The sequence below is a fragment of the Saccharothrix isguenensis genome, assembly GCF_052936305.1.
On record NZ_CP193626.1, the window covers coordinates 7149203 to 7261440 of the forward strand.

At 71.8% G+C, this 112238-nt stretch carries 113 protein-coding genes (1 of these 113 cut by a window edge); 57 read left to right on the forward strand and 56 right to left on the reverse strand.

The window, feature by feature from the left end; genetic code table 11:
- Positions 1-138 precede the first annotated feature (138 nt).
- Positions 139-393: a WhiB family transcriptional regulator gene (locus ACRAKI_RS32045; RefSeq protein ID WP_077009825.1), complete on the forward strand. Its 255-nt coding sequence runs from the start codon at positions 139-141 to the stop codon at positions 391-393.
- A gap of 131 nt (positions 394-524) precedes the next feature.
- Here the strand turns inward: ACRAKI_RS32045 and ACRAKI_RS32050 are convergent, their stop codons facing one another.
- On the reverse strand, positions 525-2003 hold the full coding sequence (locus ACRAKI_RS32050) for a histidine kinase N-terminal domain-containing protein (protein WP_447008572.1): 1479 nt from the start codon (positions 2001-2003) through the stop codon (positions 525-527).
- The gene (locus tag ACRAKI_RS32055) at positions 2004-2219 is read right to left on the reverse strand and encodes a biotin/lipoyl-binding carrier protein (protein WP_184924721.1); all 216 of its coding nucleotides are present in this window, start codon (positions 2217-2219) and stop codon (positions 2004-2006) included. It abuts the gene before it with no gap.
- Positions 2220-2327: 108 nt separating this feature from the next.
- On the opposite strand from ACRAKI_RS32055, the gene ACRAKI_RS32060 reads away from it, so the two are divergent.
- Complete coding sequence (locus ACRAKI_RS32060) at positions 2328-2402, forward strand: 50S ribosomal protein bL37 (protein ID WP_096498094.1); 75 nt, start codon at positions 2328-2330, stop codon at positions 2400-2402.
- Positions 2403-2508: 106 nt separating this feature from the next.
- Here ACRAKI_RS32060 and rsrA read toward each other — a convergent pair whose 3' ends face one another.
- Positions 2509-2835 (reverse strand): mycothiol system anti-sigma-R factor, encoded by a 327-nt coding sequence (rsrA, locus tag ACRAKI_RS32065; RefSeq protein ID WP_447004227.1) that lies wholly within the window; start codon positions 2833-2835, stop codon positions 2509-2511.
- Complete coding sequence (locus ACRAKI_RS32070) at positions 2835-3458, reverse strand: sigma-70 family RNA polymerase sigma factor (RefSeq protein ID WP_447004228.1); 624 nt, start codon at positions 3456-3458, stop codon at positions 2835-2837. The genes rsrA and ACRAKI_RS32070 overlap by 1 nt, the downstream gene beginning before the upstream one ends.
- A 227-nt stretch (positions 3459-3685) precedes the next feature.
- On the opposite strand from ACRAKI_RS32070, the gene ybaK reads away from it, so the two are divergent.
- Entirely contained in the window at positions 3686-4162 is a 477-nt protein-coding gene (ybaK, locus tag ACRAKI_RS32075; protein WP_447004229.1) for a Cys-tRNA(Pro) deacylase, read from the forward strand.
- Positions 4163-4171: 9 nt separating this feature from the next.
- On the opposite strand, the gene ACRAKI_RS32080 is transcribed toward ybaK, so the two are convergent.
- Positions 4172-4786, reverse strand: a complete 615-nt coding sequence (locus tag ACRAKI_RS32080) for an alpha/beta hydrolase family protein (protein ID WP_447004230.1) — start codon at positions 4784-4786, stop codon at positions 4172-4174.
- Positions 4783-5544, reverse strand: a complete 762-nt coding sequence (locus tag ACRAKI_RS32085) for an SOS response-associated peptidase (protein ID WP_447004231.1) — start codon at positions 5542-5544, stop codon at positions 4783-4785. The genes ACRAKI_RS32080 and ACRAKI_RS32085 overlap by 4 nt, the downstream gene beginning before the upstream one ends.
- Positions 5545-5642: 98 nt before the next feature.
- Here ACRAKI_RS32085 and aroA point away from each other — a divergent pair, with 98 nt between their 5' ends.
- From aroA to ACRAKI_RS32100, 3 genes are all read left to right on the forward strand, one after another.
- Positions 5643-6938, forward strand: a complete 1296-nt coding sequence (gene aroA / locus ACRAKI_RS32090) for a 3-phosphoshikimate 1-carboxyvinyltransferase (protein WP_447004232.1) — start codon at positions 5643-5645, stop codon at positions 6936-6938.
- A 1-nt stretch (position 6939) separates the two neighbouring features.
- Positions 6940-7950 (forward strand): ribosome small subunit-dependent GTPase A, encoded by a 1011-nt coding sequence (gene rsgA / locus ACRAKI_RS32095; protein ID WP_447004233.1) that lies wholly within the window; start codon positions 6940-6942, stop codon positions 7948-7950.
- 272 nt (positions 7951-8222) lie between these two features.
- Positions 8223-8591, forward strand: a complete 369-nt coding sequence (locus ACRAKI_RS32100) for a VOC family protein (protein ID WP_447004234.1) — start codon at positions 8223-8225, stop codon at positions 8589-8591.
- A gap of 41 nt (positions 8592-8632) precedes the next feature.
- Here ACRAKI_RS32100 and ACRAKI_RS32105 read toward each other — a convergent pair whose 3' ends face one another.
- The 3 genes from ACRAKI_RS32105 to ACRAKI_RS32115 are packed head-to-tail and all read right to left on the reverse strand — an operon-like array spanning position 8633 to position 11191.
- On the reverse strand, positions 8633-9124 hold the full coding sequence (locus ACRAKI_RS32105) for a DUF6912 family protein (protein WP_447004235.1): 492 nt from the start codon (positions 9122-9124) through the stop codon (positions 8633-8635).
- The gene (locus ACRAKI_RS32110; protein WP_447004236.1) at positions 9121-10497 is read right to left on the reverse strand and encodes a WS/DGAT/MGAT family O-acyltransferase; all 1377 of its coding nucleotides are present in this window, start codon (positions 10495-10497) and stop codon (positions 9121-9123) included. The genes ACRAKI_RS32105 and ACRAKI_RS32110 overlap by 4 nt, the downstream gene beginning before the upstream one ends.
- A 10-nt stretch (positions 10498-10507) precedes the next feature.
- Positions 10508-11191 carry a phosphotransferase gene (locus ACRAKI_RS32115; RefSeq protein WP_447004237.1) on the reverse strand — a complete coding sequence of 228 codons (684 nt, stop codon included), beginning with the start codon at positions 11189-11191 and terminating at the stop codon, positions 10508-10510.
- Positions 11192-11255: 64 nt separating this feature from the next.
- Here ACRAKI_RS32115 and ACRAKI_RS32120 point away from each other — a divergent pair, with 64 nt between their 5' ends.
- The gene (locus ACRAKI_RS32120; protein WP_447004238.1) at positions 11256-12005 is read left to right on the forward strand and encodes a TrmH family RNA methyltransferase; all 750 of its coding nucleotides are present in this window, start codon (positions 11256-11258) and stop codon (positions 12003-12005) included.
- A 311-nt stretch (positions 12006-12316) separates the two neighbouring features.
- On the opposite strand, the gene ACRAKI_RS32125 is transcribed toward ACRAKI_RS32120, so the two are convergent.
- Complete coding sequence (locus ACRAKI_RS32125; RefSeq protein ID WP_447004239.1) at positions 12317-12730, reverse strand: HAD-IA family hydrolase; 414 nt, start codon at positions 12728-12730, stop codon at positions 12317-12319.
- 54 nt (positions 12731-12784) lie between these two features.
- Between ACRAKI_RS32125 and ACRAKI_RS32130 the strand changes: the two genes are divergently transcribed.
- A complete protein-coding gene (locus tag ACRAKI_RS32130) occupies positions 12785-13177 on the forward strand; it encodes an Rv3235 family protein (protein WP_447004240.1) in 393 nt (130 codons plus the stop codon).
- A gap of 78 nt (positions 13178-13255) precedes the next feature.
- Here the strand turns inward: ACRAKI_RS32130 and secA are convergent, their stop codons facing one another.
- The 7 genes from secA to ACRAKI_RS32165 all read right to left on the reverse strand — a co-directional run bounded on the left by secA (position 13256) and on the right by ACRAKI_RS32165 (position 23852).
- Positions 13256-16123, reverse strand: a complete 2868-nt coding sequence (secA, locus tag ACRAKI_RS32135) for a preprotein translocase subunit SecA (protein ID WP_447008573.1) — start codon at positions 16121-16123, stop codon at positions 13256-13258.
- 715 nt (positions 16124-16838) lie between these two features.
- Positions 16839-17528: a ribosome hibernation-promoting factor, HPF/YfiA family gene (hpf, locus tag ACRAKI_RS32140; protein WP_447004241.1), complete on the reverse strand. Its 690-nt coding sequence runs from the start codon at positions 17526-17528 to the stop codon at positions 16839-16841.
- A 431-nt stretch (positions 17529-17959) separates the two neighbouring features.
- On the reverse strand, positions 17960-18580 hold the full coding sequence (locus tag ACRAKI_RS32145; protein ID WP_447004242.1) for a ComF family protein: 621 nt from the start codon (positions 18578-18580) through the stop codon (positions 17960-17962).
- Between the two features lie 104 nt (positions 18581-18684).
- Entirely contained in the window at positions 18685-20418 is a 1734-nt protein-coding gene (locus tag ACRAKI_RS32150) for an LpqB family beta-propeller domain-containing protein (RefSeq protein ID WP_447004243.1), read from the reverse strand.
- Entirely contained in the window at positions 20415-22154 is a 1740-nt protein-coding gene (gene mtrB / locus ACRAKI_RS32155; RefSeq protein WP_447004244.1) for an MtrAB system histidine kinase MtrB, read from the reverse strand. Before mtrB ends, ACRAKI_RS32150 begins: the two co-directional genes overlap by 4 nt.
- Positions 22155-22347: 193 nt before the next feature.
- Entirely contained in the window at positions 22348-23025 is a 678-nt protein-coding gene (gene mtrA / locus ACRAKI_RS32160; protein ID WP_015104936.1) for an MtrAB system response regulator MtrA, read from the reverse strand.
- Positions 23026-23210: 185 nt separating this feature from the next.
- The gene (locus ACRAKI_RS32165) at positions 23211-23852 is read right to left on the reverse strand and encodes a dTMP kinase (RefSeq protein WP_447004245.1); all 642 of its coding nucleotides are present in this window, start codon (positions 23850-23852) and stop codon (positions 23211-23213) included.
- A 140-nt stretch (positions 23853-23992) separates the two neighbouring features.
- On the opposite strand from ACRAKI_RS32165, the gene ACRAKI_RS32170 reads away from it, so the two are divergent.
- Complete coding sequence (locus ACRAKI_RS32170) at positions 23993-24952, forward strand: hypothetical protein (RefSeq protein ID WP_447004246.1); 960 nt, start codon at positions 23993-23995, stop codon at positions 24950-24952.
- A 36-nt stretch (positions 24953-24988) separates the two neighbouring features.
- Here the strand turns inward: ACRAKI_RS32170 and ahcY are convergent, their stop codons facing one another.
- Positions 24989-26452 (reverse strand): adenosylhomocysteinase, encoded by a 1464-nt coding sequence (gene ahcY, locus ACRAKI_RS32175; RefSeq protein ID WP_447004247.1) that lies wholly within the window; start codon positions 26450-26452, stop codon positions 24989-24991.
- A 140-nt stretch (positions 26453-26592) separates the two neighbouring features.
- On the opposite strand from ahcY, the gene ACRAKI_RS32180 reads away from it, so the two are divergent.
- Positions 26593-28971 carry a hypothetical protein gene (locus ACRAKI_RS32180; protein WP_447004248.1) on the forward strand — a complete coding sequence of 793 codons (2379 nt, stop codon included), beginning with the start codon at positions 26593-26595 and terminating at the stop codon, positions 28969-28971.
- Here the strand turns inward: ACRAKI_RS32180 and ACRAKI_RS32185 are convergent.
- A complete protein-coding gene (locus ACRAKI_RS32185; protein WP_447004249.1) occupies positions 28928-30217 on the reverse strand; it encodes a glutamate mutase L in 1290 nt (429 codons plus the stop codon). The genes ACRAKI_RS32180 and ACRAKI_RS32185 overlap by 44 nt on opposite strands.
- Positions 30218-30326: 109 nt before the next feature.
- Between ACRAKI_RS32185 and ACRAKI_RS32190 the strand changes: the two genes are divergently transcribed.
- Positions 30327-31847: an amino acid permease gene (locus ACRAKI_RS32190; protein WP_447004250.1), complete on the forward strand. Its 1521-nt coding sequence runs from the start codon at positions 30327-30329 to the stop codon at positions 31845-31847.
- Between the two features lie 95 nt (positions 31848-31942).
- Here the strand turns inward: ACRAKI_RS32190 and ACRAKI_RS32195 are convergent, their stop codons facing one another.
- The 6 genes from ACRAKI_RS32195 to ACRAKI_RS32220 form a co-directional block, all read right to left on the reverse strand.
- A complete protein-coding gene (locus ACRAKI_RS32195; RefSeq protein WP_447004251.1) occupies positions 31943-32863 on the reverse strand; it encodes a cation diffusion facilitator family transporter in 921 nt (306 codons plus the stop codon).
- Positions 32864-32905: 42 nt separating this feature from the next.
- Positions 32906-34120, reverse strand: coding sequence for a mannose-6-phosphate isomerase, class I (manA, locus tag ACRAKI_RS32200; RefSeq protein ID WP_447004252.1), 1215 nt, complete (start codon positions 34118-34120; stop codon positions 32906-32908).
- Positions 34121-34124: 4 nt separating this feature from the next.
- Positions 34125-35204 (reverse strand): SIS domain-containing protein, encoded by a 1080-nt coding sequence (locus tag ACRAKI_RS32205; protein ID WP_447004253.1) that lies wholly within the window; start codon positions 35202-35204, stop codon positions 34125-34127.
- 6 nt (positions 35205-35210) lie between these two features.
- A complete protein-coding gene (locus ACRAKI_RS32210) occupies positions 35211-35408 on the reverse strand; it encodes a Trm112 family protein (RefSeq protein WP_447008574.1) in 198 nt (65 codons plus the stop codon).
- A 5-nt stretch (positions 35409-35413) separates the two neighbouring features.
- Complete coding sequence (locus ACRAKI_RS32215; RefSeq protein ID WP_447004254.1) at positions 35414-36766, reverse strand: phosphomannomutase/phosphoglucomutase; 1353 nt, start codon at positions 36764-36766, stop codon at positions 35414-35416.
- Positions 36767-36843: 77 nt separating this feature from the next.
- Entirely contained in the window at positions 36844-37203 is a 360-nt protein-coding gene (locus tag ACRAKI_RS32220; RefSeq protein ID WP_184924791.1) for a DUF3499 domain-containing protein, read from the reverse strand.
- 160 nt (positions 37204-37363) lie between these two features.
- Here ACRAKI_RS32220 and ACRAKI_RS32225 point away from each other — a divergent pair, with 160 nt between their 5' ends.
- Complete coding sequence (locus ACRAKI_RS32225) at positions 37364-37807, forward strand: metallopeptidase family protein (RefSeq protein WP_447008575.1); 444 nt, start codon at positions 37364-37366, stop codon at positions 37805-37807.
- A gap of 97 nt (positions 37808-37904) precedes the next feature.
- Here ACRAKI_RS32225 and ACRAKI_RS32230 read toward each other — a convergent pair whose 3' ends face one another.
- Positions 37905-41201, reverse strand: a complete 3297-nt coding sequence (locus ACRAKI_RS32230; protein ID WP_447004255.1) for a glycosyltransferase — start codon at positions 41199-41201, stop codon at positions 37905-37907.
- Positions 41202-41270: 69 nt separating this feature from the next.
- A complete protein-coding gene (locus ACRAKI_RS32235) occupies positions 41271-41576 on the reverse strand; it encodes a WhiB family transcriptional regulator (RefSeq protein ID WP_447004256.1) in 306 nt (101 codons plus the stop codon).
- A 268-nt stretch (positions 41577-41844) separates the two neighbouring features.
- Here ACRAKI_RS32235 and ACRAKI_RS32240 point away from each other — a divergent pair, with 268 nt between their 5' ends.
- The 4 genes from ACRAKI_RS32240 to ACRAKI_RS32255 are packed head-to-tail and all read left to right on the forward strand — an operon-like array spanning position 41845 to position 45453.
- Positions 41845-42594: a site-2 protease family protein gene (locus ACRAKI_RS32240; protein WP_447004257.1), complete on the forward strand. Its 750-nt coding sequence runs from the start codon at positions 41845-41847 to the stop codon at positions 42592-42594.
- 24 nt (positions 42595-42618) lie between these two features.
- Positions 42619-43584: a 2-phospho-L-lactate transferase gene (gene cofD / locus ACRAKI_RS32245; protein WP_447004258.1), complete on the forward strand. Its 966-nt coding sequence runs from the start codon at positions 42619-42621 to the stop codon at positions 43582-43584.
- Positions 43577-44911 (forward strand): coenzyme F420-0:L-glutamate ligase, encoded by a 1335-nt coding sequence (locus ACRAKI_RS32250; protein WP_447004259.1) that lies wholly within the window; start codon positions 43577-43579, stop codon positions 44909-44911. Before cofD ends, ACRAKI_RS32250 begins: the two co-directional genes overlap by 8 nt.
- Positions 44908-45453: an NUDIX hydrolase gene (locus ACRAKI_RS32255; RefSeq protein WP_447004260.1), complete on the forward strand. Its 546-nt coding sequence runs from the start codon at positions 44908-44910 to the stop codon at positions 45451-45453. Before ACRAKI_RS32250 ends, ACRAKI_RS32255 begins: the two co-directional genes overlap by 4 nt.
- Before the next feature lie 163 nt (positions 45454-45616).
- Here ACRAKI_RS32255 and ACRAKI_RS32260 read toward each other — a convergent pair whose 3' ends face one another.
- Entirely contained in the window at positions 45617-46006 is a 390-nt protein-coding gene (locus tag ACRAKI_RS32260) for a hypothetical protein (protein ID WP_447004261.1), read from the reverse strand.
- Between the two features lie 158 nt (positions 46007-46164).
- On the opposite strand from ACRAKI_RS32260, the gene ACRAKI_RS32265 reads away from it, so the two are divergent.
- Complete coding sequence (locus ACRAKI_RS32265) at positions 46165-47241, forward strand: sugar phosphate nucleotidyltransferase (protein WP_447004262.1); 1077 nt, start codon at positions 46165-46167, stop codon at positions 47239-47241.
- A gap of 12 nt (positions 47242-47253) precedes the next feature.
- Entirely contained in the window at positions 47254-48141 is an 888-nt protein-coding gene (locus ACRAKI_RS32270; protein ID WP_447004263.1) for a DNA-3-methyladenine glycosylase family protein, read from the forward strand.
- A 66-nt stretch (positions 48142-48207) separates the two neighbouring features.
- On the opposite strand, the gene ACRAKI_RS32275 is transcribed toward ACRAKI_RS32270, so the two are convergent.
- From ACRAKI_RS32275 to ACRAKI_RS32290, 4 genes are all read right to left on the reverse strand, one after another.
- Positions 48208-49059: a glycosyltransferase family 2 protein gene (locus ACRAKI_RS32275; protein ID WP_447004264.1), complete on the reverse strand. Its 852-nt coding sequence runs from the start codon at positions 49057-49059 to the stop codon at positions 48208-48210.
- Between the two features lie 10 nt (positions 49060-49069).
- Positions 49070-49513, reverse strand: coding sequence for a DUF4396 domain-containing protein (locus ACRAKI_RS32280; RefSeq protein WP_447004265.1), 444 nt, complete (start codon positions 49511-49513; stop codon positions 49070-49072).
- A 126-nt stretch (positions 49514-49639) separates the two neighbouring features.
- On the reverse strand, positions 49640-50764 hold the full coding sequence (locus tag ACRAKI_RS32285) for a glycosyltransferase family 4 protein (RefSeq protein ID WP_447008576.1): 1125 nt from the start codon (positions 50762-50764) through the stop codon (positions 49640-49642).
- 79 nt (positions 50765-50843) lie between these two features.
- Positions 50844-51878, reverse strand: coding sequence for a glycosyltransferase family 4 protein (locus ACRAKI_RS32290; protein ID WP_447004266.1), 1035 nt, complete (start codon positions 51876-51878; stop codon positions 50844-50846).
- 26 nt (positions 51879-51904) lie between these two features.
- Here ACRAKI_RS32290 and ACRAKI_RS32295 point away from each other — a divergent pair, with 26 nt between their 5' ends.
- From ACRAKI_RS32295 to ACRAKI_RS32315, 5 genes are read left to right on the forward strand one after another with little or no spacing between them, the layout of a single operon-like run.
- Positions 51905-52819, forward strand: a complete 915-nt coding sequence (locus ACRAKI_RS32295) for a glycosyltransferase family 2 protein (protein WP_447008577.1) — start codon at positions 51905-51907, stop codon at positions 52817-52819.
- Between the two features lie 12 nt (positions 52820-52831).
- Complete coding sequence (locus tag ACRAKI_RS32300; protein ID WP_447004267.1) at positions 52832-56704, forward strand: nSTAND1 domain-containing NTPase; 3873 nt, start codon at positions 52832-52834, stop codon at positions 56702-56704.
- 37 nt (positions 56705-56741) lie between these two features.
- Positions 56742-57140, forward strand: coding sequence for a CU044_2847 family protein (locus ACRAKI_RS32305; protein ID WP_447004268.1), 399 nt, complete (start codon positions 56742-56744; stop codon positions 57138-57140).
- 47 nt (positions 57141-57187) lie between these two features.
- Complete coding sequence (locus tag ACRAKI_RS32310; protein WP_447004269.1) at positions 57188-59680, forward strand: glycosyltransferase; 2493 nt, start codon at positions 57188-57190, stop codon at positions 59678-59680.
- A complete protein-coding gene (locus ACRAKI_RS32315; protein WP_447004270.1) occupies positions 59673-60758 on the forward strand; it encodes a glycosyltransferase family 4 protein in 1086 nt (361 codons plus the stop codon). The genes ACRAKI_RS32310 and ACRAKI_RS32315 overlap by 8 nt, the downstream gene beginning before the upstream one ends.
- Here the strand turns inward: ACRAKI_RS32315 and ACRAKI_RS32320 are convergent.
- On the reverse strand, positions 60734-60964 hold the full coding sequence (locus ACRAKI_RS32320; RefSeq protein ID WP_447004271.1) for a hypothetical protein: 231 nt from the start codon (positions 60962-60964) through the stop codon (positions 60734-60736). The genes ACRAKI_RS32315 and ACRAKI_RS32320 overlap by 25 nt on opposite strands.
- Before the next feature lie 126 nt (positions 60965-61090).
- Here ACRAKI_RS32320 and ACRAKI_RS32325 point away from each other — a divergent pair, with 126 nt between their 5' ends.
- The 6 genes from ACRAKI_RS32325 (at position 61091) to ACRAKI_RS32350 (ending at position 64348) form a co-directional block, all read left to right on the forward strand.
- On the forward strand, positions 61091-61942 hold the full coding sequence (locus ACRAKI_RS32325) for a DUF5753 domain-containing protein (RefSeq protein WP_447004272.1): 852 nt from the start codon (positions 61091-61093) through the stop codon (positions 61940-61942).
- Positions 61924-62109: a DUF397 domain-containing protein gene (locus ACRAKI_RS32330; RefSeq protein ID WP_447004273.1), complete on the forward strand. Its 186-nt coding sequence runs from the start codon at positions 61924-61926 to the stop codon at positions 62107-62109. The genes ACRAKI_RS32325 and ACRAKI_RS32330 overlap by 19 nt, the downstream gene beginning before the upstream one ends.
- A 375-nt stretch (positions 62110-62484) precedes the next feature.
- Positions 62485-62766, forward strand: coding sequence for a DddA-like double-stranded DNA deaminase toxin (locus ACRAKI_RS32335; RefSeq protein WP_447004274.1), 282 nt, complete (start codon positions 62485-62487; stop codon positions 62764-62766).
- Positions 62763-63188, forward strand: a complete 426-nt coding sequence (locus ACRAKI_RS32340; RefSeq protein WP_447004275.1) for an Imm1 family immunity protein — start codon at positions 62763-62765, stop codon at positions 63186-63188. Before ACRAKI_RS32335 ends, ACRAKI_RS32340 begins: the two co-directional genes overlap by 4 nt.
- A 51-nt stretch (positions 63189-63239) precedes the next feature.
- On the forward strand, positions 63240-63587 hold the full coding sequence (locus ACRAKI_RS32345; RefSeq protein WP_447004276.1) for an SdpI family protein: 348 nt from the start codon (positions 63240-63242) through the stop codon (positions 63585-63587).
- Between the two features lie 320 nt (positions 63588-63907).
- Positions 63908-64348, forward strand: coding sequence for an Imm1 family immunity protein (locus ACRAKI_RS32350; protein ID WP_447004277.1), 441 nt, complete (start codon positions 63908-63910; stop codon positions 64346-64348).
- Between the two features lie 12 nt (positions 64349-64360).
- Here the strand turns inward: ACRAKI_RS32350 and rfbD are convergent, their stop codons facing one another.
- Positions 64361-65272, reverse strand: coding sequence for a dTDP-4-dehydrorhamnose reductase (rfbD, locus tag ACRAKI_RS32355; protein ID WP_447004278.1), 912 nt, complete (start codon positions 65270-65272; stop codon positions 64361-64363).
- Positions 65272-66261 (reverse strand): dTDP-glucose 4,6-dehydratase, encoded by a 990-nt coding sequence (gene rfbB, locus ACRAKI_RS32360; RefSeq protein WP_447004279.1) that lies wholly within the window; start codon positions 66259-66261, stop codon positions 65272-65274. The genes rfbD and rfbB overlap by 1 nt, the downstream gene beginning before the upstream one ends.
- Positions 66262-66470: 209 nt before the next feature.
- Between rfbB and ACRAKI_RS32365 the strand changes: the two genes are divergently transcribed.
- The 6 genes from ACRAKI_RS32365 to ACRAKI_RS32390 all read left to right on the forward strand — a co-directional run bounded on the left by ACRAKI_RS32365 (position 66471) and on the right by ACRAKI_RS32390 (position 72101).
- Complete coding sequence (locus tag ACRAKI_RS32365; protein ID WP_447004280.1) at positions 66471-67928, forward strand: LCP family protein; 1458 nt, start codon at positions 66471-66473, stop codon at positions 67926-67928.
- An 80-nt stretch (positions 67929-68008) separates the two neighbouring features.
- Positions 68009-69181 (forward strand): LCP family protein, encoded by a 1173-nt coding sequence (locus ACRAKI_RS32370; protein ID WP_447004281.1) that lies wholly within the window; start codon positions 68009-68011, stop codon positions 69179-69181.
- Positions 69182-69331: 150 nt separating this feature from the next.
- Positions 69332-70027, forward strand: coding sequence for a TIGR03089 family protein (locus ACRAKI_RS32375; protein ID WP_447004282.1), 696 nt, complete (start codon positions 69332-69334; stop codon positions 70025-70027).
- Between the two features lie 85 nt (positions 70028-70112).
- On the forward strand, positions 70113-70451 hold the full coding sequence (locus ACRAKI_RS32380; RefSeq protein WP_447004283.1) for an ArsR/SmtB family transcription factor: 339 nt from the start codon (positions 70113-70115) through the stop codon (positions 70449-70451).
- On the forward strand, positions 70441-70917 hold the full coding sequence (locus ACRAKI_RS32385) for an SRPBCC family protein (RefSeq protein ID WP_447004284.1): 477 nt from the start codon (positions 70441-70443) through the stop codon (positions 70915-70917). Before ACRAKI_RS32380 ends, ACRAKI_RS32385 begins: the two co-directional genes overlap by 11 nt.
- Before the next feature lie 107 nt (positions 70918-71024).
- Positions 71025-72101 carry a VanZ family protein gene (locus ACRAKI_RS32390; RefSeq protein WP_447008578.1) on the forward strand — a complete coding sequence of 359 codons (1077 nt, stop codon included), beginning with the start codon at positions 71025-71027 and terminating at the stop codon, positions 72099-72101.
- A gap of 91 nt (positions 72102-72192) precedes the next feature.
- On the opposite strand, the gene ACRAKI_RS32395 is transcribed toward ACRAKI_RS32390, so the two are convergent.
- The 7 genes from ACRAKI_RS32395 to ACRAKI_RS32425 form a co-directional block, all read right to left on the reverse strand.
- Positions 72193-73356: an acyl-CoA dehydrogenase gene (locus ACRAKI_RS32395; protein WP_447004285.1), complete on the reverse strand. Its 1164-nt coding sequence runs from the start codon at positions 73354-73356 to the stop codon at positions 72193-72195.
- A 52-nt stretch (positions 73357-73408) separates the two neighbouring features.
- On the reverse strand, positions 73409-73927 hold the full coding sequence (purE, locus tag ACRAKI_RS32400) for a 5-(carboxyamino)imidazole ribonucleotide mutase (protein ID WP_447004286.1): 519 nt from the start codon (positions 73925-73927) through the stop codon (positions 73409-73411).
- Entirely contained in the window at positions 73924-75111 is a 1188-nt protein-coding gene (locus tag ACRAKI_RS32405) for a 5-(carboxyamino)imidazole ribonucleotide synthase (protein WP_447004287.1), read from the reverse strand. Before ACRAKI_RS32405 ends, purE begins: the two co-directional genes overlap by 4 nt.
- A 191-nt stretch (positions 75112-75302) precedes the next feature.
- On the reverse strand, positions 75303-76295 hold the full coding sequence (locus ACRAKI_RS32410; RefSeq protein ID WP_447004288.1) for an ABC transporter permease: 993 nt from the start codon (positions 76293-76295) through the stop codon (positions 75303-75305).
- On the reverse strand, positions 76292-77164 hold the full coding sequence (locus ACRAKI_RS32415) for an ATP-binding cassette domain-containing protein (RefSeq protein ID WP_447004289.1): 873 nt from the start codon (positions 77162-77164) through the stop codon (positions 76292-76294). Before ACRAKI_RS32415 ends, ACRAKI_RS32410 begins: the two co-directional genes overlap by 4 nt.
- Positions 77161-77550 carry a GntR family transcriptional regulator gene (locus ACRAKI_RS32420; protein WP_447004290.1) on the reverse strand — a complete coding sequence of 130 codons (390 nt, stop codon included), beginning with the start codon at positions 77548-77550 and terminating at the stop codon, positions 77161-77163. Before ACRAKI_RS32420 ends, ACRAKI_RS32415 begins: the two co-directional genes overlap by 4 nt.
- 184 nt (positions 77551-77734) lie before the next feature.
- Positions 77735-78541: a GGDEF domain-containing protein gene (locus ACRAKI_RS32425; RefSeq protein WP_447004291.1), complete on the reverse strand. Its 807-nt coding sequence runs from the start codon at positions 78539-78541 to the stop codon at positions 77735-77737.
- 150 nt (positions 78542-78691) lie between these two features.
- On the opposite strand from ACRAKI_RS32425, the gene ACRAKI_RS32430 reads away from it, so the two are divergent.
- The 3 genes from ACRAKI_RS32430 to ACRAKI_RS32440 are packed head-to-tail and all read left to right on the forward strand — an operon-like array spanning position 78692 to position 82158.
- On the forward strand, positions 78692-81019 hold the full coding sequence (locus ACRAKI_RS32430; protein WP_447004292.1) for a sigma-70 family RNA polymerase sigma factor: 2328 nt from the start codon (positions 78692-78694) through the stop codon (positions 81017-81019).
- A gap of 36 nt (positions 81020-81055) precedes the next feature.
- A complete protein-coding gene (locus tag ACRAKI_RS32435) occupies positions 81056-81571 on the forward strand; it encodes a GtrA family protein (protein WP_447008579.1) in 516 nt (171 codons plus the stop codon).
- 35 nt (positions 81572-81606) lie between these two features.
- Complete coding sequence (locus tag ACRAKI_RS32440) at positions 81607-82158, forward strand: GtrA family protein (protein WP_447004293.1); 552 nt, start codon at positions 81607-81609, stop codon at positions 82156-82158.
- Between the two features lie 26 nt (positions 82159-82184).
- Here the strand turns inward: ACRAKI_RS32440 and hisN are convergent, their stop codons facing one another.
- Positions 82185-82973, reverse strand: a complete 789-nt coding sequence (gene hisN / locus ACRAKI_RS32445) for a histidinol-phosphatase (RefSeq protein WP_447004294.1) — start codon at positions 82971-82973, stop codon at positions 82185-82187.
- Between the two features lie 39 nt (positions 82974-83012).
- On the opposite strand from hisN, the gene ACRAKI_RS32450 reads away from it, so the two are divergent.
- The gene (locus ACRAKI_RS32450; RefSeq protein ID WP_447008580.1) at positions 83013-83678 is read left to right on the forward strand and encodes a response regulator transcription factor; all 666 of its coding nucleotides are present in this window, start codon (positions 83013-83015) and stop codon (positions 83676-83678) included.
- Entirely contained in the window at positions 83678-84952 is a 1275-nt protein-coding gene (locus ACRAKI_RS32455) for an ATP-binding protein (RefSeq protein ID WP_447004295.1), read from the forward strand. The genes ACRAKI_RS32450 and ACRAKI_RS32455 overlap by 1 nt, the downstream gene beginning before the upstream one ends.
- Here the strand turns inward: ACRAKI_RS32455 and ACRAKI_RS32460 are convergent.
- From ACRAKI_RS32460 to ACRAKI_RS32490, 7 genes are all read right to left on the reverse strand, one after another.
- Positions 84939-85232 (reverse strand): hypothetical protein, encoded by a 294-nt coding sequence (locus ACRAKI_RS32460; RefSeq protein ID WP_447004296.1) that lies wholly within the window; start codon positions 85230-85232, stop codon positions 84939-84941. The two genes, ACRAKI_RS32455 and ACRAKI_RS32460, sit on opposite strands and share 14 nt — an antisense overlap.
- Positions 85229-87913: a TNT domain-containing protein gene (locus tag ACRAKI_RS32465; RefSeq protein ID WP_447004297.1), complete on the reverse strand. Its 2685-nt coding sequence runs from the start codon at positions 87911-87913 to the stop codon at positions 85229-85231. Before ACRAKI_RS32465 ends, ACRAKI_RS32460 begins: the two co-directional genes overlap by 4 nt.
- Positions 87914-87927: 14 nt before the next feature.
- On the reverse strand, positions 87928-88236 hold the full coding sequence (locus ACRAKI_RS32470) for a WXG100 family type VII secretion target (RefSeq protein WP_447004298.1): 309 nt from the start codon (positions 88234-88236) through the stop codon (positions 87928-87930).
- Positions 88233-88724 (reverse strand): YbaB/EbfC family nucleoid-associated protein, encoded by a 492-nt coding sequence (locus ACRAKI_RS32475; RefSeq protein ID WP_447004299.1) that lies wholly within the window; start codon positions 88722-88724, stop codon positions 88233-88235. Before ACRAKI_RS32475 ends, ACRAKI_RS32470 begins: the two co-directional genes overlap by 4 nt.
- A gap of 135 nt (positions 88725-88859) precedes the next feature.
- The gene (locus tag ACRAKI_RS32480) at positions 88860-89789 is read right to left on the reverse strand and encodes a hydroxymethylglutaryl-CoA lyase (RefSeq protein ID WP_447004300.1); all 930 of its coding nucleotides are present in this window, start codon (positions 89787-89789) and stop codon (positions 88860-88862) included.
- On the reverse strand, positions 89776-90306 hold the full coding sequence (locus tag ACRAKI_RS32485) for a PH domain-containing protein (protein ID WP_447004301.1): 531 nt from the start codon (positions 90304-90306) through the stop codon (positions 89776-89778). The genes ACRAKI_RS32480 and ACRAKI_RS32485 overlap by 14 nt, the downstream gene beginning before the upstream one ends.
- 62 nt (positions 90307-90368) lie before the next feature.
- Positions 90369-91193 (reverse strand): biotin--[acetyl-CoA-carboxylase] ligase, encoded by an 825-nt coding sequence (locus tag ACRAKI_RS32490; protein ID WP_447004302.1) that lies wholly within the window; start codon positions 91191-91193, stop codon positions 90369-90371.
- Between the two features lie 176 nt (positions 91194-91369).
- Here ACRAKI_RS32490 and ACRAKI_RS32495 point away from each other — a divergent pair, with 176 nt between their 5' ends.
- Complete coding sequence (locus ACRAKI_RS32495; protein ID WP_447004303.1) at positions 91370-93001, forward strand: acyl-CoA carboxylase subunit beta; 1632 nt, start codon at positions 91370-91372, stop codon at positions 92999-93001.
- On the forward strand, positions 92998-93210 hold the full coding sequence (locus tag ACRAKI_RS32500; protein ID WP_447004304.1) for an acyl-CoA carboxylase subunit epsilon: 213 nt from the start codon (positions 92998-93000) through the stop codon (positions 93208-93210). The genes ACRAKI_RS32495 and ACRAKI_RS32500 overlap by 4 nt, the downstream gene beginning before the upstream one ends.
- Positions 93211-93301: 91 nt before the next feature.
- Here the strand turns inward: ACRAKI_RS32500 and ACRAKI_RS32505 are convergent, their stop codons facing one another.
- The gene (locus ACRAKI_RS32505) at positions 93302-93706 is read right to left on the reverse strand and encodes a hypothetical protein (protein ID WP_447004305.1); all 405 of its coding nucleotides are present in this window, start codon (positions 93704-93706) and stop codon (positions 93302-93304) included.
- 152 nt (positions 93707-93858) lie between these two features.
- On the opposite strand from ACRAKI_RS32505, the gene ACRAKI_RS32510 reads away from it, so the two are divergent.
- On the forward strand, positions 93859-94491 hold the full coding sequence (locus ACRAKI_RS32510) for a Maf family protein (RefSeq protein ID WP_447004306.1): 633 nt from the start codon (positions 93859-93861) through the stop codon (positions 94489-94491).
- Positions 94492-94666: 175 nt separating this feature from the next.
- Positions 94667-95986: a dicarboxylate/amino acid:cation symporter gene (locus ACRAKI_RS32515; RefSeq protein WP_447004307.1), complete on the forward strand. Its 1320-nt coding sequence runs from the start codon at positions 94667-94669 to the stop codon at positions 95984-95986.
- A 73-nt stretch (positions 95987-96059) separates the two neighbouring features.
- On the opposite strand, the gene ACRAKI_RS32520 is transcribed toward ACRAKI_RS32515, so the two are convergent.
- On the reverse strand, positions 96060-96731 hold the full coding sequence (locus ACRAKI_RS32520) for a hypothetical protein (RefSeq protein ID WP_447004308.1): 672 nt from the start codon (positions 96729-96731) through the stop codon (positions 96060-96062).
- A 118-nt stretch (positions 96732-96849) separates the two neighbouring features.
- Here ACRAKI_RS32520 and ACRAKI_RS32525 point away from each other — a divergent pair, with 118 nt between their 5' ends.
- The 9 genes from ACRAKI_RS32525 (at position 96850) to ACRAKI_RS32565 (ending at position 103902) form a co-directional block, all read left to right on the forward strand.
- Positions 96850-98613: an acetyl/propionyl/methylcrotonyl-CoA carboxylase subunit alpha gene (locus ACRAKI_RS32525; protein ID WP_447004309.1), complete on the forward strand. Its 1764-nt coding sequence runs from the start codon at positions 96850-96852 to the stop codon at positions 98611-98613.
- A 10-nt stretch (positions 98614-98623) separates the two neighbouring features.
- On the forward strand, positions 98624-98998 hold the full coding sequence (locus ACRAKI_RS32530; protein ID WP_447004310.1) for a DUF1707 SHOCT-like domain-containing protein: 375 nt from the start codon (positions 98624-98626) through the stop codon (positions 98996-98998).
- Entirely contained in the window at positions 98995-99240 is a 246-nt protein-coding gene (locus tag ACRAKI_RS32535) for a hypothetical protein (protein ID WP_447004311.1), read from the forward strand. The genes ACRAKI_RS32530 and ACRAKI_RS32535 overlap by 4 nt, the downstream gene beginning before the upstream one ends.
- 11 nt (positions 99241-99251) lie before the next feature.
- Positions 99252-99692, forward strand: coding sequence for a GNAT family N-acetyltransferase (locus ACRAKI_RS32540; RefSeq protein ID WP_447004312.1), 441 nt, complete (start codon positions 99252-99254; stop codon positions 99690-99692).
- Between the two features lie 6 nt (positions 99693-99698).
- Positions 99699-100286, forward strand: a complete 588-nt coding sequence (locus tag ACRAKI_RS32545) for a DUF3558 domain-containing protein (protein ID WP_447004313.1) — start codon at positions 99699-99701, stop codon at positions 100284-100286.
- A 149-nt stretch (positions 100287-100435) separates the two neighbouring features.
- Positions 100436-100762 carry a transcriptional regulator gene (locus ACRAKI_RS32550; protein ID WP_447004314.1) on the forward strand — a complete coding sequence of 109 codons (327 nt, stop codon included), beginning with the start codon at positions 100436-100438 and terminating at the stop codon, positions 100760-100762.
- A 28-nt stretch (positions 100763-100790) separates the two neighbouring features.
- On the forward strand, positions 100791-102107 hold the full coding sequence (locus ACRAKI_RS32555) for a PPE domain-containing protein (RefSeq protein ID WP_447004315.1): 1317 nt from the start codon (positions 100791-100793) through the stop codon (positions 102105-102107).
- Entirely contained in the window at positions 102107-102907 is an 801-nt protein-coding gene (locus ACRAKI_RS32560) for an ESX secretion-associated protein EspG (protein ID WP_447004316.1), read from the forward strand. The genes ACRAKI_RS32555 and ACRAKI_RS32560 overlap by 1 nt, the downstream gene beginning before the upstream one ends.
- A gap of 86 nt (positions 102908-102993) precedes the next feature.
- Positions 102994-103902 (forward strand): DUF559 domain-containing protein, encoded by a 909-nt coding sequence (locus ACRAKI_RS32565; protein ID WP_447004317.1) that lies wholly within the window; start codon positions 102994-102996, stop codon positions 103900-103902.
- Between the two features lie 18 nt (positions 103903-103920).
- Here ACRAKI_RS32565 and ACRAKI_RS32570 read toward each other — a convergent pair whose 3' ends face one another.
- Complete coding sequence (locus tag ACRAKI_RS32570) at positions 103921-104370, reverse strand: gamma-glutamylcyclotransferase family protein (RefSeq protein ID WP_123745455.1); 450 nt, start codon at positions 104368-104370, stop codon at positions 103921-103923.
- 146 nt (positions 104371-104516) lie between these two features.
- On the opposite strand from ACRAKI_RS32570, the gene ACRAKI_RS32575 reads away from it, so the two are divergent.
- Positions 104517-105920 carry an NAD(P)H-quinone dehydrogenase gene (locus ACRAKI_RS32575; RefSeq protein WP_447004318.1) on the forward strand — a complete coding sequence of 468 codons (1404 nt, stop codon included), beginning with the start codon at positions 104517-104519 and terminating at the stop codon, positions 105918-105920.
- A gap of 77 nt (positions 105921-105997) precedes the next feature.
- Positions 105998-106609 carry a sortase domain-containing protein gene (locus tag ACRAKI_RS32580; RefSeq protein WP_447004319.1) on the forward strand — a complete coding sequence of 204 codons (612 nt, stop codon included), beginning with the start codon at positions 105998-106000 and terminating at the stop codon, positions 106607-106609.
- Here the strand turns inward: ACRAKI_RS32580 and glpK are convergent.
- Both glpK and ACRAKI_RS32590 read right to left on the reverse strand, forming a co-directional pair.
- Positions 106558-108063 (reverse strand): glycerol kinase GlpK, encoded by a 1506-nt coding sequence (glpK, locus tag ACRAKI_RS32585; protein ID WP_447004320.1) that lies wholly within the window; start codon positions 108061-108063, stop codon positions 106558-106560. The two genes, ACRAKI_RS32580 and glpK, sit on opposite strands and share 52 nt — an antisense overlap.
- Before the next feature lie 14 nt (positions 108064-108077).
- On the reverse strand, positions 108078-108818 hold the full coding sequence (locus ACRAKI_RS32590) for an MIP/aquaporin family protein (protein ID WP_447004321.1): 741 nt from the start codon (positions 108816-108818) through the stop codon (positions 108078-108080).
- Positions 108819-109001: 183 nt separating this feature from the next.
- On the opposite strand from ACRAKI_RS32590, the gene ACRAKI_RS32595 reads away from it, so the two are divergent.
- The gene (locus ACRAKI_RS32595; protein WP_447004322.1) at positions 109002-110729 is read left to right on the forward strand and encodes a glycerol-3-phosphate dehydrogenase/oxidase; all 1728 of its coding nucleotides are present in this window, start codon (positions 109002-109004) and stop codon (positions 110727-110729) included.
- Positions 110730-110881: 152 nt separating this feature from the next.
- A complete protein-coding gene (locus ACRAKI_RS32600; RefSeq protein WP_447004323.1) occupies positions 110882-111187 on the forward strand; it encodes a hypothetical protein in 306 nt (101 codons plus the stop codon).
- 47 nt (positions 111188-111234) lie between these two features.
- Here ACRAKI_RS32600 and ACRAKI_RS32605 read toward each other — a convergent pair whose 3' ends face one another.
- Positions 111235-112238, reverse strand: the 3' portion of a protein-coding gene (locus tag ACRAKI_RS32605) for an amidohydrolase (protein ID WP_447004324.1). 259 nt of this gene lie beyond the right edge of the window; 1004 of the gene's 1263 nt are visible here — the last part of the coding sequence; the start codon falls outside the window, past its right edge; its stop codon occupies positions 111235-111237.

The following is a 112238-nucleotide window of genomic DNA, read 5'->3' on the forward strand; positions in this document are numbered from 1 at the left end:
TTTCGGGTGAGTTCACTCACCGGGTTGGTGCTAAACCCTTGACATCCCGGCCGTTCGTGAAAGCATTCACAAGCACCCCAAAACCGACCGCTGACGAGTGGCGCGCTTTCGCGCGCGCCTAGCTGAGGAGTAGTTCCAATGGACTGGCGCCACCGCGCGATCTGCCGCGACGAGGACCCCGAGCTGTTCTTCCCCGTGGGGAACAGTGGTCCTGCGCTCCTTCAGATCGCCGAGGCGAAGACCGTCTGCCGCCGCTGCCCCGTCGTCTCCGACTGCCTCGCGTGGGCGCTCGAGAGCGGCCAGGACGCCGGCGTGTGGGGCGGGATGAGCGAAGACGAGCGTCGCGCTCTCAAGCGCCGCAACGCCCGCACCCGGGCTCGCACCAACGCCTGAGTGCCACACAGAGCACACACGAAAGGCCCGACACCGTGCCAGGTGTCGGGCCTTTCGCTTTGTTGCACACCCTCCCGCATGACGCACGTGACACCGCTGAGGCGGGTCGTCACGTGTGCACGGGAAGCAGTCTAACGCCGCGCTCGGAGGGGTACGCGCAGGACCGCCTCTGTACCGCCCTTGGGCCTGCGCCGCAAGCTCAAAGAGCCCCTGAGTTCGGACTCCACCAGCGTGCGGACGATCTGCAGGCCGAGCCGGTCGGTGCGCTCCAGCGAGAAGCCCTGCGGCAGTCCGCGCCCGTCGTCCGAGATCACGACGTCCAGCCACTTCGCCGAGCGCTCGGCGTGCACCACGACCTCACCGCGCTGACCCGCCGCGTACGCGTGCTCGAAGGCGTTCTGCACGAGTTCGGTCAGCACCATCACCAACGGGGTCGCGAGCTCGGCCGGCACGATGCCGAACTTCCCCTCGCGGCGCACGACGACCTGCGACTCGGTGGCGGCGACGTCGGACATCATCGGGATGACCTTGTCCACGACGTCGTCCAGGTCCACCCGCTCGTCCACCGACATGGACAGCGTCTCGTGCACCAGCGCGATCGACGTGACCCGGCGCACCGATTCGGCCAGCGCCTCGCGCGCCTCCTCGCTGCTGGTCCGCCGGCTCTGGAGGCGGAGCAGCGCGGCCACGGTCTGGAGGTTGTTCTTCACCCGGTGGTGGATCTCGCGGATCGTCGCGTCCTTGGACATCAAGGCCCGGTCCCGTCGGCGGACCTCGGTGACGTCCCGGCACAGCACCAGGGCGCCGGCCGCACTGCCGCGCGGGCGCAGCGGGAGGGCACGGAACAGCACCGCCGCGCCTCGGCGCGACTCGGCCTCGATGCGCATGCTCGGCTGGCCGTCCAGGGCCGACCGGATGCGCTGGGCGACCTCGGTGGCGTCGAACGGGTCGCCGATCAGGGATCTGGTCAACGGCGCCAGGTGCACGCCCACCAGGTCGGACGCGTGGCCCATGCGGTGGTAGGCGCTCAGCGCGTTGGGGCTGGCGAACACCACCGCGCCGGACGCGTCCAGCCGGATCAGGCCGTCGCCGACGCGCGGGCTGGTGTGCACGTCCGGGGACGGCTCGGTGGTCGGGAACGTGCCGTCGGCGATCATCTGGCACAGGTCGGCGGCGCTGCCGAGGTACGAGATCTCCAACGGGCTGGGCACCCGCGGCACGGCCAGGTTCGTGTTGCGGCTGAGGACCGCGATGACCTCGTCGTTCCGCTTGACCGGGATCGCCTCACGGCGGACCGGCACGCCCAGGTGCCAGCGCGGGTCCTCCTCGCGGCAGATCCGCGACTCGGCGCACGCCCGCCGCAGCTGGGGGTGCTCCTCGACGTCGACCATGCTGCCGACGACGTCCTCGGGGTGCGCGGTCGGCGCGGTCGTGGGCCTGGCCTGGGCGACGCACAGGAACGTGGCGTCGTCCAGCGGCACCCACATCAGGAAGTCGGCGAAGCTGAGGTCCGACAGCAGTTGCCACTCCGCGACCACCAGTTGCAGGTGGTCGACGGCGGCGCCGGAGAGCTTGGTGTGCTCGGCCAGCAGGTCGGTGAGGGTGGACAGCTACTCCACCACCGCGATGAGGTCGCCCTCCTGCACCACGTCACCCGTGGAGACGGCGATGTGGGTGATCCGACCGGAGCCCTCGGGGAGGACCGGGATCTCCATCTTCATGCTCTCCAACAACACGAGGGTGGTCTCGTGCGTGACCTCGTCGCCCTCTTTGACGGCGATCTGGGCCACGTTCGCGACGATCTCGGCACGGATTTCCTCGGCCATGGTCCTCCTTCGTTCGGGGCTCATCCAACCACGATTCAGACCCCGTGCCGTGCCCAGGTGACCGCGTGACACACTGTCGGAAGGTAGTTCGAGCACGAGGAGAACCCCATGTCGAAGCGTGCCCGCAAGCGCCGCGACCGCAAGAAGGGTGGCGCCAACCACGGGAAGCGCCCCAACGCCTGATCAACTTCACGGCGTGCGAAGGCCCCGGAGCACCTGCTCCGGGGCCTTCGACCTTCCCGGGTCTTTCTGGGGTCCGCATTAGGGGTACCCCGCACTTCGAGCTCCGTCAGCCGCCGCTCGACGGCTCGGACGCGGTGGTGGTGGTCGTGGTGACCTCCACCTCGACCTCGACCGTCGTCTGCTCCGCGGTCTGGTAGAGCCGGGCCCGCAGCCGGCGCTTCAGCTCCTCGGGCGCGTGCTCGCCGCCGCACTTGCGGGCCAGCAGCGCCTTCAGGTGCTCCTCGATGCCGTACTGCTCGAGGCAGGGGTGGCACTCCTCCAGGTGGTGCTGGAGGAGCGACTTCCGCCGCTCGTCGCACTCGTGGTCGAGGAACAGGTACACCTCGGCCAGCACCTCGGAGCAGTCCGTTTCGTGTGGTTTGCCGCAGCTCATCAGCCCGCCACCTCCTGCCGGCCGTTGCGGAGGAAGCCACGTTCGCGCGCGGTGTCCGCCAGCTGGTCGCGGAGCTGCCTTCGGCCCCGGTGCAACCGGGACATCACGGTGCCGATCGGGGTGCCCATGATGTCTGCGATCTCCTTGTAGGCGAAGCCCTCCACGTCCGCGAGGTAGACCGCGATCCGGAACTCCTCGGGCAGTCGCTGCAAGGCTTCCTTGATGTCCGAGTCCGGCAGCAGGTCCATCGCCTCGACCTCGGCCGACCGCAGCCCGGTCGACGTGTGGCTCTCCGCCTGCGCCAGCTGCCAGTCGGTGATCTCGTCCGTCGGCTGCTGGATCGGCTGGCGCTGCTTCTTGCGGTAGCCGTTGATGTAGGTGTTGGTGAGGATGCGGTACAGCCAGGCCTTCAGGTTCGTGCCGGCCGAGAACGACGCGAAAGCCGCGTACGCCTTCAAGTAGGTCTCCTGGACCAGGTCCTCCGCGTCGGCCGGGTTGCGGGTCATCCGCAGGGCGGCCGAGTAGAGCTGGTCGAGCATCGGCATCGCGTCGCGCTCGAACCTCGCGGCGCGCTCGGCCGTCGTCTCGTCCGTCGGCGTGGCCTGCGTTCGCGTGGCTGGCACCGCGCTCCCTTCCCACCCGCTGGTCAGCGCGGTGGACTGGACTGGATGGGACGCAGTCGAGGATACGCGGCGGTCGCCCGGCCGGCAGTGAGCCGAGCCACGCGGCGGACGTGCCTTGACCGGCCTGCCGACCTGCTGATCCATCACCTCGGTAGCCACGTTCGGCACCAACGCGACAGCCGCGCCGGTCATTCCCGGCCCCGTGTCCTGCACTATCGTGCGCGATCATGGCCGGACGTGGGACGCCCGCCACCGCGTTGCTGGAGAAGCAGAAGGTGGCGCACACGCTGCACGCGTACGAGCACGACCCCCGCCACGAGTCGTACGGGCTGGAGGCCGCGGAAGCGCTCGGGGTCGCACCCGAACGGGTGTTCAAGACGCTCGTCGCGGAGGTGGACGGCAAGCTCGCGGTCGGCGTGGTCCCGGTCACGGGTCAGCTGGACCTGAAGGCGCTGGCCGCGGCCCTGGGCGGGAAGAAGGCGAAGATGGCCGACGTCGCGGCGGCCGAGCGGGCCACCGGGTACGTCGCGGGCGGGATCTCGCCGTTGGGGCAGAAGAAGCGGCTGCCGTTGGTGCTCGACTCGTCGGCGGAGGGTTTCGACACCGTCCACTGCTCGGCCGGACGGCGCGGGCTGGAGGTCGAGATCGCGCCGGAAGACCTGGTCAGGCTCACGCAGGCGGTGGTGGCGCCGATCTCGTCCTGAGTTCTCCGGTCAGACTTCCAGCGGTCGCAGCACGCGGTCCAGCCACTCGCCGACCGCGCGGCCCACCCCGTCCAGGTCGGCCTTCAGGTTGTGGTCGCCGTCCAGCAGCACGACCTCGCGGTGGTGCGCCGGGCCGGGACGCCCGAACGGGTCGTTCTCGCCCTGCACGACCAGCGCCGGCACCTCCAGGCCGTCCAGCTCGGCCATCCGGGACTTCTCCGGCTTGCCCGGCGGGTGCACCGGGAACGCCAGGCACAGCACCGCCACCGCCTGCCCCTCGGCCGCCGTCCGGCACGCCACCCTGGCGCCGGACGACCGGCCGCCGAACACCGTCGGCAGGTCGTCGAACCAGCGGGAACCCAGGTCGTCCGCGACCGCGAGCCACGCCGTGTCGAGCTGGTTGGCGGGCGCGGGCGCACGGCGGCCGGCCACCCGGTACGGCTGCTCCACCAGCGCCACGTGCACGCCGGCGGTCACCGCCGCCCTGGTCGCCGCCACGAGGTCCGGTGCGGCGATCCCGCCGCCCGCGCCGTGCCCGAGCAGCAACGCGGCCCGGCCCTCGGCGGCGCAGTGCAACTCGGCCCGCGCGGGGCCGTGCGGGGTGTCGACCACCCGCTTCGTCATGACAGCTCGAACAAGGTGGGCTCCGGTTTCTCCGACTCCCCCAGGCGGACCGGCTCCAGCAGCGACGGGCCGTTGTTCCTGATGCTGTTGACCTGCATCGACACGGGACGCAGCTCCAGCGCGTCGACCAGGTCCAGGTCGGGCGCGAGCAGGTCCTTCGGGTCCGCGTTGTCCGGGTCGAGCCAGGCCGCCCAGCGGTCCTTCGGCAGCACCAGCGGCATCCGGTGGTGCACGGACGTCATCTCGCCGATCGCGTCGGTGGTGAGCACGGCGCAGGTGATGATCGGCGTGCGCTCGTCGCCCTCCTGCTGCCACCACACCGACCAGATGCCCGCCATGGCGATGCTGGAGTCGTCACCGGGGTTGATGAAGTACGGCTGCTTGCGGCCCTCGCCGGGCTGCCACTCGTACCAGCCGGCGGCCGGGACGATGCACCGGCGCTTGGCCGCCGAGTCGCGGTACGCGGGCTTGTCCAGCACGCTCTCGGCCCGCGCGTTGATCATCTTGGCGGCGCCGGAGAGGTCCTTGGCCCAGTGCGGGACCAAGCCCCAGCGCATCATCCGGATGCTGCGCTCCGTGGTGTCCGGGTCGGGGTTGCCCTCGTCGTCACGCGGGTGGCGTTCGACGACGGCCGGCACCAGCTTGGTCGGCGCCACGTTGAAGTCCGGGCCGGGCGCGACGCCCTCGGTGGCGTCCACCGCGTCGAACTCCGCCGCGAGCAGCGCCGGATTCTTGGTGGAGGCGTACCTGCCGCACAAAACCTGATCACCTCTGACGATCTAGTCCGGACCGCCATCGTCGCACGTCGGAAGGCCCGGTGCGACCTGTCGACCACCCGATGCGGAATCATCGAGCCATGACTCAGCAGTGGTCCGCTCCCACCGCCCACGGCCCTGTCCACGCGACGGTACCCGTGCCCGGTTCAAAGTCGATCACCAACCGGGCGCTCGTGCTGGCCGCGCTGGCCGACCGCGCGTCCACCGTGCACACCCCGTTGCGCAGCCGCGACACCAAGCTGATGGCCGCCGGGCTCCGATCCCTCGGCGTCGGGATCGCCGACGGCCCGGACGGGTCGTGGCTGGTCACGCCGGGTGCGATGCGAGGGCCTGCGCAGGTCGACTGCGGGCTGGCCGGCACCGTCATGCGCTTCCTGCCGCCCGCCGCGGCGCTGGCGGTCGGCGACGTCACGTTCGACGGCGACCCGCACGCGCGGACCCGTCCGATGACCACGATCCTGGACGCGCTGCGGGCGTTGGGCGCCGACGTGGAGGGCGGCGCGCTGCCGTTCACGCTGCACGGCAAGGGCGGGTTGCCCGGCGGCGAGGTCACCATCGACGCGTCGGCGTCGTCCCAGTTCGTGTCCGGGCTGCTGCTGTCCGCCGCGCGTTACGAGAGCGGCGTGACCGTCCGGCACAGCAACGACATCTCCGGGGGGAAGCCGGTGCCGTCGCTGCCCCACATCGAGATGACCGTGACGATGCTGCGCGAGGCGGGGGTCGTCGTGGACGACTCGACGCCGAACGTGTGGCGGGTCGAGCCGGGCGTCATCGCGGGCCGGGACTGGCACGTGGAGCCGGACCTGTCCAACGCCACCCCGTTCCTCGCGGCGGCGGCCGTGACGGGCGGCGAGGTGACCATCCCCGGCTGGCCCGAGCGGACCACCCAGCCCGGCGGCGCCGCGCGCGAGCTGTTCGAGCGCATGGGGTGCGCTGTCGCGCTCACGGACGCCGGGCTGACGTTGGCCGGTCCCGAGAAGCTGGTCGGCGTCGACGTGGACCTGCGGGACGAGAGCGAGCTGACGCCGACCGTGGCGGCCCTCGCGACGCTCGCCACCGGCCAGACCCGGATCCGCGGCGTCGCGCACATCCGCGGCCACGAGACGGACCGGATCGCCGCCCTCGTCACCGAGATCAACCGGTTGGGCGGCGAGGCGGAGGAGACCGAGGACGGACTGGTCATCACGCCGAGGCCGTTGCGCGGTGACGTGTGGCGGGCCTACGCCGACCACCGCATGGCGACGGCGGGCGCGGTCATCGGGCTGGCGGTGGAGGGCGTGTCCGTGGACGACATCGGGTCGACGACCAAGACGATCCCGGACTTCCCCGGGATGTGGGCGACGATGCTGGGGACGTCGCTGCACGGGACGCGCTGACGTGGCACGCGGCGACTGGCGGCGGTTGGACGAGTCCGACGTGCGGGTTCGGCCGGGCAGAGGTACCCGGCCGCGCAGCAAGCGCCGGCCGGAGCACGCGGACGCGGTGCCCGCCATGGTCGTCGGGGTGGACCGGGGCCGGTGGACGTGCGCGATGGACGGCGACCCGACCCGGCTGGTGATCGCCATGCGGGCGCGGGAACTGGGCCGCACGCCGGTCGTCGTGGGCGACGACGTCGGCCTGGTCGGCGACACGTCCGGTCAGCCGGACACGTTGGCCCGGATCGTGCGGGTGGACGAGCGCCGGAGCGTGCTGCGGCGGACGGCGGACGACAACGACCCGTTCGAGCGGGTGGTGGTGGCGAACGCGGAGCAGCTGGTGATCGTGTCGGCGCTGGCGGACCCGCAGCCGCGCCGCGGTTTCATCGACCGCTGCCTGGTCGCCGCGTACGCGGGTGGGCTGGAACCGCTGCTGTGCCTGACGAAGTCGGACCTGGCCCCGCCGGACGACCTGATCGCCGCGTACGCCGAGCTGTCGCTGCCGGTCGTGGTGACGCGGTCCGACGAGTACCCCGAGGCGCTGCGGGTCCGGCTGGTGAACCGGGTGTCCGCGTTGATCGGGCACTCGGGGGTGGGCAAGTCGACCTTGGTGAACAAGCTGGTGCCGGACGCCCACCGGGCCGTGGGCGTGGTCAGCGGTGTGGGCAAGGGCCGGCACACGTCCACCCAGACCGTGGCTCTCCCCCTGCCGGAGGGCGGCTGGGCCGTGGACACCCCCGGCATCCGCTCGTTCGGGCTCGCGCACATCACGCCGGACGACATCGTCGGCTCGTTCCCGGACATGAAGGCGATGGCCGAGGAGTGCCCGCCCGGCTGCAACCACCAGGGCCCGCCCGACGACCCGGACTGCATGCTCGACGAACTCGTCCACACCGGCCAAGCCTCCCCCGGCCGCCTGGAGTCCCTGCGCCGCCTCCTGGAGTCCCGCGCCAAACTGGAGGAGTACGACTAACCCCCACCCCCACCCTCCGCGAGTCCTCCACCCAGACACCGCGAACCCTCCGTCCAGAACCCCGTGAGTCCTAGGTCCGGAACGCGCGAGTCCTACGTTCCGAAGACCCGAGTCCACCGCTCAGAACGCGCGGGCGTCACCGGAAGGCCGGCGGAGAGTCACGGAGGTGCTCCCCAGGTGGGTACGGTCGCGCCGTTTCGTTGACCGGATCGGGTGGCGCCGCGACCTCATCCATGGGCTCGCGGCAGCACCCGGTAGTACGGTGCGCAGCCGTGGCGAAGGTGACAGGTATCGGCGGTGTCTTCCTCCGCGCGCGCAACCCCGTGCGCATGGCCGAGTGGTACCGCCGGCACCTCGGCGTGCCGATGAACGAGAGCGGCGCGATCACGTTCCACCTCGTCGAGGCGGAGACGACGACCCTCGCGTTGTTCGCCGACGACACCGGCTACTTCGGCGAGCCGGGCCAACGCGCGATGGTCAACCTGCGGGTGGACGACCTGCCCGTGCTGTTGGAGCAGCTGCGCGGGCACGGCATCGAGGTGCTGCCGCAGACGGAGGACTCGGAGTTCGGCCGGTTCGGGTGGTGCGTCGACCCCGAGGGCAACCGCATCGAGCTGTGGCAGCCGGCGCCCGGCATGTGACGCCGGACGCCGGGCTCCCCTGGGGGTCGACCGACGAACGCCTACATCAGCTCCAGCAGGAACGGCAGCTCCTGCGCCGCGTACCAAGCCAGCTCGTGGTCCTCCGCCCCGCCCAGCGCGAACTCCGCGTCCGGATCGCCCAGGTCCGCCGCGTCGATCACGTCCGCAGCCGCGCGCACGTCCTCCTCGGCCTCCAGCGTGTCCAGGTGGATCGCGGCCACCAGCTTCATCGGCACCGGCCCCGACAGCTTCACCACCGAGAAGTCCAGGTCCGGCCGCAGCTTCACGTCCGGCACGTCCACCGAGACCACCGCGCGCCGGGGCACCGCCTTCTCGTCCCCCGCGATCAGCCGCAACGACCCGCGCGCGGCGTCGAGCATCGCGGAGTACTCCAGCTCCTCCGTGTCCCCTGTCGCGTAGGACTCGCGCAACGCGGGCGTCAGGGCGAACCCCGTCCCGCCGACCGGCACGAACTCGCCCGTGTCCACCAAGTCGCGCAACATCGCGACGGTCGCCGGGAGGTACACCCTCATGTGGACACCGTTCCCATCAGTTCCTCCACCGACTCCTCGACCATCGCGGCCAGGACGTCCACATCGGACATCGCGTCGCGGTCCGCGTTCAAGCCGAAGTACACGCCACCGTCATAAGACGTCACGCCGATCGACAACGCCTGGTTCTTCGCCAGCGGCACGACCGGGAACATCTCGATCATCTTCGCCCCCGCCGCGTACAGCGGCACCTGCGGCCCCGGCACGTTCGTCACCACGACGTTGAACAACCGCCGTGAGAACGACGACGCCGCCCGCGCGCCCAACGCGTGCAGGGTCGGCGGCGCGAAGCCCGAGAACCGCACCAGCGTCTGGGCCGCCACCGACTGCCCCGACTCCTGGTGCGCCCGCGTCGCGTGCGACACGTGGTGCAGCCGCACGACCGGGTTCGGCTCCCCCACCGGCAGGTCCACCAGGTACGCCGACACCTGCGTCTCGTCGTCGCGCACCGACATCGGCGCCATCGCCCGGATCGTGGTCCCCGCCGTCACGACCTCGCCGCGCGACAGCAGCCAGTTCCGCATCGCCCCGGACAACGCCGCCAGCACGCCGTCGTTCACCGTGCCGCCGTGCGCCCGCCGGATGACCCGGAAGTCGTCCAACTGGGTGCGCGCCACCGCGAACCGGCGCTGCGGCGAGATCCGGACGTTCAAGGGGCTGCCCGGCGCGGGCGTGACGGCGGTGCGCACCGCGGACGCCAACCCGCCGAACACCCCGGCGACCTTCCGCACCGTCTCCACCGTGTCCAACGCCGCCGACCGGACGTTCTCGACCATCTCACCCGGCCGCTGCACGGCCTCGGCCACCGCGTCCACCACCAGCTGCAGCCCGCTCGGCTCCGGCGACGGCATCCACAGCGCCTCCACCGGTGGTCGCGGCGTGGCGGACACGTCCAGGATCACCTGCCCGATCTCCGGCGCCCCGATCCCGGACACCATCGCCTGGTGCGTCTTGGTGATCACCGCGGTCCGGTTCCGGGCCAGGCCCTCGACCAGGTAGATCTCCCACAACGGCCGGGTGTGGTCGAGCGGCCGGGACATCAGCCGCGCCACGAGGTCGTGCAACTGCTGGTCGCTGCCCGGTTTCGGCAGCGCCGACCGCCGCACGTGGTACGTCACGTCGAAGTCCGGGTCGTCCACCCACACCGGCCGGGCCAGCCGTCCGGGCACGTGCACGACCTTCTGCCGGTACCGGGGTACCAGCGACAGCCGCTGCTCGATCAGGTCGACCAACCGGTCGTAGTCGAACCCGGTGCGCGGTCGGCGGAACACCGCCACCCCACCGACGTGCATCGGCGTCGTGGAGTCCTCCAGGTACAGGAACGAGGCGTCGAGCGCGGACAGGCGGTCGGGCATGCGGACCAGGCTAGTCGGTGCAGGCGCGCACGAGTCTGCGCACGGCGCTGACCTCGGCTTCGTCCCGGTGGTGCCGGGCCAGCCTGATCGCCGCCGCCGCCGGCATGGCCCGACGGGCCTCGACCCGCACCGAGACGTCCACGCCCGACAGGAAACCGCGCACCAGCCGTGACCGGGCGAGCCGCTTGACCGGCCGCAACGGCGCCACCGCGATCGCCAGCCAGCTCATCGCCACGTCGACCTTCCGGTCGCCCTTGCGCGCGCTGGCCCAGTCGACCACCACCGCGCCCTCCGGGCCCATCACCACGTTGCCGGGGTGCAGGTCGAGGTGCAGCAGGCCGCCGTCGCCGTGCGGGCCCTGCCCGTCCAGGAAGGTCGGCGGGGGCACGGCGTCCAGTTTGCGGTGGAGTTCGGCCAGCTCACGACCCAGCGCGCCCGCGCGCCACGGCTTGGCGTCCAGCTCCTGCGACATGCGCGGGCCGGGGACGTACTCCATCACCAGGTCCGTCTCCGAGGCGTCCGCCACCCTCGGCACCGGTATGCCGTGCCGGCGCAGGTACCGCATCAGCTCGGCTTCGGGCCCGAGGTCGCGGCCCGCGCGGCTGCGCTTGACCAGCAGACCGTCGGGACGCAGGTAGACGTCCGCCTCCCGGCCGCTGGCCAGCAGACGATGCGCCTCGTCGCGCGTTGTCATGTGACGATCATCATGATTGACAGCGCAAAAACAAGCCCCAATCGGGTAGTGGACACTTGCCGACGTGGATGTGTCACCCAAGGACAGGTTCGTCACCGTGTACGGCCGCAAGCCCGTGCTGGAAGCGCTCGACGACCCGCGGCTCGAAGTCGACAAGGTCGTGCTCGCCGACACGGCGCGCGGTCCGGCCGCCCGGGAGATCCTGGACGCGGCCAACCGGCGGGGCGTTCAGGTGCAGCGCGCGACGGCGCAGCGGGTCAAGGTGCTGGCCGGGAACGGGAAGCAGGACCAGGGCGTGCTGGCCGACGTGGTCGCGCCCCGGATGCGACCGCTTGAGCTGGGGCTGCGCGAGAACCCCCGGAACGTGCTGGTGCTCGACGGCATCACCACTCCGGCGAACGTCGGCATGATCCTGCGGACCGCGACGGCCGCCGGGATGGACGGCATCGTGGTGCCGCGCCGGGGGGTCGCGTCGATCGACCCGATGGTGGTGAAGGCATCGGCCGGGGTGGCGTTCCGGGCTCCGGTCCTGCGGTGTGCGACAGCGGCCGAGGCCGCCGCCTCGCTGCGGGGCGCCGGTTACCCGATCTACGCGCTCGACGCGAACGCCCGGGAGTCGGTGTACTCGGCGGACCTGCCGGCGCGGGCGGCGTTCGTGCTGGGCAGTGAGTCGGCGGGCATCTCGGACGACGTGCGGCCGCACGTGACGGGGTGGCTGTCCATCCCGATGGCGGCGGGGGTCGAGTCGCTGAACGTGGCCAGCGCGGCGGCCGTGCTGTGCTTCGAGGTCGTGCGGCGGCGCACCGCCCGCTGACTCCGGTGCTTCGGCCCGGCCGCGCTTGGTCGGCGCAGCGCGGGCACCGGAGGGCCGCTCCGACACCCGCGCTGCCTAACCGGCTGACCAGTGGCTCACCACAGCCACCCGAACGCGGTACCCGTGCGACACGGGCCCGTCCCCGGTCAACCCTCGATGCCCACACCCACGCCGCTCGTGACGCGTCGGATGCGGAACCGCGGCTTGTGCCTTTTGTGGTGGACGTCGGTAAACGCTTAGAACGTACGGGGGAATCGGGGCGAGCGGCAATTCATCGCCCGGGTGGATCTTCGGTGGCGTTTCGTGACCGATTAACCCCGCAGAGGGATCTGCAGCAGGGTTTCGAGTTCCTCGAGAGTGGATCGCACGGACTGGTGGTGCACACCGACCATTCCGGCTGCCGCCGCGCCCCGGACGTTGACCGCGAGGTCGTCCACGAACACGCATGCGTGCGCCGGCAGGTCGAGGCGTGCGGCGGCGAGGAGGTAGATGCGCCGGTCGGGTTTGGCCATGCCCGCGTCGCCGGAGGTGATCACGGCGTCGAACAGCTCGGCCCACCCGGTCGGGGGACGCCACAGGCCGTCGGCGTTGGACAGCACGGCGGTGCGGATGCCGTGGTCGCGGACCTGGCGGGTGGCCGTGAGCAGGGGCGGTTCGCCGGCGGTGTGGTCGTCGCCGAGGTCGGTCAGCACGCCGCCGAAGTCCAGCACCAGTCCCCGCACCATGCCTCCATCAGGTGATCTTGGTACGCAACTCCGGCTGTTCGCTCTCGGTTCAGCATGCCACCTCAACTGCGCACGCTGTCGTCGGCCGGGCCCACGACCTCCCAGCACCTCGCCACCGAGCCCTCAGCGCCCTTCAGCGGCCCTACGACCGCCGGGGCGGCACTCGACCCCCGCCGCTTCCTGTTCCCGCTGATAGAGGCGCTGAACGGGCGGCGGCCACCACGCCAGCTGTCGGCGACCTTCGCACCGGATGCCCTGACCACCCTCACCGGAGCCACGACTCGAACCCACGCCCGCTTGGGCCGCTACCGGCTGTGCCACGTGTCGGAGGATGCGGCGGAACTGGCGGGAACGCTCCACATGCCGACAAAAGTCCGAGCCTTCGCCGCTCGGGTGGAACGCCGGAACTCCCGCTGGCACTGCACCGAATTCCACCTGCTCCCCTGACGGCACCCGACGCTTGTGGTGAAAGCGGAGCGGGGTGCCGGCTTCAGCCGACACCCCGCTTCACGTGTGTTCCCGGTGCTACTGGCGCGGACCCTTGCGCTGGCCCTTGGCCTGGGCGCGGGCGGCGGCTCGGCGCTCCTTGCGGGTTCCGCCCTGGCCTCCACCGGGCTGCGCGTCGTTGCCACTGGTCTCGGCGTCACCGGACTCCGACGGGCCGGAGTAGGTCAGGCCCTGCTGACCCCGGCCGTCCAAGCCCTTGCCGCGCAGCGCGGGCGGGATGGCGTTGCCGCTCTGGAGTTGCGCCAGGGCCGGGCCGGCGGGGGCCTGGGGCGCGGCTGCCGGCTGCTGGGAGGCAGCGGCGGCTGCTGCGCGGGCCCGGGCACGGCTGCCGGCCAGCGGGCCGCCGTTGGCGATCGACACCTGGACCGGCGGCTCGGCGGCGGGCTGCGGTTCGGCGGCTTCGACCTGGAGGTTGAACAGGAAACCGACGGTCTCCTCCTTCAAGGCCTCCAGCATGGCCTTGAACATGTCGAAGCCTTCCCGCTGGTACTCGATCAGCGGGTCGCGCTGGGCCATCGCCCGCAGGCCGATGCCCTCCTTCAGGTAGTCCATCTCGTACAGGTGCTCACGCCACTTGCGGTCCAGCACGGACAGCAGGACGCGGCGCTCCAGCTCACGCATGGCACCCGGCCCGACGCGGCCGTCGATGTCGGCCTCGCGCGCCTCGTACGCGGCCAGGGCGTCGGCTTCGAGCTTCGCCCGCAGCGACTCGCGGCTGACGTCGTCTTCCTCTTCGAGCAGCTTCTTCGGGTCGAGCGTGATCGGGTACAGCGTCTTGAGCGCCGTCCACAGCTGGTCGAGGTCCCAGTCCTCGGCGTAGCCGTCGGACGTCGCGCCGTCGACGTAGGCGCCGACCACGCTGGTGATCATGTGCTCGACCTGGTCACGCAGGTCCTCGCCGTCGAGCACGCGGTGGCGCTCGGCGTAGATCACCTTGCGCTGCTCGTTCATCACCTCGTCGTACTTGAGGACGTTCTTGCGGATCTCGAAGTTCTGCTGCTCGACCTGCGTCTGCGCGCTGCGGATGGCCCGGGTGACCATCTTGTGCTCGATCGGCACGTCGTCCGGCACCTTCAGCCGGGTCATCACCGTCTCGACCATCGCCGCGTTGAAGCGGCGCATCAGCTCGTCCTTCAGCGACAGGTAGAACCGCGACTCGCCCGGGTCACCCTGCCGGCCGGAACGACCGCGCAGCTGGTTGTCGATCCGCCGCGACTCGTGCCGCTCGGTGCCCAGCACGTACAGGCCACCGGCCGCGCGGACCTCCTCCGCCTCGGACTTGACCTCGGCGGTGATCTCCTCGATCAGCTTCGCCCAGGCGGCCTCGTACTCCTCCGGGTTCTCCACCGGGTCCAGGCCGCGTTCGCGCAGCTCGTGGTCGGCGAGGATGTCCGGGTTACCGCCCAGCACGATGTCCGTACCGCGACCGGCCATGTTCGTGGCCACCGTGACGGCGCCCTTGCGGCCGGCCTTCGCGATGATCAGCGCCTCGCGGTCGTGGTGCTTCGCGTTCAGCACCTCGTGCGGGATGCCCCTCTTGACCAGCAGCTTCGACAGGTACTCCGAGCGCTCGACGCTCGTCGTGCCGACCAGCACCGGCTGGCCCTTCTCGTGCCGCTCGGCGATGTCGTCGGCGACCGCGTCGAACTTGGCCTCCTCGGTCTTGTAGACCAGGTCGGCCTCGTCCTTGCGCTGCATCGGCCGGTTCGTCGGGATCGGCACCACACCGAGCTTGTAGGTCTGCTGGAACTCCGCCGCCTCGGTCTCGGCGGTACCGGTCATGCCGCCGAGCTTCTGGTACAGCCGGAAGTAGTTCTGCAGGGTGATCGTGGCGAGGGTCTGGTTCTCCGCCTTGATCTCGACGCCTTCCTTGGCCTCGATCGCCTGGTGCATGCCCTCGTTGTAGCGACGTCCCGCCAGCACGCGGCCGGTGAACTCGTCGACGATCATGACGTCACCGCTGCGGACGATGTAGTCCTTGTCCTTGGTGAACAGTTCCTTCGCCTTGATCGCGTTCTGGAAGTAGCCGACCAGCGGCGTGTTGGTCGAGTCGTACAGGTTGTCGATGCCGAGCTGGTCCTCGACGAACTGCACGCCCGCCTCGGTGACGCCGATCGTGCGCTTGCGCTCGTCCACCTCGTAGTGGGTGTCCCTGCGCATCCGCGTGGCCAGCCGGGCGAACTCGACGTACCAGCGCGACGACTGGTCGGCCGGGCCGGAGATGATCAGCGGCGTGCGGGCCTCGTCGATCAGGATCGAGTCGACCTCGTCGACCAGCGCGAAGAAGTGGCCCCGCTGGACCATCTCGTCACGGCTCCAGGCCATGTTGTCGCGCAGGTAGTCGAAGCCGAACTCGTTGTTCGTGCCGTACGTGATGTCCGCGTTGTAGGCGGTCCGGCGCTGTTCGGGCGTCATCTCCGACAGGATCGCGCCGACGGTGAGGCCGAGGAACCGGTGGATGCGGCCCATCCAGTCGGCGTCACGTTTCGCCAGGTAGTCGTTGGTCGTGACGACGTGCACGCCCTCGCCCGCGATCGCGTTCAGGTAGGCGGGCAGCACGGAGGTCAACGTCTTGCCCTCACCGGTGCGCATCTCGGCGATCTGACCGAGGTGCAGCGCGGCGCCGCCCATCAGCTGGACGTCGAACGGCCGCTGGCCGAGGGTGCGCTTGGCGCCCTCCCGGACGACCGCGAAGGCCTCCGGCAGCAGGTCGTCGAGGGTCCAGCCGTCGGCGTAGCGCTGACGGAACTCCTCCGTCTTCGCGCGCAACTCCGCATCGGAGAGGTCGACGACGTCGTCTTCGAGGTTGTTGATGTGCGCTGCGATGTTGCGCAGGCGCTTGAGCATCTTGCCCTCGCCAGCGCGGAGCAGTCGGGACAGCACCATCCGGGTCGACCTCATTACCTCATCGCGACGCGCCCGGGGGACGGGCGCCTTCCACAGGGCTCGCCACGGCCATGGCGAGCCTTCACCACCGACCATCGTAGGCAAGTCGTGAAGGTGTGTGCACAGACACAGGTAGGAAGGGGTGCGGAACCCCCTGTGACGGACCCCCGCCCCCACCGGCGGCACGCCACACCAAGATCACGCCCGTAGCCGGTCAAGCCCACCGGGACCGGTCCCGCAGCCACCAACCAACCACACCCGGCGGCACCCGCCAGAACCCGCAGATTCACCCGATGTAGAGCCCGATCGCACCCCGCTGGCACGCAGCCCAGCACACGACCACCGACACGCACCCCCGGCACGCACCCCCTACCTCCGCCGACACGCCCCCCGGCACACACCTGACCGCCCCCCAGACACACCCCGGCACGCACCCGGCGCACGTCCCCCGGCACACCCCCGGCACGCACCCGGCACGCACCCGGCACGTCCACCGCCCCGAAACCAGCCACCACGCGAGGTCGCGTCGATCGTTCGCGCCCCATTTTCCGGCGATCACGCCCTTCGATCGCCGGAAAATGGGGCGCGAACGGTCGACTTCCAGGCGACCGAGCCGCCGTCTGCGGAGCAGCGGCAATCCAACACAGCGGCAATCGAATACAGCCCCCGGCGTCTTGGACGCCGGGGGCTGCGAGGTCAGGTGAGGGGACCGTGGTCAGACGAGCCTGATCACGCCGTAGTCGAATCCCTTTCGGCGGTAGACGACGCTCGGACGTCCGCTGTCGGCGTCGGAGAACAGGTAGAAGTCGTGGCCGACCAGTTCCATCTCGTAGAGGGCCTGGTCGACGCTCATCGGCTTGGCCGTGTGCTCTTTCTCGCGCACGATCTGGCCGGGCAGGCTGTCCTCGACGCCGTCTTCCCAGCGCTGCGCGGGCACTTCCGCCATGCCCTCGTCGGCGGGGTCCGACTCGTCCGCTTCCAGCACGGCAGTCCGGCCGAACCACTCGCCCTGCGTCTGGGCGTCGTGGTCGGAACCGAGGGGCAGAGTGTCGGCGAGCCCGCTGGTCGCCTCGGCGACCGACGTGGGGCCGCGGCGCCCGTGGTGCACACGCCTGCGGTCATGCGAGCGCCGCAACCGGTTCTCGAGCTTCGTCACCGCGGAGTCCAGGGCGGCGTAGAAGTCGCCCGCACACGCTTCGGCACGAATCACCGGGCCGCGTCCCTTGCCGGTGATTTCCACACGCTGGCAGTTCTTGGACTGCCGGCGGTTCGGCTCGTGGAAGAGTTCCACGTCAAAGCGGATGACCTTGCGGTCGTAACGCTCAAGCCGCGTCAGCTTGTCGCTGACGTGAACCCGATAGTGATCGGGCACCTCGACATTGCGGCCCTTAACGACGATGTCCATACACGACCTCCCTCGCTTTGCTGCGAGCAATGGCTTTGGATCGCTTGGGCGCCGGATTCGCGATCACGTCGCGGGCGTTGTCGCTGAGGGTGGTCCCTCAGCGCCCCACCGGCGCCAGGGTCATGGGCTGTTCGCCTCCTCCCCGCGTGCCGGGAACGCTGATAGCGGTGCACGTTAGCCCGGTATTCGCCGTCGCGACACCCCCCGGGGCGGGGGAACTCGAAGAATTTCCGGCCGTGACACACAGCGACGAGAAACCGGTACCAGCTCGGCGCGACAAGCGCACGCTGAGACGCCACGCTGACGGCCGCTCACCCGAACGGCCCAGTTTGGCGCGGTCACCTGTCGCCAGAGTGGCTAGGGCGAACGGCCTCGACGGGGGCGTCATATCCGGCCAACGGGCGAACGTGCCGAGAGGTTCCCGGCAAGTTTCACCCTTGTGGGTGGGCAGGGCGGGCAGTCGTCAGCGTGAGCACGGCGGATACCCGGTACCCGCCGGCTTGTAACACCGAAACACAGGCGGATGCCGTCGATCCCGTGGTCACCACGTCGTCCAGCAGGACAATCCCGCTTCCGGGCGGTGGCAGACCGCCCTGAACCAGCCGCACGCGCCCGGCCAGATTCGCCCGCCGGGACGCCGCGTCCAGGTTCACCGAATCACGAACACCTTTCGTGAATGCGAGCGCGGGTGCGACGGACAAGCCGGAGGAACGCGCCATTCTCAGCACGTGGGACCCACCGCGAGCACGCGCGGCGGACGCGCGAGAGGGCGCGGGAACCAACCACGGATCGGCACCCACACCGGGCAATCGCGGAAGCGCGGCGGCTATCAGCGCGCCGAACACGGCCGCGAGTTCACGACGCCCGCGCTCCTTGAACGCGAGCACCAACTCACGGGCGGCACCCGTGTACACGGCCAATGCGAATGTCGGCGGACCCGCGCCGGGCACGCGTATCGGAGACCCGAAGAGTGCCAGGCAACGAGCGCACAGGCGCACGCCCCAGGTGCCGCAGCCGGGACAGCGCGGGGGGAACAGCAGGTTGATCAGCATGGTTCGACCATGCCGGCGACCCCCGACAATCCAGGGCCTCCGGGAGACCCGCGCGGAGTTCTCCATCGGGTGAATCTCCGGCGGCGGTCCGCTCCGCGAACACCTCAGCCCGGGTAGAACGCCTTGGTGCCCGGCTGCACCTTGGTCGCCGACGCGCGCCACACGTCGCCCACGTCGCTGGCGCTCCACAGGCCGCTCTGGTCCACCGCCAGCACGTTCCGGCCGGGCGCGGCGGTCACCGAGTTCACCGGCACGGTCAGGTTCGACGCGCTGTACCGCTCGATCCGCACCCCGTCGATGTTGACCTTGGCGATCGGCCACGCGGGCAGCGACGTGCTCACCACGACGACGTCCTGCGCGAGCCAGTCCAGCGACAACGCGCCGGCGCCCAGCTCGGCCGACCGGAGGTTGCGCGGCGACCGCAACGACACCGCCGCGTCCTGACCCCGCACCACGGCCGCCGCCACGAGCTTCCCGCCCACGACGGCCGCCACCCGCGTGCCGTCCCGGGACAGCCGCAGCTCGGTGATGCCACCACCGAGCACGGTCAGCTCGGACGCGTTCACCGCGTTCGCCGTCCACCCGCCCTCGGTCTTGATCACCCGCACCACGTTGACGCCGTCCACCACGGTCCACACCTCGGTGCTCGGCTCGCCCTGCCGCCCGCTGAGCAGCCACGTCGGCCTGGTCATCGTGGCCGCGGGCAGTTCCACCACGCCCAGCGGCCCGGACAGCGCGCCTACCCTCAGCCGCACGGAGCCCTCCGCGACCCGGCTCACCACGGCCAGCTCGCTGCCGTCCATCGACTGCGCCGCGCTGACCACCTGGTACTCGCCCGCCCCGGCCGGCCCCGGCAGCGGGTCGCCGTTCATCTGCAGGACCCGCCCGTTGCTCACGAGGAGCCCGTTCAGGTCGGCCTTGGGCGTGGCCAGCGCCTCGCCGGTCTGCACGTCCGCGGTGCGCCACTCGGGCTGGTCGGGACTGATCGGCTGGCCCTCCACCAGCACCCGGACCCGGCTGCTGGTGACCCCCGCCAGGGACTTCACGAACTGCGCCACGATCTGCTTGCCGGTCTGCGGCGTGATGTCGCCGACCTTCGTCAGGTCCACCTCGAGCGCGCCGTCGTCCGCTTCGGACGTCTTCCGCCGCTGCCCGGCGCCGTTCGGGATGGCCGTCGTCAACGCACCCCGCATGCCCACCGCGGGCCCCTTGAGCAGGAGGTCCGTCACCCGGGTCGGGATCTCGGTCGACGGCGCGGCGACCACCCACCGCGGGTCGGGCACGAGCACGCTGAAGTCCGGGTTGTGGAAGAACAACGTCACCCGGCGGTAGTTCTGCTCGAACCCGCCCAACGGCACGTAGATGCCGTCCGGAGGCTTCGAGATCCGCCACTGGTTCTCGCTGTTGCGCTCGATCCCGATCGGCGTGTCCAGGGTCCCGACGAGCTGGATGAACGAATTGTCCTCCGACTGGAGGCGGCCGACGTTGCGGCCCTGGAGCAGCACCATGCGCTGCTTGTCGTCCGCCGTCACGCTCGGCGTCGGCACGGTGTTGAACGTCGTCTCGATGATCGTCGGCATGGCCTTGGTGTTCCAGGCCTTCTTCGCGTCCTCCGTCAGGTACGCCTTGGCCGCCTCGTAGTCGTCCTCGGGGTTGGCCGAGGCGTTGACGAACTCGCGGACCAGCGTCAACGGCTCGATGTCGTCGACCGGCTTGGGCGCGGCGGCGTCGCTGGCGTTGCCCGGCGACGGGTTGACCGGGATCGGCGACGTCTCGGTCGGGATGGCCGCGCAGCCCGCGACGAAGAACACGGCCAGGAGCAGCGCGAAGAGCCTCACCGGACCTCCTCGCGTTCGCCGGTGACCGGTTGCGCGGGCTGCCACGTGAACTCCTCCTCGGTCAGCTCGACGACCTCGTCCTCCCGGTCCGAGCCCCCCTCCGACTCGACCACGGGCGGCAGGTCGGGCGGCACCAGCGGGAGCGGGCTGGACTTCAGCTCGTGGCCGTGGCGGCACGGCAGGGTCAGCCGGAAGACGGCGCCGTGGCCGCGTTCGCCCCACGCCTCCAGCCAGCCGCCGTGCAGCCGTGCGTCCTCCAGGCTGATCGACAGGCCGAGGCCGGTGCCGCCGGTGCGGCGGTTGCGGGACGGGTCGGCGCGCCAGAACCGGTTGAACACCAGCTCCGCCTCACCGGCGCGCAGGCCGACGCCGCGGTCCCGGACGGTCACCGCGATCGCCTCACCGTCACCGCGGAGCGTCAGCTCGACCGGCAGGCCCTCGCCGTGGTCGATGGCGTTGGCCAGCAGGTTCCGCAGGATCCGCTCGACCCGGCGGGCGTCCAGTTCGGCGGTGACCTCCTCGTCGGGCAGGTCCAGCACGATCGTCGTGCCGCTGCTGTTGGCGATCGCGCGCACCGCGTCGTGGGCGCGCCGGGCCAGCACGCGGATGTCCACCACGTCGGCGGCCAGCTCCTCCACGCCCGCGTCGAGCCGGCTGATCTCCAGCAGGTCGCCGAGCAGCGACTCGAACCGGTCCAGCTCGTCCACCAGCAGTTCCGTGGACCGGGCCAGGCCGCCGGGGAACTGCTCGCGGGACGCGTGCAGCACGTCCGCGGCCATCCGGACGGTCGTCAACGGGGTGCGCAGCTCGTGCGACACGTCGGAGGTGAAGCGCCGCTGGAGCTGGCCGAACTCCTCCAGCTGGTGGATCTGCCGCTGGATGCTCGCGGCCATCTCGTTGTACGACTCGGCCAGTCGCGCCACGTCGTCCTCGCCGACCACGGGCATCCGCTGGTCCAGGTTGCCGTCGGCGAACCGCTCGGCGATCTCGGCGGCCTGCCGGACCGGCCGCACGACCTGCCGGGTGACCAGGTTCGCGATGAGGGCGAGCAGCAGGAGCAGCGCCAGTCCGCCGATGACCAGGGTGCTCTGCACGACTTCCGCCGTGGCCTGTTCGCTGGTCAGCGGGAACAGGAGGTACAGGTGCATGGCGCGGGCGGAGCTGTTCACCGGCTTGCCGACGACCAGCAGAGTCGTCGGGCCCGACTCGCGGACCACGGTGGTGATCTGGTAGCCGGCGCTGCCCCGGTCGAGCATCTTGATCAGGGCTTGCGGCACGTCGCGGTACTCGCCCACGGCGACGGGCAGGCCGTCCGAGCCGACCGCGGACGGGTCGGGGTCGTAGAGCACCGGTTCGAACGCGCCCGCGCCCGAGCTGGTGGGGTCCAGGTCGACACCGGACGTGTTGATCTTGTTCAGGGCGGCGGTGAACCGGGTCTTGACGCTGTCCGGACCGGGGTTGAGGCCCGCCAGGTCCGGCTGGATCGCCGCCGCGCTGGCCTCGGCCTGCCGGAGCGCCGCCTCGATCTTGGTCTCCAGCAGCTGGCCGGTGATCTGCACCTGGAGGACCATGCCCAGCACGAACACCACGGCGGACGACAGCGCGAGCGTGCTCACCACGACCCGCAGCTGGAGCGACCGCCGCCACAGCTCACCGAACGACAGCGCCTGGCGCCGCGCGCGCTCGACCCCGCGACGCGCGGCGCGCGCCACAGAGTCGATCCAGCGCCGGGTCATCTCGCCGCTGCCCCGCGAACCGCGGTGGATTGCGCCGCCTCCGGCGGCGGGGGCCCGGTCACCTGGAAGTCGGTCGCTCGCGTCTGCTCTTCCGACGATCGGAACGCGTGATCGCCGGAAGAGGAGTCACGAACGACCGACGCGACCTCGCGTGGTGGTCCCGTTCGGCGTCGCGGACTGCCGACGCCGACGATCATGGCGGTCCGGCCTTGTACCCGACGCCTCGGACGGTCAGGACCACCTCGGGGTGCTCCGGGTCGCGCTCGACCTTGGAGCGCAGCCGCTGCACGTGGACGTTCACCAGCCGGGTGTCCGCCGCGTGCCGGTAGCCCCACACCTGCTCCAGCAGCACCTCTCGGGTGAACACCTGGCGCGGCTTGCGGGCCAGGGCCACGAGCAGGTCGAACTCCAGCGGCGTGAGCTGGATCGGCTTGCCCTCGCGCAGCACCTCGTGACCCGGCACGTCGATGGTCAGGTCGCCGATCTGCAACACCTCGGCCGGCTCGGCCTCCGTGCGGCGCAGGCGGGCGCGGATGCGCGCGACCAGTTCCTTCGGCTTGAACGGCTTGACGACGTAGTCGTCCGCGCCGGACTCCAGGCCGAGCACGACGTCCACCGTGTCGCTCTTGGCGGTCAACATCACGATCGGGACGCCCGACTCGGACCGGATCGCCTTGCAGACGTCGATGCCGTTCATGCCGGGCAGCATCAGGTCGAGCAGGACCAGGTCCGGCTTCAACTCGCGAAGCGCGGGCAGCGCGCGGGCGCCGTCGGCCACCACAGCGGTGTCGAAGCCCTCGCCCCGCAGCACGATGGTCAGCATCTCCGCCAGAGCGGGGTCGTCGTCCACGACGAGCACGCGTGCCTTCATACCCAACATCGTCCCACTAGCGGTCGGCAGTCCACGCACCGCCCAGCGGTCATCGCTGCTGGTCGCCGGTCGGGTCCACTCCGTAGCCAGTCTCTGTCGCCGATCCACCAGCCCACCTCGTCTCGCTGAACGGGAATCGTCAGCGACTCATCGGCGGATTGGTGACGTTTCGTTACTTATTAACACTAATGGGTGAACCACCGGTCGAGGATCGACTCGACGTGCAGGTCGGCGGTGCCGTCCAGCACCTCCCACGGCGAGAGCCACGCCGAGGCGGCCAGTTCGTCGTACACCGCGGCGCAGCGCGCTTGGAGGCCGCCGTCGGACTCGTACAGGTCCCGCTCCCTCGCCTCTTCGGCCTCGCGGTGGGCCGCGCGATCGGCGGCGACGACCGCCGGCACGCGCAACAGCAGGTGCAGGTCCGGGATCGGCAACCCGAAGCGTTCCACCTCCAGCGCCCGCAACCAGGCCACGAACCCGCCGCCTGCGGGCTGGTGCAGGCGGGCCGCGCCGTAGGCCGCGTTGGAGGCGATGTACCGGTCGAGCAGCACCACGTCGTACTGGGTGAGGTCGGCGCGGATCCGGTCCGCCGCGCCACGCCGGTCGAGGGCGTAGAGGACCGACATGCCGTACACGGAGTCGGTCAGGTCGCCGAGCCTGCCGTGCAGCGCGTCGCGCACCAGATCGGCGTGCACGTCCTCGTCGTAACGGGGGAACGCGCCGGTGGCGATCTTCGCGCCGCGCGCGTCCAGCGCGTCGGTCAAGGCCTTGGCCAAGGTGCGCTTGCCGGCGCCGTCCAAGCCTTCGATCACCACGAGTTTTCCCACGCGACCACCCTAAGGGGCACCGCGTGCTCACGATCGGCGGCATCACATCCCCCAGTTGGGTGACGGTAGATCCTTTCCGTCACCAGATTGAGTGACTACGGTGAACCCCATTTCCGGTTGCGCGAAAGGGTGGTGCCGCGGTGACCGCGGATTCCGGGCACGCCAGACCGGTGGACGAGCCGGGCGGCCACCCGCCTGGGAACCTGCCCGGCGGCCTCGCCGAGACACTGCGCTACGGACCGTTCCACCGGGCGCTGCACGACGCCATCGCGCACCGCGGCCTGTCCTTGGCCCGGTTGCGGGCACACCTGGAGCAGCAGGGCGTGCAGGTCGGGCAGTCCACGCTGAGTTATTGGCAACGCGGCCTGCGTCACCCGGAAGTGCCGCGTGCGATCGCGACCGTGCGAGCTTTGGAAACCGTGCTGCGGCTTCCGCCCGAGTCCTTGGTGGCGCTCGTCGGCAACCGACCGCAACCACGGCCCACCAGGCCGTCCGGCTGGGTGTCACCCGTGCCGGTGCTCACGGAGTTCGAGGCCGTGACCGACGTCGGCACGAACAGCGACGTCGAGGTCGTGTCCGTGCACGACACCGTGCTGGTCGGCCCCGAGCGGGAGCAGCGGTCGATCACCACCCGGATCGTGGTGCGGGCGGCGAAGGCCGGGCCGGACCGGTTCCTGGCCGTGCACCAGGGCGACGAGGGCTGCCTGATCGACAACGCGCTGGTGCGGCCGGGCGAGGGCTGCCGGCTGGGACGCCTGCGCCGGCAGTTGGCCACCCGCGGGTTGGCGTTCGAGCTGCTGTTCGACCGCAGGCTCGCCGAGGGCGAGGAGCACGTGTTCAGCTTCACCGTGGTGGACGACACCGGCGGGCCGACGCCCGGCCACCGGCGGACGTTCCGCGAACCCTGCCGGAGCTACCTGCTGCAACTGGCGTTCAACCGCCGCGCCCTGCCCGCGCGGTGCACCAAGCAGTTCCGGGTGGACGCCGAGGCCGTGCCGGTGGACCTGGAGGAGCTGGTGTGCGGGCTGGGCGGCTTCGCCAGCGCCTACTTCGAGGACGTCGGACCCGGTATCGCCGGCATCGGCGTCGAGTGGACGTGAGCCGCCGGAGGCCCCGCCGGAGGCGGGGCACTCGGCTCAGTAGCGGTAGTGCTCGGGCTTGTACGGGCCCTCGACGTCCACGTCGATGTACTCCGCCTGCTCCTTGTTCAGCTTGGTGAGGCTGCCGCCCAGCGCCTCCAGGTGGATCCGGGCGACCTTCTCGTCCAGCACCTTCGGCAGGCGGTACACCTCCTTGTCGTACTCCTCGTGCTTGGTGAACAGCTCGACCTGCGCGATCACCTGGTTGGAGAACGAGTTGGACATCACGAAGCTCGGGTGACCGGTGGCGTTGCCCAGGTTGAGCAGCCGGCCCTCGGACAGCACCAGGATCGTGTGGCCGTCCGGGAACACCCACTCGTCGACCTGCGGCTTGATGTTCACCCGCCGGATGCCGGGGTACCGGGCCAGGCCCGCCATGTCGATCTCGTTGTCGAAGTGGCCGATATTGCCCAGGATCGCCTGGTGCTTCATGGCCTCCATGTGCTCGACCCGCACGACGTCCTTGTTGCCGGTCGTCGTGATCACGATGTCGGCCCGGCCGATGACCTCTTCGAGGGTCCGCACCTCGTAGCCGTCCATCGCGGCCTGCAACCCGCAGATCGGGTCGATCTCGGTCACCACGATCCGGGCGCCCTGGCCGCGCAGCGACTCCGCCGCGCCCTTGCCGACGTCGCCGTAACCGCAGATCACGGCCACCTTCCCGCCCATCAGCACGTCGGTGCCGCGGTTGATGCCGTCGATCAGCGAGTGCCGGATGCCGTACCGGTTGTCGAACTTCGACTTGGTCACCGCGTCGTTCACGTTGATCGCGGGGAACAGCAGCTCACCGGCGGCGGCCAGCTGGTACAGCCGCATGACGCCGGTGGTGGTCTCCTCGGTCACGCCGCGGATGTCCTGGGCGATCCGGGTCCACTTGCCGCTGTCCGCCGCGAGCGACTTGCGCAGCGTCTCCAGGATGAGCGCCCACTCCTCGGGGTCGTCCGCCTCGGGCTGCGGCACGACACCGGCCTTCTCGTACTGCACGCCCTTGTGGACCAGCAGCGTCGCGTCGCCGCCGTCGTCCAGGATCATGTTCGGCCCGCCGCCGTCCGGCCAGGTCAGCATGGACTCGGCGGTCCACCAGTACTCCTCCAGCGTCTCGCCCTTCCAGGCGAAGCACGAGACGCCCTTGGGCTCCTCCACGGTGCCGTGGGGGCCGACGACCACCGCGGCGGCGGCGTGGTCCTGGGTGGAGAAGATGTTGCACGAAGCCCAGCGGACCTCGGCGCCCAGCGACACCAGGGTCTCGATCAGCACGGCCGTCTGCACCGTCATGTGCAGGGAACCGGAGATCCGCGCGCCCCTGAGGGGGTAGACCTCCGAGTACTCGCGGCGCAGCGCCATCAGACCTGGCATCTCGTGCTCGGCCAGCCGGATCTCCTTGCGGCCGAACTCGGCGAGGGACAGGTCCGCCACGGCGAAGTCGAGGCCGTTACGGGTCTGGAGCCTGTCGGCGATCATGCGGATTCCTCACATCTCGGGTTCGCCCGACCATACCTCGCGGGCACCGCCCGCCACGCCGGGCCGCCGGGGTGGCCTGTCAACCGGGGGCCGATGGACCAGTATGGCAAAGCTGAAGTGATGTTCACGGGAGGGTTTACGTGCTGATTCCCGGCCCCGACACGCGGGTGGTCGAGCTGCGGGTGCACGGTGTCCAGGGCACCACTCCGCAGTCCCTTGTGGACGCGGTGGCGGCGGTGGACGTGGCGGGCGACGGGCTGGGCCGCGTCGTGCGCCCCGCCGACCGGCTGCGCAGACCCGCTCCCGGCCCCGTGCTGCAGGCCGGGGGACGTCCCGTGACGCGGGTCGTCGAGGGCTACGTGTGGGGCCGGATGACGTCCGGCGGCTGGTCCAAGGCGACGTGGGCGCTGCTGTTCCCGTTCTCGCTGGCGAACGTGGCGCACTGGATGCTGCCGCCCGCCCCCACCGGGTCCGTGCCCGCCCACCTGCTGGGTGTCGGGCTGCGCGCGCTGCTCAGGTTGGCGGCGCTGCTGCTGACCGTGCTGCTGGTGGCGCAGCTGGAGGTGATCAGCCTCGACCTGGTGGCCGCGCAGTGCCTCGCGCCGGGTGCGACGTGCCTGTGGGGTCCGTCCTGGATGAGCACGACGCCGTGGGTGCGGGCCGTGGTGGGGCTGGCGCCGATAGCGCTGGCCGTGCTGGTGCTGCACCGGATGTCGAGCGTGGACTGGCGGATCGAGCGCAAGGAGGTGCCCGCGGCGGCCGGAGGTGGCCGGTCCGGGCTGCCCGGCGCGCACGTGGCGACCGATCCCGACACGCCCGCGCTGCGGGTGCTGCACATCGTGGCGGGGTTGGGCACGGCCGTGGTGATCGCGTTGGGCGGGCCGCTGGGTCCGCTGCTCGCGCCCGGCTGGCACGGCGTCGCGATCACGGTGTGCTGGGTGGTCGGCGTCGCCCTGGTCGGGGTGGCGGCGCTGGGCGCGATGCTGCTGGACGACCCGACCGGCGGCGCGCCGCACCGGGGAGGGCGGTGGCTGCGGGCCGCGCTGGGACGTCGGCCGCGGCGGGTGCTCCAGGTGGTGTCGTGGGTGTCGTTGCTGGTGGCGACCGGGTTGCTGGTCCAGTTGCCGGTGCGGTTGCCCGGTGCGGACCTGGCCGTGCAGATGGTGGCCGCGCTGGTGGCGGCGGTGTGCGTGCTGATCGGGCTGCTGCTGGTGCCGGCCGCGTTGCTGGCCCGGCGCACGTGGTCGGCGCAGCCGCGTGACCTGCGGCCGTGGGCCGGTGGCTGGATGGCCGCGCCGGTGGTGGCGGTGGCCGCGCTGCTCGGTGGCGGGTTCGGCGCGGGGGTGGCGCTGACCGTGCGACGGGTGCTCGGGCACGGCGTGCTGCCGCGCGGGTACGACTACATCGCGTTGCTGTGGGGTGTGGCCGGGGTGCTGGCATTCTTGGCGGCGGTGGCGATGGCGGCGACCACCGGGATGATGCGGTGGAGCTCGCTGCGGCGGAACAAGGAGTGGGCGCGTGAGGCGGCCCTGTTGCACGCGGGGCGCGCTCGGGACGTGAAGCGCGCCGCTCGCGCGTGGTGGTGGGCGCGGTGGCAGCGGCGGCACAGCCACCACGTGGTGCTGGTGATGGCGGCGGTGCTGGCGGTCGGCGCGGTGCCCTCGGCGTTCCTGCGGCTGCGCGAGGTCGACCCGCCGACGTGGACGCGGCCGATCTCCGGGTTCGGCGTGGTCGTGCTGGCCGTGCTGGCGTTGTCGCTGCTCCGGGCGGTGTACCTGGCGGCACGACGGCCGGAGAAGGCGCGGCAGGTGGGGGTGCTGGCCGACCTGGCGGCGTTCTGGCCGCGCGAGGCGCACCCGGTGGTGCCGCCGTGCTACGCGTTGAAGGTGGTGCCGGAGCTGGTGGCGCGGGTGCGGGAGCACCTGTCCGACCCCGGCGTGCGGGTGGTGCTGGCCGGGCACAGCCAGGGCAGCCTGCTCGCGGCGGTGGCGGTGGCCCGGCTGCTGGAGGAGCTGTCGCCGACCGAGGCCGAACGGGTCGGGCTGGTCACCGCCGGGTCGCAGCTGCAATGGGCGTACCCGCGCGCGTTCCCGGCGGTGGTGCCGCACAGCTCGCTGGAGTCGCTGGCCGGTGGGCTGGCGGGGCGGTGGCGCGCGCTGTGCCGGGGCACGGACGCGTTGGGCGGCGCGGTGATGACGTGGAACCGGCAGGTGTACGACGGGATGCTGCTCGGTACGGGGTTCCGGCCGGACGGGACGTCGGGCGCGCTGCCGCCGGCGTTGCGCGGTCCGACGGGCGCGCTGGTGCTGGGCGGCGACCACTGGCTGCCGGACCCGCAGCGCGGACCGTTCCCGGGTCGGCGGTGGGCGCCGGGCGTGAACCGGCACTCGGACTACACGTCCGACCCGGAGTGGGACCGGGCGGTGGCCATCGCGGCCGGTCTGGAGACGCCCGAGCCCGCGCCGCCCGTGCTGCCTATCGCGCGGCAGGCGCCGATGGTGTCACGGGAAAAGCAGTGAGCAGGCGGTCGGCGGCTTCGGGGCGGCCTGCCTCGGCGAGCAGCCCGGCCGGTGCGAGCACGTAGTCGCGGTCCACGGTGATGGCGGCGTTGCGCAGGATCGGGCGGAGCACGGGATCGGCCCGCAGCACGCGTTCGACGTCCGCTGTGGACCCGGCGTGCCGGAAGACGCCGCCGGACAGCACGAGCAGGCCCGCGCCCTGCGGTCCCAGCCGGCCGTCGACCAGCCGCAGGTGGCGGCGGACCGCGAGCACCGCGGCGAGGCCCGCGAGCCTGAGGTCCGCGGTCGGGTCGTCGGGCAGCCACGACACGTCGGCGGCCCGTGCGTCGGCCTCCCCGCGCAGGACGGCGGCTTCCGCCTTGTCGATCAGCTTCTCGGCCACCGCCTCGGCCACCACGCCGGGCGCCGACCAGCGCACGCCCAGGTCGCCCTCGACCGTGCGGCGGTCCGGCGGCAGCGCCACCGTCCGCTCCGGGCCTTCCACGGTGGACACCGCCGAGTAGACGTCCGTGGTCGCGCCGCCGACGTCCACCACCAGCACCGCGCCCTCCCGGTCCTGCATGGCCAGCCGGGACACGCCCCGGAGCACCGCGTCCGGCGTGACGGCCCGCACGAGCCCGCGGAACCTCGGTCCGCGGGACAGGCCCTTGCCGCCGATGACGTGCTCCAGGAACACCTCGCGGATCGCGGCACGCGCCGGGCCGGGCGCCAGTTCGCCCACGTCCGGTAGCACGTTGGCGGTGCGCACGACCGTCCGGCCGGCGAGCAGGTCCACCGCCTCCGCCTGGGCCTCGGCGTTGCCCGCGAGCACGATCGGGCACGCGATGCGGTTCGCGCCGATCCGGCGGGCGTTGTGCAGGAGCACGTCCTGGTCGCCGCCGTCCGTGCCGCCGACCAGGAGCACGACGTCCGGCGCGGCGGCGCGCAACGCCCGGACACCCGCGCCGTCCAGCGGTCCGGCCGACACGTGGACGACCTTCGCGCCGGCCGACAACGCCACGCGGTACCCGGCCTCGGAGCTGACCAGCCGTTCCTGGCCGACCACGGCGAGCCGCAGGCCACCGCCGGCGGACGAGCACGCGAGGGTGTCTTCGGCCGGACCGAGGGCTTGGGTGACGGCGTCGATGCCTTGAAGCACCTCCGGCGGGGTAGTCGGGTGCTGTGCCGTGCCCAGCAGGTCACCGGCGGACGACACGAGGGCGCCCTTCGTCCACGTCGAGCCGATGTCCAGGCAGAGCACGGTCATGCGGCCAAACTACCGGGCGCCGGATGTCGGGCCTCGCCTCTAGGCTGAACGGACCAGTCCCAACGCGAGGGTGGCGTCGATAGCGGCGCGATCCACCACAGGAGGAGCTGTGCCGGGGAACGGGTTGTGGCGAACGAAGTCGATCGAGCAGTCGATCGCGGACACCGACGAGCCGGGCACCAGGCTGCGCAAGGACCTGACCGCGTGGGACCTGGTGGTGTTCGGCGTCGCGGTGGTCATCGGCGCGGGCATCTTCACGCTCACCGCGTCCACGGCCGGCAACCTGGCCGGGCCGTCGGTGTCGTTGGCGTTCGTGCTGGCGGCGGTCGCGTGCGCGCTGGCCGCCTTGTGCTACGCCGAGTTCGCGTCGACCGTGCCGGTGGCGGGCAGCGCGTACACCTTCTCGTACGCCACCTTCGGCGAGTTCATGGCGTGGATCATCGGCTGGGACCTGGTGCTGGAGTTCGCGGTCGGCGCGGCGGCGGTGGCCAAGGGCTGGTCGGTGTACCTCCAGACAGTGCTCGGGCAGCTCGGCGTGACGGTGCGGACCACGGCCTCCGTGGGCGGGGTCGACGTGGACTGGGGCTCGCTGCTGCTGATCGCGGTGCTGACGGTGCTGCTGGTCGTCGGCACGAAGCTGTCGTCGCGGGTCAGCGCGGTGATCACGGCGGTGAAGGTGGCCGTGGTGCTGTTCGTGATCGTGCTCGGCATCGGGTACGTCAAGGCGGCGAACTACAGCCCGTACATCCCGCCCGCCCAGTCCGGCGGCACCACCGCCGACGGTTTGGAGCAGTCGCTGTTCTCGCTGGTCACCGGCTTCGAAGGCAGCACGTACGGCGTGCTCGGGCTGCTGGCCGCCGCGTCCCTGGTGTTCTTCGCGTTCATCGGCTTCGACGTGGTGGCGACGACCGCCGAGGAGACGCGGAACCCGCAGCGCGCCGTGCCGCGCGGCATCCTCGGGTCGCTGGCGATCGTGACGGTGCTGTACGTGGGCGTGTCGCTGGTGATCACCGGCATGGTGCCGTACGACCAGCTCAAGACCCAGCCGGACGGCACCCGGGCGACGTTGGCGACGGCGTTCTCGGCCAACGGGGTGGACTGGGCGGCCACGATCATCTCGGTCGGCGCGCTCGCGGGCCTGACCACGGTGGTGATGGTGCTGATGCTGGGCCAGTCGCGGGTGCTGTTCGCGATGTCCCGGGACGGCCTCCTGCCCCGCGGCCTGGCCCGCACGGGCAAGCACGGCACGCCGTTCCGGATCACCGCGGTCATCGGTGTGCTAGTCGCCGTCGCGGCGGGCTTCTTCCCGGCGGGCAGGCTGGAGGAGATGGTCAACGTCGGCACGCTGTTCGCGTTCATCCTGGTCTCGGCCGGTGTCCTGGTGCTCCGCAAGTCCCGCCCCGACCTGCCGCGCGGGTTCCGCGTGCCGTGGGTGCCGCTGGTTCCGGTCCTCGCGATCCTGGCGTGCCTGTGGCTGATGCTGAACCTGACCGCGTTGACGTGGGTCCGGTTCCTGGCGTGGATGGCGCTGGGCGTCGTCCTGTACTTCGCCTACAGCCGCCGGCACTCCGTGCTGGGCAAGCGCGGCGCGAGCGCCGTGCCCGTGGTGAAGCACGACGAGATCCCGTAGCGCCGGACGACGAAGGGGCGGCGAGCACAACGGCTCGCCGCCCCTTCGTCTCGCCCGAGTCTCTCCCGAGTCTCTCCGGAGTCGCTCCCCGAGTCCTACGACTTGGTCAGCGACCGGTCCAGGTCGGGCTCCAGGTAGATCAGCCGGGCCGCGGGCACCTTGTTGCGCACGCGCTGCTCGGCGTCGTTGATGGCCTGGGCCACCTCGCTGATCGTCAAGCCCGGGTTCAGCGCGATCTTCGCCGCCACCAGCAGCTCGTCCGGCCCGATGTACTGGGTCCGGATGTGGATCACGCGCTGCACCTTGCCCGCCGCCAGCTGGCTCGTGATCACGTCCAGCTCCGCGGGCGCCGAGCCCTCCCCGATCAGCAGCGACTTCATCTCCACGATCAGGATGACCGCGATCACGCCGAGCAGCACACCGATGCAGATCGTGCCGATCGCGTCCCACACGGGGTCGCCGGTGATCGTCGACAGGCCCACGCCCATCAGCGCCAGGACCAGGCCGAACAGCGCGCCCGCGTCCTCCAGCAGCACGACCGGCAGCTCCGGCACCTTCGACTGCCGGATGAACTGCCACCACGTGGCGTCACCCTTGATCTTCTGCGACTCCACGATCGCGGTGCGGAAGCTGTAGATCTCCAGGCCGATCGCGACGACCAGGATGACCACCGCGACCATCGGGCTGCTCAGCGGCTCGTGCGCCTCCAGCTTGTGGATGCCCTCGTACAGGGCGAACACCGAGCCGAGGCTGAACAGCATCAGCGCGACGATGAACGAGTAGAAATAGCGGTCCCGGCCGAACCCGAACGGGTGGTTCAGAGTGGCCTTGCGCTGCGCGGTCTTCTGCCCGAGCAGCAACAGGCCCTGGTTGGACGTGTCGGCCACCGAGTGAACCGACTCGGCCAGCATCGACGACGATCCGGTGATCAGGAAGCCGATGAACTTGGCCACTGAGATCCCGGCATTGGCCACCAGTGCGGCGATGATCGCCTTGGTCCCGCCCCCTGCTGACACGGTTGCTCCCTAAGCGCACAAGCCAGAATTGTCGGTGTGACCCTACTCAACGCCGGGGGTCGCCCGGAAAAGCTGGGTGTCGACGTCGGCCGTGACCACCACGGCCGGGTCGCGCGCGGGCAGCCACACCGACTGCCCGCGTTCCAGCACGAGCGACTGGCTCCCGGTCGACAACCGTGCCTGACCACGCGTGCAGACCATGATCTGCGGCCCGCTGTGATCCACCCGGACCCGGACGGACGGCCCCACCTCGATCCGGGACAGCTCGAACTCCGGGCACGGCGTCCGGTACGACCACAGCCCGGGTGACGTCTCCACGCCGCTCTGCACCGGCATGTCGCCGCACTGGAAGTCCAGCACCCGCATCAGCTCGGGCACGTTCACGTGCTTCGGCGTCAACCCGCAGCGCAGCACGTTGTCCGAGTTCGCCAGGATCTCCACACCGGTGCCGTGCAGGTACGCGTGCAGGTTGCCGGCGGGCAGGTAGATCGCCTCACCGGGCCGCAGCACCAGCCGGTTGAGCAGCAACGCGGCCAGCACGCCCGCGTCACCGGGGTACGCCTCGCCCAGCTCCAGGATCGTCCGGCACTCCAGGTCGAACTCGCCGTGCTCCTTCACGTGCAGCACGCACGCGTCCAGGACCTGCGGCAACAGCATGTCCAGCGCGGTCTGCGGCAACGTGATGAGGGTGGTGAACAGGGCGCGCAGGCCGTCGCCGTCCGGCTGGGACGCCAGCAGCTCGGCGTACGGGGCGAAATCGGGCGCGTCCAGGGACCGCAGTAACACCGCCGTCCGCAGCGGGTCGCGGAACCCGGCCAACGCGTGGAACTCGGTCAGCGCGCAGACCAGCTCGGGTTTCGCGGACGGGTCCTTGTAGTTGCGGGTCGGCGAGTCCATCGGCACGCCCGCCGCGTCCTCGGCGGCGAACCCGTGCGCGGCCTGCTCGGCCGACGGGTGCGCCTGCAGGCTCAGCGGCTCCTCCGCGGCCAGCACCTTCAGCAGGAACGGCAGCCGGCTGCCCCAGCGGTCGGCGTGCCGGGAGCCCAACTGGCCGTCCGGGTCGTCGGCCAGCAGCTCCAGCAGCGAGCGCGAACCGTCCGGACCCACCACCCGGGACGGGTCGCCGGGGTGGGCGCCCATCCACAGCTCGGCCTCGGGGTGCGGCGTCGGCACCTCCTTCCCGAGCAGCTCGGCGATGGCGGTGCGTGATCCCCACGCGTACGCGCGCACCGCGTTGTGCAGCAGTTCCACAGTCATCCCCTCACACGGCCGGCGCGTACAGCCCGGGTCCGCCCAGCGTTCCCGCCGCCAGACCCAGGTACAGCGCGGCCAACTCGAACCGCAGGGCGAGCATCGCGGCGCACACGGCGTCCCCGCCGCTCACCTCCTCGGCCGGTTCGAGCACGTCGGCTCCGGACAAGGTCTCCATCGCGATCCGCCGGGCGAACTCGGCCTGCGGGCCTTGGCGCACGGCCAGCAGGAGCACGCGGACCAGACCGTCCTGCTCTTCGTCTTCCGGGTCGGCGAACAGGTCGGCCCCGGACGTCCCGCGCACGGCCCGGCGGTGCAGCACCGACCGGGTCAACGCCTGAGGATAGCCGGCCACGTCGCTCACCACGCCCGCATAAGTGCCGAGAACGCCGGCGCCGTGCACCGCGACGGCCGTGGCCAGGTCGTCCAGGCCCCACAGCAGCGGGGTCCGCCCGTCGATGCGCAGGGCCAGTGTCTTGGCCGGGTTCACGAACGACTCGTGCATGGGGTGGCACCGCTCGGCTTCGCGGTCCAGCTCGTCCGCGACCGCCTGGACGTCCACGTCCAGCAGCCCGAGCGCCTTCAACGCCACCGCCCACGCGGCGAACCCGCGGGCGAAGCCGAACCCGCGCGGCACCGGCACCCGCGGCGGGACCAGGAACGCGTGCTGCGCGGCCGACGCGGCCACCGGGCCTTCCGGCTCGGCGGTCAGCAGCACCCGCGCGCCGCGCCTGGCCGCCCGGTCCACCGATTCCGCCATCTGCACGTCACCGGGGTCCTCGGTGTGCGCGAGGACGACGTCCAGCGCGCCCACCCACGTCGGCACGTCGTCCGCGACCACGACCGGCACCGGGCAGCGCGGCCCGAGCAGCGCCGTCACCACGCCGGCGATGGCCGCGCCGACACCGGGGCGGGTGATCAGCACCAACGCCCGGGGGCGCTCCTGGAACACCCGGGCGACGCCCAGCTCGGCGGTCGCCTCGGCGGTCGCGCGGACCTGCGCGCCCGCCCGTGCCGCCGCGCGCAGCAGACCCTCCCGGTCAGCGTCGCCGAGTCGGGACTGGTCGTCGAGGAGCGTGTCGTCGAGCACCTGGCATCACCCCGCCGTCGGCTCGACAGCCTCGTCGAGCAGCAACACCGGGATGCCGTCCCGGACCGGGAACGACCGGCCGCACGAGGTGCAGGTCAGGTAGTCGGCCAGCGGGTCGGCCGCGGTGCCCGGCTTCAGCGGCGCGTGCTCGGGGCACGGACAGGCCAGGATCTCCAGCAACTGCGGGTCGAGTTGGACAGCCACGGCGCTCATCCCCTCACGATCGCCAGGACCTCGTCGCGCAACGCGGCGACGGAGGCCGCGTCGGCGGCTTCGACGTTGAGCCGGAGCAGCGGCTCGGTGTTGGACGCGCGGAGGTTGAACCACGAGCCGTCCGGCAGGTTCACCGTGAGGCCGTCCAGCTCGTCCAGCTCGACGCCCTCGCGCCCGCCGAACTCCGCCTTGATGGCGGCCAGCCTGCCCTGCTGGTCGTCCACCGTGGAGTTGATCTCGCCCGACGCCGCGTAGCGCGAGTAGGCGCTGGTCAGGTCGGACAGCGTGCCGTCCTGCTCACCGAGCGCGGCCAGCACGTGCAGCGCGGCCAGCATGCCGGTGTCGGCGCGCCAGAAGTCGCGGAAGTAGTAGTGGGCGGAGTGCTCGCCGCCGAAGATCGCGCCGGTCTTGGCCATCTCCTCCTTGATGAAGGAGTGGCCGACGCGGGTGCGCACCGGGACGCCGCCGTGCTCGCGCACGATCTCCGGCACGCCGTGCGACGTGATCAGGTTGTGGATGATCGTGCCGCCCGGGTCCTTGGCCAGCTCGCGCACCGCGACCAGCGCCGTGATGGCGGACGGGGACACCGGCTCGCCGCGCTCGTCCACCACGAAGCAGCGGTCCGCGTCGCCGTCGAACGCCACGCCGGCGTCCGCCTTCTCCGCGATGACCCTGGCCTGGAGGTCCACGATGTTCTTCGGGTCCAGCGGGTTGGCCTCGTGGTTCGGGAAGTTGCCGTCCAGCTCGAAGTACATCGGCACGATGTCGATCGGCAGGCCCTCGAAGACCTTCGGCACCGTGTGGCCGCCCATGCCGTTGCCCGCGTCCACCACGACCTTCAGCGGCCTGCTGGTGCCCAGGTCGACGAGTTCACGCAGGTAGGCGGCGTAGTCGTCGAGCATGTCCTGCTCGGTGACGGTGCCCTTCGTGACGCCCTCGGCGTCCGGGACACCGCGCTCGGCGTCCTCGCGGATCTGCCCCAGGCCGCTGTCCTGGCCGACCGGCGCGGCGCCCGCGCGGCACAGCTTGATCCCGTTGTACTCGGCCGGGTTGTGGCTGGCGGTGAACATCGCGCCGGGCAGGTCCAGCTTGCCGGAGGCGAAGTACAGCATGTCGGTGCTGGCCAGACCGATGGTGACCACGTCGACGCCCTGCGCCGTGACGCCCTCGGCGAACGCCGCGGCCAAGCCGGGCGACGAGTCGCGCATGTCGTGGCCGATCACCACGGCCGGGCCGCCGACGAGGCGGGCGAACGCCGCGCCGAAGTCGCGCACGACGTCGACGTCGAGCTGCTCGCCGACGACACCGCGGATGTCGTAAGCCTTGACGATGCCGGACAGATCGCGCACGGCCACACTCCCAAGTTGGCTCTTGACACTGCCTTGGGAAGCCTACCGGCGCGGGCGCGGGCGTCGTGCCCGGTCGCTCAGTCTTCGTTGGGATCGGGCAGAACGCGCAGGTGGCCGCGCCTGATCGTGCCCGCGGGGAATTCCGGTACCTCCATCGGCGGGGTGACCCGGCCCGCCTCGCGGACCGCCTCGGCCAGCGCCGTCAGGTCGTCCACGGTCGGCTCGGGCGCCCGGAACTCGCCCTGGTGGCGGACGACCTCCCAGCCACGTGGCGCGGTGAGGCGCAGGGCGTGCTCTTCGCAGAGGTCGTAGGAGTGCGGTTCGGAGTACGTCGCCAGGGGGCCGACCACCGCGGTCGAGTCCGCATAGGCGTACGTGAGCGTGGCGACTGCCGGGTTCGCGCACCCGGTTCGCGAGCACCGTCTCACGCTCCGCACGGCGGGGACGATATCGCGTCCCGCGCGACGTGTGTTGGATTACCTCCGGCGCGGCGCTGGAGGCGGTGCCCCGCTTCGGCAACTTGCCTGGTCGTGAAGGCCGTCCGGCCGTCCCGCTCGGGTGCGGCTGTCGGGGGCAACTACCCTCTACCCCGTGGTGATGGCTCGGGGTTCACGGCGACAGGGCACTCCGCGGCGACGCAACCGCGATCGGCACGGTCGGGGGTTGCGCGGGCCTCTCTACCCGGCCACGCTGCCGGCGGCCCGGAGCAGGGCGGAGCGCTTCGACGCGCTGGTGCTGGAGGCGCTGGAGCCGATCGAGGCGCGGTGGCGGACCGAGCTGACCCAGCTGGACGTCGCGGTGGACGACGTGCCGGACATCCAGTCGGGTGACGACGGCGACGTGGTGGAGGACGGCAACGTCCCGCTGGCCCGCCTGGTCCCGGCCGGGGCCGACCGCCGTGCCCGCATCGTCCTGTACCGCCGTCCCCTCGAAGCCCGCGCCAAGGACGGCGCCGACCTCTCCGACCTGGTCCACGACGTCCTCGTCGAGCAGATCGCCAACTACCTGGGCCTCGACCCCGACGTGATCGACGGCGAATAACCCCACCGCGCGACTCGCGGTGCCCGACTGGAGGACTCGCGGGTGGGAGCGCTTCCACCCGCGCGAGTCCTCCAGTGCGGCACCGCGAGTCGCGCGGTCAGGGGCGGCGGCGGGTGGGGATGGCCGTCAGCAGGGTGAAGAGGGCGGCGGCGGCCTGGAGCATGAGGAGTAGTTCGCGGAGGGTGGAGGCGGCTTCCACGCGGACCTCCGAGGCGGTGGTCGGCACGGTCACGCCGACCAGGTGGCCCCACGCGCGGACGACCTGCACCTCACGGCCGTTCACCCACGCGCGCCACGCCGGTTCCTCCGCCGCCGCGAGCACCAGGAGCCGCCCCTCGGGACCGTCCGACACCTGGACGCCCACCTCCGGCGGCGCCGCTTCGACGGGGGCGATGCCGGGCGCGCCGAGCTCCACCGGCGGGTTGCCGCCGGTCCGGGCCCGCCGCGCCAGCTCGGGTGACAGCAGCACGGCGTTCCCGGCCGCCAACTGCACCCGCAGCACCGGCCTCCCGTCCGACATCGCCGGTGTCACGCCCACCAGGTCGCCCGCCGCATCACGCAACCGCTGGGCCGCCGACAGGTCCGGCAGCACGACGAAAGCCACCCCCGACGCCGCCGCCTGCGCCAACGCCGTCCGAGCGGCCTCCGCCGAACCACCGGTCAGGTCCCGCGACCACCGCTCCAGCCGCGTGGTGGCCGTCGGCACGGGCACGTAGTCGTCATCCCCGAACGCGGGCAGCCGCCCGGCCACCAGCCGCGTCGGCGTCCCCCGCGTGCCCAGCACCAGCACCGACCGCCCGGTCCGCGGCAACTCCTGCGCCACCGTCGACGGCAACCGCACCGCGTCCGCCGTCAACGCCCCGGACCGCAACCCGGCGAACCCCGCACAAGCCAGCCCCACCACCGACAGCACCCCGACCGCCGACACGACCCGGCGGAACGGCACCGGCGCCACATCCCGCCGGAACGCCGACAGCGCGACCCACAGCAAACCCCACCCGACCAGCACCAACGGCGCACCGGCCCACCCCGGCGACGCGTCACCACCGGGCAGCGGCGGCAGCGACACGGTCCGCAGCACGATCAACGCGAACCCGCCCAGCACCACCACCGCCAACCCCGCCAGCATCGACCGCGACGGCCTCAGCACCAGCGCGAGCAGGGCGAACCCGACCACCAGGAACCCGACGAACGGCACCGACCCCGTCCCACCGGGCCGCAAAGACAGCAGGTCCACCACCCCGACCGCGGGCGACGCCACGAACGCGCCCACCCCGTGCAGCACGACGGACGGGTGCTGGAGCACCACCGCCGGCCACGGCAGCAGCAACGCGACCGGCAGCAGCACGACCATGAACAGCGACGCCACCCGCCGCCGCCCGTCACCCGGCCGACCGGGCACCACCACGAACCCGATCAACGCCGCCAGCGCCACCAGCCCGTGCACGAGCGGCGAGAACGCCCCCACCACGGCCACCGCCAACGCCGTCCCCGACGCCACCGGCAGCCACGCCGCACCCGTCCCACCCCGCAGCACGGACGCCACCCCGGCGAACACCAGCGGCGCCATCACGTGCACCACGACCACGTCCAGCCGCCCCTGGCTGACCGCCGACGTGGCCGCCGGCAGCAACGCGTACCCGGCCGCCACCAGGGCGCGGACGGGACGCCGCACCGGCAGCCCCCGTGAAGCCGCGTAAGCGGACAGCCCGGCCAACGGCGCGTCGGCGATGAACAGCACCGCCACCAGCGCGGCGGGCGACCCGAACAGCACGCCGACCGTCCCCAGCACCGCCAGCGCGGCGGGCGCGGGCGCCGTCGTCCCGCCCGCCACCGGGTGCCAGGTGGCCAGGTAGGACGACCAGGTCGACGCGAGATCTCCCACGGGCAGCAGCCGACCACCCGCCAGGTCGAGCCCGATCCGCGACGCGTTGGCCAGGATCCCGAACACCGCCAGCCCCAGGACCAGCAGCAACGGCGGCCCGAGCACCAGCGACCACAGCACCCGCGCCCGGTCGACCTCCACGAACACGATCCCCGGCGCCGCCGGACCGCGCGGCACCGGCGAGGGTCTTGGCCTGGGCGAGGGCCGCGCCGACGCCGGCGACGCCGCGTCGACCGGCACGTCCACCGGCACGGCCACCGCGGGCCGTCGGAGCCCACCGGTCGCCCGCACGGGCCGACGTCGTGACAGCACACCGGCGGGCAGCGCGGCCGGGCCGACCACCCGACGCTCCACTTCGGACGGAACCGACCACGCGCCCGGCCGCCCGTCGTCCTCCGGCAGCCGCCCCAACGCCAAGTCGGCCTCGACGCGTCGCCGGACCAGGTGGGCCGACGCACCCCGGATCGCGTTGCGCAACCGGGTGATCCGGCTGGTGAACAGGCCGCGCACGACCCCGCGCACCGGCCGGGCGGCACGTCCGGCGCGCAACCGGGCTCGCCCGCTCAGCAGGTACCGCAGCGCGCCGATCTCCGCGTGCGCGTCGGAGAACCGGCGCAGCAACAGGAACCCGAGCGCGCGCAGGAACGCGAGCACCGCGATCCGCGGCAACCCCGAGGCGAACGACAGCGTCCCGCAGTTGACCAGGAACGTCCGCAGCCCGTGCGCCCGGTCCACGCCCCGCAACGCCGGACCGGGCCGGGCCGCCGTCGCGTCCAACCGCCGCGAGCCTCGGCTGATCGCGCGCGCGTGCCGCATCCGGGCGACCGGGACCGACAGCACGAGGTGGCCGGCCAGGTTGGCGCGCCAGCCGAAGTCGATGTCGTCGCGCAGCAACGGCATCATCCGGTCGTAGCCGCCGAGCGACTCCCAGACCGCGCGGCGGATCAACGACCCGGCCGACGACACCGCCAGCGCCTCGGTGCTCTGCTCGAACGACCCGGCCAACTCGACCCGGCCCATGCCGGTCTGCCGGTGGCCGGACGCGTCGGTCGACAGCGCGGACTCCACCACCAGCCGGGGATCGGTCCAGTCGAGGCCCAGCGGCCCCAGCACGGCCGCCGAAGGCGACACCTCGGCCGCGGTCAGCAGCGCGGACAGGCAGTCCGGCTCCGGCGCGCAGTCGTCGTGCAGCAGCCACAGCCACGCGCCGGGATCACCCCAGCGCTCCACGGCGTGCTCTACGGCGGCGTGCACCGCCGCTCCGAATCCCGTGCCGCGCGGCAGTGTGAGCACGCCGTCAATCACCCGATCGAGACCTTCGGCGGCCTCGGCGAGGACTTTTGCGGTGCCGTCGACGGAACCCGTGTCGACGGCGATCACGTGCCGCGGCCGTGGTCGTTGCCGGCGCAGCGCGGACAGCGCCGTGCCCAGCCACCGGTCGCCGTCGTGGCACACCAGCACCGCCAAGACGGGCGCGGTGCGCAGCCTCGGAGTGGCCCCGCTCGTCAAGTGCCGCTCCTCAGTTGCTCCGACTCCCCGTGGGACGACCACGGTAAGCCAGAGTCACCGCGCAAGCGATCACACCGCGCGCTTTTTGAGCTTCCTCCGCTCGCGTTCGGACAGCCCGCCCCAAATGCCGAAGCGTTCGTCGTGCTGCAGGGCGTACTCCAGACATTCGGAGCGCACCTCACAACCGAGGCAAATCCGCTTGGCCTCCCTGGTCGAGCCGCCCTTCTCCGGGAAGAACGCCTCGGGGTCGGTCTGCGCGCACAGGGCGCGCTCCTGCCAGTCCTGCTCATCGGCCGCGTCGAACAGGCCGAGTACGACCGGCTCCTGTGCCGGGACGTCCCCGTCCACGATGCGACCCCCGTCGAATACCTGCATAGTCCGCCTCCTCGCCTTCCGCTCTCCCCGGTTGGCGGACACCACTCGCCGTCCCCACAACGGCGAATGACACCGATGTGATTACACCTGTGTCACAACACCCGGTCAAGCCGAGTCCACAGGACGGGGGATATTCGCGCCAATGGCCGGAAAACCCTTGACTAGCAGCACAGACGGTGATTGGGGCAGTGCGCCGAGCGATAACGGGCGCGCGGACGGACGGCGGACGGCTGGCGACCCACCGGCCCGGGGAGGCCACACTGGAAGGGTGAAGAGATCAGCGGTGCGTCCGAGTCCACTGTTCCTCAGCCTGCTCGCGGTGACGGTGGCAGGCGCCGTGCTGACCCTGTTCGACTCCACCGCGGCGGTGACCGCGGGCACGGTCCTCGTCGTGCTGGGCGGCTGGGCGGTTTCCCTGTGCCTGCACGAGTTCGGGCACGCGATCGTGGCCTACCGCGGGGGTGACTACGCGGTGAAGGCGAAGGGGTACCTGACCCTCGACATCCGCCGGTACACCGACCCCGTCCTCAGCATCGTGCTGCCGCTGGTGCTGCTGGCGTTCGGCGGCATCCCGCTGCCCGGCGGGGCGGTGTGGATCAACCACCACGCGCTGCGCGACAAGCGGGTGGAGTCGATGGTGTCGCTGGCCGGGCCGGTGAGCAACCTGGCGCTCGGCGTGCTGCTGGCGATGTCGGTGATTCTCTTCACGCCGCCGGTAGGTTTGGCCGCCGCTTTGTCGTATTTGGCCGCGGTCCAGATCCTGGCGTTCGTGCTGAACATCCTCCCGATCCCGGGTCTGGACGGGTGGGGCGTGATCGAGCCGTACATGTCGTACGCGGCGCGGCAGTTCGGCGCGAAGGTGCGGCCGTGGGCGCCGTTCGTGCTGTTCGCGGTGCTGATCGGGTTCCCGACGATCGCGAGGTTGTTCTTCGAGACCGCCTACTCGGCGTTCGAGCTGATCGGCGGCAACCGGTACCTGGCCGCGCTCGGGCAGGGCACCTTCATGTTCTGGCGCTGACGGCCCGGTGGAAGGATGACGACCGTGAAGGTCGTCGTACTGGTTGGCGGGGTTGGCGGGGCGCGGTTCCTGGTCGGGCTGAAGAGCCTCCTGGACGGTCCGGAGCACGAGATCACCGCCGTGGTGAACACGGGTGACGACGTGTGGATGCACGGGTTGCGGATCTGTCCCGACCTGGACACCTGCATGTACACCCTGGGTGGCGGGATCGACGCGGAGCGCGGCTGGGGACGCGCGGACGAGACGTGGGCGGTCAAGGAGGAGCTGGCCGCCTACGGGGCCGACCCGGCGTGGTTCGGGCTGGGCGACCGGGACGTCGCCACGCACCTGGTGCGGACCCGGATGCTCCGGGCGGGGTACCCGCTGTCGGCCGTGACGGAGGCGCTGTGCCACCGCTGGGAGCCCGGCGTGCGGCTGCTGCCGATGTCGGACGACCGGGTGGAGACGCACGTCGTCGTGACCACCGAGGAGGGCGAGCGGGCCATCCACTTCCAGGAGTGGTGGGTCAAGCACCGGGCCCAGCTGCCCGCGCGGTCGTTCGCCTCCGTCGGCGTGGAGACGGCGACGCCCGCTCCGGGCGTGCTGGACGCGCTGCGGGACGCCGACGCGGTGGTGATCGCGCCGTCGAACCCGGTCGTGAGCGTGAACACGATCCTGGGCGTGCCGGGGGTGCGCGACGCGATGCGCAAGACAGAGGCCGGCGTGGTGGGGCTGTCGCCGATCGTGAGCGGCAAGCCGCTGCGGGGGATGGCGGACGCGTGCCTGGCGGCGATCGGCGTGGAGACGTCCGCCGAGGCCGTCGGCCGGTACTACGGGTCGCGCAAGACCACGGACCGCGGCGTGCTGGACGGCTGGCTCGTGCACACCGGTGACCGTTCCGACGTGCCGGGCGTGGCGGTGCGCGCGGTGCCGCTGTTGATGTCCGATGTGGACGCGACGGCGGCGATGGCGCGGGCGGCGCTGGAACTGGCCGGGGTCGACGTTGGCTGACCACGCTTCCCCGTCGGGGATCACGGTGCTGCCGGTGGCCGGGCTGCCGGAGTTCCGGCCCGGTGACGACCTGGCGGCGGCCCTCGCCTCGGCCGCGCCCTGGTTGCGGGACGGCGACGTGGTCGTGGTGACGTCCAAGGTCTTGTCCAAAGTGGAAGGTCGGCTCGTCCCGGTGCCCTCCGCGCCGGAGGAGCGCGACGCCGTGCGGCGGGAGTGGGTCGAGGCCGAGTCGGTGCGCGTGCTGGCCCGGCGCGGGCGGACGTTGATCACCGAGAACAAGCTGGGGATCGTGCAGGCGGCGTCGGGCGTGGACGCGTCGAACGTGGCTTCCGACGAGATCGCGTTGCTGCCCGTGGACCCGGACGGGTCGGCGGCGGCGTTGCGGTCGGCGTTGGCGACGCGGTTGGGCGTGTCGGTCGCGGTCGTGGTGACGGACACGATGGGTCGGGCGTGGCGGGTCGGGCAGACGGACGCGGCGATCGGGGCGTCCGGCCTGGCCGTGCTGCACCGGTACGGCGGGTCGGTCGACCGCTTCGGCAACCCGCTCGTGGTGACCGAGGTGGCGGTGGCCGACGAGATCGCGGCGGCGGCGGACCTGGTGAAGGGGAAGCTGGGCGCGGTGCCGGTGGCGGTGGTGCGCGGGCTGCCGGTGGCCGACGACGGCTCCACCGCCCGTGACCTGACCCGGCCGGTCCCGGAGGACCTGTTCCGGATGGGGACGGCGGAGGCGCTGGCGCAGGGGCGGGCGGAGGCGGTGCTGATGCGCCGTTCGGTGCGGTCGTTCACCGGTGAGCCGGTGTCGGTCGAGGCCGTCCGCCGGGCTGTCGCCGCCGCCCTGACCGCTCCCGCGCCGCATCACACGCGGCCGGTCCGGTTCGTGCGGCTGACCGCGAAGCGGGGCGTGCTGCTGGACGCGATGCGTGATCGTTGGCGTGCTGACCTGCGTGGCGACGGGTTGTCGGAAGAGCGGGTCGCGGCGCGGGTGGCGCGCGGGGACTTCCTGCGGAACGCGCCGGAGATCGTGGTGCCGTTCCTGGTGCGGACCGGTGCTCACGCCTATCCGGACGAGCGGCGGGCTTCGGCGGAGCGGACGATGTTCACGGTGGCGGGTGGCGCGGCCGTGCAGGGGCTGTTGGTGGCGTTGGCCGCCGAGGGGCTGGGGTCCTGCTGGGTGTCGTCCACGATGTTCTGCGCGGACGTGGTGCGTGACGTGCTCGACCTGCCGGCCGACTGGGAGCCGTTGGGCGCGGTGGCGATCGGGCACCCGGAGGCGGAGCTGACGCCGCGGGTGCCGGGTGCGGTGGATGAAGGGTTCCTGGAACTGTGAGTTCGAGTTTGCACGCCGACGTGGTGTCGACCTTGGACGCTTGGCGTCCGGCGGACCCGACGCAGGAGTCGATGCGGCAGGCGTACCTGGGGTTCCTGGCGGCGCGCGAGGACGCTTGCTCGCGTTCGTGCGAGCCGGGGCACATCACGGCGTCGGCGCTGGTGCTGGACGCCACGGCCGACCACACGCTGCTCACCCTGCACCCGAGGGTGGGGCGGTGGCTCCAGCTGGGCGGGCACTGCGAGCCGTCCGACACCACGCTCGCTTCGGCGGCGTTGCGGGAGGCTCGGGAGGAGTCCGGGATCCGGGGTCTGCGGATCGAGCCGGTGCCGATCCACCTGGACGTGCACCCGATCACGTGCTCGCTGGGCAAGCCGACCCGTCACTTCGACATCCGGTTCCTGGTGCGTGCGCCGGTCAACGCCCAGCCGCGCCGCAGCGCCGAGTCGGTCGACCTCCAGTGGTGGCCGCTGGACGGCATGCCGTCGAACGTCGACGACCTCCACCCCATGATCGAAGCCGCCCTCACCCGCCTCCGCTAACCGTGAGTCCTCCATTCGGAACACGCGAGTCGTCCGGTCGGACACCGCGAACCCCGCGCTCGGACCGCCTGAGCGCGGGGTTCGGGTGTTCTGAACGTTGAACTCGGGGGTCCTGAACGGAGGACTCACGCGTTCCGAACGGAGGACTCACGCGGGGGTGGGGTCAGCGGTCGTTGCCGTTCAGGCGCTGGGACAGGCCCGGCGGGCGCTGGTCGGGGCCGCCGGACAGCCGTTGCGACAGGGACGGGCGCGACGTGGGCACCTGCTGCACCGTGGGCACCGGGCCGGGCGCCGGGCGGAGTTCCTGCTCGGGCTCCGGGTGCAGGGGCTGCGCGTGGGGCGGCGCGGGTTGACCTGCGGCGACGTGCGCGGACAGCACCATGGTCGAGTCCGGGTCGGCGCCGTGCGGGTCGACCGCGTTGACCATGGCGCGCGGGATCTGCTGGGTCGCCGACGAGTCCATCGGTGACGTCATGTTGTCCGGCGTGACGACGTGGATGCCACGTGCGCGAGCACGGGCCAACGCCGCGTCGGCCCGAGCGCGGGGGTCCATCCGGATCTCTCCTGCGTGTGCCTTGGGCCGGCTGGTGAACGCCGGCGTTGCCGATCGGTGGCGCTCGCCGACACGGGGCCACTGCCCGTGCCGCCGGAGCGCTCATGCCAGAGTATTCGCAAACTACAGGTGGAAGTAAGCGGAGGAGGAAAAACGGCATGTCGGTGCTGCAAGGTGCGGAGGCTGTGGTTCTGGTCGGGGGCAAGGGAACCCGGCTTCGACCACTGACCCTGTCCGCGCCCAAGCCCATGCTGCCGACCGCCGGGGTGCCGTTCCTCACCCACTTGCTGTCGCGGATCCGGGAAACCGGCATCACCCACGTGGTGCTGGGCACGTCGTACAAGGCCGAGGTCTTCCAGGAGCACTTCGGCGACGGCGCGGCGCTCGGCCTGGAGCTGGAGTACGTGGTGGAGGAAGTGCCCCTCGACACGGCGGGCGCGATCCGCAACGTCGCCCACAAGCTGCGCGAACGCGACGTGATGGTGTTCAACGGGGACATCCTGTCGGGTGTCGACCTGCGCGCCGTCGTCGAGACGCACCGCAAGGCCGAGGCGGACGTGACGCTGCACCTGGTCCGGGTGGACGACCCGCGCCGGTTCGGCTGCGTGCCGACGGACGAGGACGGTCGGGTCACGGCGTTCCTGGAGAAGACGGAGAACCCGCCGACGGACCAGATCAACGCGGGCTGCTACGTGTTCCGGCGCGAGGTGATCGAGGGCATTCCCGCGGGTCGGCCGGTGTCCGTGGAGCGCGAGACGTTCCCGGGGCTGTTGGCTGCGGGCTCGCGCCTGCAGGGGTACGTGGACGCGTCGTACTGGCTGGACCTCGGCACGCCGGCCGCGTTCGTGCAGGGTTCGGCGGACTTGGTGCGCGGTATCGCGCCGACGGCCGCGCTCACGTCGAAGAGTGAAGCGCTGGTGCTCGAAGGCGCTGTCGTGGACGAGGACGCGGTGGTCAAGGGCGGCGCGACGATCGGCGCGGGCTGCACGGTCGCGGCCGGTGCGGTGGTCGACGGCTCGGTGCTGTTCGACGGCGCGGTGGTCGGCGAGGGCGCTCGGGTGGAGCGCAGCGTGCTGGGGGCGGACTCGCTGGTCCAGGCCGGTGCGGTGGTGTCGGACGCGGTGATCGGTGACGGCGCGGTGGTCGGCGCGCGGTGTGAGTTGATCAACGGTGCGCGGGTGTGGCCGGGGGTCGCGCTGCCCGAGGGCGGGGTGCGTTTCTCCGCTGATGTGTGACGCTGGTGTGTGATGCCTAGGACGTGGACGCCGCCGTTCCCGCTGGACGTCGGAGCCGTGCTCGGGCCGTTGCGGCGCGGGCCGGGCGATCCGACGTTCCGGGCCGGGGACGGGGTGTGGCTGACCGCCAACACCCCGGCCGGGCCGGGCACCCTGCACGTCCGCCGTGCGCCTGGCGCGGTGGAGGCGGACGCGTGGGGTGACGGCGCGGAGTGGCTGCTCGACGGGCTGCCCGCGTTGCTGGGCGCGGGGGACGACGACTCCGCGTTCGAGTGCCACCACCCGTTGATCGCGGAGACGCGGCGGCGGCGTCCGGGCCTCCGGTTGGGTTCGACGGGCAGGGTGTGGGACGCGCTGCTGCCCGCGATCCTGGAGCAGAAGGTCACCGGCACCGAGGCCCACCGGTCGTACCGGGAACTGTGCCGCCGGTTCGGCACTCCCGCGCCCGGTGTGGCCGACATGCGCGTACCGCCGACGCCGCGGGCGATCTTGGGCATCACGGACTGGGAGTGGCACCGGGCGGGTGTGGACGGTGGTCGTCGGCGGGCGCTGATCGCGGCGGCGCAGGTGGCGCACCGGTTGGAGGGTGCGTTCGACCTGGGCGGGGAGAACGGCCGGAACCTGCTGCGGAAGGTGCCGGGCATCGGGGTGTGGACGGCCGCCGAGGTGGCGCAGCGCGCCTGGGGCGATCCGGACGCGGTGAGCTTCGGGGACTTCCACCTGGCCGGGATCGTGGGCTGGGCGTTGGTGGGCGGGCCGCTCGACGACGACGGCATGGCCGAAGTGCTCGCCCCGTACGTCCCGCAACGCCACCGCGCGGTCGTCTACGTCCTGGCCTCGGGCGCCCGGAAACCCCGCTTCGCCCCCCGCTTCTCACCCCGCGACTACCGCGCGATGTGATCAGCACACCGATCGGCTCCAACGCCCGCTCCAGCCGGGCGGACGGGAGCCGACCGGTAGGCGCAGTCAGCGGGTCATCAGGCGAAGACGCAGGGCCAGGCCGGCGCGCACGGCGAGCATCAAGGGGGCCCAGATCGCGCCGCGGTGGCGGTCGGCCAGGTAGCGGTAGGCGCTGGAGTGGTGGGCGGCGAGCATCCGGGCCGACGTGCGCTTGGTGGAGTGGCCGCCGATGTGCACGACCTCGGCCTCCGGCACGTACACGTTGAGCCAGCCCGCACGGGCCAGGCGGTCGCCCAGGTCGACGTCCTCGAAGTACATGAAGTACCGGGGGTCGAAGCCGTCCACCGAGTCGAACGCCTCGCGCCGCATCAGCAGGCACGACCCGGACAGCCACCCGGCGGTGCGCTCCTCCGGTGACGCCACCGCCTGCCGGTAGGCCGCGGACCACGGGTTGGACGGCCAGACGTGCGCGAACAGCGCGTGCCCCAGCCCCCGCCCCAACGACGGCAACAAGCGCGCCGACGGGTACACCGCCCCGGACGGTTCGCGGATCAACGGCCCGAACGCGCCGCCCCTCGGCCACCGCTTGGCGGCATCGAGCAGCGCGTCCAGGCTGCCGACGCCCCACGACAGGTCCGGGTTGGCCACCACGACCCACCCGACCGACGGCGGCAGGGTGGCGACACCGAAGTTCGCCCCCGCGCCGTACCCGAGGTTCCCACCGGTCGGCACGAAGGTCACGTGCGGGTTCTCGGCGGCGGCGCGTTCCGGCACCCCGTCGGTGGAACCGTTGTCCGCCAGCACCACCGACACCGGTCGGGTGGTCGCCGCGGACAACGTGGACAGGAAGCCGTCCAGGGTCTCACCGGGCGAGTAGGTGACGGTCACCACCGCCACCTCGTCTCCGTAACGCGTCACGGCGGCCACCCTAGTGGTGGTGGCCGCGGTGCACGACGGCGTGTCCCTTGCCGCGCGAGATGAGCCACCGGTTCACCGGCACGGTGAGCACGAACGCGACCGCCAACGAGAACGCCAGCGCGCCCCAGAACAGCAGGCTGGACACCCCGGAGTCCATCGCGCCCGGCACCGCCACCATGATCGCGTTGTCCACGACCTCCATCACCGTGATGGACACGGTGTCGGCCGCCAGCGCCACCTTCAGCGCCGCGCCGAACGAGACGCCGGTCCGCAGCACGCCCCGCAGGGTGAGCGCGTAGCCGAAGAAGAACGCCAACGCCACGGCCAGCACCACGGTGCCCCAGTTCGGGAGTCCGATCGCGGTGCCGATGACCATGCCGAGCACTTCACCGATGGCACAGCCGGTGAGGCAGTGCAGCGTCGCCGAGATTGCCATCGACCAGGTTGCCTTCATGCCGCCGACAATACCCCCAGGGGGTATGGAAATCCAGTGATGCGTCGAACCTGTCCCTGCCTCGGGGCGGCGCGCGCGACGAAACGGCGTGGCACGTCAGCTGGTAGAGGCGATCCGGGGATGACGTCAGCGGCGGTGGGTGCGGGCGGCGCGTTCGTAGGCCAGGCGGTGCAGGGCGGCTGACGTGGACCACGAGAAGTCCTTGGCCCGCACGACCGCCGCCGTGGACAGCGCGTCACGCCGGGCCGGGTCGTCCAGCAGCTCACCGAGCGCGGCGGCGATGTCGCCCGCGCCGACACCGCAGTACGCCACGGCGTCGCCGCCCACCTCGGGCAGGCTCAACCGCCGGGTGGTCAGCACGGCCGCGCCGCAGGCCATCGCCTCCAGCACCGGCAGCCCGAACCCCTCACCGAGCGACGGGTACGCCACCACCTCGGCGCCGCCCAGGAACCCGGCCAGCGACGAGAACGGCAGGTAACCGGCCCGGATCACGCGCACCCGGTGCGGCACGGCGTCCAGCGCGCGTTCGACCTGGCTGTCCCACCCGGGCTGACCGGCCAGCACGAGGGCGGGCGGGTTCGGCCGGTCCCGGCAGGCCTGCGCGAACCCGCGGATGAGCGCCGGAACGTTCTTCCGCGGTTCCAGGGCACCCAGGAACGCGACGTAAGGCGCGTCCCCCAGCGACAGCATCCGCCGGACCGAGGCCACCTCCTCGGGCGTCGGCGGGTGGAACCGCTCGGTATCCACGCCGTGCTGCGCGATGTGCAGGAGCCGCCGGTCGGCGCCGGCGACCCGGGCCAACTCGTCCGCGGTCGCCCGCGAAGGCACGATGCACAGCGCGGCCCGCCGCAGTGATGCCCTGGTCCAGCCCCGGAAGAACCGCGCCTTGACCGACGAGTGCAGCACCGCGTCGGTGAAGAACGTGGCGTCGTGCAGCGTCACGACCGACGCCGCGCGGTTCGCCAACGGCACCGTGTAGTGCGGCGAGTGCACGACTCCCACGCCGAGCCGGGCCGCCAGCCTGGGCAGCGACATCTGCTCCCACGTCAGCCGGGCCGTCCGGGTCGCCACCGCGTCCGTCGCCGACACGATCCGCGAGTCGGGCGCCAGGGACGAGTACAGCGCGGCGTCACGGGGCTGGCACACCACGCTGAGCCGTGCGCCGTCCGCGTCCAGCGCGGCCACCAGGGAATCCACGTACCTGCCGACGCCACCGCGGTCGGTCGGGACGGCAGTGGCGTCGATCAGCACGCTGGGCTCGACGGATGGCACGCGGTGAAGGGTACGGCGGACGGCCGTCAGGTGGCCGGGAAATAGTGCAAACGGTTCCTCAGCGCACCAGGCGGAGGTGGATGTCCCACACCGAACGCGCGGCCTTTTCCCAGGTGAACGCCTCTGCTCTGGTTCGCCCCAGTGTGACCAATCGCCCAACGAGGGCTGTATCGGACAGCACTGTGCGCAGGGCGGACACCAGGCCCGCGCGGTCGCCCCGGGCACAGGCGATCCCCGCCCCGCCGGCCACCTCCACCAGCGCCGGGGCGTCGGAGTGGACCACCGGCACACCGGCCGCCATCGCCTCCACGACCGGCAGCCCGAACCCCTCGGCCAGGCTCGGCGCGGCCAGCACGGCCGCCCGCCGCAGGACGTGGGCGAGCTGGGCGTCGCTCAACCGTCCCAAGAGGTGGACGTGCGGCGCGCGCAGGTCCACCCCGCCCCACCCCTGCGGCCCCACCACGACCAGCGGCACGCCGACCTCTTCGGTCGCGGACGCCAAGAGGTCGAACCCCTTGCGCGGCTCGATCGTGCCGATCGCCAGGACGTACCGCGGCGGGACGTCCACCGCCTCCTCCGCCGGGAACACCGTGACCCCGTTTCCCACCACGTGGACGGGTGCCGGACCGGGCGCGTACCGCCGCAGCTCGTCCGCCACCACCGACGTCGGCACCACGATCGCACCCGCCCGTGACGCGGCACGGCTGATCACGCGCTGGTGCCACGCCACCCCGCGCGGCGTCAACGTCGACGGGTGGGTCCACGGCACGGTGTCGTGCACGGTCACCACGACCCGCCCGCGGGGCGGCGCGAACGGCGTGAACGCGTGCACCGAGTCGCCACCGGGCCAGTACGGCACTCCCCGCTCCCACGCCGCGATCAGCGCACGTCGGGGCAGCGGCAGCACGCGCGGCCCGAGCACACCGGGCACGACGGCCGCCGACACGTCCGCGTGCCTGCTCACCGCACCCGTCACGGTCCACCCGGCGGGCGCGGTGGCGGCGAGCGCGGCGGCCAGCTCGCGGGTGTACCGGCCGGTGCCGCCCGGCACCGGCGCCAGCAACTGCTCGGTCAGCACAACCAGTTCGGGCACGTCGCGTACCGTCTCACGCCGTGTCGATCCCCAGCACGACGGTGGTCGTGGTGACGTGGCGGGGCCGCGAGCACATCACCGCGTGCCTCGACGCCCTCGCCCGCCAACGTCCACACCGGACGCTCGTGGTGGACAACGCGTCCGACGACGGCACGGCCGAGCTGATCGCGACCCACCCGAGCCGTCCGGAGGTCCTGCGCCTGCCCGTGAACCGCGGCTACGCCGGTGGCCTCGCGGCGGCGTTGCCGCAGATCACCACGGACTACGTGGCCTGGCTGAACGACGACGCGATGCCCGACGACGGCTGGCTGGCCGCCCTCGAAGACGCCCTGGACACCACGCCCGACGCCGCAGCCGCGACCCCGTCCATGCTGCTGGCCGACGGCTCGACCCAGTCCGTCGGCGTCCGGCTCACCGCCGACGGCCACGGCGCCGACCTGGTGCTGGCCGGTCACGAGGTGTTCGGCTTCTGCGGCGGCGCGGCGTTGGTCCGGCGTGCGGCGCTCGACCACGTCGGCGGCGTCCCCGCCGGGTTCTTCTGCTACTACGAGGACACCGACACGGCGTGGCGGCTGCGGCTGGCCGGTCACCGGGTGCTGTCGATCGGTCCGGCCCGCGTCCGCCACCGGCACGGCGCGAGCACCAACCCCGGCTCCCGCCCCTTCCACCGCTGGAACGAGCGCAACCGGCTGCTGATGCTTCTGCGCTGCGCGCCCCTCGGGACCGCGCTGGGGCAGCTGGCCAGGTTCGCCGTGATCACCGCCCTGCTGCCGGTCCGCCGGAACACCCCGGACGCCGAGAACTTCCGCGTCCCGCTCCGCCTCCAGGTGCTGCTCGAAGTCCTGGGAAGGCTGCCGACCACGCTGATCCACCGCGCGAAGATCGGCAGACGTGCGAAGGTGTCGAGGCGCGTGGTGTGGCGCGAGTGGGCGGGGCGATAGGGGAGAGAAGTGGTGGTCGAGCGCGCGCTGGTGCGGGTGTTCCGCGACCGTGAGCCGATGGGCGTCGGCTTCCTGGTGTCCGAGGACACGATCCTGACGTGCGCCCACGTCATCGGTGACGAGGACGAGGTCGAGGTCGACTTCCCCGTCCTGGGCGAGACCGTGCGGGCGCGCGTCGTCCACCGCCCGGAGGGCGTCGACGCCATCGGCCTCCGGCTCGACCGCACCCCGGTCGGCGCGCGGGCCGTCCGGGTGGTCGCCGAGGACGACATCCGCGATCACCGGGTGCGCACGTTCGGCGTGCCGGACCGCCGTCCGGACGGGGTGTGGTCGCAGGGCGTGGTGCGCGGCGCGATCGCGGGCGGGCGCATCCACATCGAGGACGACCGCACGCACGGCCTGCCCATGCTCCAGGGCTTCAGCGGCGGCCCGGTGATCGACGACGACCTGGGCGCGGTGGTCGGCATGGTGGTCGAGGTGGAGGCCCGCCGCGCGCACCGCATCGGCTACGCCCTGTCCGGCGCGACCCTGCACGACGCGTGGCCCGAACTGGCCGCGATCACGAACCAGCCGAGCCCGTTCCGCGGCCTGGAACCGTTCCAACCCGGTGACGCCGAGTACTTCTTCGGTCGCGCGGAACGCACGCGTGAGCTGAAGGAGCGGCTGGACCGCGACGGCGTCCTGGTCGTCACCGGCCCGTCCGGCTGCGGCAAGTCGTCCCTGGTGCTGGCAGGTCTGGTGCCGACGCTGCCGGAGGCGGTGGTCGTCCGCCCTGCCACCGGCAGGGCGCCGTGGGCGGCGCTGGCCACCGCGCTCGGCGTCGAGGACATCACCGCCGACGGCGTCCAGGACGCCGTCGGCCGCCTGGTCATCGGCAAGGACCTGCGCCGGCTGACGCTCGTGGTCGACCAGTTCGACGAGGCCCTGACCCGGTTCCCGGACGAGTCGGCCGACCTGCTCGAAGCCCTGCTGGACACGGCCGCGTCCCACCACCGCACGCCCCGCGTGGACGTCGTGGTCACGACCACGACCGAACCGCTCAACCGCCTGCTCGCCGACCCGAGGTTCGGCTCACGGCTGGCCGGCCACACCGCCACCCTGGGCGCACCGGGCGCCGCCGAGCTGCGGGAAGCCGTCGAAGGCCCGCTCGCCGAGCCCGGCATGCCGGTGCTCCAGAAGGGCCTGGCCGACGCGATCTTGAACGACCTCGAAGACGAGCGCAACCCGTTGCCGCTGCTGGAGTTCACCCTCACGCTGCTGTGGGAACGGCAGGACCGGGGCGTGCTGACGCACGACGCGTACCGGGAGCTGGGCGGCGTCGCGGGCGCCGTCTCCACGTACGCCGAACAGGTGTGGCGGCGATTCGACCCGGACGAGGTGCGCCGCGTGCTGACGCAGCTCGTCAGCCCGCTGGAGGACGGCGGCTTCGTGCGCCGGGCCGTGCCGTCCGACCAGGTGGGCCCTCTCGCGCTCGACCTCGCCCGCACCCGCCTGATCACCCTGGGGCCGTCCACCGTGGAGTTGGTGCACGAGTCCCTGGTGCGGCACTGGGACCGGTTGCGCGGCTGGGTCGAGGAGGACCGCGACTTCCGGCTCTGGCAGGACGAGGTGGACCGCCAGGCCACCCGCTGGCACGACACCGGGGAACGCGCCCTCCTGCTCCGGGGCAAGGCGCTGCGCCGCGCCAAGACCGTCCACCAGGAGCGCCGTGACGACCTCACCGACCGGCAGCGCCGGTTCCTGGAAGCGAGCAACAGCGGGCGCCACCGGCGGATCGCCGTGCGCGCGGGGGCCGTCAGCCTGGTGTTGAGCCTGGCGGTGTCCACGGTCTACGCGGTGAGCAGGGTCATCGGCCAGCAGCACGACGTGGACGCCGACCGCGCTGTGGAGACGCTGCTCGGCCGCGCCCGGTCCGCCTACTCGCTGCCCGAGCTGATCTCGACCACGGCCCTCGCCTACCGCACCGGTGACCGGGTGAACTCCCGGCAGGCCCTCCGCGACCTGGCCCGTTCCCTGCGGCACGCCGAGGTGCTGGTCCCCGGCGCGTCCCTGCCGAACCTCACCGGCACGCGGATCGCCGAGCACGGCGACGCCGGCGAGCTGGCCGGCCTCTGGGACGTCACCACCTCGCCCGCCAAGCGGGTCGCCGTCGAGAACGGCGGCACCGACGTGGTCTGGCTGGGCGAGGACCGGATCGCCGACCACGGTCCCAGCGACGACATCCACATCCGCGACGCCGGCACCGGGCAGGTCCTGCGCACGGTCGGGGCGCGGGCCGACGTGATGGCGGCCGACACCACCGGCCGTTGGCTCGCCCACGCCACCGTCGGCACGACCGAGGTCCACGTCCTCGACCTCGACCAGGGCACGACCCGGACGGTCGCCTCCCCCGCCGAGCTGCACCGGGACGTGCAGAGGCCACCCGGCACGGCGACCCTCAGCGACGTCCTCGACGGTGGCGAGCCGGTGGTCGACGTCGACGACAAGCGGCTCGCCCTGTCCCCCGCCGGGGCGCGGGAGGTGCCGGCCAGTCTCGGGAACAAGGCGATCACCCGTCCCGAGCCGGTCGTGGTCGACTGCGCCGGCGAGGAGCTGCACCTGCGGCGACTGCCCGACGAGGCCGTGCTGGAGAGCGTCAACCCCGGCGCCGGCGAGTGCGTGAACGGTGTGTTCAGCCGGGACGGCAAGGCGTTCGCGGTGATCAAGCGGCCCACGGCCCGCGAGGACCGGCTGTGGCTCGGGTCGCCGGCATCCCGGATGGGCATCGCGGTGCCGAGGAATGCGTGGACGCACAGCGTCGCGGTCGAGGACTCCGGCGCGTACCGGGTGGTGCTGACGTACGCCAACCGGGCGCTCGTGGTCCGCGTCCCGCCGCCGGACGGCCTCGACCAGGCGTTGCGCGGCGCCCAGCGGGTCGAGATCACCCCGGACGGCGCGCACGCCGTGCTGTTCTGGCAGTCCGGCCGGGTCGAGGTCTGGAGCACCGCCGACCGGTCCCGCGCGGCCGGGGTCAGCGCCGGCGGTTGGCACCCGGACGACTCCGTGCGCACCTCCTACGCCCTGTCGCCGGACTCGAAGACGCTGGCCACCCGCGACGGCGACTCCCCCGTGGTCAAGCTGTGGAACCTGCCCGACCTCGCGCCGCTCGGCGACCTCACCGCGCCCGGTACCGAGCGGGAGCACGCCCACACCGCACTCCGGTTCCTGGACGTCGACCGCCTGCTCACCCACCGCGTCGACCGGCTCGGCGTCTGGGAGGCGCGCACCGGCGAGCCGGTCGGCACGCCGATCGCCCTGACCGACGGCCTGACCCCGCTCACCGCGCCGGTCGGCGACGAAGAGGTGGTCATCGCCACCGGTGACCTGCGCGTGCGCCGCTACTCGCTCACCGACGGCCGCGAGGTGCCCGGCTCGGAGTTCTCCTACGGCGATCCGTCCACGTCGTCCGCCAACCGGATCGCCACGGACGGGGACGGCGAGCTGGTCGCCCTCTACGCGGACAACGCGGTGCAGGTCTACGACCTGGGGACGGGCGAGCTGGAGGACCGGCTGGACGTCCCGGACCACTTCTCGGTGACCCGGCTGCGGTTCCGCCCGGACCCCGACGACGTCGAGGTGACCATCGGCGACCCGCGCGCGGACATCGGCCAGGTGCTGCTCTGGAGCCGCAACCTGATGTGGGGCCTGCCCACCCTGCTCGGCCGCCCCGACATGAGCTCCGAACTGCTGCCCGGACCGGCGGAGCCCGGTTTCGCCGACGCGGGCGGCCTGGAGTCCGCGGACCCGGCGGTGTGGCTCGACGAGGTCTGCGACGTGGTGCGGGTCAGCGGGCCGGCGCTGGAGGTCGACCGGCCTTCGGGGTCGTTCGAGGGCGATCCCTGCTGACCGACATCCGACCGACATCTGAGAACTGGGGAGACACGTGGCGGAGTACGTCGAGGTGCGCACGGAGGACGGCGACCTGGTGCCGTTCGAGCTGGACGAGGAGTACGACGGCCCGGTGCGCGCGGGTCGCCGGTGGGACGCGGCGGTGGAGCGGGCCGAGGAGACGTTGGAGACCGGCATCGAGCGGGCGCGGAACGTGGCGCGGTCGGTGGCGGCGAAGATCGGCGACATGCCGTCGCCGCGACCGGACCGGGTCGCCGTGGAGATCGGCCTGAAGGTCAGCTCCAGCGCCGCGCTGGCGATCGCCAAGTCGTCCGCCGAGGCCCACGTCAAGATCACCGTCGAGTGGCTCCGGGACAGCCTGCCCACCGGCGCCCCCGCCGAGGACCTGGAGTCGAAGCCGGAGCCGGGAGCCGGCGGTGACGCGGAGGCGTAGGACACCTTGGCCGCACGCTGCGGAGGGTGATGAGGCAGAGTTAGCCCGTGGAGCAAGGAAGCCTGCCTGAAGTGTCGGTGGTCGTGGTCAACTACCGCGGCGCCGACGACACCATCACGTGCCTGCGCGCGCTGTCCGGCGACCTGCACTACCCGGCGGACAAAGTCCAGGTCATCGTGGTCGACAACGCCTCTGGTGACGGGAGCGCGGGCCGCATCCGGACCGCAGCGCCGAACGTCGAGGTGATCGAGGCGCCGGCCAACCTGGGTTTCGCGGGCGGCTGCAACCTGGGCGTCCGGAGTGCGCGCGGCTCGGTCGTCGCGTTCCTCAACAACGACGCCCGCCCGCACCCCGAGTGGCTGCGCGAGGCGGTGCGGGTGCTGCGCGTCGAGCCCGCCGTGGGCGCGGTGGCGAGCAAGGTCCTGGACTGGGACGGCAAGGCGATCGACTTCGTGGACGCCGGCCTGACGTGGTTCGGCATGGGCTACAAGCGGCACGCGGGCACGCCCGACGACGGCACCCACGACACCCCCCGTGACGTCCTGTTCGGCACGGGTTCGGCACTGGTGGCGCGGACGTCCGTGTTCCGCGAGCTGGGCGGCTTCGACGAGCGGTTCTTCATGTTCTACGAGGACGTCGACCTCGGCTGGCGGATGAACCTGCGCGGCTGGCGCGTCCGCTACGTGCCGACGTCCCTGACCTACCACAAGCACCACGCCTCCATGTCCACTGTGGACAGCAGTCGTGAGCTGTACCTGTTGGAGCGCAACGCCCTCGCGGCGCTCTACAAGAACTTCTCCGACGAGACGCTGGCCAAGGTGCTGCCCGCCGCGCTCGCCCTGGTCGTCCGCCGGGCCACCGCGCGCGGCGAGATCGACGCCACCCAGCTGGAGATCACCCGCCGTCCCGACGACCCCGCGGACGACCGCGCGCCGGTGCCGGTGTCGCGGGAAGCGCTGGCCGGGTTCCTGGCGATCGACCAGTTCGTCGAGCTGCTGCCGTCGCTGGCCGAGTCGCGCAAGACCGAGCAGGCCGCGCGCCGGGTGACGGACGCCGACCTGGTGCCGTTGATGCGCAAGGCGATGGAGCCCGCCTACCCGCTGCCCCGCTACCTGGCCGCGCACGACGTGCTGGTGGACGTGTTCGGGCTGGAAGAGGTGTTCGGCCGGCCGCGCCGGGTGCTGGTGATCACCGGTGACGCCATCTCGGAGAAGATGGCCGGCCCCGCGATCCGGGCGTGGAACATGGCGGACGTGCTGTCCGGCGAGCACGAGGTCCGGCTGGTCACGGTCAACCCGCTGTGCGCGCCGCCCGAGGCGTCGTTCGTGGTGTCGGGGGTCCGGCGACGGGACCTCAAGGCGCAGGTCGAGTGGGCCGACGTGATCGTGTTGCAGGGTCACGTGCTGGAGTTCGCGCCCTGGCTGAAGGACCAGGACAACACCAAGGTCGTGGTCTGCGACATCTACGACCCGATGCACCTGGAACTGCTGGAGCAGAGCAAGGACTCCACCGACGAGAAGCGCCACAAGGACCTGCTCGGGATCACCACGGTGATCAACAACCAGCTGGCCCGCGGTGACTTCTTCCTGTGCGCGTCGGAGCGGCAGCGGCACTTCTGGCTCGGCCACCTGACCGCGTTGGGCAGGCTCACACCCAGCCTGTACGACAACGACCCGACCGTGCGGTCGCTGCTCGCCGAGGTGCCGTTCGGGCTGCCGGGCAAGCCGCCGCAGCGCACCGGGCCGGGGTTGCGGTCGACGCTGGGCATCGCCGAGTCGGACAAGGTCGTGCTGTGGGCCGGCGGCGTCTACAGCTGGTTCGACCCGCTGAGCCTGCTGCACGCGATGGACCGGCTGCGGACGCGCCGACCGGACGCGCGGCTGGTGTTCCTGGGGATGAAGCACCCGAACCCCGAGGTGCCGGACATGGACATCGCCGGGCAGACCCGCGCGTTGGCCAAGCGGCTGGACCTCATCGGGTCGCACGTGTTCTTCAACGAGACGTGGGTGCCCTACGACGACCGGCAGAACTGGCTGCTCGACGCGAACGCGGGCGTGACCACGCACTACGAGCACGTGGAGACGACGTTCGCGTTCCGGACGCGGGTGCTGGACTACCTGTGGGCGGGCCTGCCGATCGTGACGACGGACGGCGACTCGTTCGCCGACCTCGTGCGGCGTGAGCGGTTGGGCGTGGTGGTGCCGTCCGAGGACCCGGCCGCGCTCGCCGACGCGCTGGAGAAGGTGATGTACGACGACGAGTTCGCCGCCGGGTGCGTGGAGCGGATCGCCGACGTGCGGGAGCGGTTCACGTGGGAGAACGTGCTCGCGCCGCTGACCGAGTTCTGCCGCAACCCGAGGCCCGCCGCCGACCGGCTGCCGGGGGCGTCGTTCATGGTGCGGGACCGGCCGCTCGGACGGCTGGAGAAGGTGCAGCGGGACGTGCTGCTGGTGAAGGAGTACCTGGAAGCCGGCGGTGCGAGCGAAGTGGCCCGGCGGGCGACCGGCCGGGTGCTGAAGAAGTTGCGCGGCCGTGGCTAGGCGGTTGCGGGTGCTGATCGACGGCACCCCGTTGCTCGGGCAGCGGACCGGGATCGGCCGGTACACGGCGGCGTTGGCCGAGGAGCTGGCGTCGATGCGGGACGACGTCGACATGCGGGCGGTGGCGTTCACGTTGCGCGGGTGGCGTGCGCTGCGGACCGTGCTGCCGCACGACGTGGTGGCGCGCGGGTTGCCGGTGTCGGCGCGGTTGCTGCGGCAGTTCTGGTTGCGCATGCCGTTCCCGCCGGTGGAGCTGCTGGCCGGGCCGACCGACGTCATGCACGCGACGAACTTCATCCTGCCGCCGACGATCCGGGCGGGTGGCGTGACGACCATCCACGACCTGGCGTTCCTGGACGCGCCGGGTGACCTGCCGGCGTCGGACCGCCGGCTGCCCGAGCTGGTGCAGCAGTCCGCCGACCGCGCGGATGTCATCTGCACGCCGACGCGTGCCGTGGCCGAGGTCGTGATGGAACGGCTGGCCGTGCCGGAGTCGAAGATCGTCGTGACGCCGCTGGGGGTGGACCCGGCCTGGTTCGCCGCGCGGTCGCCGTCAGCCGCTCTGCGCGCGCGGCTGGGGTTGCCCTCGGAGTACTTGCTGTTCGTCGGCGCCGGCGGGCCGCGCAAGGGTTTGGGGACTTTGCTGGCGGCGCATTCCGCGCGGCCCTCGCTGCCGCCGTTGGTGCTGGCCGGACCTCACGTGGCGAATGCGGACGACCGCGTGATGCGGACCGGGTACTTGAACGACGTCGACCTGCGGAGTGTGGTGGCGGGGGCGTCGGCGTTGGTGCTGCCGTCGCGGGACGAGGGGTTCGGGCTGCCGGTGCTGGAGGCGCTGGCGTGCAGCGTGCCGGTGGTCTGCACGGATGTGGCGGCGTTGCGCGAGGTTGCCGGCGGGCACGCGGTGCACGTGCCGGTCGGTGACGTGGAGGCGTTGGCGACGGCCATGGTCGACGCCGTGGAGGCCCCGTCCACGCCCGCCGACCAGATGGCGCGGCGGACGCACGCGTCCGAGTTCACGTGGCGGAAGACGGCGGAGAAGACCGTCGCGGCCTACCGGCGTGCCGCGGGGCAGTGACCGGTGTCGAGGCACTTGTCGCAGTCGTAGCCGGCGGGGTCGAGGACTTCCAGCTCCCGCCGGACTGCTTCCAGGAGCCGTGACGCGCCGCTCAGGCTGAGGCCGAGGACGACCTGGCCAGGCGGTGGGCCGACGGAGAGGCAGACCGTCTCGGTCTCGTCGTCCGCCCACACCCTCAGCGGCGTGTCCCCTCGCACGTGTGCCACTCGAACCTCCACAACACCCTCCTCGATCAGTGGAACTCGGTTCCGCTAGATTGCTCGCACTCCTATCCTGGTGCAAGCTCTATTGGAATCAAATTCCATGCTTTCACCTGATTGAGGGATCGCCCGATGACTCCCAAGCAACGCCGCCTGGCCCGCCGCCTCCGCCAGCTCCGGGTCAACTCGGGCACATCGCTGGAGGACGCCGCCAACCACCTGGGCTGCAAGCAGCCGAAGATCACCAAGATCGAGATCTGCCAGTTGGGCGCCAAACCTGAAGAGGTCCGGATGCTGTGCGAGCTGTACGGGGCGGGACGGGCCACCGTGGAGAGCATGGTGAACCTCGCGCGGACCGCGAAGACCCGTGGCTGGTACCAGGTCTACGACGAGTCGGCGAACCCGGAGAACATCGACTTCGTGGAACTGGAGACCGACGCGGTCAGCGTGTCGAACTTCGAGATCGACCTGATCCCGGGTCTCCTCCAAACCGAGGACTACGCCCGTGCTGTGATCCGCGCAGCCAACCCGGGCATCGGCCACGAGGTTCTGGACCAGCGCGTCGAACTGCGCACCAAACGCCAAGACCGCGTACTCGCCGGTGACCTTGCAGTCTGGGCGGTCGTCACCGAAGACGCCTTTCTCCGCGCCATCGGCGGCCGAGACGTGCACATCGCCCAACTCTCCCGCTTGGTGGAGTTGGTGTCCCTGCCGAACGTGCAGTTCCAAGTCATCCCGAACCGTGCGGGCGAGTACATCGCCATGGGCGTGCCGTTCTCGTGCTTCCGCTTCGACGACGGCTACGGCACGGTGGCGATCGACCACCTCACCGGCACCCTGTTTCTGGAGGAAGTGCCCGAGGTCGAGCGGTATAGGCTGGCATTCCAGCACCTGTGCGGCACTGCGCTCAGTGGCCCGGACACGCTGGCCCTGCTGCGGAAGTACGTCAAGGAGGAGCACAGCGAATGGGAACATCGGAGCTGACCTTCGGGACGTGGCACAAGTCCAGCTTCAGCGGTGGCAACTCCAACTGCGTCGAGGTGGCGCACTCCATCGCCGTCGTCGGCGTCAGGGACAGCAAGTCCCCGACCACCGGCCCCCTCACGATCCCCCGCACCACCTGGGCAACCTTCCTGGCGACCCTGAGGTGACGTCCCTGTCCGCCGTGGCAGCAGCACTACGCGCAGCGGCGGACACCGTCCCCATCACCTTCTTGGGCGAGTCAGCAGACGCAGCCGAAGCCGCCGCCACCCTCCTCGCCACCGCGACCGCCGGCACCAACAACCCGGACGTCGCCCAGGCCATCGCCACCTCCACCGAGGCGGGGCCGACCTCCATACCTTGGCCAACCGCCTGGCCTCCCGAGCAGCCCTCGAAACCCCGCCACCACCACCGCCCCACCCGCCAGACCGGATCGACCAGATCCGCCGCTCTCTGCCCAGACGCCCCAGCGGTACCGAAACCCAGGGCAGGTGGCTCGGACCGGGCACCGATGTGACGGTCTTGAGAAGCGGCACGGGAGACGAGTGGTTCGGCAAAGCACGCGACTCCTCAAGTCAGTCGGAGCATCGCGGCACGAGCAGTCCCTGGCCACCCACGTAGAGGTCAAACTCGCGGTAAGGATGCGCCAGGAGAAGCGGCTGAACGAGACCGTGATCATCGACCGCCAGGTGTGCGGCCGACGGCCGCACGACATGCACCTGTCCGTCACTTGCGACAAGAGACTCAAGAACATCCTGTCGCCCGGGTCCACCCTGACGGTGATAGAACGCGACGGAACGCGAGTGACCTACCGAGGAGCACGATGAGCTTCACCGCCGGATGGGGCGTCTACGACGAGCATGATCTCAGTGCCGGAGTCCTGATCACCGTCGAGACACCGGAGCAGGTCGACGCCATGGTCGACCAACTGGCCATGGACACGGCGGAAGCGGCAAAGATCGTGCACGACGCCCGCCCGTTGTCGCCCTCGGCGTGGACCGGTGAAGTGGGGCCTGATCACCAGCTCTGGGCCGGTGTCTGGAAGGGCTACGGCTATCTGATGTACGTCGATCCCGACCACGAGCTGTGCCAGCCGGTCGGCGACCCGGACTCACCGGTCTTCCACTCGGACTCGGACGAGTTCGAAGCCGGCACCGGTATCCCGGTCGAGACGTTCACCAGGGCGCTCAAGGAGTTCCTGGCCACCGCCGAGCGCCCGACCTGCGTCGAGTGGCGCGACGTCCTCTGATCCGGTTGCGCGACGCCGGCGGACCCGGAGCCGTGCGGTGATAATCAAGGGGTGGACTTCCTGCCCCTCGTGCTCGTGGTCGGCGGCGTCGCGCTCGGTGTCGTCGGCTACCTCAGCCTGACCGAACGGTTGCCGCGCAACGGTTACGCCGGCGTGCGCACGCCCTCCACCATGCGCAGCGACACGGCGTTCCGGGTGGGTAACAAGGCTGCGGGCCTGCCGACCCTCGTCGGGGGGATCGTGGCGTTGGCGGGCGCGGTGGTGGGGTGGTCCATGCCGACCGGCGAGGCTCTGCTGGTGGTGGTCATGGTGGCCACGATCGCGATGCTGGCACTGGTGGTCGCGGGTGGCGTGCTGGGGGTTCGGGCTGCACGGGCAGTGGGCGAGGAAGAGCGCTGAACGGCACGTCGGGTGACGGCCGCGCGGTGGACTGCCGGGTCCTATGAACGGCTTGCCCGCTGGTCTGCCTGCGGGTTCTTGAGCACGCTCCACGAGATCTGCCGTGACCCCGTCACGGCACAGACGCAACGCAGGAACCGCTGACGCTCGCCGTCATGGCGGGACGCGGTCGCTTCAGTGGATCGCCCTGGCGCGGACATGGGCGAAAGGGTGCCGTACCGCTCGCGCGCAACACTAGTGCGATAATCCGACTCCACTCCAACGGCCCAACACGACCCCTCAGGTGGTCACTCACCGCGTCCACTGCCATGATGCCCGCCATGAGTTTCACGGCTGTGTGGCCGATCAACGACGCGAACGACACCGACGCGGCCGACGAACTGACCGTCAGCGCGCCGGAGGACGTCGACACCCTCCTGAACCGCCTGGCCGAACCCGGCGCGGGCCCCGCCGTGATCGAGCACCAGGACCGCGAGCTGATCGTCGACTCCGAAGGGCTGCTGGGCGCACCGGGCACGACCCGCATCCCGGACCACGACGTCGCCGCCGCCATCCACAACGGCTTCGGCTACCTCACCTACGCCGACCCGGACCACGACTACTCCACCCTCAAGGGTGACCCGGCGTCCCCCGAGTACCGCTCCGAGTACGTCGACTACCCGGCCGGCGCGGGCGTCCCGGTGGACGTCCTGGGCACCGCCCTCAAGGAGTTCCTGGCCACGGCCAAGCGCCCCGCCGGCGTCACCTGGCAACCAGCCTGACCTCCGCGTGGGTCAGGGCACGGCGTGGGCTGCCACGGCGGCCGTCAGGGCCTCCCGCCAGTGGCGCAGCGGCGGCAGGCCGGCGTCCGCCCACGACTTGCCGGACAGCACCGAGTACGCCGGGCGCGGGGCCGGGCGGGGGAAGTCGGCAGAGGTGCACGGGCGCACCCGTTCCGGGTCCAGGCCCAGTTCGGCGAAGATCGCGCGGGCGAAGCCGCACCACGTGGTCTCGCCGGCGCCGGTCGCGTGCAGGACCCGTGACGGCGTGCCGCCCGCCGTCCCCGAGCCGCCCGACGACACCAGACCGGCCAGTGACACCAGGCCGTGCGCGAGGTCCAGCGACCACGTCGGCGAGCCCAGCTGATCGTCCACAACGGACAGCGTGTCGCTCGTGGCAGCCAGGCGGGCCATGGTCTTCACGAAGTTCGCGCCGTGCTCGCCGTAGACCCACGCCGTGCGCACGACCCACGAACGGTCCCAAGTGGACAGAACGCGTTCCTCACCGGCCAGCTTCGTCCGCCCGTACGCCGATCGCGGCCCCGTGGGGTCCGACGGCTCGTACGGCCGCGTCGCGTCACCGGGGAACACGTAGTCGGTCGACACGTGCAGCAGCGGCACGTTGTGGTCGCGGCAGTTCTCGGCCAAGTGCCCCGGGCCCACCGCGTTGACGTCGAAGGCCCGGTCGAAGTCGGTCTCCGCCGCGTCCACCGCCGTGTAGGCCGCCGCGTTCACCACCACCGGCCGGAACCCGGCGTCACGAGCGGTCGCGGCGAACACGGCCACCGCGTCCGCCACGGCCGACTCGTCGGTCAGGTCCAGCTCGGCCGACGACGGCGCGTGCACGAGCCCGTCACCGGGCGCAGCCGCCACGACGTCCCGCCCGAGCTGCCCCCGACCGCCGGGCACCAGGAGTGCGAGCGCCATCAGCCGGCCAGGGCCGCGCGCTTCAGCGGCTCCCACCACGACCGGTTGTCCCGGTACCACCGCACGGTGGCCGCGAGGCCCTCGGCGAAGTCGACCCGGGGCGCGTACCCGAGCTCGGTGCTGACCTTAGTGATGTCGACCGAGTACCTGCGGTCGTGGCCCTTGCGGTCGGTGACCGGCTCCACCGACGAGTCCCAGTCCCGGCCGGTCGCCTCCAGCAGGCGCTCGGTCAGCTCCCGGTTGGTCAGCTCGGTGCCGCCGCCGATGTTGTAGATCTCGCCACCGCGACCGCCCTCCAGCACCAGCTGGATGCCCCGGCAGTGGTCGTCCACGTGCAGCCAGTCGCGCACGTTCAGCCCGTCGCCGTACAGCGGCACCTTCTTGCCGTCGATCAGGTTCGTCACGAACAAGGGGATGACCTTCTCCGGGTACTGGTACGGACCGTAGTTGTTCGAGCACCGCGTGATGCACACCTGGAGCCCGTGGGTGCGGAAGAACGACCGGGCCAGCAGGTCCGACGACGCCTTGGACGCCGAGTAGGGCGAGTTCGGCTCCAGGATGTGCTCCTCGGTCCAGGAACCTTCCTCGATCGTGCCGTACACCTCGTCGGTGGACACGTGCACGAACTTCGCCACCCCGGCCTCCACCGCGCCCTGGAGCAGCACCTGGGTGCCCAACACGTTGGTCAGCACGAAATCGGCCGATCCGGAGATCGAACGGTCCACATGCGACTCGGCGGCGAAGTGCACCACCACGTCCGTTCGGCCCATCAGGTCGGCGACCAGCTCGCGGTCGCAGATGTCGCCCCGGACGAACGTCAGCCGCGGGTCGTCCGCGACCGGCGCCAGGTTCGCCTCGTTGCCCGCGTAGGTGAGCTTGTCCAGCACCACCACCTCGGCATCGGCGTAGGCCGGATACGCGCCGCCCACCATCTCCCGCACGTAGTGCGAGCCGATGAACCCGGCCCCACCCGTCACCAGTACGCGCATGTTCAGTGCCCTCCTACCAGCGGTCCCCCACCGAAGTCTGTCACGGGCTTTAACCGTGCAACCCACCCGGTTGTTACAGCGTCTCCCGTATAAGAAGGGTGGCAGGAAGCCTGAGTGCACGGGGGAGGCAGGCAGTGGACCGGAGTCCGCCCGGAACAGCCGGCAGATCGGCTGCTCTTCGTGTTCTCGCGCTCACCGGCCGTTCGCTGGTGGCACTGGTCTCGGCGGCTGTGCTCCTCGTCACGTGGTACGGCTGGTACTACCTGAGCGACATCGACGACGACATCACCACGACGGACGTCTTCCGGTCCTCGGTCGCCGAGCAGGACGGGGGCAAGGTCCGCAAGCCGCTCGACGGCGCGATCGACATGCTGCTGGTCGGCGTCGACAGCCGCACCGACGCGCAGGGCAACCCGCTGTCGGACGAGGTGCTGGCGCTGCTCAACGGCGGCGTTGCGGACGGCACGATGAACACCGACACGATGATCCTGGTGCACATCCCCCAGGACGGCACGCGCGCGGTGGCCGTCTCGTTCCCGCGTGACGCGTACGTGGAGATCGCGGACGGGTTCGGCAAGCACAAGCTGAACTCGGCGATGGCCAGGCAGAAGAACGACACGGCGCAGCGGTTGCGCGACGAGGGCGTGACCGACGCGGCCCGCATCGAGCTGGAGTCGACGCTGGCCGGGCGCCGGACGTTGATCAAGACGATCGAGCAGCTGACCGGCGGGTCGGTCACCGTCGACCAGTACGCCGAGGTGAACCTGGCCAGCTTCTACGAGGTCACCAAGGCCATCGGCGGCGTCGAGGTGTGCCTGAACGAGGCGACCAGCGACCGCGACTCGGGCGCGAACTTCCGGGCGGGCCGGCAGACCATCGAGGGCGCGCAGGCGCTGTCGTTCGTGCGGCAGCGCGGTGGGCTGCCCGGCGGCGACCTGGACCGGATCGTGCGGCAGCAGGTGTTCATCGGCGCGCTGGCCCGCAAGGTGCTGTCCACCGGCACGCTGACCGACTTCGGCAAGCTGGACCAGTTGCTGACCGCGGTGAAGAAGTCCGTGGTGATCAACGCCGGGTGGAACCTCACCGAGTTCGCCGAGCAGATGCAGGGGCTCGTGTCGGGCAACATCCAGTTCCGCACGATTCCGGTCGGCGACCCGATGGACACGTGGAGCGACGGCAACGTGCTGCCGGTCGACCCGGCGAAGGTGCGGCAGTTCATCAAGGACCTGGCGGCGGACGGCGGCAAGTCGTCCTCCAAGCCGCCCACCACCACGACGCCTGCCGGCCCGCCGCCGTCGGAGATCACCGTGCACGTCTACAACGCGGCCGGGGTGTCCCGGTTGGCGGCGAACGTGCTGGACGCGTTGGGCCGGGACGGGTTCGCCCGCGGCCTCGCGCACAGCGGCGAGTACGCGGAGACGACGTCCGTCCGGCATGCGCCGGGTGAGCTTTCGAGCGCCGAGAGGGTGATCTCCGCCCTGAGCAGTAACGCCGAGGCCGTCGAGGACGACTCCGTGCCAAGGGGGCAGGTCCTGGTGTACGTCGGTGCGGACTACGCGCTGCCGGACCAGTCCGACACGGCGTCGGTCGAAGGCACCGGGACGGTCGCGCCCACGACCGGCTCCACCCCGCCGATCACCGCCGACGGCGTGGTGTGCGTCAACTGAAGCCCTTGCCCGATCCGCACGTCCGACCGGCCGCAGCCGGTTAGCCTGATCGGACAGTCCCAGTCGTTGGAGGAACGCCGGTGAAGGCCGCGGTGATGGTCGGACGCTCGCTTCTCGCGGTGCTGTCCGCGGCCGTGTTGGCGGCCTCGGGGTACGGCTGGTCGACGTTGCAGCGGGTTCAGCAGAGCGTGAACACGACGGACGTGCTGACCGCGCTGTCGGACGTGCCGAACTCGCCGCCCGTGGCCGACGGCGCGACGGACATCCTGCTGGTGGGCAGCGACAGCCGCACCGACGCGCAGGGCCGGGAGCTGCCGGAGCACGTGCTGCGGCAGTTGCGCACCGAGGCGACGGACACGCTCAACACCGACACGATCATCATCATGCGGTTGCCGCACGACGGCAGCAAGGCGCGCGCCGTGTCCATCCCGCGGGACACCTACGTGCCGATCCCGGACATCGGTTCGGAGAAGATCAACTCGGCCTACGGGCTGACCAAGCACTTCACCATGAAGCGGCTCCTGGCTGAGGGCGTGTCCGACCTGACCGAGCGGTCGCAGCGGGGCGACCAGGCCGGGCGGCGGGCGTTGGTGCAGGTCGTGCAGGAGCTGACGGGGGTGCGGGTCGACCACTACGCCGAGGTCAACCTGTACGGGTTCTACCTGCTCACCGACGTGATCGGGGGTGTGGAGGTGTGCCTGAAGCAGGCCACGTCCGACCTCGACTCGGGGGCGGACTTCCGGGCCGGGGTGCAGACCATCTCGGGCGCGGACGCGCTGGCGTTCGTGCGGCAGCGGAAGGGGATCCCGAACGGGGACCTGGGGCGGATCACGCGGCAGCAGGTGTTCATGTCGGCGGCGGCGTCGAAGCTGATGTCCGCCGGGACGCTCACCGACCCGGCGCGGCTGTCCGGGCTGCTGGACGCGGTGAGCAAGTCGGTGGTGGTGGACGAGAAGCTGGACCTGACGACGTTCGCGGGGCAGGCGCGCGGGTTGGCCGGTGGGAACGTCGAGTTCGCGACCATCCCGGTGACCGGGGTCGGCACGCTGAACGAACGCGGGCAGAGCATCGTCACCGTGGACCCGGTCGCGGTGAAGGCCTTCGTGGCCGAGCTCCTGGGCGACAAGACCCCCACCCCTTCTCCCGCCCCTGTCGCCCCGACCACCCAGAAGTTCGCCGGCGACCGCCTCGTCACCCTCGACGGCCGCCCCCGTGCCGCCACCCTCCAGTCCTCCCCACCCTGCATCGACTGACCCCCGCGCGAGTACCAGGACTCACGCGACGCGAACGGAGGACTTTCGCGGGACGTGGGGGTTCGGCGCGCGCGGTGTGGCCAGTGGGTGGAGTGGCGTCAGTGGGTGGGGTGGCGCGTCGGCAAGGGCGGGGCGTGGCAAGGTTGGCGCATGACCGTCACGGATGCCCTGTTCGCGCCCCTGTTCGCGGCGAATCCCGGCCGGCCCTTGATCACGCACTACGACGACGCGGCGGGCACACGGGTGGAGCTGTCCCGCGCCACGATCCGGAACTGGGCGGCCAAGACGGCGAACTGGCTGCGCGACGAGCACGACGTCGAGCCGGGCGACCCGGTGGCCGTCCTGGTGCCCGCGCACTGGCAGACGGCGGGCATCCTGCTGGGCGCGTGGTGGTGCGGCGCGGCGGTGACGGACGACCCGGCGGGCGCGAAGGTGGCGATCGTGGAGCCCGGCGGTGCCGCGCCCGGCGCCCTGGTGACGGCCGTGGCGTCGTTGCACCCGATGGGGCTGGGCAGCGGCGCGGCGGTGGACTACAACGACGACGTGCGGGTGTTCGGCGACGACTTCACGCCGTGGGAACCGGTGCCCGGCACCACCCACGCCCTGCTCAAGTCCACTGTGGATGAAGTGGTGGAGGAGGCGCACCAGCGCGCGTCGACGTTGGGCATCACCACGAACTCCCGCGTTCTGTCCACTGTGGAGTGGGCGTTGCCGGACGGCCTGCTGAACGGCTTCCTCGCCGTGCTGGCGGGCGGCGGCTCACTGGTGCAGTGCAGCAACGCCGCACCGGACCTGCTCGCCGCGCGCCGCGCCAGCGAGCAGACGACCCTGGACCTGGTCGGCTAGGCGAGCGACCCACGACGGGTGTTGACAGGCGTTCGACGGAGGCGTAGAAAACCAATCAGTTAGATAACCGATTGGTTAGGTAGGCATGGCGGACGACCCACTGAGCATCACCTTCGCGGCGTTGGCCGATCCGACGCGCCGAGCCATCCTGGCCCGGTTGGCGGAAGGCGCGGCCACCGTGAAGGAGTTGTCCGAGCCGTTCGCGATGAGCGGCCCGGCGGTGTCCAAGCACCTGCGGGTGCTGGAACGGGCCGGTCTCATCACGCGCGGCCGTGACGCGCAGTGGCGGCCCTGCATGCTCGACGCGACGCCGTTGCGCGAGGTCGCGCTGTGGGCCGACGGCTACCGGCGGTTCTGGGACGACAGCTACCGACGCCTGGACGCCTACCTCGAACGCATGAAGGAGCAGGACGATGACCGCTGACACCACGCTCTGGAGCACTCCGTCCGACGTGGAGGTGGCCCTCACCAGGACGTTCGACGCGCCGCAGAAGCTCGTGTTCGACGCGTTCACCCAGCCGGAGCACGTCGTGCACTGGATGCTCGGCCCCGAGGGCTGGACCATGCCGGTGTGCGAGATCGACCTGCGGCCGGGCGGCCGGTGGCACATGGTGTGGCGGCGGGCCGACGGCACCGAGATGGCGATGACCGGCGAGTACCGGGAGGTCACGCCCCACTCGCGGACCGTGCAGACCGAGTCGTGGGGTCCGGAGTGGCCGTCGACCGTGAACACGACGCAGTTCATCGCCGAGGGCGACCGGACGACGGTCGTGCAGACGATGGAGTTCCCGTCGCGGGAGGCGCGGGACAAGGCCACCGAGACGGGCATGGAGGACGGCGCCGGCATCAGCTACGACCGACTGGCGGCGTACCTGGCTTCGCTGGCCTGACCTGCGTCCGTTCGGTGGTACGAACGCCGATCGGGTTTGACGGTCGTTCGAAGGGGCTAATGTCCGGATCGACCGTCGTGGCGTGATCGTGGATCAGATCGGTGGAAATGCTGAGTTCGTACCTGGAGTCCGTTCGGACGGGCTTCGCGGCGTTCGTGGGCGTGGGTGCACTGGTCCTGCTGCCGGTGATCGCCCTGCACTACTACCGGTTCGGTCGGGTGGAGCCCCGTCGTGCCGTGGTGTTGTACGGGTTGCTGGCGTACGGCCTGGTGGCGCTGGCGTTGATCTTCCTGCCGTTCCCCTCGGCGCTGGTGTGCACCGGTGAGCGGATGCTGTCCACCACACCGTTCCAGTGGGTGACCGACATGCGTCACAACATGGCCGCCAACGGGCGGTCCGGTCTGGGCGCCGTGGTCACGTCGAGCGCGTTCGTCCAGCAGGCCTTCAACGTCGCGCTGTTCATGCCGTTGGGCATGGTGCTCCGCAAGTCCTACGGCCGTGGGGCGTTCGCGGTGGTCGCGATCGGCCTGGGCATCTCGCTGGCCGTCGAGGTCGTGCAGTACAGCGGCAACCTCGGCGCGTACCCGTGCCCGTACCGCATCGCGGACGTCGACGACCTGATCTCCAACACGACGGGTTCCCTGCTGGGGTGGATGATCGCCCCGGTCGCGCTGGTGATCCCCGCAGTGCCCCACCCGGACGCCTCGACCGCACCGCCGGGCACCGTGACCCTGCCCCGCAGGCTGCTGGGCTTGGCGGTGGACTTCCTGCTGCTGGTCGTGGTCGCCCACCTGATCTTCCAGGACAACCGCTGGTGGGTGGTCGGTCTGACGGTGGCGATCCGCATCGTGCTGCCGTCCGTGACAGGCGGACGGACACCGGGCGGCTGGCTGCTGCGCTACCAGGTCCGGCGCGTGGACGGCACCCGCGCCAACCCGTTGCGGATCGCGCTGCGCGAGCTGCTCAGCGTCACGGGCTTGATCACGTACGTGACGCTGGCCCCGTCGAGCTGGTGGTTCGCCGTGCACGTGGTGGTCCTGGCCCTGATCGTCCTGGGAGCCTTCGTCGCCCCGGCGTTCCGCCGAGACCAGCGGAGCTGGCCGGACCTGGCCGCCGACACCCGCGCCGTGCACACCGCACGCGACCCAGCGCGCCCGCGCCGCCCCGCTCCGGCGGAGCGCTGACCTCCACGAGGCTCCCTCAACGGAGTCCGGCCCGGAGGCGACGTGATCTTCGGGATCACGCCGCCTCCGGGCCGGGGCACCGATCGTTGATCTAGCCCTTGAGCAGGGCGCGGGACATGACGACGCGCTGGACCTGGTTCGTGCCCTCGTAGATCTGGGTGATCTTGGCGTCACGCATCATGCGCTCCACCGGGAAGTCACGGGTGTAGCCGGCGCCGCCGAACAGCTGCACGGCGTCCGTCGTCACCTCCATCGCCACGTCCGACGCGAAGCACTTGGCCGCCGCCGTGATGAAGCCGATGTTCGGCTCCCCGCGCTCGGCCTTCGCCGCCGCCACGTAGACCATGTGCCGGGCCGCCTCGATCTTCATCGCCATGTCGGCCAGCATGAACTGCACGCCCTGGAACTCGGAGATCGTCTTGCCGAACTGCTTCCGGTCCTTGACGTAGGCGACCGCGGCTTCGAGGGCGCCCTGGGCGATGCCCACGGCCTGCGCGCCGATCGTCGGACGGGTGTGGTCCAGGGTCTTCAGCGCCGTCTTGAGGCCGGTGCCGGGCTCGCCGATGATGCGGTCCGCCGGGATCGTGCAGTTCTCGAAGTGGATCTCGCGGGTCGGGGAGCCCTTGATCCCGAGCTTGCGCTCCTTCGACCCCACGACGAAACCCGGGTCGTCCTTGTGCACGACGAACGCCGAGATGCCCTGCGACTTCTTCGGCGCGTCGGGATCGGTGACGGCCATGACCGTGTACCAGGTGGACTCGCCCGCGTTGGTGATCCAGCACTTGGTGCCGTTCAGCACCCAGTGGTCGCCGTCGAGCTTCGCCCGCGTGCGCATCGACGCCGTGTCGGACCCGGCCTCGCGCTCGGACAGCGCGTACGACGCCATCGCCTCACCGGACGCGATGGACGGCAGCACCTGCTGCTTCAACGACTCCGACGCCGACAGCAGGATCGGCATCGTGCCCAGCTTGTTCACGGCCGGGATCAGGGAGGACGACGCGCAGACCCGCGCGACCTCCTCGATCACGATGCACGTCGCCACCGAGTCGGCGCCCTGGCCGTCGTACGCCTCGGGCACGTGCACGGCCGCAAAACCTGACTTGACCAGCGCGTTCAACGCCTCGACCGGGAAGCGCTCCTGCTCGTCCACCTCCGCCGCGTGCGGTGCGATCTCCTTGTCCGCCAGCGAACGGACCGCCTCGCGCAGCGCCTCGTGCTCCTCGGCGAGCTGGTAGGTACCGAAGCTCGGGTCCACGTTAAGTTACCTCCCGGTAGGGCGTCTTCCCAGGATGTTAGCGCGCGTTCACTCAGTTGTCCGCTGTGCCGTCCGCTACAGCGTCGGCCACCGACCGGAGAGCCGCGTCCTTCTCCAGCACCAGGTCCGACAGCGACGCCTGGAACGCCGCCATCCGCTTCTGCAGCTCGGGGTCCGACGCACCCAGGATCCGGACCGCCAGCAGCCCCGCGTTGCGCGCGCCGCCGACGGACACCGTGGCCACCGGCACACCGGCCGGCATCTGCACGATCGACAGCAGCGAGTCCATCCCGTCCAGGTACTTCAACGGCACCGGCACGCCGATCACCGGCAGCACCGTCGCCGACGCCACCATGCCCGGCAGGTGCGCCGCCCCGCCGGCCCCCGCGATGATCACCTGCAACCCGCGCGACGAGGCCGAAGCTGCGTAGTCGAGCATCCGCTGCGGCGTCCGGTGGGCCGAGTACACGCCGACCTCGTAGGTCACGTCGAACTCCGCCAGCGCCTCGGCCGCGGCCTTCATCACCGGCCAGTCCGAGTCACTGCCCATGATCACGCCGACCTGCGTCACTGCTGCCCTCCGTGGATCTCGTAGCCGTCCAGCCACACACCGTCGGACAGCCAGTGCGCCGCGAGCCGAGCCCGCTGCCGCACGTCGTCCATCCGCTCACCGAGCAGCGTCACGTGACCGATCTTGCGCCCCGGCCGCTCCGCCTTGCCGTACAGGTGCACGTGCGCGTCGGGGAACCGGGCGAACAGGTGGTGCAGCCGCTCGTCCGGCCCCATCCCGGGCGCGTCCGCCGCACCCAGGACGTTCGCCATCACGACTGCGGGCGCGGCGAGGTCCGTCGCACCCAGCGGGTAGTCCAGCACGGCCCTGAGGTGCTGCTCGAACTGCGAGGTCCGGGCGCCTTCGATGGTCCAGTGGCCGGAGTTGTGCGGGCGCATGGCCAGCTCGTTGACGACCAGCCCGTGCTCGGTGTCGAACAGCTCGACGGCAAGCAACCCGACCACGCCGAGCGCGCCGGCGATCTTCAACGCCAGCTCCTGGGCCTCTTCGACGGGCGCGTCCGGCGCCGGCGCCAGCACCTCGACGCAGATCCCCTCCGCCTGCACCGTCTCCACCAGCGGCCACGCGGCGCCCTGCCCGAACGGCGAGCGCGCGACCAGCGCGGACAGCTCGCGGCGCATCGGCACGCACTGCTCGACCATCAACGGCGTCCCGGCGGCCAGCAGCTCGGGAACGACCCGCTGCGCGCTCTGCGGCGTGTTGAGCATCCACACCCCACGCCCGTCATAACCGCCGCGCACCGCCTTCAGCACGCACGGCCACCCGTGCTGCGCCCCGAACCGCAGCACGTCCGCCGCGTCCGCGACGGCGCTGAACGGGGGCACGGGCGCGCCCATCTCCGCCAGCTTCACCCGCATGACCAGCTTGTCCTGCGCGTGCACCAGCGCGTCGGGCCCGGGGAACACCTTCACGCCGTCGGCGACCAGTGCGTGCAGGTGCTCCTGCGGCACGTGCTCGTGGTCGAACGTGATGACGTCGCACGACTTGGCGAACGCGCGCAACGCGTCGAGATCGGTGTGCTTGCCCAGTTCGACGTCGCGCGCGACGAGCGCGGCGGGGTCGGAGTCCGACTCGGCGAGCACCCGCAGCGACTGGCCGAGCGGGATGGCGGCCTGGTGCGTCATGCGGGCGAGCTGGCCGCCGCCGATCATGCCGACGACGGGGAGGCGAGTTCGGGAGTCCACGGTTTCGTGATTCTACCTGCACAAACACCATGGTCCGGACCCGACTCGGTGGCAGGGGAAGTCGGCAGGTCGGGCCCCGGTCCGAGACGGGGCCGCACCGACCTGCCGACCGCGCCCCGCGCACTCCCCGAAGTGCGCGAGACCCCCTCAGCAGGGCCGCCGCGGTGCGAAGGTGGCTGGCCCGGTCCTGGTCAGGCCCGGCGGGCCCGGCGCACCCATGCGAACGCCAAGGCGAACAGCCCGGCGGCGAGGACGGCGAAGACACCGAACTCGAACCACTGGAACGGCACCAGCCGGTCGACGGGGTGGTAGTAGCCGGCGTAGTGGACGCCACTGTCCGTCATGCACTTCACGTAGCCCATGTGGTCCTTGGAGTCGGTGCACATGCGGGGGAACGGGATCTCGGCGCCGAGCGCGTCGGAGTGGTGGCCGTCCACCATCCACGAGCCGTCACTCTCCCTGCCCCGGTACCCGAGGTCCCCAGCGAAGGTCCCGTACGGCTCCACCTTCCGCAGCGGTTCCCAGAAGTACGGCCGCCACGCGCCGGCGACGACACTGCGCGTCACGAAGAACACCGCGAGGGTCAACCCCATCGACAGCACCGTGCGCCGGGTGATGGCGCTGAACGCCAGACCCAGCGCGAAGCCGAACGCCGCGTAGCCGACCTGCACCTGCGGCGCGGCCTCGAACGGCGAGGTGTCGAACGGCCGGAACGGCGGGTAATCGGCCCTGGTGGCGTTGATGCTGTTCATCAGCTTGACCAACGCCAGACCGAGACCGGCGGCGAACGCCACGGCGGTCACGCCGAGCAGCACCACCTTGCCCGTCAGCCAGCGCAGCGCGGTGATGTCCTGGCTCCACACCACGAGGTGCGTGCGCTGCTCGTACTCGCGGGACAGCAGTGGTGCGGACCAGAAGACCGCGATGACCGCGGCCATCCCCGTCGAGGCGAGGTTCAACGCCTGGGCCGTGCCGAGGTAGCCGTACTCGCCGAGCAGTTCATGGGTGTCGCCGGTGGCGTCGGTGTGCCAGGCCATGCCCAGCGCCAACGCGGAGGCGGCGACGACGGCGGCGGCCGTGGCGAGGACCAGCCAGCGGTGCTGCCGCCAGGTCAGCCACAGCAGGTCGCCCCAGCCGACGTGGGTGCGCGTGGTCACCGGCGCGGCGGTCGTGGCGGCGGTCATGCGCCGGCCCCCTTCCTGGTGGCTTCCAGCTCTGCCAGCACGTAGTCCTCCAACGTCAACGAGCGCTCGGTCCACTGGCCCCCGACCACCGGCCGCGGCTGCCCCTCGGGCAGTTCGACCACGAACGACGACTGGTTGCCGCTGTGCCGGGCCTCCACGACGGCGCCGAGGACGGGCGGCACGTCCGAGCGCGGGCCGGTGTAGGCGACGTGCCGGGCGAGCAGGTCGTCGAGGTCACCGCCCGCCAGCAGCCGACCGTGCGCGAGGAGCAGCAGGTAGTCCGCCACACCGGCCAGCTCCGCGACGACGTGCGAGGACAGCAGCACGGTCATGCCGGTCTCGGCGACCTCGACCAGCAGCTCGGCGGTCACCTCGCGGCGGGCCAGCGGGTCCAGGTTGGACAGCGGCTCGTCCAGCATCAGCACGGTCGGCCGCGAGCCGATGGCCAGCGCGAACGCCACCTGGGCCTGCATTCCGCCGGACAGCTTGCCGCACGGCTTGTCCAGCGGGATCTCGAACCGCGCCAGCCAGCGACGGGCGCGCGCCTCGTCCCACACGACGTTCAGGCGAGCGCCCAGCCGCAGCACGTCGGCCGCCGAGAAGTGCCGGTAGACCGGTTTCTCCTGCGACACGAACGCCACCCGGCCCACCGCGCCCGCCGACCCCTCGTCGGCGTCGAGGAGGCCCGCGAGGACGGTCATCAACGTCGTCTTGCCGGCGCCGTTCGCGCCGACCAGTGCCGCCACCCTGCCCTCGGGCAGCTCGAACGTGCACTCCCGCAGCGCCCACTTGCCGCGGTACCGCTTCCCCAACGCCTGCGCGCGCACCGCGATCGCGGTGTCGCCGACAGGCTCGACAACGGTCGTCATCCGACCGCCACCCCTTCCCCCTCCGTGAGGACCGACCGCACGAGAGCGTCGATGTCCTCGATGTCCAGACCGGCCTCGCGCGCGTCGCGGACCCACTCGGCCAGCCGCGTTCTCAGCGCCGCCATCACCGCCGGCTCGGTCGAGCCGAGCCCTGCCTTGATGAACGTGCCGGAGCCCTGACGTGCCTCGACCAGGCCGGACAGTTCCAGTTCGCGGTAGGCCTTGAGCACCGTGTTCGCGTTCACACCACTCCTCGCGACGACGTCGCGGACGGTCGGCAGCCGGTCTCCCTGCCGCAGCCGGCCCAGGCGCAGCGCCTCCCGGACCTGGCGCACCAGTTGCAGGTACGCGGGGAGGCCACTCGACCGGTCGATGCGGAACTCCACCCGGCGCCTCCAAATTGTTCTACTCGACTAAGACAGTGACACAGAGGGAACCACCGCGCTCGCCGGGCTGTCAAACCCGAACGCGAAAGAGGAGCCCGGTGCGCTGGGGAGGCAGGCACCGGGCTCCTCGGGGGGAGGGGAGCCGGTAGCGGACGTCGGACAGGGGTTCGACGCCCGGGGAAGGTCAGTGGCCGAGGCCGGCGATCGACTTCAGCGCTTCCTGGTGGGTCTCCGGCAGTTCCTCGACCCAGATCCGCACCGGGCCGGTCGGCGCGATGTGCGGGTCGACGGCCAGCCGGTCGGCGGTCAGCACCCGCAGGTTGGACACGGCCCGCCCCAGGTGCCTGTCCCGGCGCAGCAGCACGCACGCCACCGACGGCCCGATCGACGCCACCGTCTCGCCCGCGTCGAACACCTCCTTCAAGGCGTCCGCCAACAGGGTCATCGCCACCACGCGCGACCACCCGGACGTCCGGGACAGGTCGAGGGCCACCAGCACCAGCACGTGCTCCTGCCAACCCACCGCCCGTGCCTCCGCGTACACCTCGCGCAACCGCGTGCGCAGGTAGGCGGCGGTGGCCAGGCCGGTCAGCGGGTTGTCCGCCGCGCAGTTCCCGGCCTGCTTCGTCATCACGTCACCCCAGCCCAGCGCGGCGGACCGGAGCATCCGCGGCGGGATGGCGTCGACGCTCGCCGACACGATCCCGGTCGACCCGTCCGGCTCCGCGAGCACCGCGTGCAACGCCGCCAGGTCCAGCAACGTCTCGGCCAGGCTCGTGCCCGCCTCGGCCCGTGCGCCACCCAGCCGGTACAGCTCAGGGCCCGCGTCGCCCTGGCCCAGCATCGCCCGGCAGACCTCGTCCACCTCGCCCAGCGGCCAGTCCCCCGGGAACGCCCAGCCCGCGGCCAGCGACGCGTTGCGCCACCTCGACCGCAGTGCTCTCGACCCGTCAGCGTCGGCACGCCGTGCGACCGCTTCCCGAACACCCACCCGGATGCCTCCCTCGACGTCGGTTCCGGTAACGGGACGTCGGCGGAGTTCATCCATGACGGCATTCCTCCTCACCGTTAAGGGGGATTCAGGTGACGTTCCGCGAGTCGGTGCGTCAGACTGGCGCCGCGCGAGGAGGGAAGAAACACTTTGGCGACCGTTCCTGCCGACATCCAAGGGCCGAGCGACGCGGAGCTGATCGATTCCGTGCGCGGTGGGGCGATCGATGCCTACGGCCGGCTGTACGAGCGCCACGTCTCCGCTGCTCACAACCTCGCCCGCCAGCTCGCCCGCTCGTCCGCCGAGGCCGACGACCTCGTCGCGGACGCCTTCGCCAAGGTCCTCGACACGCTGCGCGCCGGCCGCGGCCCCGATTCGGCGTTCCGCGCCTACCTCCTCACCGCGCTTCGTCACACCGCGTACGACAAGACGCGCCGTGACAAGAAGCTGGAACTCGCCGACGACGTGGCCGAAGTCGCACCCGAGGCGATGAGCGTGCCGTTCCAGGACACCGCGGTGGCCGGTCTGGAGCGGTCGATGGCCGCGAAGGCGTTCGCCCGGCTGCCCGAGCGCTGGCAGACCGTGCTGTGGCACACCGAGATCGAGGGCCAGTCCCCCGCCGACGTCGCGCCGCTGCTGGGCCTGACCTCCAACGGCGTGTCCGCGCTCGCGTACCGCGCCCGCGAAGGGCTGAAGCAGGCCTACCTCCAGGTGCACCTGGCCGAGACCCGGACCGAACGCTGCCGCGCCACCGTCGACCGGCTCGGCGCGTGGACCCGCGGCGGTCTCTCCAAGCGGGAGACCACTCAGGTCGAGGCGCACCTGGACGAGTGCACGGCCTGCCGCGCGCTGGCCGCCGAGCTGGCGGACGTCAACGGCGGGCTGCGCGGGATCATCGCCCCGCTGGTGCTGGGCACCAGCGCGGCCGGCTACCTGGCCGCCGTCGGCTCGGGCACCGCGAAGGCCGTCGCGATCGGCGCCGCGGCGGGCACCGGTGGCGCTGCCGCCGCCGCGTCCACCCCGCGCCAGTTCCTCACCGCCGCCGCCTCCACCGCGGCCCTGGTCGTCGCGGTGGCGATCGGCCTGGCGTCCGGTGGCGACCAGGAGGTGCCCGCGGCGCACGCCGTGCCGCAGGAGACCGTCCAGCCGCAGGCGCCGAGCCCGGCGCCCGAACCCCCACCGGCGCCCGAACCCCCACCGGCGCCCGTTCCGACGCCCGAACCCCCACCGGCGCCCGTTCCGACGCCCGAGCCGCCCGCCGCCGTTCCCCCTGCCGCCGTGCCGCCCGAGCCCGCTCCCGCTCCGGTGCAGCCGCCGGCACCCGCTCCCGCGCCCGAACCTGCGCCCCAGCCCGCACCGGAACCGGAACCGGAACCCCAGCCCGCACCGCCGACCCTGGTGCCGACCGTGCCCGCCGGGTTCACCCTGGTCCCCGGTGAAGGGCCGGTGGAGCTGCCGGTCACCGTGCTCAACTCCGGCGAGACGGCGTCGGAGCCGGTCGACGCCGTGCTGGACCTGCCGCCCGGCGTCCGGTCCGTGGGCAGCGCCGCGTCGTTCGCCGGCACCCGCCTGGCCGGGTTCGACGGCTCCGCCGAGCAGAGGGTGACCTGTCCGGCGGGCACCGGCACGGTCGCGTGCAGCACCGCCCAGGGCGTCGCGCCCGGCGGGGTGGCGACGTTCGTGTACCGCTTGCAGGCCGATCCGAACGCGGTGAACGGCCGGATCACCGGCACGCTCAGCGCGGGCGCGTCGCTCAGCGTGGCGATCGAGGTCGCGGTCGAGGTGCGGCCCGTGGAGGACGACCTGGAACTGCTGGTCCACAAGTGGCAGCACGGTTTCTGGGACCCGCGCCTGGACATCCGCGCCACCAACACCGGTGGCCGGGCGGGAACCCTGCGGTTGGTCGTGGAATCGGACGACCACGTCACGCTGGTCTCGTTCGGCTGCAAGGAGCCGGGACGGCGGCGAGTGGTGTGCGAGGTGCCGCTGGACCGCGACGAGACGTTCCGGCTGGCGGTGTGGGCCCTCGGCTCGCCGCACCGGGACGCGGTGGTCCGGGTCAGCGCGACCCTCGGCGCCGCCTCGAAGAGCGTCGACGTGCCCATCTCGATGCGACCGGGCGAGGGCGACGGCCACGTGCCGGAGCCGCCGGTCCACCGGCCGACGGTGACGCCGCCGACGACCACCACGCCGCCCGCCCCGACGACCACCACCACGCCGGCACCGACGACGACCGGGCCGACCACGACGGAGCCGGCGACCACGACGACGACTCCGCCGGCCCAGACGCCGACTCCGCCCCCGGAACCGACCGGGGAACCGACCGCGACGCAGCCGCCCACGACCGAGCCGCCGACACCTGCGCCGACACCCGAGCCGACCACGCCCACGCACCCCGGCAAGGGTGAACCGTGCCGCCCCGGACACCCACCGGCGCCGGAGGGCTCACGCTCCGATCGTTGTCGTACCCCTCCGTGATCGTTCGAGCACACGTGTCGGTAGCCTGCCCCGGTGCTGCCACTCGCGCGCAGAGTCCTGGGACTCCTACCGGAACCCGTCCGGTTCCTGATCAACAAGCACCGTGAGCTGATCCGGTTCGCCGTCGTGGGCGGCACGACGTTCGTGATCGACAACGGCACCTGGTACGCGCTGAAGCTGACAGTCCTGCAGGACAAGGTCGTGACGGCCAAGGCCATCGCCGTGCTGGTGGCCGTCATATCGTCGTACGTGCTGAGCCGCGAGTGGTCCTTCCACACCAGGGGCGGGCGTGAGCGGCACCACGAGGCCGGGTTGTTCTTCCTGGTCAGTGGCGCGGGCATCGGGGTGAACCTGCTGCCCCTGTACGCCTCGCGGCACGTGCTGGGCCTGCACGCGGAGGTCGCCGACTTCGTCAGCGGCTCGGTGATCGGCATGCTGCTGGCCACCGGGTTCAAGTTCTGGGCGATGCGGAAATTCGTGTTCCCGCAAGCCGACGCCCGGCCTTCGGTGACGTCGCTTCCCGTCGCCGCGGAGCAACGCGAGGTCGCCTGAACAGGCGATTCACCTGTTTTCCGTACACTGCTCAGGTGTCCGTTGTCGAGAACGTCGTCCACCGGCTGCCCGAACCGCTGCGCTCGCTGGCCCTCAAGCACAGAGAGCTGCTGAAGTTCGCCGTCGTCGGCGGCACCTGCTTCGTGATCGACACGGTCATCTTCTTCACGCTGAAGCTGACCGTGCTGGACGAGAAGCCGGTGACCGCGAAGATCGTCGCGACCCTGGTGGCCACGATCGTGTCCTACGTGCTGAACCGCGAGTGGTCGTTCAAGACCAGGGGCGGCCGGGAACGGCACCACGAGGCGGCGCTGTTCTTCCTCGTCAACGGCATCGGCATCGCGCTCAACTCGATGCCGCTGTGGGTGTCGCGCTACCTGCTCGAACTCCAGGAGCCGAACGTCAGCAGGCTCGGCGAGGAGCTGGCCGACTTCGTCAGCGCGCAGATCATCGGCACCCTGATCGCGATGGCGTTCCGCTGGTGGGGCTACAAGAAGTGGGTGTTCCCCGAGGCCGACTTCCGGCCGCGCCGGGTGACCAGGTCGTACGACAAGCCGGCGGACGAGGAACCCCTCGACCGTTCCTGACCCGGGTCAGCGGCCCGGCACGCGGCTCAGGGGCTGAGCGGGCCGAGGGCCTTCAACGCCGGGTCGTGCAGGTGCCCGTTGCTCGACAGCACGTTCCCGCCGTCGAACCGTTCCACCCCGCCGAGGTCGCTGAACCGGCCGCCGGCCTCCGTCACCAGCACCTGGAACGGCGCCACGTCCCACGGGTTCACGATCGGCTCGGCGGCCAGGTCGATCGCGCCCTCCGCGACCAGGCAGTGCTGCCAGAAGTCGCCGAACGCCCGGTTCTCCCAGCACGCGTCGACCAGCGCCAGGTACGCCTCACGGGAGTGGTGCTCGACCCACGTGCCCAGGTGCGTGGTGGACACGTAGGCGTCGGACAGGTCTCGCACGCCGGACACGCTGATCGCCCGTTCGCCGGACGCGTCGGACGTGTGCGCGCCGCCGCCCGCCGAAGCCCACCAGCGGCGGCCCAGCGCGGGCGCGCTGACCACGCCGACCACCGGCACGCCGTCCACGACGAGCGCGATCAACGTCGCCCACACCGGCACGCCGCGCAGGAAGTTCTTCGTGCCGTCGATCGGGTCGACCACCCACGCCCGCCCGGCGCCCGCCGTGCCGCCCCGTTCCTCGCCCGCGACCTGGTCGTCCGGAACCTCGACCGCCAGCACCGCGCGGATCGCGTCCTCGACCGCCACGTCCGCGTCCGTCACGGGCGTGCGGTCGGGCTTGCGCTCCACCACGAGGTCCCTCGCGCGGAACCGCGCGGTGGTGATCTTGTCGGCCTCGTCCGCCAAGCGGAGGGCCAGGGACAAATCTGCGCGAAGGGCGGACACGGGGTGGATGGTGCCACGCCTACGCTGAGCGGCGTGAGCGTGGTCTTGTTGGCCGAGGACGACCCGGCGATCGCGGAACCGCTGTCCCGCGCGTTGCAGCGGGAGGGGTACCAGGTCCAGGTCGTCGGCGACGGTCCGGGCGCGTTGGACGCGGCCGAGCACAGCGGCATCGACCTGCTGGTGCTCGACCTCGGCCTGCCCGGGATGGACGGGCTGGAGGTGTGCCGGCGGCTGCGCGCGGGCGGTCGGGGCATCCCGGTGCTGATGCTCACCGCGCGGTCCGACGAGGTCGACTTCGTCGTCGGGCTCGACGCGGGCGCGGACGACTACGTGGCCAAGCCGTTCCGGCTGGCCGAGCTGATGGCCCGGATCCGCGCCCTGCTGCGCCGCCGCTCGCCCGGCACGCTGGAGGTGAACGGCGTGCGCATGGACCTCGCCGCGCGCCGCGTCACCGTGGACGGGCTGGAGGTGCAGCTGGCGAACAAGGAGTTCGAGCTGCTGCGCGTGCTGATCCAGCGCGCCGGCCAGGTCGTGCACCGGGACGAGATCCTGTCCGAGGTCTGGAACGACCCGGAGCTGAAGAGCAGCAAGACCCTCGACATGCACATGTCCTGGCTGCGCCGGAAGCTCGGTGACGTGCGCACGGTGGAGCGCCGCATCGCGACCGTGCGCGGCGTCGGCTTCCGCTTCAACACCGCCGACTGATGCGCACCCGCATCCTGCGGGCGATCCTGCTGGCCGTCGCGGTCACCGGGATCGTCCTGGGCATCCCGTTGGGCTACACGGCCCTGCGGTTGGTGGACGACGGCGCGCGCACCGACCTGGCCGCGCGTGCGCAGCGCATCGCCGCGTCCATCGACGACCAGATCGCCGATGGGCGGTCGATCGACCTCAAGCCGGTGGAGGTCGGCGTGCCCGAGGGCGGCCACCTCGTGGTGACGTCGGCCGACGGGGTGCTCGAGTTCGGCAAGACCCCCGGCCCGGACCCGTTGTCGGTCGAGGTGCCGATCGCGCAGCAGGGCACGGTCCGGCTGGAGCTGTCGTCCGCGCCGATGCACACCGCGCAGTACCAGGTCGCGGCGCTGGTGGTGCTGCTGGTCGTGCTGTCGGTGAGCACCGGCACGGTGGTGGCGACGGTGACGGCCCGCAAGCTCGCCATGCCGTTGCGGCACGTCGCTTCACGTGCGGCGCGGCTCGGTGCGGGCGACTTCCGGCGGGACGACCGGCGGCACGGCGTGCCCGAACTGGACCTCGTGGCGGACGCGCTGGACAAGTCGGCCGGGGCGCTGGCCCAGCTCGTGCAGCGGGAACGGGAGCTGGTCGGTGACGTCTCGCACCAGCTGCGCAGCAGGCTGACCGCGTTGCAGCTGCGGTTGGAGGCGCTGTCGCTGCACCCCGAACCGGACACGGCCGCGGAGGCGAAGGCCGCGCTGGAGCAGGCCGAGCGGCTGGCGGGGGTGCTCAACGAGATGCTGGCCGCGGCCCGTGCCGCCCGTGCGGTCGGTGCCGAACCGCTGGACCTGGGCGCCGAGCTGACGGCCATCGCCGAAGAGTGGCGTGATCCGCTGCGGAGCGCCGGGCGCGCCCTGCGGGTGCGTGTGCCGGAAGGTCTGCTGGCGCGTGCCACGCCCGCACGGCTGCGTGAGGCGATCGGCGTGCTGCTGGACAACGCGTTGCGGCACGGTGAGGGTCAGGTCGTCGTCACCGCGCGGCGTGACGACGGGACGGTCGTCGTGGAGGTCGCGGACGGCGGCGCGGGCGTGCCGGACGAGTTGGCGCACCACATCTTCGAGCGCGGTGTGTCCGGGGGCGGGTCGACCGGCGTCGGGCTGGCGCTGGCGCGGGCGCTGGTGGACGCGGACGGCGGGCGGCTGGAGCTGTCCACCGCCCGGCCGGCGACGTTCGCCGTGTTCCTGCCGGTGCCGAAGGCCGAGGACGTGGTGGGCGTGACCTGGCGGACCGACCTCACGCCTCGCTAGGCGCGGTGTCGGGTCGCCCGGCTTCGGGCCGGGTCAGGACTCCGACCGCGCCGCGCACCACCTGCGCCCACACCAGCCGGCCGAACAGGTAGTGGCAGGCGACGTCCTCACTGGTGAACGCGGCCCAGTCGTACCGGTTGCCCTGCTCGCGCCAGAAGACCTCGAAACCCTCGTCGGTCGGCAGCAGGCACCACGTGTTGTCGGCCTCCGCCCCGATCGACACCACCTCGGCGGGCACCCCCACGGCCAGCAGCCAACCCTGGATCGACTCGGCGTTCATCCCATCTCCTCCAGGTAACCCAGCGCGACCAGGTCGGCGACGGGGTAGGTGGCGCGGTACCGGACGCCGCCGCCGGGCTGCCCGAACCACTCGGCGGACAGCGTGAACCACACCGGCAGCACCTTGACCACGCGGTAGCGGTGGTAGCCGGCGTCGACCAGCGCGGGCGGCAGCGAACGGGCCGGGTACGCCGTACCGGGCTGGGACAGCACCCGGCCTTCCGGTCCGCCGAACCGGTCCAGCTCCACGCCTGCCGCCAGCACACCGGCCTGGCCCGCCTCGTACCCGCCCTCGGGGAACAGCTCGCCGGGCGGCCAGGCGTACTCGGGCGGGTCGGCGCGGACGAGGAACCGGCGTTCCCAGTCGCGTTCGTGCATACCCGCCAACGGGTCGTAGTCGGCGAGCAGTCGCGGATCGGGTCTGGTGCCGGGAGTGAGGACGACGCGCGGGCGGTTGCGCGCGGGCACCGGGTCGGTGGGCACCGGGGCCGTGTGCCCATCGGTCGGCTCCACGCCGGCCAGCCTGGACCGCAGCCCTTCCTGGCCGGTGGTGAGGAGGTCGAGGCCGAGCTGGGCGGACGCGTCCACCAGGTGGCCCTCCGGGTGGCCTTGCGGCTCGAAGCGCAGGCCCGCCGCGAACGACTCGTCCTCGGACGGCGGGGGCAGCTGGCGGGCGGGCTTGGCGCTGGGCTGCGGGAGCGTGCCGCCGGGGAACATGTGCAGCAGGAACAGCGCCGCCGCTTCGGTGGTCGGCTGCGCGGTCCGCGCGGCCTTCGCCGGGGGCGGTGGCGGGGTGTCGCCCGGTTCCGCCGGCAGGATGCCCGCCGTCGAGCCGGGGTGGAGCGGAACGCCGGTGGTGTCGCGTCCACCGCTCGGCACACCGATCGGCACGGGGAGGACACCGAAGGCGAGCGCGCCTTCCCCGACCTGGTGGGCTACGGCGGCCAGGGCGTCCTTGAGATCCTTCGACTGGACGTCCTCGGCTTCCGCCTTCGCCTGGGCTTCCGCCTTGGCCTGACCGTCCGCCTTGGCCTGGATTTCCGCCTTGGCCACGGCCTCGCCCTTGGCCTGGGCAGCGCCCGCGTCCTTGGCCTGACCGCTCTGACCCTGCTGGCCCTGACCTTGCTGGCCCTGACCCGTCGACTGGCCGGACTGCGACTGGCCGGGCTGCGACTGGCCGGGCTGGGTGCCCTGGACCGCCTGCGCGGCACGGGCCTCGGCCTTCTGCGCCGCCTGCTGCCCGGCCTGCTGGCCCGGGGCCTGGGTGGTCGCGGCGGCGTTGGCGGCGGCGTTCGCGGCCGGGTTCTGCACCACGGACGCAGCCGCCGCAGCCGGGGCCGCCCCGGCAGGACCACCGCCGAGCGACGGGCCGCCGAACCCGGGCGGACCCTGCGACGCGGGCTGGTTCGAGACGGGAGCGGCGGGCTGAGCGGGCGCGTGGGGGGCTTCGGTGTGCAGCAGCGGACGGTCCAGCAGTGCCGCCGACGACTGGCTGACCGTGCCCTCGGTCCGGGTGACGACGTTCTCGACGGAGGCCGAAGCGCCGTGCACCGCGCCGACGGCCGGGTTCGGCAAGTCGCCGACGACCCGGTTCCCCTGGCCGGGCGCGTTACCGGCGTGGCCGGGTGCGTTCTCACGGCCCGGTGCGTTGTCACGACCGGGCGCCACGGTCTCGGTCACGCCGTGGACCGCGTCCGCCGCGCCCTGGACCGTGCGGCCGACCGCGTTGTCGACGGCGTTGCCCGCGCCCTGCGCGACGTCGCCCGCCGTGTCCAGCACCGGTTCCACCACGGCCGCGACCGGCGGCGCGACCGCGCCGACCGCCTCCACGACCGGTTCCGCCACCGCGCCGACCGTGTCCGTCACGGCGCCGACGAGCCCGCCGACCAGACCGGGAGCCCGACCGGACGCACCGCCGGTCCCGTGGTCGGCTCCGGTCCCGTGGTCGGCTCCATTGCCGTTGGCCGCACCTCCGGCCGCCGCACCGTCACCGCCGAGCAGCCCGTCCACCAGTCCGCCACCCTGGCCGCCGCCCACCAAGCCGCCCACCAAGCCATTGCCGAGCAGACCACCGCCCTGGGCCGGACCGGAAGCGGGGCCCGATCCAGCGGCAGGTCCGGCGTCACCAGGCGCGTGCACGCCCGGATTGGCGTTGACGGGAGGCTGCTGCCCGCCGATCTGCACGCCGCTGTCCAACCGCACCGCGTTGGTCAACGTGTCGGTCAGGTGGGCGACGTTCGCCGCCGCCCCGCGCACCGCGGTCTCCAACCCGAGCAACGCCGTCGGGTGCCCGGCGCCGGCCGCCTGCTGCGCCGCGTCGCTGTTCTTGGCCAGGTTCACCAGCTCGCGCACCAACTCGACCTTGGCCGCGCCGACCTGCTCGGCCGCGTGGTCCAGTCGGTCGGCCGCCGCGTTGCACCCGCGCACCACGGAGTTCAACGTCCCGTCCGGCGCGGTGAACTTGCTCCAGTGGCCGCGCGCCGCCTCACCGGTCGCCCCGGACATGGCGGCCAACGCCTTGCTCGCCGAGCCGTCGGACTCCCCCGCCAACGTGGACAGCTCGACGCCCGTCTCCCGCCACGCGGCGGCGGACGTGCGGAGGGCGTCCTCGTCCGCCTGCGGCCAGGACACCCCCGCTTTCGCGGCGACCTCGGCCAGTTCGGCCGGCAGCTCGATCCCCATCACGGCCCCCTGGTTCAGATCGCGCCGAGCGCGTTGCGGTTGCCCTCTTCGACCTCGCGGTACGTGCGGGCGGTCTCGGTGAAGCGCTCCCCGACGCCGCCGAACCCGGAGCTCAACCCGGTCAACCCGGCCAACACGTCACCGGACGGCTGCACGTGGCTCGCCGCGAAGCTCTGCCCGATGGCGTCACCGCCCCAGCAGTCGCCCAGCGAGTCCAGCACGCCGGCCAGGTCGCCCGCGATCTTCCCGGCGCGCTCGGCGAACGCGGTGAAGTCGGCGGCGCCCTCGGTGAGGCGGGCGAGGTCGGACTGGAAGCCGGTCATCTCGTTCTCCTCGACCCTGCGCTGCTCTGGGAGGCTGCGTCGACGTCCAGCCAGTCGCGCTGCTCGAAGTCCTCGTCGTCGTCGACGACCGGACGCCGCCGGGGCGGCTCCGGCGGCCGGACGTCCTCCGGGCGGATCTCCTCCGGGCGCAGGTCGGCCGTGCCGCGCAACAACGCCTCGGGGTCCGTGCCGGCGGGCAGCACCGGGCTCAACGTCCGGTAGGCGCCCTCGGCCGCCTTCGCCGCCGCGTCCCGAGTGGTGCGCAGGATCGACTCGGCGAGCTGGGCGGGACGCAGCCGGTAGGCGTTGTCGGTCAGCACCAGGTCGCTGAGCGCGCCCTTGGCGTCGACCACGGCCGTCACCGAACCGTCCGGGCTGGTCGCCGACCCCGACACCCCGGCCAGGTCGCGCTGCACGGACGCCAACTGCTCGCGGCTGCGCCGGTAGTCGGCGAGCAGCTCGTCCACCTGTGCGCGGTGATCGGTCACGGCCACCTCCGGTCTACGCCGTCGCCAGCCCGAATGCCGCCAACGGCGGCGGTGGCATGGTCGTCGGTCGCGCGTTGGACGTCGCGACCGACACCCCGGTTCCCGCCCGTTCGGCGGATTTCCCGGGGGGACGAGCTACCCGCGCAGCGCCCGCACGACCCGCGACGGGCTCGGCCGGCCCAGCCGCTCCGCCATCCACGCGCTGGTGTCGGCGAGCTTGTCGAGGTCGACGCCGTGCTCCACGCCCAGCCCGTCGAGCATCCACACCAGGTCCTCGGTGGCCAGGTTGCCGGTCGCGGACTCCGCGTAGGGGCAGCCGCCGAGACCACCGGCCGACGAGTCCACCGTGCGCACGCCCGACTGCAACGCGGCCAACGTGTTCGACAACGCCTGCCCGTACGTGTCGTGGAAGTGCACCGCCAGCCGCTCGGCACCGTCGAAGCCCGCGAGCAGCGCCGTCACCTGACCGGGCGTGGCCACGCCGATCGTGTCGCCCAGCGAGAGCTGGTCGCAGCCCATGTCCAGCAGCCGGTTGCCGACGCCGACGACCTGGTCGCGCGGCACGGCGCCCTCCCACGGGTCGCCGAAGCACATCGACACGTACCCGCGTACCCGCAGGCCCTCGGCCTTGGCCCGGGACACGACCGGGTCGAACATGGCGAACTGCTCGTCCAGCGACCGGTTCAGGTTGCGCCGGGCGAACGTCTCGGTGGCGCTGGCGAAGATCGCGACGTGCTCGACGCCGGCCGCCAGCGCGCGCTCCAGCCCGCGTTCGTTGGGCACCAGCACGGGGTAGTCCACGCCGGGCCGCCGGACCAGACCGGCCAGCAGCTCCTCGGCGTCCGCCAGCTGCGGCACCCACTTGGGGTGCACGAAGCTCGTCGCCTCCAGGATCGTGCCGCCCGCGTCGGCCAGCCGGTCCAGGAACTCCAGCTTGGTGGCGACCGGCACGACCTCGGACTCGTTCTGCAGCCCGTCGCGCGGCCCGACCTCCCAGATCGTCACCCGGTCCGGCAACCCGGTCGTGCCCACCTCCTCGGGCAAGCCGACGTCACGCGCTCCCATCGCCGACCTTCTCCTCCTGCCGGTGATCGTCCTCGGGGTTGTCGTTGATCTCCCGGTAGAGCATCGAGTGGACTCTCTCCACCCCCGGGATGTCGTCGAACTCCAACGGCTCGTCGGAGGCCGACTCGATGATCAGCGTGCCGCAGCCGAGGATGCGGTCCACCAGGCTGTGCTCGAACCGGACGCTGTTGATGCGGCCGAGCGGGATGTCCAGGCCGGTGCGCTTGAACACGCCGATCCGGTACATCACCCGGTCGCTGGTGACGATGAAGTGGGTGGTGCGCCAGCGGACCACCGGCGCCAGGGTCAGCCAGGTGACCAGCACCACCCCGACCGCGGCGAGCGCGATCCAGGCGACCGCCGCCCAGCTCAGGTCGGACACCAGCGCCGCGAGGTAGGCGCCACCGCCGACCGCGACGAGGAGCACGAGCACCGGGACGATCAGCGTCTTCCAGTGCGGGTGCTTGTGGATCACGACGTGCTCACTGGGACTGAGCAGGTCGTCCGGGTAGGCCACGGCGGTCCCTTTCGGTGGCTGGGCCCGACTCATCACTGGGCCGGCCCCCTGCTGGGCAAGGATCACCGTACCCGGAGGTGCACCACGTCCCCTGCGGAAACGGCGTGGTCGGTGCCCGAGTCGTCGCGCACGACCAGCGTGCCGTCGGACTCCACGTAGTGGGCCGTGCCCAGCAGCTGCTCACCCCTAGCCAGCTCGACCCGCACCGGGCGGCCGAGCGTGGCGCAGTGCGCGCGGTACTCCTCGCGCAACGACGGCTCGGCGCCGCCCGCCCGCCGCCACCGGTCTTCGAGCGCGGCCAGTTCGCCGAGCAGGGTGACGGCCACCTCGGTGCGGTCCAGCGGGCCGGCGTGATCTTCGAGGCTGGTCGGCCGCAGGCCGCCCGCGCCCGGTTCGACGTCGTCGGGCAGCCGGGCCACGTTGAGCCCGATGCCGACGACGACGCCCTGCGTCGCGCCGGCGGTGATCTCGGCCAGCACGCCCGCCGCCTTGGCGTCACCGACGAGCAGGTCGTTCGGCCACTTCAGGGAGGCGGCGACGCCCACGCTCCTCGCCGTGCGGACCAGCGCCACCCCCGCGAGCAGCGTCAACCACGGCAGCCGCGCCGGCGGCACACCGGTCGGGCGGAACAGCACGCTGAGGTAGAGGCCGCCGGTCGGCGAGGCCCAGCCCCGGCCGCGTCGGCCCAGGCCTGCGGTCTGCTGCTCGGCGATGAGCACGGTGCGGTCGGCCGCACCCCCGGCCGCGGCGGCGCGCAGGTCGGCGTTCGTGGAACCGGTGCGATCGATGATGTCGATGGCCGCATAGGGGCCGATGAGCTTGGCGCGGAGTCCCGCAGCGTCCAGGGTCACGGTGCGCAGACTAGGAGCGGTCGCGTTGGACCGCATGGCCCACTCCGGAAGTCGCGACCCGCCCCACGCGCTTGTCGGAGCGGTGTGGATCGTGGGGCGGATCGCGTGGTCAAGCCTGCAACCTCCACCGCACTGGAGGTCAACACCGCGGAGGGTGAGCTGGGCTACTACTCCGGCGGCGCGCCGATCCGACCCGGCTAAGCTGCGCGGCCATGAGCAGTGGGACCGCCCCCATCGGCGACGAGCCGGACGTTCACACGACGGCCGGGAAACTGGCCGACCTGTACCGGCGCAACGACGAGGCCGTGCACGCCGGTTCGGCCCGAATGGTGGAGAAGCAGCACGCCAAGGGCAAGAAGACGGCGCGTGAGCGCATCGAGATGCTGCTCGACCCCGGCTCGTTCGTCGAGCTGGACGAGTTGGCCCGACACCGCTCGACCAACTTCGGGCAGGACCGCAACAAGCCCTACGGCGACGGCGTGGTGACCGGCTACGGCACCGTGGACGGCCGCCCCGTGTGCGTGTTCAGCCAGGACGTGACCGTCTTCGGCGGCTCGCTCGGCGAGGTCTACGGCGAGAAGATCGTCAAGGTGATGGACCTGGCGATCAGGACCGGTCGGCCGATGGTCGGCATCAACGAGGGCGGTGGCGCGCGCATCCAGGAGGGTGTCGTCTCGCTCGGCCTCTACGGTGAGATCTTCCGCCGCAACGTGGCCGCGTCCGGTGTCGTCCCGCAGATCTCGCTGATCATGGGCGCGACCGCCGGCGGCCACGTCTACTCGCCCGCGTTGACGGACTTCGTGGTGATGGTCGACCAGACCTCGCACATGTTCATCACCGGCCCGGACGTGATCAAGACCGTCACCGGTGAGGACGTCGGCTTCGAGGAGCTGGGCGGCGGTCGGACGCACAACACCAAGTCCGGCAACGCGCACTACCTGGCCGGTGACGAGGAAGACGCCGTCGCCTACGTCAAGGAGCTGCTCTCCTACCTGCCCGCGAACAACATGTCGGAGCCGCCCGTCTTCGAGACGGCGGACGACCTGGTGCACGGCCCGGTCGAGGACTCGATCACCGACGCGGACCGCGAGCTGGACACGCTGATCCCGGACTCCGCGAACCAGCCGTACGACATGCACGAGGTGATCACCCGCGTGCTGGACGAGGGTGACTTCCTGGAGGTCCACCCGCTGTTCGCGCCGAACATCCTGGTCGGCTTCGGCCGGGTGGACGGGCACTCGGTGGGCATCGTGGCCAACCAGCCCACCCAGTTCGCGGGCTGCCTGGACATCAACGCCTCGGAGAAGGCGGCGCGGTTCGTGCGGACGTGCGACGCGTTCAACATCCCGGTGCTGACGTTCGTCGACGTGCCCGGCTTCCTGCCCGGCACGGACCAGGAGTGGAACGGCATCATCCGGCGCGGCGCGAAGCTGATCTACGCGTACGCCGAGGCGACCGTGCCGCTGGTCACCGTGATCACCCGCAAGGCCTACGGCGGCGCGTACGACGTGATGGGGTCCAAGCACCTGGGCGCGGACATCAACCTGGCGTGGCCGACGGCGCAGATCGCCGTCATGGGCGCGCAGGGCGCGGCGAACATCGTGCACCGCAAGACGTTGGCCGCCGCGGCGGCCGCGGGCGAGGACGTGGACGCGCTGCGGGCGAAGTTGCAGCAGGAGTACGAGGACACCCTCTGCAACCCCTACGTGGCGGCGGAACGCGGCTACGTCGACAGCGTGATCCCGCCGTCCTCCACGCGGTCCTACGTCGCTCGGGCGTTGGCGATGCTGCGCGACAAGCGCGAGGTGCTGCCGCCCAAGAAGCACGGGAACATCCCGCTGTGAGCGGGGCGCCGCACCTCCGGGTGGTGCGAGGGAACCCGGACGACGTGGAACTGGCCGCGGTGGCGGCGGTCGTGGCAGGCCTGGCCGCGAGCGACGGCCCGACCGGGGACAGGCCCCGCCGTTCGGCGTGGGCGGACAAGTCCCGGCTGGTCAGGCGCGCGCTGCCGCACGGCCCCGGCGCCTGGCGCTCGTCCGGCCTGCCTGGCTGAGCACACGCGTCGCGACCGCCGCGAGGTGGCGTCGGTCATCGGACACCGCCGGGCTCTTGAACTCGGCGGTGTTCCTCGTCGTGCGCGGTCCTCAGCACTCCACTCGGCGCGAGTTGACCTCCACACCCGTGTCGCCGAGCACGGTGACCTCGCGGCAGCGGGAACCGTCCGGCACGTGCAGGCGCACCCGCATCCACATGCCGCCCGCCTCGACCCTGGCGTCCAGCACCTCGACGCCCTCGGCGGCCACCGCGGACGGCACGGCGTCCAGTCGCGGCAACGCGCGGGCGATCGACGTGACCTGGTCCATCACCAGGTACTCGACGCGGTCGCTGCCGTTCGCGAAGGGCCAGAACGGCACGCCGTACCCGACCGGGTCAGTCGACACGACCCGAGCCGTCAGGACCAGGACGAGGACGGTCGGCACCACCAAGAGCCACCGGTACCGACCTCGACCCCGATCGGTCCGGCGGACCACCAGAGCCAAGCGCTGCACCTCCCCGACGGTGCCCGACCGCCTCACAGCGCGCATCGGTAGTTCTACGCAACGCCCGGATCGTGTCGGCCCGACCCGGTCCCGGCTTCGGCATCACGTACTCGTCCGCCCCTCGCCCTCCCCCGTCCGCGGCCCGCCCTAGGCTTCGATCCGTGCGCTTCGTCCTCGCTTCCCAGTCCCCCGCCCGCCTGGCCGTGCTCCGCGCCGCCGGGGTCGAGCCCGTGGTCCGCGTGTCCGGTGTGGACGAGGACGCGCTGACCGCCTCGCTCGCCGACCCGACGCCGGAAGAGCTGGTGACCGCGCTGGCTACGGCCAAGGCGGACGCGATCGCGTCCGCCCCGGTCGACGGCGCGGACGACAGCGCGTTCGACGACGCGGTGATCGTCGGGTGCGACTCGATGCTGCTGACCGCCGACGGCGAGGTGCACGGCAAGCCCGGCACGGTCGAGGTCGCCCGCGAGCGCTGGAAGAAGATGGCGGGCACCACCGGCACCCTGCTCACCGGGCACGCGGTGCTGCGGGTGCGGGACGGGCAGGTCGTGGACCGGGCAGTCGGGCACGAGGCGACGCTGGTCCGGTTCGGCCGCCCGACCGACGACGAGCTGGACGCGTACCTGGCGACCGGCGAGCCGCTGCACGTCGCGGGCGGGTTCACGCTCGACGGGCTGGGCGGCTGGTTCGTGGACGGCATCGACGGCGACCCGTCCAGCGTGATCGGCATCAGCCTGCCGCTCACCCGGGAGCTGCTCCGCCGAATCGGCGTCACGGTGTCCGACCTCTGGTAGCGGTCGTCACACTTCCCCCGATCGGGGAAGCTCCTCCGCCGGGTCCGGCGTTACGTGAGCCGTGGGTGACTTGCTGACGCGCCGCCGTCACATCGACTTCGGGCGCAGGACGAACACGGGCTGTCGGGGCTGACGCCCCCGCCGTCCACCCCTGCGCCGACTCCGGAGCACACCCATGTCGTTCGTCCGCAGCTACACCAAGCCGAAGGTCTTCGGCACCACCGTCCTCGCCGCGCTCGTGCTGGGCGCGCTCGCGGGGTACCTCGCCAAGAGCACCGACCAGGCGTGGCTCATCACCACCCTCGGTTCCCTCGGCGACGCCTTCACCAGCCTGTTGCAGTTCACCGTGATCCCGCTGGTGTTCACCGCGATCGTCGTGGGCATCACCAGCCTCCGCCGGCTCGGCAGCTCGCGCGCGGCCCGGCTGGGCGGCAAGACGCTGCTGTGGTTCGCCACCACGTCGTTGATCGCGGTGCTGATCGGCCTCGCCATCGCGTTGATCTTCAAGCCGGGCGCCGGCGTGCAGGTCGAACCGTCGCAGGCGGCGGTGGAGAAGCTGGCCGCCCGCGACCAGGGTTCGTGGGGCACCCTGGTCGAAACGCTCATCCCGTCGAACCTGTTCAGCGCCTTCACCGAGGGTGAAGTGCTCCAAGTGGTGTTCATCTCGATACTGGTCGGCTTCGCCGCGTACGCGCTGGGCGAGAAGGCCGCTCCGTTCGTGTCGCTGACGCGGTCGGCGTTCGACCTGATCCAGAAGGTCGTCGGCTGGATCGTGCTGCTCGCGCCGATCGGCGTGTTCGGCCTGATCGGCACGGCGTTCGCCACGTACGGCAACTCGTTCGTCGGGCCGCTGTTCTCGCTGATCGCGTCCGTGTACGGCGGGTCGCTGCTGGTGCTGTTCGTGGTGTACCCGCTGCTGCTGCGGTTCGTCGGCCGGGTGTCGCCGATCACGTTCTTCAGCAAGGCGTGGACCGCGATCCAGTTCGCGTTCGTGTCCCGGTCGTCGGGCGCGACGCTGCCGCTGAGCCGGCAGACCGCGACCAACCTCGGTGTGGACCCCGACTACGCGTCGTTCGCCGTGCCGCTCGGCACCACCACGAAGATGGACGGCTGCGCCGCGGTGTACCCGGCCATCGCCACCGTGTTCATCGCCAACCTGTTCGGCGTGCAGCTCGGCTTGTGGCAGTACGTGGCGATCGTCGCGGTCGCCGTGTTCGGGGCGCTGGCCACCGCCGGCACCACCGGTTGGTTCACCATGCTGACGTTGACGCTGGGCGCGGTGAACATGCCGCCGGAGGTCATCGCCACCGGCGTGGCGGTCGTCTACGCGATCGACCCGATCCTGGACATGATCCGCACGGCCACCAACGTGACCGGCCAGATCACCGTCCCGGTCCTGGTCGCCCGCGGCGAGGGCCTGCTGGACGACGAGGTCCTCGACGCCCCCAGCGAGCCGCCGCTCCTCACCACCCCCCGCACCCCCGTCCCCGCCTAACCCCGCGAGTCCTCCACTCAGGCACCGCGAGTCGTCCGGTCGCGCACCGCGAGGTGCGCGACCGGACACGTTTTCAGGTGCCGCACTGGCGGAGTTCCGAAGGATCCGGGGCGACTCCCGGCCAGCCGGGGAGGGCTTCCGGCTCGCTGACGACGGGCGTGCAGCCCAGCTCGCCACCCCCACCGGCCAACGAGAACACCTGCACGAACCAGCGCGCGCAGTCCGCACCCTTCGGGCACGCCCGCTGGACGGCCACCACATCGGCCACCGCGTCCTGGTCCACGTCGTGCAGCGCCAGGTACGCCCCGCTCGACACGTACGGCACCTGAGCCCGTGACCAAGCCCCCGACCTGCGCACGAGCACCTCACCCAGCACCTCGCCGCCGACCTCGCCACGCGCCAGGCACACCGCCACCTCCGCGTCGAGGCACTGCAACGACTGCTCGCTGATCCGCGCGCCGGACAGCGCGATGGTCAACTCGAAGATGTTCGGCCCCGAAGCTCCGCCGGTTCGGATCCGGCCCGCGCCCTCGCCGACCAGCAGTTCCACCGAATCGGCCCCGACCTGCTGCTTCACCACCGAACGGCACGCCGTCGTCCCGCACCGCAACCCCTCCCGCGGCGGCTCGGCACCGGCGTCCGTGATCGCTGGAGGGCGCAGTGACCAGGCGATCAGCAACCCGGTCACGGTGATCAGGACGGCTGCGCAAGAGATCGCGAGCACGGCGGTGGGCGGGCGTGTCACGATTACCGATTGTTCCACCGAAGCGTGAGCCGTCTCTCGGTCACCGTGTACTGACGGGTCACTAAACTCCCCGACCATTGCCGCTCCAAGTTCCACCGTTGCCAGGAGGTAGGACGTCGTGTCGCTGCGCAAGGTCCTCGTCGCCAACCGCGGCGAGATCGCCGTCCGGGTCATCCGCGCCTGCCGTGACGCCGGTCTGGCCAGCGTCGCCGTGTACGCAGACCCGGACCGGGATGCCCCGTTCGTCCGGCTGGCGGACGAGGCGTTCGCCCTGGGCGGAAGCACGCCCGGTGACAGCTACCTGTCCGTCGACAAGCTGCTGGACGTCGCCAAGCGCGCCGGCGCGGACTCGGTGCACCCCGGCTACGGCTTCCTCTCCGAGAACGCCGACTTCGCGCAGGCCGTCATGGACGCGGGCCTGACCTGGATCGGCCCCACCCCGCAGGCCATCCGCGACCTCGGTGACAAGGTGACCGCGCGGCACATCGCGATGCGCGCAGGCGCGCCGCTGGTGCCCGGCACCAAGGACCCGGTGAACGGCCCGGACGAGATCATCGCGTTCGCCCGGGAGCACGGCCTGCCGGTCGCGATCAAGGCGGCGTTCGGCGGCGGCGGTCGCGGCCTGAAGGTCGCCCGCACGCTGGAGGAGATCCCCGAGCTGTTCGACAGCGCGGTGCGCGAGGCCGTCACGGCGTTCGGCCGCGGCGAGTGCTTCGTGGAGCGGTACCTGGACAAGCCGCGGCACGTCGAGGCGCAGGTCCTGGCCGACCAGCACGGCAACGTGATCGTGGTCGGCACGCGGGACTGCTCGTTGCAGCGCCGCCACCAGAAGCTGGTCGAGGAGGCGCCCGCGCCGTTCCTGACCGACGAGCAGCGCGCCGCGATCCACACCTCCGCGCGCGCCATCTGCAAGGAAGCGGGCTACCACGGCGCCGGCACGGTCGAGTACCTGGTCGCGGTGGACGGCACGATCTCGTTCCTGGAGGTCAACACCCGGCTCCAGGTGGAGCACCCGGTCAGCGAGGAGACCGCGGGCGTCGACCTGGTCCGCGAGCAGTTCCGCATCGCGGCCGGCGAGAGGCTGCGGTTCACCGAGGACCCGACGCCGCGCGGCCACTCGATCGAGTTCCGCATCAACGGCGAGGACGCGGGCCGCAACTTCCTGCCCGCCCCCGGCACGGTCACCACGTTCGTCGCGCCGTCCGGCCCCGGCGTCCGGGTGGACGCCGGTGTGGAGAGCGGCACGGTCATCGGCGGCCAGTTCGACTCGCTGCTGGCCAAGCTGATCGTCACCGGCGAGAACCGCACGCAGGCCCTGGAGCGGGCGCGGCGGGCGCTGGACGAGATGGTGGTGGAGGGCATGGCCACCGTGCTGCCGTTCCACCGCGCGATCGTGCGCGACCCGGCGTTCGTCGGCGAGGACGGCTTCATCGTGCACACGCGGTGGATCGAGACCGAGTTCGACAACACCATCGCCCCGTTCACCGACGCCGCGGAGGCCGAGGAGGACGAGCCGCGGCAGACCCTGGTGGTCGAGGTCGGCGGACGTCGGCTGGAGGTGTCGCTGCCCGGTGACCTGGCCTTCGGGGGCGGCGGCGGGGCCAAGGCGGGCGTGAAGGCCAAGCCGCGCAAGCGCAGCGGCGGCAAGGGCGGCGCTGCCGTGTCGGGTGACGCGGTGGCGGCGCCGATGCAGGGCACCATCGTCAAGGTGGCCGTCGAGGACGGGCAGCAGGTCGAGGCGGGCGAGCTGATCGTCGTGCTGGAGGCCATGAAGATGGAGAACCCGGTGATCGCGCACAAGGCGGGTGTCGTCACCGGTCTGGCCGCCGAGCCGGGCGCCACGGTCACCCAGGGCACGGTCCTCTGCGAGCTCAAGGAATAGGCTCGACCGTGTGAGCGAGCGGGATATCCGGATCGGCGACGCGGAGCGCGAGCACGCGCTCGAACTGCTCGGCACGCACCTCGGTGAGGGGCGGCTGACGGTGGACGAGTTCGGCGAGCGCTCCGCCCGCGTCGCCACCGCGAAGACCCGCGGTGACCTGTACACGCTGTTCGGCGACCTGCCCGCGCCGCGCCCCAGCTTCACCCGGGTGGAACCCGAGGTGCGGCCGGTCGGGTCGGTCCAGCGCGACCCCCGCTTGAACGGCGCGGTCGTGATGGCGGTGGCGTTCGTGAGCTTCGCCCTGCTCTTCGTGGTGAAGACGCCGCTGATCCTCCTGCTGATCCCCGCGGCGATGCTGCTCGTCAGCCGGTGGGGCGGGCGATGACCGGGTCGTTGCTGCTGGTCCTGCACGACCGTGCGGACGCGGAGGAAGCGGCGCGCGAGCTGGCGGCGGCGGGGTGGTCGCCGTGCGCGGTGCACAAGGACCTGCTGGCCGGCGAGGACGACGCCGAGGACGCCGACTGGGTGGTGGAGTTGACCAACGGCCCCGACGGCCGACCCGCCGCCTCGCACCGTGCGCCGCTCGAAGACGTGGCCGCGCGCTACGAGGGCTTCGTCACCGACTAACCTCCCGGCCCATGGAGGCCGTCGAGATCAACGCGGGCGAGTTCTACCTGCGTCAACTGCGTGTCGACGACCGCATCGACGACCGGGTGGCGCTGGTGGACGGCGGCCTGTTCCCGGATCTCGCCGCCGCCGGCGCGCACATCGCGGCACGCGCGGACCAGTGGCACACCGAAGAGTGCTGCTCCTGGGCCGTGTGCGACCAGCTCACCGGAACGGCCGTGGGCGAAGTCGCCCTGACCGGTGCCGGTGAGTTCACCTGCTGGACCACCCCCGACCTGCGCGGCAAGGGCATCGCGACGCACGCGGCGTCGGCCGTGCTGCGGTTCGGTTTCGGCTTCCTCGACCTCCCCCGGATCACCGCCAGGCCACCGGACGACCCGGCGCGCCGGGTCGCTGTGAAATGCGGCTTCACGGCCGGGTCTCCACTTGGCGTGTGGACCCGGCTACGGTAGGTGCCCATGAGGGCGGCTCATGTGATCATCGCCACGCTGTGCGCGTGGGCGCTGGCCGCCTGCACGCCCTTTCCCGAGAAGAAGGCGGACGGCCGGGTGGACGAACCGCTGCCCCCGACGACGACCACCATGACGTCGTTGCCGCCCAGGCCACAGGACATCCGGCTGGACGACGTGGACCCGTGCGCGGTGCTCTCGGAGGACCAGCGGATCCGGTTGAGCCTGGACAACCCGCCCAGCGCCTACGTGGAAGCGGGCTTCGGCAACGCGAAGGCGTGCACCATGCGCAGCAACATCAGCGGGAACGTGGTCAGGTTCGCGCTCGTCACGGTGGAGGGCGTCGGTGTGTGGCTGAGCGAGAACGCCCAGGTCGACGCCAGGCAGACGACCGTCGCCGGTTTCCCCGGCCTGACCGTGCGGACGCCCGGCATGGAGAACATGTGCAACGTCGAGGTGGACGTCGCCGAGGGCCAGTTCCTCGACGTGATGTTCCGCGACGGCGGCAACGCCACGGCGGCGAAACAGGACACCCTCTGCCAAGGGGCGCAACGGGCGGCAGAAGCGGCGGTAGTCGGTTTGCTGCAACGGCGTTGATCCACGCGGGGGATGTGCGCGCCACCTACTCCCCGCTGTCGGACCCGGTGGCTACAGTGACCATGCGCGACGGAACGAGGAAGGCGGGGAGGTCGGCCATGCCGTCGGAAGACCACGGTCGGGGCGCTGACACAGGCTCACCACCGCCCTTGGCGCACACGTTGAACGTGGAGCCCAGTGCGATCCCCAGCCTCCGCAGCGCGTTCGCGGGCGCGCTCACGAAGCTGGACAAGGAGATCGAGCTCGCGATCACCGAGGTCCGGGTCCGCCCGTGGGCCGGTGATCCGGTGAGCCGGGAAGCGGCGGAGCGGTTCAACGAGCGGTCGCTGGAATCCGGCGACTCGGCGTTGACCGCCTTGGAGAACTACCAGCGGCAGCTCAAGTCGGCCATGGACGCGTTGACCCTGGTCGAGCGGCAGTACCAGTCCATCGAAGAAGACAACACCGGGTTGATGGGACAGCAGGGCAGCCGCTGAGCGCCCGGCGCAGGCAAGGGGAACGTTCATGCCCGATGGACACCGCTGGAGCGGGTACAGCCATGAAGAGCTGTACCGGCAGATCAACTCCGGGCCGGGACCGAAGGCCTCGCACGCCTCGATGGAGCGGTGGCAGGGTGTCTCGACCGCGTTGACCGACATCAACGCCGAGCTGCTCGACGGCGTGCAGCGCTCCGGCGCCACGTGGGAGAGCCCTGCGGCGGACCGGGCCCGGGGCGGCCTCAACCCGTTGGCCGCGTGGGCGGAGGACGCCCGTTCCGGCGCCGAGGTGATGCGCATCTCGGCCGAGCTGCAGGCGGACTACATCTCCAAGGCCCGCTCGGACATGCCGCCGCCGGTGAAGGTGACGGCGGAGGAGCCGAACCTGCTGGTCAGCGCGTTGACCAACCTGGTGGGCGGGCAGACGGACTACGAGAAGCAGGAGAAGGCGCAGAACGCGGCCGAGCAGCGGGCGCGTGAGGTGATGACGACGTACGCGTCCAGCACCGTGTCGAACACGAGCACGTTGGGGCAGTTCCACCAGCCGCCGCAGTTGCTGATCAGCGCCGGCGAGGTGGTGCGGAACGACTCGTCCGGCGTGTCGCAGCCGGGGTGGGCGTACGGCGGTCCTGGTGGCAGACGTGGTGGTGGCGGCGGTGGCTGGCGCCGGGGTGGGCGTGGCGGCATGCCCGTCTCGCGTCCCGTGTCGCCGGTCTCCGGCGGCTACACCGGTGGTGGAGGGTCTGGTGGTGGGTCCGGCGGGCACTCCACCGGCACGTCGTCGTCGGCTCCGGCCACGTCGACCAGGCCTTCGACGGCCGCTGCCACGCCTTCGGGGCCGGGTTCGGGGTCGTTCGGGCCGGGTGGCGTGATCGGCGGTGTGGGTCAGTCGGACAAGGAGCGGCGCAAGTCGTCGTCCTCGTCTCCGTCACCGACTCCCGCTCCGGCTCCGGGTACGACGACCGAGCAGAACGCGGTGGCTCAGCAGCTGCTCGGGGGCGGCCCGGTGTCGTCCGCCGGCACGACGTCGGTCAGTTCTGCGGAGTTCGGGGCGTTCGCGGCGGCCAACGCGCAGCACGCGGCTGCGACGGCTCCCGGTGGGTCGACGGGCTCGATGCTCGGCGGCGGCCAGGTCGGCGGCGGCGACACCGTGCACAAGCGGAGCACGCCCACCCCGGTCTCGCCCGCGTTCGACCCGTTCGGCGGGTTGGGTGGTGCTCGTGGCGGGGACGACGAAGAAGATGCCACGCACGACGCCGCCGACTACCTTCGGGAAACGGACGACATCTACGGCGTCGGCGGGATGATCTCGCCTCCGGTGATCGGGGAGAGCACTACCCACTGATGACGACGTTCGGCTTGGACTTGGGCAGCAACGACCTGCGCGAACCGGTGACCATCTCGGCGCTGGAGTTCGACGTGCTGTGGGAGCACCTGCGGTTGGAGACCATGCCGCTGGTGCTCAAGGTGCCGTCACCCGGGAAGACGCACGCGGAACGTGCCGAGCTGGAGCAGCGGGCGTGGGCCGACCTGGACCGCCGTGGGCTGGGTCGACCGGTGTCGCTGGACCCGATGCTGGAGGACCTGCTCCACCTGCTGAACCGGCCTCAGCACGAGGTGGACGGCCGTCTCTGGCTGGGCCGCAGCGTGCGCCTGCTGGCGGCGGCCAAGGGTCAGTCGGGCGTCCTGGCCGTGCTGGACAACGGCCAGTTGACGCTCCGCCCGGCGAGCAGCGAAGGACTCCCCCGCGAAGCCCTCTCCGTGCTGCCGCCCGTGCCCGCCGGCCCCGGCCACTCGGTGACGCTGCCGAGCGCCGACCTGGACGCCGCCGCTGCCGCCGCGGCCACTCCCGACGACCTGGAGGCGGCGCTCGTCAGCCGGGGCATCAGGCAGCGGGACGCCCGCGCGTTGGCCGACATGTTCCGCGACGCGGGCAACCGCGGCCAGTTCGGCTCCGCGACCCGCGACAAGTGGGGCAAGCGCGTCCGCCAGGAGCACGTCGTGTCGTTCTTCGACAACCCGCACGGCCGCTACATCCAACTCCGCCGCGCCACCCCGGGCCAGCAGCCCTGGAGCACCGTCTCCCCCGTGGACACCCGCCGCCTGATCCAACACCTGGAAGCCCTAGCCACCCCGACCCGCTAAACCCCGCGAGTCCTCCACTCAGACACCGCGAACTGCGCGGTCGGGTGAATCTTGTACGGAATCGGGCAGCGCGCCCTCGGTTCTACATGATCACAATGCCCGCGGGCCTGCACGGCGCCCACCTGCGCACCCGACTCCACGCACACCTCGGCCGGGTCGCCCTGCGCACCGCGATCGCCGAAGGTCGTCTCGTCAGCTACTCCCGCACGGTGCTGGTCCAACGTGAACTCATGGTGGAGTTCCCGACTCGGGCCGCCGCGGCGCTGCTCACCGCAGGTTCGGGAGCCGTCCTCACCAGCCACACGTCGGCCTGGGTGCACGGCTGCACGGCCGCCGAGACCGACCGCGTCCACCTGCTCATCGGCTACGACCAGCGGCACCGCCCACGGCCCGGCGAGGTCGTCCACCAGGCGAACTACGACCCTGCGGACGTGATCGAGATCGAAGGCCTCCGGTGCCTCACCCTCGAACCGACGCTCGCCGAGATACTGTGCCGTGCCCGCCGTTCCACCGCGTTGGCGTGCACCGACCAGGCCTTGGCCGTCGTCGAGCCGAACGAGCGGGCAGCGTTCAAGACCGACCTGGAAGTGCGGATCTCCCGGCGTCCCGATCCGCGCGGCCGGCGGCAGGGGCTGTTCCTGCTCGACATCGCGACGGGTCTGCCGGAGTCGCCGGCGGAGAGCGGACTCCTGCTCATGATCGTCGAGGCCGGTTTCCCCCCGCCCGAGCCGCAGCACCCGGTGCTCGACCTCGGCGGGCGCGAGGTGTGGCGACTCGACTTCGCCTGGCCCCAGCAGCGGGTCGCGCTGGAGTACGACGGCTACGCCGCCCACGTGAACAGGGCGGACGCCGACCGCGCGCGTGACGAGGACCTGCGTCGGCGCGGGTGGAAGGTGCTGCGCGCCGACGTGTCGGACCTGCGGGACCCCACCCGGCTGTTCCGATGCCTGACCGGTGAGCTCGGGGTGTCCCACCGGCAGGTTCGGCGTGTCTGAGTGGAGGACTCGCGGGGGTTAGGGGCCTATGCCCTGGCAGGGGCGGGTGCGCAGGTCGGAGACGTAGTCGTCGGGGGCGCCGGCGGCTTCGGCCGCGTCGGCGACCACGCCGATGTACCGGGCCGACGGCAGTCCGCCCTCATAGGCGTCCAGGACGTAGAGCCAGGCGGTTACCGAACCTTCCAGGGTCTGGACGCGTAGGCGGATCTTCTTGTAGAGGCCGAGGGCACCCTCCCAGCGGTCGAGGCGGGACTCGTCTCGCGGGCTCACGTCGTAGAGCACGCAGAACACCTGCGAGTCGGGGTCCTCGACGATGGTGGCGAGCGCGCCCTCCCAGCCAAGGTCCTCGCCACCGAACGTCAGACGCCATCCGGCGAGCCACCCGGTCCCCGCCATCGGGGAGTAGGGGGCTCGCTCCATCATCTGGTTCGGGTCCATGTTGGACCCGTACGCGGCATAGAGCGGCACGACGACAGCCTAGCGACCTATCGATCACCGCGAGGGACCAGAAGACCGGACGACGCACTCCGACACCCGACCGCGTACGGTTGTGCGCGGCTACCAGCGGCTATCAGCCGTGCGAATAGCGCCGACAACCACGAGGAGGACGTGTCGTGACCCGCATCGTCATCATGGGCGGTGGCCCCGCAGGTTACGAGGCGGCACTGGTCGCGGCCCAGCACGGGGCCGACGTGACCATCGTGGAACGCGAGGGCGTCGGCGGCGCCTGCGTGCTCTACGACTGCGTGCCGTCCAAGACGTTCATCGCCTCCGCGGGCGGGCGGAGCGCCTTCCGCAACGCCGGTGAGCTGGGCATTCGCACGAACAACGCGGAAGCGGCGGTCGAGCTGCCGGTCGTCCACGGACGGGTGAAGGGCCTCGCGCTCGCGCAGTCCGCCGACGTCCGGGCCCGCCTCCAGCGCGAGGGCGTCCGCATCGTCAACGGCATCGCCAAGTTCTGCGACAACGCCCGCGGCCTCGCCCAGCACGAGGTCGTGGCGATCGACAAGGACGGCGCGAAGGAAGTCCTGCCGGCCGATGTGGTCCTCATCGCAACCGGTGCGACCCCGCGCGTGTTGCCCGGTGCCGAGCCGGACGGCAAGCGGGTGCTCACCTGGCGCCAGATCTACGACCTCCCGGAGTTGCCGGAGCACCTGGCCGTCATCGGATCGGGTGTCACCGGTGTGGAGTTCGCCTCCGCCTACACCGAGCTGGGCGTGAAGGTGACCATGGTCTCCAGCCGCGACCGGGTGCTCCCGCACGAGGACGCCGACGCGGCCGTGGTGCTGGAGGACGTGTTCGCCGAACGCGGCACGGCGGTGGTCAAGCACGCCCGCGCGGACCGCGTGGAGAACGTCGGTGACGGCGTTCTGATTCACCTGGAAGACGGTCGCACGATCGAGGCCAGCCACGCGCTGATGACGGTCGGCTCGGTCCCGAACACCGCCGACCTCGGCCTGGAGAAGATCGGTATCGAGCCGGGTCGGGGCGGGTACATCCCGGTCGACCGGGTGTCCCGGACGAACGTCTCCGGCGTCTACGCGGCGGGCGACTGCACGGGCCTGCTGCTGCTCGCGAGCGTCGCCGCCATGCAGGGCCGCATCGCCATGTGGCACGCGCTGGGCCAGGGCGTGAGCCCGATCAGGCTGAAGACCGTCGCGGCGAACGTGTTCACCAACCCGGAGATCGCCACCGTCGGCATCAGCCAGCAGGCGATCGACTCCGGCGAGGTGCCCGCGCGCACGATCATGCTGCCGCTGGCCACCAACCCGCGGGCGAAGATGGAAGGCCTGCGGCGCGGTTTCGTGAAGCTGTTCTGCCGCCCGGCGACGGGTGTGGTGATCGGCGGCGTCGTGGTCGCGCCGAACGCCAGCGAGCTGATCCTGTCGATCACGCTGGCCGTGCAGAACCAGCTCACGGTGGACGACCTGGCCACCACGTTCTCCGTCTACCCGTCGCTGACCGGCTCGATCACCGAGGCCGGTCGCCAGCTCATGCGGCACGACGACCTGGACTGAGCGACCCGAACTGGGCCATTCCGGTGGTTGTCACCGATTGACCAACTCCGGCCGACAGCACGGCGGATCCTGGCCACATGCCGAGATCCGCCGTGTTGTTGCTGGTGGCGACGTTGTCGTTGCCGGCATGCGGTACTCAGCCGACGACCACCGCCACAACGACGACCACGACCACGTCGACTAATGCCGCGACCGCGACAACGTCCCCGGCACCTCATGCGTATGCGGGGCATGAACCGACCGAGGTACGGATCCCGCGCATCGACGCGACGTCGTCGCTCATCCCGTTGGGCCTGAACCCGGACGAGACCGTCCAGGTGCCGTCCATCGAGCAGCCCATGCAGGCAGGCTGGTACGTCCACGCCCGCGCGCCCGGCGAGCCCGGGCCGGCGATCATCCTGGGCCACGTCGACGGCAACTCCCAGCCGGGCATCTTCTACCGCCTGCACGAGCTCCGGCCGGGCGCCGGCGTCGAGGTGTCCAGGACCGACGGGTCGGTCGTGGAGTTCACCGTCGAGAAGGTCGACCACCCAAGGGCGCTCCGGAAACCGGTGGCGGCGGCACCACCTGACCGCGGTCGCCGGCAGAGGACGACCGCGGGGAGCGGGGCGCCGCCACGCCAGCGGCGCCCCGGACGTCACTCCACCCAGTCGAAGGTCCTGGTCACCGCCTTCTTCCACTGCGCGTAGGTCCGTGCGCGGGTCTCGTCGTCCATCGCCGGGTCCCACTGCTTGTCCTGGGCCCAGTTCTGCCGGATGTCGTCCTCCGACGCCCAGAACCCGACCGCCAGACCGGCCGCGTAGGCGGCGCCCAGCGCGGTCGTCTCGTTGACCACGGGCCGGATCACCGGCACGCCCAGGATGTCCGCCTGGAACTGCATCAGCAGCTCGTTGACGACCATCCCGCCGTCGACCTTCAACGACTTGAGCGGCACGCCCGAGTCGGCGTCCATCGCGTCGATCACCTCACGCGTCTGGAACGCCGTGGCCTCCAGCACCGCGCGGGCCAGGTGGCCCTTGTTCACGAACCGGGTCAGGCCGACGATCGCGCCACGCGCGTCCGACCGCCAGTACGGCGCGAACAGGCCGGAGAACGCGGGCACGAAGTACGCGCCGCCGTTGTCCTCCACCGTCCTGGCGTGCTGCTCGATCTCGGCCGCCGAACCGATCATGCCGAGGTTGTCGCGCAGCCACTGCACCAGCGACCCGGTCACCGCGATCGAGCCTTCCAGCGCGTACACGGGCGCCTTGGTGCCGATCTTGTAGCAGACGGTGGTGAGCAGGCCGTTCTCGCTCATCACCTTGTCCGTGCCGGTGTTGAGCAGCACGAAGTTGCCGGTGCCGTAGGTGTTCTTGGCCTCGCCCGGCGACAGGCACGCCTGGCCGAACGTCGCCGCCTGCTGGTCGCCGAGGATGCCCGCGATCGGCACGCCGGCCAGTGCGCCGCGTTCGCGCACCTTGCCGTACTCCTCGGACGACGAGCGGATCTCCGGCAGCATCGACATCGGGATGCCCATGTCCGCCGCGATGCCCTCGTCCCAGCTCAGCGTGTCGAGGTCCATCAGCAGCGTGCGGGACGCGTTGGTCGGGTCGGTGACGTGCACGCCGCCGTTCACCCCGCCGGTCATGTTCCACAGCAGCCAGGTGTCCATGTTGCCGAACAGCAGGTCACCGGCTTCGGCCTTGGCCCGCGCGCCTTCGACGTTGTCGAGGATCCAGCGGACCTTCGGGCCGGAGAAGTACGTGGCCAGCGGCAGGCCGGTCTTGTCCCGGTACCGCTCCTGACCGCCGCCCGAAGCCGCCAGCTCCTGGCAGATCTTGTCGGTGCGGGTGTCCTGCCAGACGATGGCGTTGTAGACGGGCTGCCCGGTGGTCCTGTCCCAGACCAGGGCCGTCTCGCGCTGGTTGGTGATGCCCACCGCGGCGATGTCGGCGGTGGTGAGGTCGGCCTTGGCGAGCGCGCCGGCGGCCACCTGCCGGGCGTTGGTCCAGATCTCGTTCGCGTCGTGCTCGACCCACCCGGCCTGCGGGAAGATCTGCTCGTGCTCCTTCTGGTCGACGGAGACCACCCGGCCCGAGTGGTCGAAGACCATGCACCGGGTCGACGTCGTGCCCTGGTCGATGGCGGCCACGTACTTCGTCATGTGCTCGAGTCCTTTCAGACCGGGAGAACCAGGTACAGGAGTGCGGCGAGCGCGCCACCGATCAGCGGGCCGACCACCGGCACCCAGGAGTAGCCCCACTCGGCGCTGCCCTTGTCGCGGATGGGCAGGATCGCGTAGGCGATGCGCGGACCGAGGTCGCGGGCGGGGTTGATGGCGTACCCGGTGGGGCCACCGAGCGAGGCGCCGATGCCGACGACCAGGAACGCGACGGCCGCGTAGCCGAGCGCGGCGTTGCCGAGCTGCGGGATGCCGCCCTCGGCCTCCTTCGCGACCGGGCTCAGCAGGACCCAAGCCACCAGGACGAACGTGCCGATGATCTCGGTGACGACGTTCCAGCCCGCCCTGGGAATGGTCGGGCCGGTGCAGAAGATGCCGCGCGTGCCCGCCGGGTCGTCGTGGGCGTCGAACTGGGCCTTGTAGGCCAGCCAGGCGAGCACCGCGCCGAGGAACGCGCCGACCAGCTGACCGGCGAAGTAGACCGGGACCTGTGCCCACGGGGTCTTGTCCGCGATGGCCAGGCCCAGCGTGACCGCGGGGTTGATGTGCGCGCCACTCGGCGCGGCGATGCTGGCGCCCGCGAAGACCGCGAAACCCCAGCCGAAGTTGATGAGGAGCCAGCCACCGCCGTTGCCCAGGGTGTCCTTGAGCACGACGTTGGCGACGACACCGGCACCCAGGAGGATCAGGATCCCGGTACCGAGCATTTCCCACACGAAGATCGAGCCACTGCTCACTCGCCGACCTCCTCGCCTTGGCAGGAGACAGCGCAGTCCGGGTCCGGCGGCGCTGCCCACCCCACGATGTGCGTTGACGCTAGTTCCGCGTTGTTCGGTTGTCCACGGGTGGCGTACCAGCCGGTAACGTGGTCCAGTGCAGACCTGATCGGGCCGGTCGAGTCGAGCACCAGGGAGGCGTTCGTGGTTACACGCAAGCACCCCGACACCGCAGGCAGGCTGGGTCCTCTCGAACGTTCGGAGACGTGGGAACGCCTCGGCGCGGAGACCTTCGACCTGGTGATCGTCGGCGGCGGCGTGGTCGGTGTCGGCACCGCGCTGGACGCCGCGACGCGTGGCCTGCGGGTGGCGCTCGTCGAGGCCCGTGACCTGGCCTCCGGGACGTCCAGCCGGTCGTCCAAGCTGTTCCACGGCGGGCTGCGGTACCTGGAGCAACTGGAGTTCGGGCTCGTCCGCGAGGCACTGCGGGAGCGCGAACTCATGTTGACCCGGCTGGCGCCGCACCTGGTCAAGCCGGTGCCGTTCCTGTACCCGCTGACGCACCGGGTGTGGGAGCGCCCGTACACGGCGGCCGGGTTGCTGATGTACGACACGATGGGCGGCGCGCGGTCCGTGCCGGGGCAGAAGCACCTGACCAAGGCCGGTGCGCTGCGGTTGGTGCCGGCGTTGAAGTCGTCCGCGCTGGTCGGCGGGATCAGGTACTACGACGCGCAGGCCGACGACGCGCGGCACACCATGATGGTCGGCCGGACCGCGGCCCACTACGGCGCGGTCGTGCGGACGTCCACGCAGGTCGTGGGGTTCTTGCGGGAGGCGGACCGGGTTTCCGGCGTGCGGGTGCGCGACGTGGAGGACGGGCGGGAGACGTCCGTTCGGGCGCACGCGGTGATCAACGCGACCGGGGTGTGGACGGACGAGTTGCAGCGGCTGTCCGGCAGTCGCGGCCGGTTCCGGGTGCGGGCGTCCAAGGGCGTCCACATCGTCGTGCCGCGGGACCGGATCGTGTCCGAGTCGGGGTTGATCCTGCGCACGCAGAAGTCGGTGCTGTTCGTGATCCCGTGGCGGAACCACTGGATCGTGGGAACGACGGACACGGACTGGAACCTGGACCTGGCGCACCCGGCGGCGACGCGGTCGGACATCGATTACATCCTGACGCACGTCAACGCGGTGCTGGCGACGCCGTTGACGCACGAGGACATCGAGGGCGTGTACGCCGGGTTGCGGCCGTTGCTGGCGGGCGAGAGCGAGTCGACGTCGAAGTTGTCGCGCGAGCACGCGGTGGCGCGGGTGGCGCCCGGGTTGGTGGCGATCGCCGGTGGGAAGTACACGACGTACCGCGTGATGGGCGCCGACGCGGTGGACGCGGCGGCGGTCGACCTGCCGGGGCGGATCCAGGCGTCGATCACGGACAAGGTGCCGTTGATCGGCGCGGACGGCTACCACGCCCTGGTGAACCAGGCGGACCAGTTGGCCGCGCGGTACGGGCTGCACCCGTACCGGGTCCGGCACTTGCTGGACCGGTACGGGTCTCTGGTGCACGAGGTGCTGGAGTCGGCGGGCCCCGAGCTGCTGAAGCCCGTGCCCGGCGCGCCGGACTACCTCCAGGTCGAGGCCGTGTACGCCGCTTCGCACGAAGGGGCGCTGCACTTGGAGGACGTGCTGACCCGGCGGACGCGGATCTCGATCGAGTACCCGCACCGGGGGGTGGAGTGCGCGTTGCCGGTGGCCCGGTTGATGGCCGGGGTGCACGGGTGGGACGACGAGCGGGTGGCGCACGAGGTGTCGGTGTACACGGCCCGGGTGGAAGCGGAGCGGGCGTCACAGGCCGAGCCGGACGATCCGGCGGCGGATGCCGTGCGCTCGTCCGCGCCCGAGGCCCGACCGGAGATCGTCGAGCCGATCAGCTGAGCCGGTCTTCGCCGCGACGTCACCACCAGCGTCGGCGGGAGGTCGCCGTCCCGGATGGTGGTGACCTGGAGCCCGTCGCAGCGCCTCCAGACCGGAGATATTCGGCGCAACCTCCTAGTCGGGCGAGTGGCGGTGCGACTTCCAGTCGGAGGGTGTCCGTGCCGGACCGCCGTGCCACCCCGCCCCCGGCCGCGACGCGGTACCGCGGCGGCACGGTTCCGGGCCAGGGGACGCGCAGCTCGTCCAGCGCCGTCTGCGCCGACTCCGTCACGTCGGACAGCCGGTCCCTCGGCGACGCGCCGGCCAGGTCGCGCAACGCGGGCGAGTCCAGCCCGTCCACCAAGGCCGCGCACGCCGCGTCGATCAACTTCCCCCGGGCCGGGCAGGTCGTACCTCCAGCCGGCGACGGCCTCGTACAGGCGTTCCTCGGGGCTGGTCACGGGGCCCACCATCCGTGACCAGCCGGCGAAAGCCCACGGGATTCGCGGGCACTCGCCGAGCCGGGTCAGGCCAACGCGGCCAAGGCGGCGTGGACCATGACGCGGACGCCGGCCAGGAGGGCGCGTTCGTCCAGGTCGAAACCGGGCTGGTGGAGGTCGCGCATCTTGCGGGCGCCATCCCACACGCCCAGCCTGGCGAACGAGCCCGGCACGTGCTCCAGGTACCAGCCGAAGTCCTCACCGCCGGACGACTGCTCGGTGCCCGCCAACGCGTCCTCGCCCAACGCCGCCTCGATCCCCGCCCGCAGCAGCATGGTGCTCTCGCGGTCGTTGACGACCGGCGGCACGCCACGGCGGTGGTGCAGGTCGAAGCCGACGCCGGTCGGGGCCAGCAGCGCGCCGACCAGTTCCTTGATCAGCGGTTCCAGCTCGGCCCAGATGTCGCGGTCGCCCGTGCGCAGCGTCCCGCGCAGCACGCCGTCCTGGGGCACGGCGTTGGGCGCTTCGCCCGCGTGCACCGCACCCCACACGAGCACCGTGCCCGAACGGGGGTCGACGCGGCGTGACAGCAGCCCCGGCAGACCGGTGATCACCGTGCCCAGCGCGTGCACGAGGTCCGCCGTCAGGTGCGGCCGGGAGGTGTGACCGCCGGGCGACGTCAGGCGCAGCTCCAGCATGTCGCTGGCCGACGTGATCGCACCGATCCTGGTCCCGATCCGGCCGACTTCCAGCCTCGGGTCGCAGTGCAGGCCGAAGATCCGCTCCACCCCGTCGAGGCCACCGGCCGCCAGCACGTCCAGCGCGCCACCGGGCATGACCTCCTCGGCCGGCTGGAACACCAGCCGCACCCGGCCCGGCAGCTCCGTCGCGGACGCCAACGCGAGCGCGGCGCCCAACAGGACGGTGGTGTGCGCGTCGTGCCCGCAGGCGTGCGACACACCATCCACAGTGGACGAGTACGGCGCGCCGGTGTTCTCCGGCAGCGGCAACGCGTCGATGTCCGCGCGCAACGCCACGCAGCGCGGTCCGGAGCCGACGTCGCACACCAGACCGGTGCCACCGGGCAGCA

Coding starts and splice junctions, on each gene's coding strand:
- ACRAKI_RS32045 (WP_077009825.1), top strand. CDS start 139: ATGGACTGGCGCCACCGCGCGATCTGCCGCGACGAGGACCCCGAGCTG.
- ACRAKI_RS32055 (WP_184924721.1), bottom strand. CDS start 2,219: ATGGCCGAGGAAATCCGTGCCGAGATCGTCGCGAACGTGGCCCAGATC.
- rsrA (WP_447004227.1), bottom strand. CDS start 2,835: ATGAGCTGCGGCAAACCACACGAAACGGACTGCTCCGAGGTGCTGGCC.
- ybaK (WP_447004229.1), top strand. CDS start 3,686: ATGGCCGGACGTGGGACGCCCGCCACCGCGTTGCTGGAGAAGCAGAAG.
- ACRAKI_RS32080 (WP_447004230.1), bottom strand. CDS start 4,786: ATGACGAAGCGGGTGGTCGACACCCCGCACGGCCCCGCGCGGGCCGAG.
- aroA (WP_447004232.1), top strand. CDS start 5,643: ATGACTCAGCAGTGGTCCGCTCCCACCGCCCACGGCCCTGTCCACGCG.
- ACRAKI_RS32105 (WP_447004235.1), bottom strand. CDS start 9,124: ATGAGGGTGTACCTCCCGGCGACCGTCGCGATGTTGCGCGACTTGGTG.
- ACRAKI_RS32110 (WP_447004236.1), bottom strand. CDS start 10,497: ATGCCCGACCGCCTGTCCGCGCTCGACGCCTCGTTCCTGTACCTGGAG.
- ACRAKI_RS32115 (WP_447004237.1), bottom strand. CDS start 11,191: ATGACAACGCGCGACGAGGCGCATCGTCTGCTGGCCAGCGGCCGGGAG.
- ACRAKI_RS32125 (WP_447004239.1), bottom strand. CDS start 12,730: ATGGTGCGGGGACTGGTGCTGGACTTCGGCGGCGTGCTGACCGACCTC.
- ACRAKI_RS32130 (WP_447004240.1), top strand. CDS start 12,785: ATGCCACCTCAACTGCGCACGCTGTCGTCGGCCGGGCCCACGACCTCC.
- secA (WP_447008573.1), bottom strand. CDS start 16,123: ATGGTGCTGTCCCGACTGCTCCGCGCTGGCGAGGGCAAGATGCTCAAG.
- hpf (WP_447004241.1), bottom strand. CDS start 17,528: ATGGACATCGTCGTTAAGGGCCGCAATGTCGAGGTGCCCGATCACTAT.
- ACRAKI_RS32145 (WP_447004242.1), bottom strand. CDS start 18,580: ATGCTGATCAACCTGCTGTTCCCCCCGCGCTGTCCCGGCTGCGGCACC.
- mtrB (WP_447004244.1), bottom strand. CDS start 22,154: ATGACCCGGCGCTGGATCGACTCTGTGGCGCGCGCCGCGCGTCGCGGG.
- mtrA (WP_015104936.1), bottom strand. CDS start 23,025: ATGAAGGCACGCGTGCTCGTCGTGGACGACGACCCCGCTCTGGCGGAG.
- ahcY (WP_447004247.1), bottom strand. CDS start 26,452: ATGATCGCCGACAGGCTCCAGACCCGTAACGGCCTCGACTTCGCCGTG.
- ACRAKI_RS32185 (WP_447004249.1), bottom strand. CDS start 30,217: ATGACCGTGCTCTGCCTGGACATCGGCTCGACGTGGACGAAGGGCGCC.
- manA (WP_447004252.1), bottom strand. CDS start 34,120: ATGACTGTGGAACTGCTGCACAACGCGGTGCGCGCGTACGCGTGGGGA.
- ACRAKI_RS32225 (WP_447008575.1), top strand. CDS start 37,364: ATGGCTCGGGGTTCACGGCGACAGGGCACTCCGCGGCGACGCAACCGC.
- ACRAKI_RS32235 (WP_447004256.1), bottom strand. CDS start 41,576: ATGCAGGTATTCGACGGGGGTCGCATCGTGGACGGGGACGTCCCGGCA.
- ACRAKI_RS32260 (WP_447004261.1), bottom strand. CDS start 46,006: ATGGACCCCCGCGCTCGGGCCGACGCGGCGTTGGCCCGTGCTCGCGCA.
- ACRAKI_RS32265 (WP_447004262.1), top strand. CDS start 46,165: ATGTCGGTGCTGCAAGGTGCGGAGGCTGTGGTTCTGGTCGGGGGCAAG.
- ACRAKI_RS32270 (WP_447004263.1), top strand. CDS start 47,254: ATGCCTAGGACGTGGACGCCGCCGTTCCCGCTGGACGTCGGAGCCGTG.
- ACRAKI_RS32280 (WP_447004265.1), bottom strand. CDS start 49,513: ATGAAGGCAACCTGGTCGATGGCAATCTCGGCGACGCTGCACTGCCTC.
- ACRAKI_RS32325 (WP_447004272.1), top strand. CDS start 61,091: ATGACTCCCAAGCAACGCCGCCTGGCCCGCCGCCTCCGCCAGCTCCGG.
- ACRAKI_RS32330 (WP_447004273.1), top strand. CDS start 61,924: ATGGGAACATCGGAGCTGACCTTCGGGACGTGGCACAAGTCCAGCTTC.
- ACRAKI_RS32340 (WP_447004275.1), top strand. CDS start 62,763: ATGAGCTTCACCGCCGGATGGGGCGTCTACGACGAGCATGATCTCAGT.
- ACRAKI_RS32350 (WP_447004277.1), top strand. CDS start 63,908: ATGAGTTTCACGGCTGTGTGGCCGATCAACGACGCGAACGACACCGAC.
- rfbD (WP_447004278.1), bottom strand. CDS start 65,272: ATGGCGCTCGCACTCCTGGTGCCCGGCGGTCGGGGGCAGCTCGGGCGG.
- rfbB (WP_447004279.1), bottom strand. CDS start 66,261: ATGCGCGTACTGGTGACGGGTGGGGCCGGGTTCATCGGCTCGCACTAC.
- ACRAKI_RS32375 (WP_447004282.1), top strand. CDS start 69,332: ATGACCGTCACGGATGCCCTGTTCGCGCCCCTGTTCGCGGCGAATCCC.
- ACRAKI_RS32380 (WP_447004283.1), top strand. CDS start 70,113: ATGGCGGACGACCCACTGAGCATCACCTTCGCGGCGTTGGCCGATCCG.
- ACRAKI_RS32385 (WP_447004284.1), top strand. CDS start 70,441: ATGACCGCTGACACCACGCTCTGGAGCACTCCGTCCGACGTGGAGGTG.
- ACRAKI_RS32390 (WP_447008578.1), top strand. CDS start 71,025: ATGCTGAGTTCGTACCTGGAGTCCGTTCGGACGGGCTTCGCGGCGTTC.
- ACRAKI_RS32410 (WP_447004288.1), bottom strand. CDS start 76,295: ATGACCGCCGCCACGACCGCCGCGCCGGTGACCACGCGCACCCACGTC.
- ACRAKI_RS32415 (WP_447004289.1), bottom strand. CDS start 77,164: ATGACGACCGTTGTCGAGCCTGTCGGCGACACCGCGATCGCGGTGCGC.
- ACRAKI_RS32455 (WP_447004295.1), top strand. CDS start 83,678: ATGCGCACCCGCATCCTGCGGGCGATCCTGCTGGCCGTCGCGGTCACC.
- ACRAKI_RS32460 (WP_447004296.1), bottom strand. CDS start 85,232: ATGAACGCCGAGTCGATCCAGGGTTGGCTGCTGGCCGTGGGGGTGCCC.
- ACRAKI_RS32465 (WP_447004297.1), bottom strand. CDS start 87,913: ATGGGGATCGAGCTGCCGGCCGAACTGGCCGAGGTCGCCGCGAAAGCG.
- ACRAKI_RS32470 (WP_447004298.1), bottom strand. CDS start 88,236: ATGACCGGCTTCCAGTCCGACCTCGCCCGCCTCACCGAGGGCGCCGCC.
- ACRAKI_RS32480 (WP_447004300.1), bottom strand. CDS start 89,789: ATGGGAGCGCGTGACGTCGGCTTGCCCGAGGAGGTGGGCACGACCGGG.
- ACRAKI_RS32490 (WP_447004302.1), bottom strand. CDS start 91,193: ATGCGGTCCAACGCGACCGCTCCTAGTCTGCGCACCGTGACCCTGGAC.
- ACRAKI_RS32495 (WP_447004303.1), top strand. CDS start 91,370: ATGAGCAGTGGGACCGCCCCCATCGGCGACGAGCCGGACGTTCACACG.
- ACRAKI_RS32515 (WP_447004307.1), top strand. CDS start 94,667: ATGTCGTTCGTCCGCAGCTACACCAAGCCGAAGGTCTTCGGCACCACC.
- ACRAKI_RS32535 (WP_447004311.1), top strand. CDS start 98,995: ATGACCGGGTCGTTGCTGCTGGTCCTGCACGACCGTGCGGACGCGGAG.
- ACRAKI_RS32540 (WP_447004312.1), top strand. CDS start 99,252: ATGGAGGCCGTCGAGATCAACGCGGGCGAGTTCTACCTGCGTCAACTG.
- ACRAKI_RS32545 (WP_447004313.1), top strand. CDS start 99,699: ATGAGGGCGGCTCATGTGATCATCGCCACGCTGTGCGCGTGGGCGCTG.
- ACRAKI_RS32555 (WP_447004315.1), top strand. CDS start 100,791: ATGCCCGATGGACACCGCTGGAGCGGGTACAGCCATGAAGAGCTGTAC.
- ACRAKI_RS32560 (WP_447004316.1), top strand. CDS start 102,107: ATGACGACGTTCGGCTTGGACTTGGGCAGCAACGACCTGCGCGAACCG.
- ACRAKI_RS32565 (WP_447004317.1), top strand. CDS start 102,994: ATGATCACAATGCCCGCGGGCCTGCACGGCGCCCACCTGCGCACCCGA.
- ACRAKI_RS32580 (WP_447004319.1), top strand. CDS start 105,998: ATGCCGAGATCCGCCGTGTTGTTGCTGGTGGCGACGTTGTCGTTGCCG.
- glpK (WP_447004320.1), bottom strand. CDS start 108,063: ATGACGAAGTACGTGGCCGCCATCGACCAGGGCACGACGTCGACCCGG.